This is a genomic window from Synechococcus elongatus PCC 6301 (assembly GCF_000010065.1).
Taxonomy (GTDB): domain Bacteria; phylum Cyanobacteriota; class Cyanobacteriia; order Synechococcales; family Synechococcaceae; genus Synechococcus; species Synechococcus elongatus.
The window spans coordinates 2562234-2675101 of record NC_006576.1; the positions used below are offsets into that span (position 1 = coordinate 2562234).

The window sequence follows — 112868 nt, forward strand, 5'->3', positions numbered from 1 at the left end:
GCCCCGCTGATATCAAACTCTTCAAAGCGCTGATAGACGTAGACCGTGGCGACCAAGGTTTTGTAGGGCAGGTTGCCGGAAATGATCGTGACCAAGCCGTACTCCCCCAACCCCCGCGCCAGCGCCAAGCTAAAGCCGGTTACCAAAGCGGGAATCAGTTGCGGAAACAGCACGCGCCAGAAGGTCTGGCTAGGGGTGGCCCCGAGGGTCGCTGCTACTTCCTCGATCTCGGGCTCTAACTCCGCTAAGACGGGCTGCACCGTCCGCATCACAAAGGGCAGCGTCACGTAGACCATGGCGAAGATCACGCCGAGTTGAGAGGCCGTGAAGTTGAAGTCTTCAATGCCGAAGCGGGTCAGCAGTTGACCCAAGAAGGTTCCGGGCTGCCAGAATTGGCCGATTGTACCGTTAGGGCCGTAAAGGCTAAACAGGGCGATGCCAGCAACCACCCCGGACAGGGCAAAGGGGAGATCGATCAGGGCATCTGCCAGCCGCTTGCCTGGGAACTGATAGCGCACCAAAATCCAAGCCAAGAGCAGGCCGAGAATGGTGTTAAAAATCGCTGCCCCAAAAGCTGCGGTTAAGGAAAGCTGAAAAGCCGCGATCGCGAGTTCTTGGGTGAGTAAATTGCGGAGGTTCTCAGCGGGTTGCAGCCAAGCAGCCCGAAGTAAGGCCAGCAGGGGAAACCCCACCACTCCGAATGCGTAGAGTGCGATCGCCAGCCGCAAACTCCGACTGCCCCAGGTTTCCCAACGGCTTAATTTGGCCATTAGCGAGCGGCTTTTTGGGCCTGATCAAACAGCGCACCATCGGCGTAGAGGGTTTTGTCGATGGTCGGCCAGCCCCCAAAATCTGCGATCGTGCGCAACTGCTGCACGGGCTTGAATTGCTTGGCGTAGCGTTGGAAAACTTGGCGATCAAAAGGGCGATAGCCAGCTTCGGCATAGATGGCTTGGGCTTTGGGGGTAAAGAGAAATTGGGTAAAAGCCTCAGCCACGCGCCGCGTACCGCGCTTATCGACAACAGTATCAATCACCGTGACCGGGAAGTCGACGCGGACGTTCGCTGAGGGAACAACGTAGGGAAAATCTCTCGGAACGGCTTCATTGGTCACAATGATTTCGTTCTCAAAATTAATCAGGGCATCTCCAACGCGATTTTTAACAAAGGCATCCGTTGCTTCGCGCCCAGAATTAACTTGGGTCTTGATATTTTTGGCAAAGCTAAATAGAAAATTGCGAGCTGGGGTGGCACCTTGCGCTTTCAAAACAGAGCCATAACCCGCCAAAATTCCCCAGCGCGCATTGCCGGAAGTTTTGGGGTTGAGCGAAACAAGGCTGACGTCAGGCTTTGCTAAATCGGTCCAGGTTTGAATTTTTTTAGGATTGCCCGGCCGCACGATAATTGCCATGACTGTCGTTGCTGGCGAAGCACTGTTGGGGAGGCGGGTATTCCAATTGGAGCGAACTAAACCCTTCTCGACCAGTGGTGTGACATTACTCGTGATGTTCTGAGCCAAGATGTCGGCCTCTAATCCGCCGAGGACAGCGCGGGTTTGGGCTCCAGAGGCACCGTAGGATTCCTTAAAAGTGACGGTCTGCCCCGTCTTGGCTTTCCATTCTTTTTGGAATTCAGGAATCAGTTTCTCAAAGACAGGCTTAGCAACGGCATAGCTCACTAACGTGAGTTCAACCGGCCGAGACTGAGCATTTGCTTGAGATTGCAGCAGCGATGGCAAAGCAGTCAGACTCCCGAAAATTGCTAGGGTCAGCACTGCACGGCGATTAACTTTCATAACATCAGATTTGGAAAAGCTTCTTGCACGCTAGTTCAAAAGCTGACGCGGAAGCTTGTCATCTAGAGGACAATTTTTGTAAAAAATAGATTCAAAAAGAAACGGAATGAATGAAGAACTTCCAATCATTCCGCCGAAAGAAATTTCAAGGCTGAGCGTTTAGTGAATTCGACTTTGTCGGCCTGTTCGCGCTTCTAAAAGGGCCTTTAAGACCAAGGTGACGAGGGAAATTCCTCCCAACAGTAATGCTGCTGTATAGGAGAGAGTCGTTTGATACTGCTTGTAGGCTTCTTCAACAAACAGCGGTAGGGTTTGGGTTTTGCCGGTGATACTGCCAGAGACCACCGAAACAGCGCCAAACTCACCCAGGGCTCGGGCAGTGGTCAAGACCACGCCGTAGAGCATGCTCCACTTAATGCTCGGTAGAGTGACCCGCCAAAAGGTCTGCCAGCCGTTAGCCCCAAGGGTACTGGCGGCCTCTTCAGCATCCGTGCCAATTTCTTCGAGGTTAGGAATGACTTCCCGCGCCACAAAGGGCATGGAGACAAAAATGGTGGCAAGGGCCATGCCGGGCCAAGCAAAAATAATCTTGATATCGTTGCTTTCCAGCAGGGGCCCCAACCAACCGTTGCGGCCGTAAAGCAAGACAATCATCAGACCAGCAACGACCGGTGAGATCGAAAATGGCAGGTCAATCACGCTCAACAGCAGTGATTTGCCCGGAAACTGTTTGCGAGCGATCGCAAAAGCAGCTGCTAGGCCAAACAAGGTGTTGAGCGGAACACTGATCACGCCCATTAACAGAGTGAGTCGAATCGCCTCTTGCAGGTTGCGATCGCCCAAGTTCTTGATGAAACCGCTCAGCCCTTCACTAAAGGCTTGAACTGCCACATTGGCTGCCGGAATGATGATGATCAAACCGACATAGAGCAGAGAGATGCCAATTAAGGCCAAGGGCAGGAGAGATTTCGACTCCTTGACCCCCGCAATTTGGCGACGGGCTTTGACGAAAGCAACCATGAGTTGAGGCAAAAACGGCAGACAGAGGACAGGATGGCCGCTCGCTTAGGCAGAGAGCCGCGCGGGCGGGTAGAGCGTCTCGGGGTAGCGCACAATCAAAGCGCGATCGCGCCGGTGAATGCGCCCGGCCTGACGAAATTCTCCCAAGAGACGGGTCGTTGTGACACGGGTTGACCCAGACAACTCGGCAATCACCTGATGGGTCAGGGGGATTCGACGCAAGTCAATCTCCCAGCCAGTGGCCCCAGGCTGACCAAACCGCTCGCCAATCCAACCCAGCAAACTAGCCAATTTGGCTTCGGCTCGCCGTAGCCGCGTGATGCTCAGCAACCGTTCGGTGTAGCGGAGACTGCGAACTAAGGATTCATGGCTTTCCAAGGCTGGGTCGCTGACCGCCACAACCTCAACTGCCGTCAAGCACTCGAGCTCGTAGGGATCGAGGCAGCTGAGAGGACGACCAATCAGGTCTCCCGGCCCCCACAGACCCAAGCTGATCATGTCACCTTCTTCTCCCCAAGTAGAGGAGCGCACCAAACCAGACTGAATTTTCCAGATGACGTTGGCGCCGGTAGGGACCATGCCCCGCCGCCCGATCAGTAGACGATGGGGAGCGGGAGTCGCCGGCGAGGTGGGCGGTAGTAGCGTCGAGGCAGGTTCGCGAACCATCGAATCTCTCCTGCAAAAGGGCAATGCTTAAAACTCGTCTTCGGTGTCGGACCAGAGCTCAATATCGCGATCGCGTAAGACCGCCAGAGCCGCAGTAATGTCTTCAGGAGTCCCGGTGAGCATGACGTCAAACCAGCCGTCTTCCTCACGATTGGGACCGAGATGCGCCGCGAGGATATTGAACTGCAGTTGACAGCTCGCCAGCACATCTCCCATCAACGGCTGATCGCGATATTTCTTTGGCACTTGAAGTCGAATTCGGAGCGTTGCCATCGCGAGATCCTCCGCAATGTGGGTTAGCCGTTGTAACGGCTGCTCCAGTTCTGGAGCGCGCTGATCACGAACAGAATCACCAGTGAAAACAGCAGCAAGACGGAGCCAATCACGGTGGCGCCCGCGTAGTCGTACTGTTCCAGTCGTTCGAAAATCAGAACCGGCGCAATCAAGTCATCGAAGGGCAAGTTACCCGAGATGATCACCACCGAACCAAACTCGCCAACGGCTCGCGAGAAACCCTGGGCAACGCCGGCCAGCACCCCGGGGAGAATCGGCGGTAAGATGACGCGCCAAAAGGTTTCACTGGGGCTAGCCCCCAGGGAAGCGGCCGCTTCTTCTGCTTCCACCTCCAGTTCCAACAGCAGTGGCTCGACCGTCCGCATCACAAAGGGCAGAGAGATGAACACCATCGCCAGCAACACCCCCCAGCGGGTGAAGGCAATTTGAACGCCAAAGGGTGCAATGAACTGCCCAATCCAGCCCTTGTCGCTATAGACCGTGGCTAGGGTCAGACCTGCCACTGCTGTCGGCAGGGCAAAGGGGAGATCGATGAAGCTATCAAATAGCTTTTTGCCCGGGAAGTCGTAACGGGTCAGGACCCAGGCAATAATTACGCCAAACACACCGTTGAGCGCTGCTGCCGCCAAGGAGAGACCAAAGGTCACCTCGTAGGCCGCTACGGCAACCGGCTGTGTGGCCAACTCCCAAATCCTTCCCAGCGGCAAGGAAGCCGACTTGAGGAACAAGGCGATGATCGGGATGAACAGGATTAGGGTGAGATACACCCACGTGAATCGCCAAGACCAACTCAAGCGAGTCAGCCAAGTGAAGGAGAGGGAAGGGAGGCGCAGAGACATGGAGCGACGCTAACGAACAAAAGAGTAATCGTACGGTGAGGCGTTGTGGTTTGAAGGACTCGGGCTGCGATCGCCTAGCGGCCGGCGACCGCCTGCTGGACCTTGTCAGACCAGCCGCCGCCACCAAAGAACTCCGGTTGGACCTTCGCCCAGCCACCTAAATCTGCGACGGTAAACCAAGTTTGAATCTTCAGAAATGGGGCCAGCAGCTGAGGATCAACTCCCTCGGGCAGAGCTGGACGGAAACCGACTTTGGCAAACTCTGCTTGGGCTTCGGGAGTGAACAAGAACTGCACAAAGGCCTCGCTCACTTTGCGAGTACCGTGCTTATCCGTGTAGGTATCGACGACCGCTACTGGCCCCTGAATATTGATATTGACTGGCGGAATCGCGTAATCGACTTTCTCGCCTTTCTGTTGAGCCAGAATGAGTTCGTTTTCATAGTTGAGCAAAACATCAGCTTGCCCCTTGGTGAAAACGTCAGTCGATTCCCGTGCATCTTTGGCCAAGATTGGCACGTTCTTGTAGATATCAGTCGTGAACTGAAGGGCTTGCTCTTCTGTGCCACCGGTCTGAGTGACAGAGCCCCAAGCCCCGAGGAAATTCCAGCGAGCCCCGCCAGAGGTTTTAGGATTTGCCGTCACAATCCGAACGCCGGGCTTGGTCAGATCAGTCCAATCTTTGATGCCCTTGGGATTGCCTTCTTGGGTCACCAAAGCCACAACTGAATTGGTGATGATGCCGTTATTGGGAACCCGTTGTTGCCAGCCAGGCTGAATTAGGCCAGCTTTCTCGATTTGGTTGATGTCGGATTCTAAGGCAAGCGCGACAACATCAGCTTCGAGGCCATCAATAACCGCGCGGGTTTGCGAGCCTGAACCGCCATAGCTTTGGTTAAACCGCACCTCTTGGCCGGTCTTTTCTGTCCACTGAGCGGCAAATTTGGGAATGATCTGCTCGTAGGCCGCTTGGGTGACTGCGTAGGAAACCAGCGTGACTTCAACGGGTTGACCGCTACCACCGGAAGAAGATTGATTGTTACCGCCGCAAGCTGCGATCGTGATCACAGTGGCTGTGGCCAAAGCAGCAGATTGGAGAAAGGAGCGGCGAGTCCAGGCAGTCTTCATGGGTCCTTGGAGAAATGGGGCTGGCAATCAGCTGAGACAGGGAGCAAGGGTTACAGCGGAGGAAGCAATCTACGGTATTTTTTCGGGGATACCGTAGATTTTTCACTGTGCGCAGTGTATCATGCCAGACATAAGGTGCAACTAAATTCTCCTAAATTTCCTTGTAGAAACCGGAGATTGTTGCCAGTCCGCATTGTGCGTGCCGAAGGATAAAGCTGTGGGTATCCAAGTCAGTCAGGTCAGTAAGCAGTTTGGGAGTTTCCAAGCCGTCAAGGATGTAGATCTGACGGTGGAAACCGGCAGCTTGGTTGCTCTGTTGGGGCCGTCGGGCTCGGGGAAATCCACGCTACTGCGCCTGATTGCGGGGCTAGAACAACCTGATAGCGGGCGAATTTTTTTGACTGGGCGCGATGCAACCAATGAATCGGTGCGCGATCGCCAAATCGGTTTTGTTTTCCAGCACTACGCACTGTTCAAGCATCTAACGGTGCGTAAAAACATTGCCTTTGGTTTGGAACTGCGCAAGCACACGAAGGAAAAAGTCCGGGCTCGCGTAGAAGAGTTGCTGGAACTCGTGCAGCTGACAGGGTTGGGCGATCGCTATCCATCTCAGTTGTCGGGCGGGCAGCGGCAGCGGGTTGCCTTGGCGCGGGCCTTAGCGGTTCAACCCCAAGTCTTGCTCTTGGATGAGCCCTTTGGTGCCTTGGATGCCAAGGTGCGTAAGGACCTTCGTAGCTGGCTGCGCAAGCTGCACGACGAAGTGCACGTGACGACAGTGTTTGTTACCCACGACCAAGAAGAAGCAATGGAAGTGGCTGACCAAATTGTTGTTATGAACCACGGCAAAGTAGAACAAATTGGGTCGCCTGCGGAAATCTACGACAACCCCGCTACCCCGTTTGTGATGAGCTTTATCGGGCCAGTCAATGTCCTACCCAACAGTTCCCACATTTTCCAAGCAGGCGGTCTAGATACGCCTCACCCAGAAGTCTTTCTGCGTCCCCACGACATCGAAATTGCGATCGATCCGATTCCCGAAACCGTGCCGGCTCGCATCGATCGCATTGTCCATTTGGGTTGGGAAGTGCAGGCTGAAGTCCGTCTTGAGGATGGCCAAGTTTTGGTTGCCCATTTACCCCGCGATCGCTATCGGGATTTGCAACTGGAGCCAGAACAACAGGTGTTTGTACGCCCCAAACAAGCGCGATCGTTCCCGCTCAACTACTCGATTTAGTCTGCTCAAACAGTTCATCGGAGTGCATGATCAGGCTGCGATCGCAGTGATTCCAGCAAGTCGACATTGACCTTGGCAGTGAACACCTCACAGCGTGTTGAGGTGTTTGGGTCGAATGGTTGAACTCAAGGCGGAACGATCGCTAGTTGCTCTCCCTCACTCAAACTAAAGGCTGGTGTCGAATCCTGACGATCCAACCCACCAGCCTTCCGTTGTTGCGAGCCGATTGGCTCCCGCACTATTTCAGGGTTCTAAGCTTCTGTGAAACCTAAACCGTTCGCTTCGGCATAGCGCTGCATAAACCGCATAAAGCGATCCCATTCTTCGGGGCTGCGCATCAGGTAAACCGCTTCTAGACCCGCTGGTTGACCGTTAATGAATTTGGCCTTGACTTCCCGTGTGGCTAGCTCACCTTCATCGTCGAGCAGATACATGCCAGTGATGTCTTGGCGAACCTCGCCCACCAAAGCTTGGGGCTCATCGAAGTAGAAGGTTGCGGTGCCGTTTTGGCCATCGCGCGATCGTGTCAAACGGACATCAGGAACGACGGGTTCGTCAATTCCACGCGTGAACTGGATCGCAGCGGACATAGTAGTAGCGGGGTTTCAGAACGGTTCTCTCATCATACAAGGCCGATCCCCAGCCACCCTGTCGGGGTCCAGTGGCGGCGATCGCTTCACCCTAGGCTGTGCAAATCCCCAGCTTCCTCGCTGGCTTGCCTAGACTAGAGGCAGTGCGACTTTGCTCGCTGCTCTGCTTTCTGCGTGAACCCATGACCCTGTGGTCTCGTTGTCGTCGAGCCGTTGCGCTCGTTTTGGTTACCTTGCTCTCTACTGCGCTCGTTGCCTGCGGCGGCCCCACGGCAGCGACTGTGCCGACCTACAGCGACAGCCAAATTCTGCAAATCGAAAAATCCCAAGCCAATCTGCAAGCGGTGCGCGATCGCTTTCCAGAGTTGGATCAACTGATTGCTGCTGAAAACTGGACTTTCGTCCGCAACTTCATCCGGGGCCCGCTGGGCGATGTGCGTCGAGAAACCGCGACACTCAGCCGTACTTTTCTTGATCCTGCCTTGAAAGCAGAAACTGCTGAGACGGCCCAAGCGCTGTTTAATCACCTAATCGCTTTGGATGATGCAGCCAAAGACGGGGATGTCCGTCGGGCTCGCGAGCAGTTCCAAGAAGCGATCGTGGATTTCGACGCTTTCTTGCAAGCAATCCCAACCCTCTAGGCGATCGCAGCGGATGACTCCCGAGCGGTTGATCATCATCGGTGCTGGTGCGATCGGGGCTTGCTTAGCCTACGAGCTCAGTGCCGATCCGCGCTATCAGATCACCGTCATCGATCAGGCGGCTGGCCCAGCAACCGGTGCAACCGGTGCTGCTCTGGGGGTCCTGATCGGCGTCCTTTGTCAGCGCACCAAGGGCCGTTTTTGGCAGTTGCGTCAGCGCACCCTAGCTCGCTATCAAAGCTTGATTCCTGAACTAGAAGCGGCGATCGGTCAGCCCATTCCAGGCCATTCCGGTCTACTAAAGCTGGTCATGGATCCGGCGGAACGACCCGGCTGGGAGCAGCTGCAAGCGATCCGTCGCCAGCAGGGTTACGACTTGGAACTGTGGGATCCCTCTGAACTGCACGATCGCATCCCCGGTGTGGTGGCCGATCCATTCGCCCTCGCCGTCTGGTCGCCCTACGATCGCCAGATTGATCCCACTGCGCTGACACAGGCGTTGGTGACTACGGCGCAGCAACGGGGGGTCGAGTTTTGCTTCAACCAGCCGGTGCAAAACCTGCAGCGATCGGGCGATCGTGAAATTGTCGTCAATGATCGCGCTTGTGATTGGCTGATCCTCAGTGCGGGCTTGGGCTCAACAGCGATTGCACAGCAACTCGGGCTGGAATTACCGATGCAACCCGTTATGGGACAAGCGTTGCGGATGCGCTGGCCAAATGATCGTTGGCCTCAACAGGTGATCACTGCCGAAGATATTCACCTTGTGCCCCTGGGCGATCGCGAGTTTTGGCTCGGGGCGACGGTGGAAATTCCACCAGATCAAATTGCGATCGCGCCGCAACCGGAATACCTAGAAATGCTGCGATCGCGGGCTGAACAATTCTGGCCCGATCTCAAGCAAGCGGAAGTGCTGCAGGCGTGGCAAGGCTATCGCCCACGCCCACTGGGGCGACCAGCGCCGGTGATTGAGCGCCTGACGGACTGGCCCAATGTGATTGTGGCGACGGCTCACTATCGCAATGGGCTGTTGCTAGCGCCGGTGACGGCTGCAATCGTCCAGGAACTGTTGGCGACTGCAGTGCCCCCGTCCAGCCCTGCCATGATCTAACCTGACAGCTATCCCCCCTTAAGCACCCCGATGGCCGCTGCCCTCGATCCTCAGCAATTGATTCAGCTGCCTGTGATGGGTGCGCTGCTCCGGCGAGCTGTCAGTGATGGTATTCGCTGGGCCGATCGCCTAATGGCTGAAGCCGCGGATCCCAGTGATCGCCAGCAACTCTGCGATCGAGTTATTACCAATAGCGCCTTGCGAACAGCCGGTTGGAGCACGATCGCTGGCTTGGGTGGCCCACTGACCTTACTGGCTGGCTTGTCGTTTGATGCAGGCCAAACCCTCTACGGCCAAGTGAGGTTGGCGGCGGCGCTATTCCGTATCCATGGCGTCGAGCTGGACGATCGCCGGCATTTACCGCTGTTGATGGCTGCTGCCGCTGGCATTGGGGTCGCAGAACTTGCGGCGCTGATTGGAAGTCAGTTGATGCGTAACGCCATTCACCAAGTTCTGGGCCAGTTGTCGAAAGCGGCGATGGAACAAACCTTGACGACGCTGGGCAGTCGTCTACTGGCACGGGCGGCTGCCTCCTCTGTATCTAGCTTGATTCCGGTGGCTGGGGCGATCGCCAGTGGCGGTGTCAGCGCAGCCTTGATGGTGGCCAGCGGCCGCAATATCCGCAATTTCCTCAGTGATTACGCCAGCCTGCAGATGGTCACCGTTGAAGTAATCGAAAGCTGACATCAGAGCCCAAAGCGAGTGGCAGACTAGGGGCAGAGAGGATAGAACTATGGCCGATCGCTACAACCTCGAAGATGTGCAGGAAATTCTGCAGCGAGCGATCGCGCGATCGACAGCGCAAGATGAGTTCAGCGCTCAGCAGCTCCAGGAAATGGCAGCCGAATTGGGCATTTCCCCTGATGAACTCCGGGCTGCCGAGACAGATTGGCGCAGTTTGCAACTGCAGAATCAAGAGCAGACGGACTTTGATCAGCTGCGCTGGCAGCGCTGGAATGATCAGGCTATCCGGTTTTTGATTGTCAATGCTGGCCTGATTCTGCTCAACTGGGTCACCACCCAAGGGCTGGGTTGGAGTCTCTACATTTTGGTGCCTTGGACTATTGGCCTCCTCCTGAGCTTCTGGCAAACCTGGAAGCCAGCGCCCGAGGTCTACGAGAAGGAGTTCCAGTCCTGGCGACGGCAACGGCAATTACGCAAATCCCTAGGGCGGTGGATCGATCGCTGGCTCCTACCAACGCGATCGCTGAATCGATAACCTTAGCCGATGGCGATCATCACCATTTCCAACGACTCCCTACGCTGGAATCGATAGACCAGATTCTATAATTCACCTAGAGACCGTAGAGACATATTCCTGCCAGAGGTTGCTATGTCCGAAGAGACAACGCCCCGCACTACTCGACGCAGCCGCACGGCAGCAAATCCCGAAGAAGCCCTGACACTTGCAGCCCAGCCCGTGGATCTGGAGCCTAAATCCAGCCTGCAACTGCCCCAAAATCGGCCGATTTCGCCCTCGTCAATCGAAGTGGCTAAAACGGTTGCGATCGCGGGTCGCCGTCCGATCGCCCGTTGGGAAGCCCCCGACAATCGCAATCTGCGCCAAGCTCCGAAGCTGTTCAATCGCCCGATCGCTTCCAATGAGCCGGAAGATGCAGCGAGCCTGATGGGTTACCTCGACTAAATGGCCTCGGATTCAGCGGTTTGGCTGCGGCGTCTCCCCCTGATTGCTGGTGCGATCGGGGGGACGTTGTTGATGGTCAACCGGGCGCTTACCCCCGAGCTACTGCCCACTCAATCGCGATCAGATGCCCTCGGGATCTTGCTCAGCGCCCTGTTGATTTTGAGTGGATTGCTCTGGCAACGCGTTCAGCCCGTGCCACCTGAGATGGTCGTGCTGGAGGGAGAAGAGGGTTTTGAACTCGATGACCAGTTGCCAGAAGCGAGCCGTCAGGAATTAGCTTGGGCGTCCAAGCTGCTATTGACCAATACGATCACTGGCTCCCTGCTGATTTGGTACGACGGTCAGGTGCTGCTGCGGCGCGGGATTTTAGCCCCGCCGGTGCCGGTTCAGCCCGGTCCGATTGTCGAGCGCGTGCTGAAAACCGGTAAGGCCGTCTACTTGGTTGATCTCAAGCTCTATCCAGGCCGAATTGAGTTCAATTACTTGCCCGCAAATAGTCAGGGCTTGATCTGTCAGCCGTTGGGCAATCGCGGTGTGTTGCTGCTTGCTGCCCGCGCTCCCCGCAGCTACACCCAGCAGGACGAGCGTTGGATTGCGGGCATTGCCGACAAACTGGATCAATCACTGAGCCGGAGTGCCGCTGCGATCGCCGTAGAACAGCCGTAGACTTTCCAGATCGCCAACAAATCGCCAGTGCCAAGGTTCGTAGCTGACCTGCTGCAAATTATTGCGGGGAAAAGATAGCTCAAAGCTAAAACGTTTGGCATTGGCCTGAAGCCAGCGAAAGGCAGCCGTTTGCTCGAACGTGGTTTCGAGATGGGTGGCGGGCTGATCGGCAGCGCCGATATCGATCGCATAGCCGGTGTGGTGCTCGCTATAGCCGGGCGGCGCACTGACGCTCGCGCGCTCGGTCACACTTTGATTGCGCTCGGCTTTCACATCAAAAAAAAGAGCTTCCTGATCTTTCTTGGAGCGAAAGCCTGAGAGCGGCACCAGTCGAACGCCCTCACGGGCCGCCGCCGCTTGTAACTCGTCAAAGGCTTTTGCAGCCGGCGATCGCAGACGGATGGCGGCATTGCTAGCCAAGGGCGTCAGGCTTTCAGGTGCTGCATCGGCGTAGGGGCGATGTCCCAACAAGGAGTTGGGAGTAGCAGCCGTCGACTCGGCTGGTGTTTCGACCCCTTCTGGGGTCGGAGAGGACCGCTGAACGATCGCCCAAGCGCCGATCGCGATCGCGGCAACCGCCCCTCCCACCACCCAAGGCAGGAGCCGATTCGTCCGTGCTTTGGCAGTTGGCACCTCGCTGCGGATGGCAACGGGCACGTCGTCATCGTACTGAAAACCCATAGCAGACAGGATATCGGACAATCTGCTGAGCGGCTCTGTTTAGCTGAAGTTGTCGGTTACCTAGAGCTTCGGGCAAATTTGGCTGGTTGACGGTTGCGGTAAGTCGAGGGCCCGGTTAAGTTGCAAGACGTTAATTCCTGTACCGCCGATCAGGCCGAAAACCCGGCGATCGCGGTAGCACTCGACGAGTTCGGCAATCACTTCGGGCGATCGCTGGCGAGCGGCGGCCACACGAGCAACCTGGGCTTGAGCCGCCGCCGAGGAGATATGGGGATCGAGCCCCGAGGCGGAGCTGTAGAGTAAATCGCTGGGAATTGACGACAATCCTGCTGCCTGCAACCGTCGAGCTTCTGCAGCAATGCGATCGCGCAGCTGTGGATTGGTGGGTCCGAGGTGTTGGTTGCCGGAGATGCCAGTCTGTCGATCGGCAGGATCGGTGGCGTAGGCGATCGCACTGGGGCGTCCCCAGAAATAGCGATCGCTCTGGAAGGGCTGACCGATCAGTTGCGAGCCGACCACCGTTCCTTGGGCATCGGTCAGCAAACTGCCATTGGCTTGGAATGGGAAGACGAGTTGGCCAATCACGAACAGAACCAAGGGATAGATCACCGCAGTCAGTAGCCAGAAAACTAGGGTGATTCGCAGGGCTGGACGGAAGTTGCGCAGCAGCATGACTAGAACTTCTCGGGATAGAACATCACGTAGAACAGGTAGGCCGAGAGGGCACAGATGCCGGTCAGCAGGGCGACCTTGGGGCCAGCTGAGCTAGAACTTACGACAGCCAGCCAGAGGGTGAGGGGCTGATCCAGATGGAGGGTCATGCTAAAGAATCCCCGAACGAACAATCACGGAATCGATCGCTTTAATCGCCAGAAATGGTGCAATCAAGCCGCCCAGTCCGTAGATCAAGAGATTGCGTTGTAACAGCTCGTTGGCAGTGAGGGGCCGGAATTTAACACCTTTGAGCGCCAGCGGAATCAAGGCTGGAATGATCAAGGCGTTGTAGAGCATCGCAGCCAGCAGCGCCGATCGTGGGGTGGCTAGACCCATCACATTCAAGGGGGCTAACCCGGCGTTGATGAACAGGGCCGGCAAAATCGCAAAGTACTTGGCGACATCGTTGGCGATCGAAAAGGTTGTTAAGGCACCGCGGGTAATCAACAATTGCTTGCCGATCGTCACCACATCGATCAACTTGGTTGGGTCTGAGTCCAGATCGACCATGTTGGCGGCTTCCTTAGCGGCTTGGGTGCCGGAATTCATGGCGAGACCAACATTGGCTTGGGCCAAAGCGGGGGCGTCATTGGTGCCATCCCCGGTCATGGCCACCAGTTTGCCCTGGCTTTGCTCGGCTTGAATCACGGCGATTTTGTCTTCCGGTGTGGCTTCGGCAATGAAGTCATCGACCCCGGCTTCGGCCGCAATCACCGAGGCGGTCAGATGGTTATCGCCGGTCAGCATGACGGTACGAATGCCCATGCGCCGCAGCTGATCGAAGCGCTCACGAATGCCAGTCTTGATGATGTCTTTGAGGTAGATGACGCCGTAGATTTCTGAGTCGATACAGACGGCGAGCGGAGTGCCGCCCAAGCGCGAGATCTGTTCAAAGGCGGCGTCTAAATCGGCGGGAATGCTGCCGCCTCGCGATCGCGCAAAGCCTTTAATCGCATCGACCGCCCCTTTGCGAAACTCCTGCCCATCCGAAGTGTCGGTGCCACTCATCCGAGTCCGTGCTGAAAAATCGATGCCGGTGGTCGATGGCCAGTCAAAGTCCAATTGCCCCAGCTGACTTTCTGCCAAGCGGACAATCGATTTGCCCTCCGGCGTGTTGTCAAAATAGCTGGCAATCCAAGCCGCTCTAGCGACATCTGCAGGCGATCGCCCAGCAAGAGAAATGAAGGAATCCGCTAAACGGTTGCCAAGGGTAATCGTGCCGGTCTTGTCGAGAACGAGGGTATTGATATCACCGCAGGCTTCAACGGCGCGACCGGAAGTTGCAATCACATTAAATTGCGCCACCCGATCCATGCCAGCGATGCCGATCGCACTCAAGAGACCGCCGATCGTGGTCGGAATCAACGCGACGAGTAGAGCAATCAGCGTGGCGACGGGGGTCGGACTGCCGAGGTAGGTGGCGATCGGTGACAGCGTCGCGATCGCAATCAGAAAGATTTGCGTCAAAACCGCCAACAGCACCGTCAGGGCAATTTCGTTCGGGGTTTTGCTGCGTTTGGCCCCTTCGACCAGCTGGATCATGCGATCGATGAAGCCTTTGCCCGGTTCGGAGGTGATTTGAATCGTCAATTGATCCGAGATCACCCGCGTCCCCCCAGTGACGGAACTGGCTACATCTGAGCCTGCTTCCTTGAGGACAGGAGCCGATTCGCCGGTAATCGCCGATTCATCGACGGAGGCGACCCCCGCAATCACTTCGCCATCGGCAGGGATCATCTCTCCTGCTGCCACGACAACGCGATCGCCCTTGCGAAGCTCCGGGGAGTTGACCGATTCGACCGTACCGCCGGCCGTCAGTCGCCGCGCTAGGGTCTGGGTCTGTGTAGCTCGCAGGGCATCGGCCTGCGCTTTGCCGCGCCCTTCTGCGATCGCTTCAGCGGCGTTGGCAAACCAAACCGTCAGAAACAGGGTTAGGCAAATCAGAGCATTGAACGAACGTGCTCCCGGCTCGTTGCTGCTGCCAAATAAGCCTGGATCGAGGACGAGCAGAAACGTAAGGACCGTGCCGAGCCAGACGACGAACATCACCGGATTGCGAACGACCTGGCGAGGATCGAGTTTGCGAAAGGCTTCAAAAAAGGCGCGCCGATACAGTCCTTGGCGTTGGGGTTGAGCGAGGTGTCGGCGCTGCGATCGCGGTCCACCCGGCGCACGATGATGACGGGAAAGCACGGACATGGGTTAGCCCATCCAGCAATGAGGACAGTGGATTCGGTCCAATTAGCGATAGACCTGCAGAGCTTCGGCGATCGGCCCCAGCGCCAGCACGGGGAAAAAGGTCAAAGCCCCCAGAATGACGACCACAATCGCGGTGACGCCAGTAAACAGGGGCGTATCGCTGCGCAGGCTGCCGGCCGTCGGGGGGAGTTGGGGCTTTTGACCAAAGCCAGCCGCCAAGGCCAAGAGTGCTGCGATCGGAATAAAGCGACCTCCGAGCAGACTCACACTGGTACTGAGGTTCCACCAGAGTGTGTCGTCGGCGATCCCTTCTAGCCCAGAACCGTTGTTGGCACTGGCGGAGGCGTATTCGTAGATGGCTTGGCTGACCCCGTGGGGACCGGCTTGGCTCAGCCCCTGAACAATATCGGGTTGGGAGAGGGCGATCGCGCCTGGAATTAGGACGAAGAGCGGATGGATCAGCAGGATCAGGCTGGCGAGAACGACTTGAGGCTTCTCGATTTTGCGGCCCTGGAATTCCGGCGTGCGACCGACCATCAGCCCCGTCACGAAAATGCTGAGCAGCACAAAGATGATGAGGTAGGCGGCGCCCAGTCCCTGCCCGCCAAAGATGACCTGCAGAAATAGGGCAAAAAGCAGGGCGAGGTCACTCAAAGGCATCAGCGAATCGAGATCGGCGTTGACTGCGCCGGTCATGGTGCTGGTGGTGATCACAGACCAGAAGGACGATTGCAGCCAGCCAAACCGCACTTCCTTCCCTTCCAAGTTGGGGCCTTGCAGCCAAGTTTGTAGCAGAGGATTACCGGCGGCTTCACTGCTGGCAGTGAGGCTGACGAGGGCCAGCAACAGTGCGGTTGCCAAGGCCAACAGCAGCCAGGCCTGTCGTCGATTGCCTAGGAAGCGACCATAGGTGTCGAGTAGCGCTGCGGGAATGGCCAGCATGGCGATCGCTTCGAGCCAGTTGCTGAGGGCGCTGGGGTTTTCGTAGGGATGGGCCGAATTGGCTGCCAGAAATCCGCCGCCGTTTTCCCCCAAGAGTTTGATTGCCTCAAGGTGGGCGATCGGGCCCCGAGCGATTGCCTGAGTCGAGCCATCCAAGGTCTGAGCGATCGCCACCCCATCGAGGGTTTCAGGCACCCCCAGCGCCAGCAAGATCACGGCAAAGCTGAAGGAGAGTGGGATCAGCACTCGCGTCAGGCTGAGGGTCCAGTCGCGATAAAAGTTCCCCAGCCCCTGACCGGCGAGGCCGCGGACAAAAGCGATACCTACTGCCAGCCCCGTAGCTGCTGAGGTAAACATCAAAAAGCCGATCACCCCGATCTGGCTGGCATTGCTGAGGCTGAGCTCACCGCTGTAGTGCTGCTGGTCGGTGTTGGTGACGAAGGAAATGATCGTGTGCAGGGCCAAATCCCAGCGCAGAGGCGATCGCTGACTGGGGTTGAGTGGTAGCCAAGCCTGGAGTGAGAGTAACCCCCAACTGAGAACTGCGGTAACGGCATTAACCCAGAGGAGCGATCGCAGATACTGACCGGTGGGCATCGACTGACTGGAGTCAACGGTGATCCAGCGAAAGAGACGTTGCTCCCAGGGAGTGCAGAGGCGATCGAGCAGACTAGATTGATCACTAAAAACGCGCCACAGATAATTCCCCAACAGGGGCGTCATCAGAATCACCGGCAAGAGGGTGAGTCCAACTTCTAACAAACGCAGCATCAGCCTCAACCGATGGAAATTGTGGAGATTGAAGGTTGGCCCTAGCGAGTGCTAGAACCAGTAAGATTCACAGTGTTGACAACAATGTGTATTTCAAAAATATCCGCTGATTTTTTTATGTTTTGTCTATTGCATTGAGTAGACAAATTAGGACTTTTTAGTTTGGGCTAACAAGCCCCCAGCCCATGATCAATGACAGCAAGTCCTAGCCGTCTCAATTGCGACTCAACTGGGGTTAGTTACCGTAATGACTGTCTTAGCTGAGACGGCCACAAACCAGGAATCAAGGGCTTCAGCCCTTTGTCCTCAAGGATTGTAGTCCTAATCTCTTTACAGACTGCCTTGCCTAGAGGACAAGCTTGCTAAAGCGATCGCGGCTTAGCGGGTACTCCAGGGAAAGACCCTAAGACCAACACAATAGACCTCCTCAACAGCCGTCATAAGGTGTTATTCCCAGTGATGAACAGTTGTGCAGGGAGTTGTGGACGGAGCTAGCCGATCGCCTGTTTCGGTCAGGTTCGGGGCTTAGCCTTTGGCGATCGCTTGCGCACAGCGCCGGAAGTGATCGCCTCGTGCTTCAAAATTCGGGTACTGATCAAAGCTGGCGCAGGCCGGTGACAGCAAGACGTGCGATGCATCTAGGGACTGAGCCAGTTCTACCGCTCGGGGCACCGCGCGATCGAGAGTTTCTGCATTTTCCACTGGACTGCTGTAGCCGACTTCTGCGAGTCGCCGCGCAAACAGTGGTGCCGCCGAACCAATCAGTAGCACGGCTCTGGCCTTAGCTTGAATTAAGTCCAGCCACGCTTGATCGTCGCCCTGCTTCGCTTCGCCACCCGCAATCAAAATTGTTGGGCCTGGCACAGCCTGCAGCCCCACCCAAGCCGCATCGTAGTTCGTGGCTTTACTGTCGTTGATCAGCTCAATTCCCTGCCAAGTCGCCACGCGTTCCAGGCGATGCGCAATCCCCGGAAAGTTGGCCATAGCTTCAGCGATCGCCTCAGCCTCAATCCCCGCTAGTCGAGCGGCGGCGACTGCCATCAGCAAGTTTTGTTGGTTATGATTGCCGACCATGCTGAAGCGTTCGACAGGGAAGAGGCGATCACCGCGATCGATCACCCAGCCTTCTTCGATCCAAAAACCACGATCGCGACTCGTCGGTAGTGCCTCTGCACCTTGGGTGCTGGTCCAAAATGCTAGCGGCCAGCGGCTGGTGGCATTGGCTTGATTTCGCAAATAGGGATCATCGCCATTCAACACCTGTTGCTGAGCGCGATCGAGCAAACTGGCCTTGATCGTGAAGTAGTTTTCGAGGGTGTAGTGACGGTTGAGGTGATCGGGCGTAAAGGTTGTCCACAGGCCGATCGTTGCCGCCAGAGTCGCCGCCGCCTCAATTTGATAACTGCTGGCTTCTGCAATCACCCAGTCCAGCGGCTTGGCCTCGCCCTGTTGCTGTTGGCGGGCAACTTCACAAGCAGCGAAGCCAATATTGCCGCAGGCGGGAGCTTGTAAGCCTGCCCGCTCAAAAATCGCCGCAATGAGAGCCGTGGTTGTTGTCTTGCCGTTGGTGCCGGTCACTGCCACCCAGGGAATGTCGGAGAGCGTCCGCCAAGCCAGCTCCAGTTCGCCGAGGGTTTCAATTTGCAGTTCCTCAGCCGCTTGCCGTAGACCGGGCAGATCCCAGGGGACTCCGGGGCTGACAACGATGCAGTTGGGGCGTTGTTCGGGCGTTTGCCAGCCCCAAGCGACCGGGTCAAGGCTTTCACCTAGGCGGAATTGCACGCCCTGACTCACGAGCTCAGGGGGAGCAGCTACGGCGTTGCGATCGCTCAGTTCTACTTGCCAGCCCTGCTGCCGCAGCAGCAATGCCGCCGCACAACCCGACTTCCCGAGACCGATCACATGGGCATGCTGCATGGCCAATGGCACTCAAACGATTTCTGATCGTACCGCCACTGTTGCGATCGCTCGCCTAGGCTAGTAGAAGCAGCTCATCTGCTGCGATCGCATGCGAGAACGGTCATGTTGGGGAGAAAGCTGATTGCCCTTGGCGGCCTGATCTGGGTCCTAGGATCAGCCCTGCCGGCGATCGCGGAATGGACGCCAGCTGCCAAGAGCACGGTAGAAAGCAAGCTTGTTCTGCTCTGGCGATCGGTCTTCCGCAAGCTCGATCGCGAGTTCAAAGTTCCTGCTTTTGTGGACGCCAGCGGCAACTGGGTTACCCAAAAAGAAGCACGCCGCTATTCCCCCTGCGGGGATGTTTTTTTGGCGCATTACTGCGTGCGGGATGGCAACATCTACTTCAATGAAAGCGAGCTGAGTGGCATCGCCCTAGAGCTGGGTGACAGTGCGGCCTTTTTGGCCTTGATTCACGAGTATGGCCACGCCATTCAACACCGGTTGGGCTTGCTCAGAGCCGATCGCCCGCTCAAAGAAATTGAGCTGGAAGCCGACTGCTTTGCGGGCGTGCAGATGGCCTACCTCAACGACCTCGATCTATTGGAGCCCAATGATCTCGATGAAGTTGTGAGCGCCTACGGACTCTACGGCGACTACGACATCACCTCCAGCAGCCACCACGGTACGCCTGAGGAACGAATCCAGTGGTTTTTCAAGGGCTTTCAAAAAGGCATGGCCGCTTGTCTTCTGCCAGCCAAACAACCGCAGAAGCCCCCCGAAAAAACCGCCAGCCACAGCAATTGCAGTTCTCGGGTCACGGTTTTGTAGGATGATCGCCTGTCACTCGGCAGCAGCAACGGGTTCTTAACAGTCGCGACCTAGAGAAAGCGATTCAGTTCAGGAACGGTTTGCCATTCACCGCTGCGCTGTGACTGCCAGCAGAGATCAATCAGCAACTGCGAGTACAGGCCTTCCTTGAGACTCGGCGCCGTCATCTGACCGTGGCGCAGATCGGCAAGCCAGTGATCGACGACCCGCAGGAAGGGGGCCAAACGACCATCGGCAAACTCCTGACGGAATGCCAAGCGCTGAGGAACGGTTAGCTCCTGAAGGGCTTGGCCTGCTGATGCGAACCAGACCTGAAAGCCGTGGACGTAGTCCTTTTGATTGCTGCTGCCGAGAATCAGCGTGCCGCGATCGCCATAGACCTCCAGCCAGTGCCCGCGCCCTTGACGAAAGACAGAGCTAAGGCTGATCTGACAGGGCACACCCTCCGCCAATTCCAGTTGAATCAGATCGGTGTCATCGGAGTCGACGGGCTTCAGTTCACCTGTGGTCGCATCAGGACGTTCTTGAATGGCGGTAAACAAGCGAGCTTGCAGTCGCCGGGCCGGGCCAAACAGCCAAGCCAAATAGTCAAAACTATGACTACCCAAGGCACCCAGTGCGCCACCCCCCTGCGATCGCAGGGCGTACCAATTCCAAGGGCGACTGGCATCGGCACGACTCGACATCAACCAATCGAGTTTGACTAGCCATGGCTGCCCGATCACGCCTTCAGCCAGCAACTCAGCGACGTACTGCCAAGCTGGGACGAAGCGATATTCAAAGTCGAGGGTGACAGTTAAGCCCTGACTACTCGCTAGCTTCCACAGCGCCCGCGCTTCCTCAACATTGAGGGTTGTCGGTTTTTCCAGCAGCACCGATTTGCCCGCCGAGAGAGCCGCCCAAGCCATGGGGTAGTGCAGAAAGGGCGGACTGGCGATCGTAACGGCTTCGATCGCGGGATCAGCAAGAAGCTGATCGAGATCGCTGTAGGCATTGGGAATGCCGAATTGCACCGCGATCGCCGCAGCGCGATCGGGCTGACGATGGTAGACCGCTTGCACCGTCGTCTCGGAATGGTGCTGTAGGGCGGGAATATGAACTTTTGAGCCAAACCCCGTCCCCAGCACCGCAACTCGCAGCGGCTGACTGGCATCAAAGTGGCGCATAGGGCTAGTCGATCGCAATGGGGGTGGGGCGGTTCAGTTGGGCATTGGATGCGCCTGCCGACTGGCGTTCCGCCAGCCACGATCGCCAGGGTTCTTGCTGAGGCGACTGCTGTAGAACAGCGCTGAGGAGTCCCGCGCCAAAGGCGATCGGATCTTTCTGAACCCGTTGCCACAGTGGCGTCAACTCATCGAGGGGCATGCGTTTTGATCCAGCAGCGTTCTTGGCGTATGGTATCGCGGCGTTGCCAAAGTCTTCACCGTAAGAGATGGGGTCAAGGGAGCGCTAGGCTGGGGAAGTTTGCTTCACATGTCTGTGCGATCGTGACTCTCTCCCGTGAACATGCCTGGCAGTTGCTCCAAGACCTCTTGTTTTATGGGGAGTCGGCAGAGACTTGGGTGCAGGATGTTTGGACCCAGAACGAAGGTTTAGGGGAAAGTGCGGCAGCCTTGATTGAAATTACCCAGCGGCTTTGGGAGCAAGTACCGGAATCTCAGCTGCGATCGCTGCTGCGAGAGTTGGCCGCCAGCCATCCCGATCGCATTGCAGAACTCGAGAGTGCCAGTGATTGGCAAGCGATCGCGGACTGAACTTCAGGAATCTCAGTGGCGCGCTAGGAATCCTTGATCCTGTGAGCTGAATGCTTCGATCAGCGCGATCGCGCCTGAGTCGCAGCAGCCTTGAAGACGGAGAGCGTCCATCGGTGACGCAGAATAAAGGGTGATTCGGCCCCCTTCCCGCCCATGACCCTCAGCCTTTACAACACGCTCACCCGCCAGAAGCAACGCTTCGAACCGCTGCAAGCCGGCAGTGTGAGTCTCTATTGCTGTGGCGTCACGGTTTACGACTACTGCCATTTAGGCCATGCCCGTTCTTACATTGTCTGGGATACGCTCCGGCGCTATCTGCTCTGGCTGGGCTATCGGGTTCGCTATGTCCAAAATTTCACGGACATTGACGACAAGATCCTGCGGCGATCGCGACAAGAAGGCACGACTATGCAAGCGATCGCCGATCGCTACACGCAGGCTTATTTTGAGGACATGGCGCGGCTCAACATTCTGGAAGCCGACGACTATCCCCGCGCCACCCACACGCTCGATGGCATTCAACGGCTGATTGCGGAATTGGAAGACAAAGGCTTTGCCTACGCCGCTGATGGCGATGTCTACTTTTCGGTACGCCGCTTTCAGGACTACGGCAAGCTCTCGGGTCGCAAGCTGGAGGATCTCAAAGCAGGGGCCAGCGGACGGGTAGAGTCCGCGGAAGAATCGCTGAAACACGATCCCTTTGACTTTGCCCTCTGGAAAGCGGCCAAACCCGAGGAACCAGCGTGGGATTCACCTTGGGGGCCGGGTCGTCCGGGCTGGCATATTGAATGCTCGGCCATGGTGCGCGATCGCCTTGGGGACAGCATTGATATCCACGTCGGCGGTGCTGATCTCGTGTTTCCGCACCATGAAAACGAGATAGCCCAATCGGAAGCCGTCACCGGCCACCCCCTCGCCCGCTACTGGCTTCACAACGGCATGGTCAATGTTGGCGGCGAAAAAATGTCCAAGTCGCTGGGCAACTTCACCACGATCCGCCAGCTGCTGGATGAAGGCGGTATTTCACCGATGGTGTTACGGCTGTTCGTACTGCAGGCAAACTATCGCAAGCCGATCGATTTCACCGACGAAGCTTTGCAAGCCTGCCAAAACGGCTGGGAGACGCTGCAAGAAGGTCTGCATTTTGGCGAGCACTGGGGCGATCGCCTCGGTTGGACAGAATCCGTCACGGTTGATCCGGACCTGAGCGATCGCTTCCGCATGGCGATGGATGATGACCTCAATACGCCTGCTGCCCTCGCTGTCCTGTTCGAGCTGGCCAAGGAATTGCGCCGCCAGCAAAACCTCCTGATCCACGAAGGTCACTTGGACGGGGATGCCCAGCAACTCCATCAGCATTGGGTGACCTTAGTACAGCTCGCCGGTGTGCTGGGCCTAGAAGCTGAGCCCGAGCTGGCTGAAACCAACGAACTCGATGAAGCCGCGATCGAAGACTGGATTGCCAAGCGTCATGCAGCTCGTCAAGCCAAAGATTTTGCGGAAGCGGATCGGATTCGCCACTATCTCGCGGATTTGGGTATCACCTTGATCGATCAGGCCGGTGGCATCACTCGTTGGTCGCGAACTTAGCTCGCTGGGAATTCCCATTCAGTAAACATCCCCAGATCAAAAGTCTGGGGATGCCAAGGTTCAGTCGATTAGATCAACTAATGCCGACCTATTCCTGAATGGGCGGCATCAGCGCTTCTGGTAGATCAGGCCCCCCCACGCCGGTCAACGCATTGCGGAATTGAATGGTTGACGTGTTGGGCACATTTTCTGGCGTCAGGGTAAACAGAACACTCCGAACATTGATTGGCCCAGCGGCAACAACGCCAGCACTGTTGACTAAGCCCGGTCGAGCCATTTCTGCAATCGCTTGCATCCCTGCGTAGTCCTGAACTCGCATTGCCAGACCGAGGTTCGTGAGGCGGGCACTCACGCTCAAACATCGAGAAGAGGCTTGATAGGAACCACCGGGATAGGCAGAGTCAAGATTTTGGCTCCAGGCAATCACAGGTGTGGAGTTCTCACCGGGTTGGTAAGCCGGAATGGAGACGTTGTAGGCCTGAACGTCGCCGGAGAGTAAATCAGGTCGTGGCTCTAAAACAGTGACATAGTTGGCACCGTTGACTTGTTTGCAAGTAAAGCCATAGCGGTTACTTTCGGCTTGTGCTGTTGGGGCGATCGCCGTCAGGGCGACTGCTGTAACCGCGAGCGACAAAGCGGTGGCTTTGATCATGGAAGTTCTCCGGTCGAGGAAGGAAAGCAAACTTAGATGAAACAGGTCACCTAAGAACGAACTGACCCTACAATCCGTTGTTCATGTCTCTGCAACTGGAAAATATCAGGCTGTCTTTATTTAGTCGCCAGAGATATTAAGAAGTAAATCGAGTCACGATATAGAGCATCGTCAGCTAATAGCTAACTCCTGAACTATGCTTCAGGCTGAGGAGGTGTTGAGGCTGATAGGTCCTGACCACACTGGTGGCAAAAACGAGCATCAGGACAAGCGATCGCCGTGCCACATTGACTACAACTTGGTTGCTTTTGTGTCTCTAGTTGCGCCAGATCGTAGGCAACAAAGCCGCTGGGAACTGCAATGATTCCGTAGCCCAGCAACATAATGCCGGAGGCAAGCAGCCGACCCAAGGGTGTTTGAGGCGTCAGGTCGCCGTAGCCAACTGTCGTCATTGTGACAATCGTCCAATAGAGCGTTTTGGGGATGCTGTCGAAGCCATTATCACTACCCTCAATCGAAAAGATTAGGCTGGCAATAATTAATTGCAGAATAAAAACACCGCAGAGAAAAACAGTGATCCGTCGTACACTGCTGCGGAGCGATCGCCAAAGTTGATTGGCCTCTTCTGCAAACCGGAAAAGTTTCAGGACTCGAAAGATTCTTAAAAGCTGCAGCGATCGCAGAATCAAGAGTGAGTTAAAGCCGGGCAGCAGAGCTGAAAAATAGGTTGGCAAGATCGTGATTAAATCAACCAAGCCAAAGAAGCTGAGGGCGTAGCGCCGCACCTTCGTTGCAGCTAGTAATCGTAAGCAATAGTCAAGACTAAAAATGATCGTAAAGCCCCACTCCAGCCCATTGAAGACCTCGCCGTACGCTTGCCGCCAGCTTTGAACGCTACCTAAAACCACCGTCAGGACACTGGCGATCGTGCAGAGGTAAATCAACAGGTTGAAAGCTCGACCTTGAGGCGATCGCGTTTCGATAACCATCTGGTAGAGCTGCGATCGCCAGTTATCCAACACGACCATCCTTAAGGGGGGAGCGCTTTTAAGAATAGAAGGCGATCGCATTTCCACCTTGTTATGCCCTGGCGCTGAACCACTAGCGTTCGGGTTTAGTCGCTAGCGCTAGCGGGTTTCCAGCAGCTCTGTCGCGGGATAGCGCACCTTAGCCAAATCCGCGTAGCCATCGCTGGCCGACCGATAGCCCGCTACAGCAGCTACGACCGTCTGATAGCCACTGTCTTTGACCTGCAGGATTTCGTCGTAGGCCGTTGGGATGATTCCCTCCAGCGGGCAAGTATCAACGCCCAGCAAGGCAGCAGCCGTCAGGAAATTCCCGAGCGCAATGTAAGCCTGATTCGCGGCCCAGTACTGAATCACGGCTTGGCGCGGGCCTTGAACCAGATCGCCGATCATCATTTGCCGATAGCCAGCCAGCTTCTCAGCCGCGACCGATCGCGTCGTTGCCGTCAGTTCAATCAGGCGATCGACTTCGGCTTCCGTCAGTGAAGTACGCGCCAGAAAAACAATTAGGTGCGATGCATCGGTGACTTGACCCTGATTAAAGGACTGCTCCCGCAGTTGCGATCGCAGCTCAGGAGACTCCACTTGGATAATTTTCCAAGGTTGCAGCCCATAAGAAGAGGGTGTCAGTATAAGCGCTTGCTGAAGAACTTCCCAAGTTTCAGCAGGAATTTTGCGATCGGGATCAAAAGCTTTGACGGCGTAGCGCCAATTCAAGGCATCGAGCAACGTGTTAGCAACAGTCGACATGAGCGAGCACAGCAAAATAGAACCGTTCTCACCCTACCGGAGCCAGAATCAACAATCTCGCAACCTGCGATACTGCCTTTCCGCCACTTTCCTCTAGGGTGAGTAAAGAAAGTTTACGGATTTTAGGGGGTGTGAGCATGGTGACGAGTGCGATCGTGGCCTATCTGCATTACTTGGGCTTCATGCTCAGCTTTGGGGCACTCGTGCTGGAGCGGCGCCTGCTGAAGGCAGAACCCAGCATCAACGAGGCCAAGCTGATGATTGGCACCGATATTGTCTACGGGTTGGCAGCGCTGACGATTTTGGTGACTGGCGTCCTGCGCGTTCTCTACTTTGGGCAGGGTGTCAGCTTCTACATGCACAACCCCGTCTTCCTCACTAAAGTCAGCCTCTACCTTGCGATCGGCGGCCTGTCGCTCTATCCCACGATCAGCTTTATTCGCTGGGCTTTTCCCCTGCGTGATGGCAAGGCACCCGTGATCAGCGAAGCTGCTGCTAAACGCTTGGGCTGGGTGCTGAATATTGAAATCGCTGCTTTCGTGATTCTGCCGCTGCTGGCGGCTTTGATGGCCCGCGGAATCGGTCTGCAAGCTTAAGCCCCTTGTTTCCTGTCTGGGAACTATCTCACTTGGAGATAAGACTGCTAGACAACGCTGAATAACGCAAAAGCTGACTGAAGCGCCTCTTGATCGCTCAAGGGGCGCTTTTGCTAATTCTGGGGATTGCTGTACTGGTTTGTATATTGATCGATCGCCCGCTGACGCTGCTCGGTGACCCGATTCATCTCCATGTTGACGGTGTCAATCGTATCGAGGCCTTGTTGGGTGGTTTCAGCCGGCATCATCGCCATCTTGTAGTAGACACTGCCCAGCCAAACAGCGATCGCTGCGATCGCGCCCCAAAAGATGAGATTGATCAGGGTTTTAGACATGGCAGCTACAAAGTTCTTGCTTGGATTATGCCTTGCGATCGCTTGCTCAGTAGTCTGACCTGCTCTCGATGCAGCAGTGTGACACCAGCAAGCTGATAAGTAGATCTACTTAGTTTTTAGGGTGAGTTTTGTAATCTTATCCTGCGCTTCATTAAATAAAGCGTGATCAAGGAATTGAATCTTGCAAAATTCCCCTATGACCCTAGTGGGGTTTGTGATGCAGTGATTTGCATCGGGAATGACATGGAGGGAATCAATACACCACTTGCTAACCGAGTCTTAAACAATCGATTACGTTCCAATTTTGCTGCGCTTAGTCATTAGATCACAGTAATCCAGCTTTATCCAAACACCAACAGGAGACTGAAACCATGACAGCAACTCAGGGTAAATGTCCGGTCATGCACGGCGGAGCAACAACCGTTAATATTTCGACTGCTGAGTGGTGGCCAAAGGCACTCAACCTGGATATTTTGAGCCAGCACGATCGCAAGACCAACCCAATGGGGCCAGACTTCAACTATCAGGAAGAAGTCAAGAAACTGGATGTCGCTGCGCTCAAGCAAGATTTACAGGCGCTGATGACCGATAGCCAAGACTGGTGGCCGGCAGACTGGGGTCACTACGGCGGTCTGATGATTCGCCTCACTTGGCACGCGGCGGGCACCTACCGAATTGCCGATGGTCGCGGTGGTGCAGGCACGGGGAACCAGCGCTTTGCTCCCCTCAATTCTTGGCCAGACAACACAAATTTAGACAAAGCGCGTCGCTTGCTTTGGCCGATCAAGCAAAAGTACGGCAACAAGTTGAGTTGGGCAGATTTAATTGCCTATGCCGGCACGATCGCCTACGAATCGATGGGGCTTAAAACCTTTGGTTTTGCCTTTGGACGAGAAGATATTTGGCATCCTGAGAAAGATATCTACTGGGGGCCTGAGAAGGAATGGGTTCCCCCAAGCACCAATCCCAACAGTCGCTATACGGGCGATCGCGAACTTGAAAATCCGCTAGCAGCCGTGACAATGGGGCTGATTTACGTCAACCCCGAAGGCGTGGATGGCAATCCTGATCCGCTCAAAACCGCCCATGACGTGCGCGTCACCTTTGCGCGGATGGCGATGAACGATGAGGAAACGGTGGCGCTAACTGCTGGTGGACACACCGTTGGCAAATGTCATGGCAATGGCAATGCTGCTTTGCTAGGACCCGAACCGGAAGGGGCGGATGTGGAAGATCAAGGCTTGGGCTGGATCAATAAAACCCAGAGCGGTATTGGTCGCAACGCTGTCACCAGTGGGCTGGAAGGGGCTTGGACACCCCACCCGACTCAATGGGACAACGGCTATTTCCGTATGCTCCTGAACTATGACTGGGAACTGAAGAAAAGCCCTGCAGGCGCATGGCAGTGGGAACCGATTAATCCCCGAGAAGAAGATCTACCGGTCGATGTCGAAGATCCATCGATTCGCCGCAACTTGGTGATGACCGACGCCGACATGGCCATGAAGATGGACCCAGAGTATCGGAAAATCTCGGAGCGCTTCTACCAAGATCCGGCCTACTTTGCGGATGTGTTTGCACGGGCTTGGTTCAAGTTAACCCACCGCGATATGGGGCCGAAAGCCCGTTACATTGGCCCGGATGTGCCACAGGAAGACCTGATTTGGCAGGATCCAATTCCGGCGGGCAACCGCAACTATGACGTGCAAGCGGTGAAAGATCGGATTGCTGCCAGTGGACTAAGTATCAGTGAGCTAGTCAGCACAGCTTGGGATAGCGCCCGTACTTATCGAAATTCGGATAAGCGGGGCGGGGCGAATGGGGCACGGATTCGGTTAGCACCCCAGAAAGATTGGGAAGGGAATGAACCCGATCGCTTGGCGAAAGTGCTGGCTGTGCTGGAAGGAATTGCTGCCGCTACTGGGGCGAGCGTTGCCGACGTCATTGTTCTGGCTGGCAATGTTGGGGTGGAGCAAGCAGCCAGGGCTGCCGGTGTTGAAATTGTGCTTCCCTTTGCGCCGGGTCGTGGCGATGCAACGGCTGAGCAAACGGATACGGAATCCTTTGCAGTGCTGGAGCCGATTCACGATGGCTATCGCAACTGGCTCAAGCAGGACTATGCGGCAACGCCTGAAGAATTGCTGCTTGATCGCACGCAACTGTTGGGTCTGACGGCTCCAGAGATGACGGTGTTGATTGGTGGCCTGCGTGTCTTGGGAACCAACCATGGCGGTACGAAGCACGGTGTCTTCACCGATCGCGAAGGGGTGTTAACGAATGACTTTTTCGTGAATCTGACCGACATGAATTATCTGTGGAAACCGGCTGGAAAAAACCTGTATGAAATCTGCGATCGCAAGACGAATCAGGTGAAGTGGACGGCAACGCGAGTCGATTTGGTCTTTGGATCAAATTCGATTCTGCGAGCCTACTCAGAGCTCTATGCACAAGACGACAACAAAGAGAAGTTTGTGCGAGACTTTGTCGCTGCCTGGACGAAGGTGATGAATGCCGATCGCTTTGATCTGGACTAAGTCTTAACTCTCTAAATCCATCCCCACATTGTTAATTGCTGCGGTGTGGGGATTTTTAGGAAGTTTTCTTTTCTAATAGACGAATAAAAATGACTCAATATCAGGTTGATCAAACTGGTTTACATGAAAAATTTCCAACTCATCTTCATCAATCTACCTTTTGGGAAAGTCTAGGGCGTGTTGTTGCAACTTTTGGATATTTAGAACAAGTTTTAGGAAAGGCAATTTTTGCGCTAACAGCAACAAAAGTGTATGAGGAGCATGAAGTTCAACAAATTTATGATAAGTGGCTGCATAAGCTGGAGCATGCTCTAAAAGATTCTCTAGCAAATCTCATAAATACTTACGAGCAATCAGTAAGGGAGCATCCAGATACTACGATCGAGAATCTTGACGAGCTTCTACATGACTTGAGGGAAGCCTCAAAAATGAGAAATGTTCTTTGTCATGGTTCATGGGAACCACCCGATTCAAACGGTGCTGCCATTCCATTCTTTGTTAATCATCAGATGATGATTTTTGACACTCCAATAGATTGCAAATATCTCGATCAAGTTCAACAGCATACAGTTGGATTAATATGTGCTGTTATCAATACTGTTACTGGGATAGGCTGGCAATTTCCTGGCTTGCTTAGTCCAGGCAAGCCAATTGAGTAAACACGTCCAAGCTTTTTGTGTAAATCAATGAATCTATTCTTGTCTGGCATTGTGTATTTCGCTTCTTTTCAGGTATTGGCAATCGCACAGAACCCAGCAAGTTACACCATCCCACTGGGTAAAACCATCACTGCTACTCCTAGTAATCTCACCATTCAATATCGATCGCTGGTTGCCGATTCCCGTTGTCCCACAGGGGCGCGATGCGTTTGGGCTGGGGATGCAGAGGTTGTTTTAGCGATCGCAGGCAAAGATTACAGCTTCCACACAACCCTAGAACCCCAAAGTCATGTTTTTGGACGCTACCGCGTTCGCCTCACTCAAGTCGATCCCTATCCCAGCCTCAACCCTCAACCCAATTCAAAACCCGCTGCTGTCACGATTGAAATTGAGGCGATCGCACCCAACTAACTCCAAAACATAGCTGCTTAAAACGAATAAAAGACTATAGAGATCGCATCCATGACACTCCTCAGCTCCACGATTGAATCATCACAATCTGCGAGCAAAGCGAGACCGCATCATGGAAGTTTCGACGGGCTACCTTCCGCAGGCAGTCTTCGCCCCTGCCGATCAAGGTCATCCTGCCCCGCGTGTCTTTATCTCGCCCCAGCGCTACATCCAAGGGCGAGGTGTTTTGCGGAGTGTTGGCCGCTACCTCTCCCTATTGCAGGCAAAACGAGCAGGCCTGCTGATGTCGCAACGCAGCAGTCGAAATGAAGGAGATTTATTACTAGCCGGACTGCGATCGGCTGGTGTTGATGCTGTCGTCAGCACCTTTCAGGGCGAATGTACAACCGATGAAATCACCGCTCACACCACCGCTTTTTCCAAAGAGCGAATCGACTGCGTGATTGCTGCGGGAGGTGGGAAATGTATCGATACCGGTAAAGCGATCGCGTTTCGGTTGGGGATTCCTGTCGTTGTCGTCCCGACCCTTGCCTCCAACGATGCCCCCTGTTCTGCGCTCTCTGTCCTCTACTCCCCTGAGGGAATTTCTCAAGGCGTCGAGTTCTATCCCAATAGCCCAGCCATCGTGGTTGTCGATACCGACATCATTGCCGCAGCGCCCGAACGCTACCTTGTGGCTGGGATGGGTGACGCGATGGCGACTTGGTATGAGGCGTCTGTCTGTCTTCGTAATCCGGCGGCTGTCACAACCGTGGGCGCTCGTCCCACCTTGGCTGCATGTGCGATCGGTGAAGTCTGTGCCCATACCCTCTTTCAAGAAGGCTGTGCTGCCGCTGCGGCTGTTGCCTCCAAAACGGTCAACGACGCCTTGGAGTCAGTGGTAGAAGCAAATACCTTACTTAGCGGGCTGGGCTTTGAAAGTGGTGGGTTGGCCGGCGCTCATGCTGTCGCCCAAAGCTACACAGCGATTCCCCATGTGCGTGCCAACTACCTTCACGGCGAAATGGTAGCGATGGGGACTCTTGCTCAACTGATGATGGAATCGCGCCCCAAGGAAGCAACACGAGTTGCCGAGTTTTTTGCTGCTGTTGGGCTGCCGATTCATCTTGGTCAACTCTCGCTAAGCAGTAGCGACACCCAAGCTTTAGAGATCGTTAGTGAAGCTTCATTAGGCTTCCCTTTTGTCGGTAATATGCCAATGAAAATAACACCAGAATTTGTGAAATCTGCAATTCTTGATGCTCATCACCTAGGACTCAGTATACCCGAGCAGATCGGAGACAGTGCTTATCGACATCTACAGGGCTAAACCCAATTCCCATCAGATGAGGGCAATACAAAGATCGCTTAAAACTGAGCTTGTCTTAGGCAAAGGGTATGGTGTTGTCTTGAATGATTGTCACGAGGCTCGTTGATTACTTGGATCCTACTCCGGCTGCCGCGATCGCGAAAGCCTGTTGACGGTGTTTGCGCAGGGTTTCGACTGGCAGTGGGCCGCGCAGATGTTGCCAAGGTAATGGTGCTTCAGGCTCCCAGTCTTGGAAAACGTAAAAATCCAGCGGTGGTAGTGTTCCTTTCAGCTCCTTGAAAGCGCGACGGTAGCTACCCAGCGATTCACCGTAGTGACGCACTCGTTCTAAAAGAGAACTGAGGCGGCGATCGCCTCTGGAGATCAGCGCTTGAATCACGGACCAGCTATAACTTTCAGGCCGAAATTCGATGCCCTGTGGCCGTAACTGCTTCTGCAAAAATTGCAACCGCTTCTCCGCTTTTGGCGATACGCCCTGCCATTGGAATGGCGTCTGGGCTTTGGGAACAAAGGTGCTGCAACCATAGCTGAGCCGTAGCCCCGGTGCCGCTTTCTTCAGCCCTTTCAGCATCTCTGCGGTTGCCAGCAAATCATCTTCCGTTTCGGTCGGGACTCCCGCCATACCGTAGAGTTTTAGCCCTTGTAGTCCACCGGCTTTGGCATTGACTGCCGCTTCTGTAATCTCAGCCTGAGCCAGCTTTTTGTTGATCACTTGGCGGAGTCGTTCTGAGCCACTTTCCACCGCGATCGTCAGTGACTTCGTGCCGCGCTGCGCCAAAATACTGGCAAATTTTTCAGTGACCGTATTGGTTCGTACTGAAGCCACACTGAGGCGAACATCGGTAAATTCTGGCTGTCCTAACCGGTCCAGTAAGGCCGGAAATTCAGGATGCTGCGTGACCGAAGCACCCAATAGACCAATCCGCTGCGTTGCCGTCAATCCGCGAGCGATCGCAGGTTGCAGTGATTCCTCAAGGCTGGCGGTACGGAATGGCAGGGTCAGATAGCTGGCGAGGCAAAAGCGACACATCTCAGGGCAGCTACGCACCACCTCGACCATGTAGATGCTTTCCCAAGCAGCGCGAGGTGTCACTACCGTTGAAGCGGAGAGAACATTACCGCGATAGGTCTGCTTCTCGATTTGGACTGGAATGTCGTTATCGATGGGTTGGATCGTGGCGATCGCCCCATCTGCCGCCTCATAAATCGGTTCGTAAAGCGCCGGAATATAGAGCCCTGGAACTTGAGCCAGTTGTCGGAGCTTTTCTGCTCGTGGGCGATCGCGTAGGGGTTGATAAGCGTCGATAAACGCGTCGAGCAGCACTTCACCATCCCCGACCAAGATCACATCGAAGAAATCAGCAAAGGGCTCCGGATTTGCCGTCAACGTTGGGCCGCCCCCAAACACGAGCGGATGCTCATCGCCACGATCGCGCGATCGCAGGGGGATGCCCAACTGCTCCAGCATCGCCAGAATGTTGACGTAGTCCAGCTCCCAGGACAGCGAAAAGCCCAGGAGTTCCGGCTGACGGGGCAGGGGTTCTGCAATATCTGTAAATAGGCGACTGACCTGCAGATCCGATCGCGCTGCAAGCGTTGCCCAAACAATCTGGAAACCAAGGCTGGTAATCCCGACGCTGTACTCGTTCGGGAAGGCAAAAATCAGCGGCACCGCATTGGCGATCGGTGTGGCCGGCTCAAACAACAGCGTTTCGTCAGCAAAGACGCTGCTTGCAGTTGAACTCATGACCAATCCGTAACGGCACGCCAAGCAAAGCGAGGCAAAGCCAGCATCCGTCGCCAGCGCCAAGGCTCTTGGATTAGTCGCCAAGTCCATTCCAAGTTGAGCTGTTGCAACAGCCGGGGAGCGCGTTGCTTTTGACCCGACCAAACATCAAAGCTGCCGCCAATGCCCATCCAAATCGACTGGGGCGAGAGGTGGCGATGTTCTCGAATCCAAAACTCTTGGCGGGGCACTCCTAGACCGACCGGAATTAGTTGCGGTTGCTTCGTTTCCAAATCTCGCAGCAGTTGCGATCGCTCGTCATCACTAAGAAAGCCATGCTGGACGCCAGCAACTTTTAGCGTTGGATATTGTTGCTGCCAAACTTGTGCTGCTGCCGCCGCTACACCGGGCGCACCGCCAAAGAAAAAGACTTGCCAGCCTAAACCCGCTGCTTGGCAAATCAAATCTGCTGCCAGCTCAATGCCGGGGCTGCGGCGCACTTTTCTGCCGCGTAGGCGCAGATACCAAACCACCCCAGCCCCATCAGGAATGACGAGATCGGCTTCGCGGATCGCCCGCCCTAGCTCTGGATCCTGCTCTGCCTGCATCGCCATTTCGGCATTGATCGTGATCACATGAGCCCCTTGCCCTTGACTCATGCGATCGCCCAACCAAGTGGGATAGTCCGCGCAGAGATCGACGGGAAGCTGAAAGACTTTGTGACGCTGGCGATCGGGCACGGAAACCAAAGGCATGGAGGCCATCCTGGACAAGGGCTGTTCGCTCCGGACAGATTTTGGGAGGATCAGACGATTACACGTTAATTCTAGGGAGTGAAGCGATCGCTTCGCTGCCACTGGAGAGCCATGACCCCCGCACCTTCGCCCTCGGTTGAAGCCCAACTCGATCGCTACTACCAGCAAATTCAAGCGGTCATCCTCGAGCGTCAGCATCCGGTTTCGGGGCTGATGCCAGCGAGTACGGCGGTCAATACCCACGGCAACTATCAAGATGCTTGGGTGCGGGATAACGTCTACAGCATCCTCGCCGTTTGGGGTCTAGCGATCGCCTACGGTAAGCACAGCTTGCAGCCCACGCGGGCTTATCAACTGGAGCACAGCGTCATTAAACTGATGCGCGGCCTGCTGTTCGCGATGATGCAGCAGGCGGACAATGTCGAGCGCTTCAAAAACACCCAAGATCCCCTCGACGCACTCCACGCCAAATACGACACACCTACCGGCAGCACAATCGTCGGCGATAGCGAGTGGGGGCATTTACAACTCGATGCCACGTCGCTCTTTTTGGTGATGCTGGCCCAAATGACCAACTCGGGGCTGGGGATTGTCTATAGCTTGGATGAGGTCAACTTTATCCAAAATCTGGTCTGGTACATCGGCCGCACCTACCGCACGCCGGATTACGGCATTTGGGAACGCGGCAACAAGATTAACCACGGCAACGCGGAGCTGAACGCTAGCTCGATTGGCATGGCCCAAGCGGCGCTGGAGGCAATGAGTGGCTTCAACCTGTCTGGGATTGAGGGCGATCAGTCTTCCGTAATTCACGTCATGCCCGATGAGATTGCGCGGACGCGGCTGACCTTGCAATCGCTGCTGCCTCGGGAATCGGCCTCCAAGGAAGTGGATGCGGCCACCCTGAGTGTGATTGGCTTTCCCGCTTTTGCCGTTGAAGATCCGGAGCTGATCGATCGCACCCGCCGCAAAATTGTTGAAAAACTCGAAGGCCGCTACGGCTGTAAGCGCTTCCTGCGCGACGGCCACCAAACGGCGATCGAGGATACGAGCCGCCTCCACTACGAGCCGTGGGAATTGCAGCAGTTCGAGCACATCGAGTGTGAATGGCCGCTGTTTTTTACCTACCTACTGCTCGATGCTCTATTCGCAGGCGATCGCGATCGCGCCCAACACTACCGCGAGCGACTGAATTTTCTGCAGGTACGGCAGGGTGAATTTGGCTTGCTGCCCGAGCTGTACTACGTGCCGTTGGAACGGATTGAGGCGGAGCGGGCCAATCCCCGCAGTCAAGCGCGCCTCCCCAACGACAACATCCCCTTAGTCTGGGCTCAGAGCCTCTACCTGCTGGGGCAAATGCTGGCGGATGACTTGATTGCCCCCGGTGACTTGGATCCCCTCGGGCGTCACCTGCGATCGCAGCGACCTCGGCCCCAACCGCTGGTTCAAATTGCCTTGATTGCTGAGGACGAGGCACTGCAAGCAGAACTGGCGGTGCGGGGCATTGCCAGCCAAACCCCCAGTCAAGTGGCTCCGATTCAGATTCGTAGCGCTGCTGATCTGGCGCAGGTCTATGGCCAAGTAGGCCGCAATACCAAGCTGCGCTTGACGGGTCGCCCCATTCGTCGTCTGCGCAGCCTAAGCACGGCGAAGGTCTACCGTTTGGCCGGTGAACGGGTTGTTTTTCTGCCAACCTTCCTCGATCAGCGGCAGTCCTATCTGCCCTTGGACTACACCCTGCTAATCGACCAGTTCAAGGGCGAATTACGGTACATCCAGCGCAACTGGGATGCCCTCGGCCGCCCGACCCTGACTTTGTTGCTCACTCACACCATGCTGGAAACGGGGCAGGAAGCGCTGCTCGATCTAATGGCAGAGTTGCAACAAGGCGAATGTAGTGGTGTGGCCATTAAGCTGGGGCCACTGCAACAACTGCTGCGCACTGCTTCGACGGAACGCATCGATAATCTCCACGACTTCCGGTTTGTGGAAGCTGCGGTGCAAGATGGGCAACCCCTACAGCAGTACTGGCTCCAGCATGATCCGGCCTGCGATCGCCCGCTCAGTCGTCGCCAAGAATTTGATTTGGAAGTTGAGGCTGATGTCGATGTGCTGATTCAGCAGCTGCGCGAGAGCGTCAACCTCTACGAACAGGTAGAGCTGTTGCAGGATTTGCAAGCGATCGCGGGTGAGGCTGCCGAGATTCAACTCCACAGCGATCGCCTGCCCGTCAGTCTCACAACCTTGCTGGAAGAAGTCTATGAATGTGGGGCACAACTACGGCTCTGGGGCGTGGTGCGTCGGGCTGCCGGTTTGCTGGGACGAGTGGATATCAGCCTGGCGGATGCAGTGACCGATCTACTGGTGCGGCAAAAGCAAATTGCAGTCGGCAAAGCCTACAGTCGTGATTCCTTGATTGCGGAGCCACTGACCACACCGGAACTGCAAGAAAAAATCAATCTCTACTGTCGTGAAGATATCCGTGAACGGGTTTTGACCCAAGAAATTTTGGTTCACCTCAATGTCTTGGTCAAGAGTGACCCCGATCAATTCCGAGGCTTCCTAACGCTGCGTGTCGGCTATCTGATCCTGTTGCTAACCAGTGACTTAGCGCAGGAACGAAAACTGACCCAAGATGAAGCCTACGAGCAGTTGATGCAGTTGAGTCCACATGAGGTCAAACAGCGACTGCGATCGGTGATCTTTGGCTTCGATACAGTCAATCAGTTGCTGCGTCAGCAAGAAAGCCTGCACCTCAACACAGCAGTTGCCAACATTGTTTGGCAATTGCCGGAAGCGAGCAGTGAGCCGGAAGAACCCGCTCAAAAAAACTGGCATCTACAACGGCAGCGAGAAGGAGCTCTCAATCGCGTTCCGACTCGTTTTTATCCGTGTGTTTGGGAGGTGATGTGTCACTGCCGGGGCTTGGTGATTGGTGATAAGTTAGAGCGCCGCAATCGTCTCGATAGTGATCCATTACTGGCAGAAATGACACCGGGCGAAAAGAACTTTGCGCTCTACATCGAGCATTTGCTCAACAAGATCGATGCGCCGGAATATCGGCAGATCACGATTGAAGCGCTGATGAGCTTGCATAGCTTCTTCGAAGATAATCCCAGCCTGCGACTAGAGGATTACATTGTCCTGGATGTGTTGGTGGGTCATGCTGTGCGCTTGGCTTGGCTTGCGGATCATGCTGACCGTAGCGATCGCTATGACGAAGATAAAGCTGCTGCTTGGCGGCAGTTCTATCAGCGATCGCCCGAGCAATGTCGTCGCTTTGTGGTTGAAGCCGTGCGCTTCTTGAGCGAGACAAAACAACCGGCATCTCCGGCTGAACTCCCTCGCTGAGCCCAGAAGATGGTTTGGGTTAGATGGCGACTATTGTTTCGATTGAGAAAGTCATCAGACGGGAAGCAACAGGCTTAAGCCCTTTGTTGTAAAGGATCATCATCGCAATCAACCCATGAAAAATCCCCATCTCGCAGAGGACGTGAACGACAACATTCTGTCTTGAGATGGGGACTGTTTGCGGGCGATCGCGGATGCTTAATTAAGCAGCGATCGCGGGCTCTTGGTAGGGAACAAAACTCTTTTTCGTCACTCCGCAGATCGGGCAGGACCAATCCTCTGGAATGGCTGCGAAGGGTGTCCCGGGTGCAATGCCAGAGTCCAGATCGCCTTCAGCCGGATCGTAAATGACAGAGCATTGCAGGCAAATCCATTTCTGAGTTGCCGGATTTGAGTCTGCGGGCGCTTTGCTCGCGGTGCCACTTTCTAAGGCTTGCAGGGCAACGCCGTACTGCTTGGCATGGTACTCCTCGATTGGGGTCAGCAGGCCAAAGTTTTTGGCAGCCGTTTTGAAGATGCCGGCATGCTCGCGAGACTCTTCCTCTTGCTCCTTGAATTCCGCCGCTGCACTAGCGTCTCTCTCCGTCACGGCTTGGGCATAGAACTCGGGGTACATCGTTGTGAACTCGTAGGTCTCCCCTTCGATCGCCAGTTCCAGACAGCGAGCTGCAATCTGTTTCTTCTCCTCTTCGCTGAGGCTTTCTGGATTGGCAACGACTAGTTCTGGGTGGAGCAGACGGAAGTGGGCGAAGGCATGCTCAGTCTCTTGATTAGCGGTTTCTCGGAAGAGTTTGGCGAGATCGGTGAGACCCAATTTTTTGCAGACATCTGCGAAGAAGAGGTACTTGCGGTTGGCCATCGATTCACCCCCGAAGGCAGCTTCGAGGTTGGCCAAGGTGGTGGGGTTGGAGAGGTCCATTCGGTGACAGGTGCCAGGTAACAACTTATCTAAGAATAAGTCTTAGATAAAAAGCTGTCAAACCTAAAACTAAAAAACATTGAGATCTGAGTCAAATCTAGGAGAAAGGCTAGGATGGAAGAGCCCCTGATCTGCCTGCTCTCGGTTCTATGTCTGCCTCCTCAACGCCCTCGGTCTCTATCCGCGATCGCTTGCAACAAGCGGGTTTGCGGGTAACGCCACAGCGATTTGCGGTCTATGCAAACCTGCTGGGTCGCCATGACCATCCCACGGTCGAGACAATCCTGCAGGACATCAATCAAGAGTTGCCGATGGCGTCTAAGGCCGCTGTTTATGGCGCACTTTCGGTACTACGCGAAGTTGGCCTAATTCGGGAAGTGCTGCTCGATGAAGGGATTACCCGCTACGACGCGCGCACGGAGCCACACCATCACTGCCGCTGTGAGAGTTGTGGGGGGATTCAAGACTTGGACTGGACAGCGATCGCCCCGATTGATCTCAGTGCTGTGCCCGCAGGCTTTCGTCCCGATCGCTATGAGGTCACGATTTTAGGCCAATGTGCGGCTTGTGCTACATCCATTCGCAAGCCTAAAAACTAGCCTTAGAGTTTTTCCAGGAATTTCGAGAGCGCCGCATCGTCGAGCCAGCCAGTATAGGCAGCGTAGCGACAGCAATCACGGCCCGTTGCAGGATCTGGGCTACTGACAAAAATATGTTGTACCCGCAGCGGATTCAGCCAGCGCCAAATTTTGACCCCGTCGGGTTGGCTCTTCAGCACCGCTGCCTTAGCAAAGTTCCGGTGGTTGCACTCGGTGAGATTAAGGCTGCGGAGTTGAGCGATGAGGGTACCAGCGCGATCGCGAGGACGGGGCGCAATCGAGGGCTGTTTCCAGAATTGAGCGATCGCATCAGCGACTTGAGGATGGGATTTCAGGCGCGCGTGGGAAATATCTTTCAGCGTAACCAGCGTGGCTCGCTCAAACTCTGAACCGTTGACTGGCACGAGGCCATCACTATAGTCGCCTAGGTCACTGACGATTGAAGCCGTGGGGATTTGAGCCGCGATCGCTTCAGCCAAAGGACGACGGTTTCGCCCTAAATCCTTGGCAATACTCGGCAATCGACCGAAGGGGTCGAGCAATCGACAGACATCTGAACCACTGACTGGCGACCCAACTAGCACCAAGCTATGGGTGCGGTCCCACCACTCACGATGACGGCTGAGGACTTCCAGCCAAATCAACCCACCCATGGAATGCCCTAGGAAACGCAGGGGCCGATCCGGATATTGCGCGATCGCCTCGAGAACGACTGCTTCCACACTCTGGATCAGAGGTTCGATCGCAATCCAAGTGCGGAATCGCCCTAAATTCGGCGCGTAGACCTGCGAGTACTGCGGCGCGATGCTCTGGGCCATCTGCTGAATGGGGTACGAGCGATCGTCCCAGCCATGTTGGGCAAAGAGGAGAAAAGGGGTCTCACGATCGGGGTGATCCACGGTGGTCGTCCGAGCCTGATCCATCGTAGGGTCGATGGGGAGAACGATCCCACTCTAACGATCGCGATCGGCTCTCTGAGAACGTTGCAAATGCGATCCGCTTCGGAAGCTTCTTATCTATTCAGGAATCATTGAAAAGATGTTGAGCGATTGCCGCTCAACATCTTCCTTCTTCGCTCCCAAGAGTTGGAGGGTGAATCAGCGATCGCCAGTTCAGGCTTAGAAGCTAGCAAAAGCGACTTGGCAGGCAGAATTCATCAATTCAGCATCAGCAGGAGTTGAAGGGGGCTGCCCATTCAGGAAGCCCTGCTGGCAATCGGCTACTGCTTGATAGGTTTGTCCTTGGTAGCCAAAGGCAAATTTGACTTGACTGCTATTGATAGGAGCAACCGTTCCGTAATAAAGCGTGTAAGCACTGTTGGGCACTGAAACGTAGGTCACGTTGCTGCTGATCGCATTGTCTATCGAGCTGCCAATAATCGCAGCACTCGTGAGAGTTGTGACCCCCCAAACAGCAGCGTTAGCCCCCCACCAACCCCAAGGTGGACTGCTCCAACCACCGTACCAACCGTAGCCGCCCCAGGGCCGTGCAGCGACCCAATTGTTGTTTACCCAGGCTGGACGAGTATTGATGTTATTGATATTAACTGGGCGATTATTAATAATGACGTTTCCAGAATTAATCGGTCGGTTGTAGACTGGCTGATTAATCACAGGACGATCGAAATTATCGCGTTGCCAATTGGGCTGATCTACCGGTCTATCAAAGTTATCGCGTTGCCAGTTCGGTTGTTCGACTGGACGATCTGGAAAGTCAGCGGGGCGATCGATCGGCCGACTAAAGTCTGGTCGCCCCCAACCCCCAGGTCTGGCTTGGAGAGGTAGAGCCAGACCAGTATTCACCATTAGTGCCAGACCAAAGCATGCCAGAGCCGTTTTCATTGTTGCTGCCTGTTTGAGTTCAACTGGCTGGCCGGGCCAACAGACCTAATACTCTGCTCACCCCTCTGAACTCACTCTAATTTCTGCACTCTCGGAAGAAGCAGTCCGTTACGAGTTCTTTAACTTGGCCGTGGGGGATTCACAGCTTTAGTAATAACAATTTGTTAAAAACAACTGGCGACAATCTGTGTAATTACAGTTTTCAGTAAAAAGATGCTATGAAGCTGAGGGGTGCGATTGCGGTCTTCCCTGCTTGTCGACCGGTAATGGGATCAACTATCTGAGTGAGTCAGTTCTAAGGCTGTACAGGCAACCAGAGCTGCGGCTTGCTGGGCTGCTTTGATCGATCGCCCGACCCCGCTGCCCAACTTCTCGCCACGAAACCAGACCTCAGCAGCAAAAGCTGCTGGATCGCCACAGGCGTCACTGCGCTGCTCAGTACGGTATTCCGGAAGTTCTTGATAGCGCTGTAAGGTCCACTCTTGGAGAGCTGCTTTATAGTTGCCCCGCGTTGGATCTTGGAGCATGGCCGTGGCCCGTTGCTGCAAGTGCGGATCGAGCCAAGAGCGAATTGGGTCAAGATTGCGCTGACTGAGGTACAGCGCCCCGAGCAGAGCTTCAAAGGCTTCCGCTAAGCGGCTTTGCTGACCCGCGCGATCGTTGGCTGCCGTCTTACCCACGCGTAGGACACGCTCCAGGTTATAGCTAGCTGCGATCGCGGCGAGGGTGCGATCGCTCCCAAGTTCTGAACGCAGGGCAGAACAATCGCCCACGGATAAGTCGGGATAGTGACGATCGAGGAAGTCAGCGATCGCTAAGCGCAGCACAGCATCCCCCAAAAACTCCAAGCGATCGTAGTGGTCCTCAGCGGCGCTGGGATGGGTCAACGCCCGATCGATTTGCTGCCAATCCAGCTCTGGCGCGATCGTCAGAGGCAATTTAGTTAGCAACCGCTGCAGTTGCTTGAGGCGCTGCGGTTCGACTGCGATCGCTGAATGGGAATGAGAAACTGTCACAACCGACAAGGAATAAAGTAGGGAAAGCAGGACATAAGCCGGGTTCTGTTCTCTGTCGAAGACAGAGGGCAGTTATCTCTCTGGGATGGCTATTACTAGCCACCTCTAGCGGTCCATAAACGGAACAGGTAAAAGACCAACCGTTGTCCCTCCACCTTGCTCCCAACCGGGGTTTACCGAGCCAACACCTCTCGATGTTGCTGGTGCGCTCTTACCGCACCCTTGCACCCTTACCTGTGCCTGCAAGCAGGCCATCGGCGGTATGTTTCTGTGGCACTCTCCTCACGGTCACCCGCACTGGGCGTTACCCAGCAAGTCTGGTCTTTTGGGAGCCCGGACTTTCCTCAGCCCATAACCGAAGCCTGAGCCGCAACTGCCTCGCCTCCTTTCCCCGCTTCTAGTGTGCGAGTTTGTGCCGGAGCTTCTGGAGCATTCGGCTAGCTGGAACGGCTGAACGGGTTTGTTCCTTTGACCTGGGCACAGAGATTTACCTCAGTCATTCTTGATCTCGAGGCTACGATCGCTGCCGTTGGTAAATCACCAAGAGGATGATAGTCAGCAGCAGGTAACTCAGAATGCCGATAGTCACGGAAGGTAGGTCTGGGCGCGAATCTTGGTGGGTTAGCAGCAGAGCGAGTCCTGGATTACGCATGGCGGTGACGATGGCGACGGTCGTTTGCTGAGTTGTCTCACGACCGGCAAGAACCTGACCCAGCCCTAGCGACAGACCGATCAGGGCCAACATGCCTACAAAAGCAATGCCGTTGTTGACCAGAAATTTCCAGATTAGCGGGGCAGTCTTGACTAGAATTAGCAAGCTGAGGATGACCAAGATTAGTTGGGCGATCGCCACCACCCGAGGCTGCCAGCGCGTGGCGGTGGTTGGTGACAGGGAACGCCACAGCATCCCAGCCAAAACGGGCAACACCTGAACACCAAAGACCTGTCCTGCCACCGTTAGAGCCGATAGAGTCCAGATGCTGGCTCCAAAAGCTGCCGTGAAACCGTAGACAAAAATCGGGACTGTGACGATTGCAAGGATCGCGGCACCTAGTTGAATCCGAATAGCCAGCAAATGCTCTCCGCCGGCTTGAGCTGCCCGCTGTTGAGCGAGGGGCGCACTAGGACAGACCAACATCAACGCGATCGCTGCGATTGCAGTCCGCTCAACAAAAGGCAGGAGTATCGCGAGGAGTCCAGCCCCCAGCAAGGGCAGCAGCACCGTTGTCCCCAACAGCGATCGCAGTACGAGAGCACGTTGGGTCTGGAGGCGGATCAAGGCAGAGAAGGATATCTGCGAGCCCAAGCCCACCATCATCGTGATCACCGAGGCCGAGATCAAGACTGGAATGATTGAATCCACGGCCTTCCTTTGGGCGATCGCCCGTATCCAGCTGGTATTAAGGGGTCAGTGGTGGGGCTGTTGCCCAGACCTACCTTTGATCTTGGCAGTCCTGATCACTCGGCAGCAACTAATAACCGTGCTGCAAAATCATTGCGACCCCGTTCTTTGACGCGGCGCACTGCTTGATTGGCCACTCGGAATAATTGCTCGGGTGTGTGTTGGGGCTGCGGAATCACTGTGGCAATGCCATAGCTGAGAGTTGGCAAGACTGGTAAGTCTGCCTCGCTATTGGCCAAGCGCTCTTGGAGCTTAGCCACAACAGCGATCGCTCCAGAAGAATCCGTACTAGGGAGCAGCAAGACGAACTCTTCACCGCCGAAGCGAGCAACAAAATCTTGATTCTGGCGGATGCCAGTTTTGAGAGTTTGGGCAACATGTTTTAGACAGCGATCACCCTGTTCATAGCCAAAGCGATCGTTGACAGTTTTGAACAAATCGATGTCTGCCACAATCAGCGAAAGTGACTGTTGCTGGAGTAATGCCGTTTGCCAGAGTTCGGCAAAGGTTTCATCAAACGCCCGACGATTAGGAATTTGAGTCAGTGTGTCGGTGTAGGCCAGCTTATGCAGCTCAACATTGACGGCTTGAACGGACCGATAGAGCTGGGCTTGTTCAATCGCGAGCCCCAACTGAACCGCAACCGATTCCAAGAGATCAATCTCATCACGATTCCAGTGATGATGGCTGCTGTAGTGAGCCAAGCTGATTAAGCCATTCGGGCGATCTTGGGCGGAGGTTCGCACCAGTAGCAGTGATTGGGGAGGCTCTACAGTCGGAATCACCTCGGACTGATATTGGTCAAAAGTGATCGCATTGTCTTGTTGTAAAGCCTGCTGGACTAACGCATCGGGTAACTGCCATTGGATGGAACGATGGATTTGCTCGGGCCGCACGTAATGCGACATCGAACAGATGGTTGAAGCATCCGTACAAGTGCTGATTGAGCAGTGATCAATTTCTAGGGTTTCACCCAATTCCTGCGCAGCAAGTTGGCAAATTTGATCGAGATCCAAACTGCTTCGCACCAAATTGCCCAGCCGCCGCTTAAAGCGTGCCAGGCTCCAGCGATGCTCCGCTTGATAGAGCGATCGCCGCAATTCCAGCTCACGAATCACCTGGCGGCTGAGGATTCTGAGGGCTTGCTGTTGCAGGTCATTCAGATGACGGGGTTTGCGGTCAATGACACAGAGGGTCCCGAGAATTTGTTCGTCATCCGTAATCAAAGGAGACCCCGCATAGAAGCGAATATGTGGCTCCTGGGTTACGAAGGGATTGTCGACAAAGCGAGGATCAGCCTTGGCGTCTTCCACGATGAATAAATCTTCTTGCTGAATCGCGTGGCCACAAAATGATGTGGAGCGCGGGCTGGAGTCATCCTCGAGGCCAACTCTGGATTTAAACCATTGGCGATCGCGATCAATCAAGCTGATCAAAGCGATCGGTACCTCACAAATCGCCGCAATCAACTGCGTCAGGTCATCAAAATGTTGCTCGGGCGGCGTATCAAGGATGCCATAGCGATAGAGCGCTGCCAGACGCTGCTCTTCAAAACGGGTAGGAATACACTGCAGCATGGGAATCGTTTACCAATCGCTAGTGGCAGGAGTCGTCATCGTTCAAGAGCGAGCAGGAGTCTATGGGTTTACTTGAAAACTCAAGCTGATTTCAACATAACCTTACCGTCTGTTTGAGGGAGAGATGCTCTTATTGGATTGAAACTGTTCAATTAATAAAAGGCGCACATCTAAACTGACGGGGCTCCGTAAGCGAGTCTCCATCTGCTGGCGGATGTCATCCACTAAATTTGCTGAGATCACATCAGGTGGCGCCTCTAATGCAATTTCAAGATGGGTAGTCTGCCCTTGCAACTGGACTCGGATGTCCCGGAGGCGGACGCCTGTCACAGCGCTATAACGACTGCGCAAAACATCTTCTGCAACCGTCACTACTTGGGCCCGGCGAACAGCTGCTTGCAGTGAAAGGCCCAAGGGAATAGTCAGGGTGAACATCGCAAGCACTGCAGCCATCAAACCCTGCCGAGCGCGGGTAAAGGTGCCGTAGTTCTGCCAGAGAAAAACCCCACTGCTTGCCAAAATAATCCCTACCAAGTTGGTGAGGAATAACAGGAAGGAGCCGCCGGCAATGGGGAGAGAACCAAGGGCCAAACCTAACCCCACCACGCTCAGCGGCGGTACCAAGGCCACCGCGATCGCGACTCCAGGCAGTGTATTGGCAATATCGCGCCGACATTGGGCAAGGGCACCAGTCGCTCCCGCTGCCAAAGCAACCCCCAAGTCCAGCAACGTGGGCTGGGTGCGACCCATGATTTCAGAGCCTGGATCGATACTGCCTAAGATGCCGCCGATGATGACGGCAACCGTCACAGTGAGTAGAGCACCTGTGCTCAAAGCGAGGAGCGATCGCTTGAGCAAGCGTCGGTTCCCTGCCACGATCGCATAGCCGATCGCCAAAATGGGACCCATTAGTGGCGCAACAATCATCGCCCCAATAATCGTCGCCGCACTGTTTGCTAAGAGGCCAAAACTGGCGATTGAACCCGACAAGAGCAGCAACAGATAGTAGTCGGAAGTTGGCTCAGCAATTTTCCAAAGACTGCGGTTCAAGACGGGGAGACTGACGGGCCTGCCACCTATCCACTTCCAGCGGCCACTATTACGTTGGACAGCATCCTGAACTCGTCGACGCTGCCGAATCAATTGCCGCCGGGCACCAAAGGACAGCTTCATACTGAAAATAGAATTTAGGGAAGAACCTCAAGGCTGGCCGCTAAGCCTAGGCTGCTGAGCGATTGTAGAAGCTGATCGGCCCGCTGACGATCGCGAAAAATACCAGCTTGCATTCGACCCCGACTATCGGCAAAGGCATCGGGTACTAAGCTGATCAGGCTTTGTTGTTCTGCACTGTTGTGGACTTGGACAAGGAGGCGATAGCGCGGCCCGGAGGGTTCTGCAAGGGCTTGAGGTGGTGGCGGTGGATTGCCACTGCTTGGATCAAAGGAGCGATCGCTCAGTAAGAGCCGTGGAACGCCTGGATCCTCGGGACGGCTGGTGGGAATGGGGGCATTGGGGACCGCCAAACGATCGCTGGAGATCACAGGTGTTGCGATCGGTGGTGCGGCTTCTAGTGGTTGAAGAACACGACTGGGGGGTGGTTGGTCTAGCCACGCTGTGTTGGACTGCGCCCAGCTTGGAGCTGGCAAGCCTAGCAAAGCGATCGGTAGTAACCAACCCGATATCCGCATCGATCCACTTATGAGGGCACTTTAAGCTATCGCATTCTGCAGACGAGACAAGCAGCACAGGGGTTCCACTCTGCAACCTGTAAAGTAAGGGTCGAGCGATCGCTAGATGAATTCATTTAAATATTGCTGAGTGAGCTCCGAGTCGCTTTCAGGGGAGATTGTCGATGTCGAATAGAAGAGGGCAAGCACTACGGCCAGCGGTGGGCGATCGCAGTCCCTCCTTTGCTGAAAATTATTCGTTTCTCAGGGATTAAGACTGGCGCCGCCAATGTTCCAGTTGCCGCCGCACCCGATCATCCAAGCGGCTTCCGAGGGTTTTAGGTTGGTGTTTGCGCCGTTGCTGGGCTTGCCACTGGCGAACTTTTTGAATTGAAGCTTCGACATCGAGAGCCAGTCGATGGGTCGACATCCACTCGGCACCAAAGCCAATCACTGTCAGTTGCTGGGCGCGATCGCTGGTGGCAACAATGACCCGCTGACGGGCAGTCCGCAAGGCGTCACGGTGACTCGCACAGGTCATTTCTATATAAGTATCAGCCGTCTGCTCTGAGTCTGTGTAGCTGACGACGAGCTGCTCAGTCACTTGCTCCTGTTGACCTGGGGTTGCTCGATATTGAGCATCAAAAACAACATTGGTCAGATAGCCTTGGTAGGCACTGTAATTACTCAGCAACTCAACCAGTTCTGTGCGAGCTGCTTCCAAGCCATGGCGATCGCGCAGTTGCTGTAAGTGTTGCCAAGCACCAATGACGTTGTAGCCATCGACAAGCAGCAGAGCAGACATGATCTGGAGGAGTGGCACTTACTTCGTTAGTGTGACACTTCCGTCACAATCCTCTGCGGTTGATCCTGCCGGTTTCGCTCGCTACATGAGCTAAAGATCCAGACTCAGAGCTGGTTGAGACAGGCTTTTACCGTTTCTACAGATCCTGTCGCTACAACTCGCCCCTGTTGCAAGAGACAAGCCCCATCGGCGGCTTCGAGTTCTTCGAGCCGGTGAGTAACCCAGAGAGCTGTCAAACCGCGATCGCGCACTAATTGTTGAACTTGCTGAACTAAGTCGCGCTGACTGTCGCTATCCAAGAGCGCGGTGGGTTCGTCAAACAGGAGTAATTCACAGTGGCGAGCGATCGCACCAGCGATCGCCACCCGTTGCTTTTGACCACCACTCAAGGCATAGATCGGCCGCCTTTCGTAATGTGCTAGCCGGACGGCTGCTAGGGCTTCAGCCACACGCTCTTGAGCTTGAGTGACCGACAGACCCTCTTCGACTAATCCAAAGGCTACATCCGCCCCGACAGTAGGCATCACCAATTGATGATCGGGATTCTGAAAGACAAACCCCAAGGGGCGATCGCAGGCGATCGTGCCGGATTGCAGCGGCAACAGTCCAGCAATCAGGCGCAGCAGCGTTGATTTACCACTGCCGTTATCCCCCAACAGCATCCAGAACTCGCCCCGGGGAATTTGGAGATCGCAATCCTGGAGGATGAACGAGTCGGGCGACCAGCCAAAACTGAGCGATCGCACGTCAAGAGCAAAATGAGAAGTGACCGATGGATATTCCAAGAATGCTGAGAGGGCTAAAAGTCAGCTGAGAAGCTTTAGAAATAGTGAAGCAGTCTCAGGGATATCGCCTAACCGAGACTGCTTTGCCGCATCAAGTCACTCAACAAGCTGCGACGCTTGGGGCGATCGCTTGGTGAGTAACCGTTATTCGCCAATCACAGCAAAGCCAGGACGCTTGACCGTGGCACTACCGCCCGACTTCTCGTAGAGCTGGACCGAGGCGATCCCGCTGGTGAGCACTGCCAGCTTCTTCTCAGCCTGGAACTCGCAGTGCAGCTCCAATACGCTTGGCTGGCCGCTGCGCAAGGCCTCAACCACTTGCTGATAGGCCGCCTGTGCAGCTTCTGCTTCTTTGCGCTGCACCGAAACCGGCATGGGCGTGAACTTCAGGGAAATCTCAAGGATGTACATGGAAGCCTGCGAGACACAACGGCAGCGATCGCTTCCAGTATCTCAGATCAATATCCCTCCCCGATGGGAGGCAGCCTGCCTATAATGAGACGACAGTAACGAAACGTTAAGCTGCGACCTCGGTTGCCATAATCATCCATGTTTGTCGCAAACTGCGTTTCTCTGAACTGATATTGCAAATATCTGGAGATTGCTAAGCAATGACGATTGCAGTAGGGCGAGCGCCAGCGGAGCGGGGATGGTTTGACGTCCTCGACGACTGGCTGAAGCGCGACCGATATGTATTTGTGGGTTGGTCAGGGTTGCTGCTGTTTCCCTGTGCGTATTTAGCACTGGGCGGGTGGTTGACCGGGACCAGCTTTGTGACGTCGTGGTACACCCACGGCATCGCGTCTTCGTACTTAGAAGGCGGCAACTTTTTGACCGTAGCAGTGAGCACCCCAGCGGATGCGTTTGGGCATTCGTTGATGCTGCTGTGGGGCCCCGAGGCACAAGGGAACTTCGTGCGTTGGTGCCAGTTGGGTGGCTTGTGGAACTTCGTAGCACTGCACGGCGCCTTCGGCCTGATTGGGTTCATGCTGCGTCAATTTGAGATTGCGCGGTTGGTGGGCGTCCGTCCGTACAACGCGATCGCCTTTTCGGGTCCGATCGCAGTGTTCGTGTCGGTGTTCTTGATGTACCCGTTGGGTCAATCGAGCTGGTTCTTCGCTCCGAGCTTTGGCGTGGCAGCGATTTTCCGGTTTTTGTTGTTCCTGCAAGGGTTCCACAACTGGACCTTGAACCCATTCCACATGATGGGCGTGGCCGGGATTTTGGGTGGGGCATTGCTGTGCGCCATTCACGGTGCGACGGTGGAGAACACCCTGTTCGAGGATTCAGAGCAATCGAACACCTTCCGGGCATTTGAGCCGACGCAGGCCGAAGAGACGTACTCGATGGTGACGGCGAACCGTTTTTGGAGCCAGATTTTCGGGATTGCGTTTTCGAACAAGCGGTGGCTGCACTTTTTCATGCTGTTCGTGCCGGTGACGGGCTTGTGGATGAGCTCGATCGGGATTGTAGGTTTGGCGTTGAACCTGCGGGCGTACGACTTCGTGTCGCAGGAGCTGCGGGCCGCTGAGGATCCGGAATTTGAGACGTTCTACACGAAGAACATCTTGTTGAACGAAGGGATTCGGGCCTGGATGGCACCGCAAGACCAACCGCACGAAAAATTCGTCTTCCCCGAAGAGGTTCTGCCTCGCGGTAACGCTCTCTAGGCATTTTTCTCTAACAGGAAAGATTTTTGCTCAACGGCCTCCCCAAAGGAGGTCGTTGCCGTTAGGATAGGGGGCGTAAACCTGTTGTAGTTGCGCGGAGGTGGTGCCCTCATGGTGGAATGTAGTAAAACCTTGGGTCTGATCGTTGGAGAAAGCCGGCTGTGAGCCGGAACCGTCCTCTGAGCACGATTCCCAGTAATCTTTAAGGTCTGGAACCAGACTTTAGTCGGAGAGTTCTTCCGGCAGCCAGGTTCCGACGTCATAGACCCGACTAGACCGCTCCTTGTCATCTGATAGGGAGCGGATAGTTTTTTGAGCAATTATCAACTCATCAATTCCGTAGCAAAAAGCACGAGATTACTCGTCTCAAGTCGCTACTTTTAAATGCACCTCGTGTTGACTTCAGATCTGTATGCCAAGACTTCGTTGGACTTCGTACCTCAAAGTGTTGGTGATTAGCCTGATTGCGGGCACCCTGTCCCCAGTCGTGGCGAGCTTACCTTCGCAAGGGACTCGTCCATCGTTGGCTCGAAGCATGGAGATGAACTCAGTGTTGAGTGCAGCCGAGATTCAGACTCGCCTATTGCGATTACCGGCTTGGCGTCTAGACGGACAAAGTATCGTCTGCGATCCCCGTTTCGCGGGGTTTCCAGAGGCGATCGCCTTCTTAAATCGCTTGGTGGAGCCAGCGGAAGCTGCAGGGCACCATCCGGATTTAGAAGTCTCCTACAACCGAGTCATCATCCGTCTAACTACGCACGATGCCGGAGGTTTGACCGACCAAGATTTTTCCTTGGCTGAAAAGATCAGCCAACTGTGAGCAGGGTCAATTCGTGAACTAGCACGGCATCGCCCCCTTCCCATGGTTGACTAGGCGACATATAATGAACCGTGAAGTTCTGCGGCTACCTTGTAAGTAATCCCAAACTTCTAACTCCCGGTGTGAGGATTGAGTTCATGAAAAATCTGTTCAAGGTCATGTTGGCTGGCCCTCTGGCCGCTAGCGTTGCTTTTGCAGGCGCAGCCCAAGCGGAAAGCCTGAACCGCGACACGATTAATCAGGTCAACGCGATCGCTAATGAAGAGCTGCCTGCAGCCCAAGTCACTTCGATCACTCAGCTGAGTGATGTCAAACCGACCGACTGGGCTTACCAAGCACTGCAATCGCTGGTTGAGCGCTATGGCTGTATCGTTGGTTATCCCGATCGTACCTACCGTGGCAGCCGCGCCCTGACTCGCTACGAATTCGCTGCTGGTCTGAACGCTTGTTTGGACAAAGTCATTGAATTTGCAGCTTCAAAAGAGGATCTCGACACCCTCAAGAAGCTGATGGAAGAGTTCCAAGCTGAACTCGCAACCCTGCGCGGCCGGGTCGACAGCCTCGAAGCTCGTGTGACCGAACTGGAAGCAACTCAGTTTTCCACCACCACCAAGCTACAAGGCGAAGTAATCCTGAGCTTGGATCGGGCTTTTGGCCCCAGCGGTCTCGACACCGGTACCTCCTTCTCGCAACGGGTTAGTCTCAACCTCAATACCAGTTTCACTGGTAAAGATTTGCTGAAAACGCGTCTGCGTTCCAACAGCATCACCTCTCCTGGCCTACGGGACTTCAATGGTGGCGTGCCTGGCTCAGGCATCATCAGCCCTGCTGCTGCCCTCGATTACGACAACGCCACCAACGCACCTAACGCTAATTTCTTCCTAGACACGTTGCTCTACACCTTCCCCGTGGGCGATGTGAAATTTACTGTGGGTACTTCTAACCTGCAGGTTGAAGACATTCTGTCGACGACTGGCACGTTCTACGCACCCTACATCAGCTACTTCTTCAGTACTCCGATCCCGGGTATCTATGGTGATGCTGATACCACCAACTCTGCTGGTGCTGGTTTCAACTGGCAACTAAGCAAAAGCTTTAACTTTGGTGCTGCCTACATCAACCAAAATGGTCCGACCACAGGTGGTAACCTCGCCAGTGACCCGACTTCGGGTGTGTTCGGTGCTGACTCTCAAACTACGGCTCAGTTAGCGTTCAAAAACGACAGTGGTACTTTCATCGGTGCCCTGGCCTACGCTTACCGGAAAGGTCCTGACCTTGCAACCGATTTGAGCTTCTTGCCTAGCCAGTTTGGTGGTGTTAACTTCGGTACTCCTCGTGCTTTGGCTGGTCTTGGCTTAGGTAGCTCCGGCTCAGACATCGTCAGCACCAACAATATTGGTTTGTCCTTGGGCTGGGCAGTGAGCGATGGCTTCACCATCAGCGGTTCCTATGGCATCAGCTTCGGCAACGGTTTTGGTGCTAACAACACAGTTCAGTCTTGGACGGTAGGCTTCACCTTCCCGAACCTCTTCGCTGATGGCAACGAGTTCGGCTTCGCAGTGGGTCAAGCACCCTACGTGATCAGTGATAGCCGGGGCGCTGCTTTCCAAGACACCGGTAACTTCGCTTTTGAGGTTTACTACAAGCTGCAAGTGACTGACAACATCTCGATCACTCCTGCTCTCTACGCCATCACCAATGCTGGCGGTGGTCTGAGCTTCCCCGATTCGGCTAATGGTGACTTCATCGTCCCCGTGATCAAAACCGTGTTTACTTTCTAAAGCTACGGCACTAGTTAGTTAATCCTTGGGAGAGGGTGGGGTCCGCAAGATCTCACCCTCTCTGTTTTGAGGGAAAGCTGGGTTTTGGGTGACCTCCTTGAGAGAAGTGTTGCAAGTTTTGCAAAACGTTCATGCAGGATGTGTTCCAAAAGACTAGTTTTTTGACAAGGGATTTGTTACCTTACCTTCGTGAGAAGTGATCTAGCCATTTCTCCCTACATGGTGTGAGGTTATCAATGAAACGCCTTTTCTCGGCGCTGCTTCTAGCCCCGGCAATTGCTGGTGTGGCTGCGGGCGCAGCAAATGCTAACGGTTTAAGCACCGAACAGCTCCAAAAAATTGACGCTGTAACTCCCAACGGCATCACCTCCGGTCAGATCACTTCGATCACCGAATTGAGTGATGTCAAGCCGACTGACTGGGCTTATCAAGCATTGCAGTCGCTAGTTGAGCGTTATGGCTGCATCGTCGGCTACCCTGATCGGACTTACCGTGGTAGCCGCCCCCTCCCTCGTTATGAGTTTGCAGCAGGCTTGAACGCTTGCTTGGACAAAGTCATTGAATTTGCAGCGTCGAAAGAGGATCTCGACACCCTCAAGCGACTGACTGAAGAATTCCAAGCTGAGCTGGCGACCCTGCGTGGTCGTGTTGATAGTCTCGAGGCTCATGTTAAAGAGCTCGAAGCTACCCGTTTCTCCACCACGACTAAGCTACAAGGTGAAGTAATCTTCAGCTTGGACGCTGTTGCTAATACTGCTGGCAACGAACGTAACCAAGACGGTGCTGTATCGTTCGGCAACCGCGTCAGCTTGAACCTCAACACGAGCTTCACTGGCAAAGACTTGCTATTGACCCGTCTGCGCGCTCGTAACATTGAGACGATTCAGCAGCGCTTGTCGCCTGGCTTTAATCCCTCGGGCTCGCGGCTCGACTACGACGGTACCGGTTCGCCTGGTGTCCCGAATTCGGCTAATACCTTTTTCCTTGACAAATTGCTGTACCGCTTCCCCGTCGGTGATGTCTCCTTCACTGTTGGTACCGCGGGCGTTCAACCTCAAGACTACGGCCTGAGCGACGCTACCTTCTTCAGTGGCCCTGCGAACACGAAAGCCTTCAAGTATGTCGGTGCAGGTGTTTACGCTGATACTCGTGATGCTGATACCGCTGGTGTTGGCTTCAACTGGAAGGCTAGTAAGAATTTCAGCTTCCAGGCTGGCTACATCAACCGCAACTCTGCTGATGTCTCGACTGTCAACAGTGGTGGTGTCTTTGGCTTCACCCCGACAGGGACTGGTACTAACTCTTGGGATGTGAACGCTCAAGTCAAGTACCAAACTGATAACAACAAGTTCCGAGTTGCTCTGGCCTACGCTCTGCGAAATGGTCGCTACGCCACTGACTTCGGTACCACCAACGCCTTCCAGCCTTTTGGTGCTACCAACTACAACAGCAACAACCTTGCTCTCTCCTTGGGTTGGGCAATTTCTGATGCTGTGACCTTGTCAGCCGGCTACGGCATTGGCTTTGTCAATGAGCAAGGTACGAACCAAAACGCGACTGTTCAGAACTACGCAATTGGCTTGACCTTCCCTAACCTGTTTGCTGATGGCAACGAGTTTGGTGTTGCAGCAGACCAACAACCTTGGGTCAGCAGCGCTTCTAACCGTTCGTCTGAAGACACTGGTTCCTTTGGTGTTGAAACCTACTACAAAATCCAAGTGACGGACAATATCTCCATCACTCCTGGTACTTACGTGTTCAACAACACCAATGGCCAGCAAAACGGTGGAACGACTTACGTTCCCTTCCTGAAAACAGTCTTCCGTTTCTAGGAATCAACTGTTTAGTTAGGGATGGGCGATCGCCCATCCCTAACCAACTCTTTCCTCACCACATTAGCTCTCGCCTGTCGAGAGCTTTTTTATGCTTTTTAGGAGCTGAAGCTGAAATCCTCAATCTCCAGTGGAGAATGGGTGTATAATCAGCTACAGCTGTGTGGAACGATCGCGTGGAGCTGTCCGGAAAGTGTGAATATGCTCTTCTAGCCTTGATTGAGCTAGCCCGAGGGCACAGCAACGGTGAACCACAACAGATCAAACAGCTTGCCGACCGGCAAAATATTCCCGATCGCTACCTTGAACAGTTGCTAGCTACCCTGCGGCGTGGAGGTATTGTTCGCAGTGTTCGTGGGGCTCGAGGTGGCTATCTTCTCGCCCGAGAACCCTGGCAAATTTCGATGCAGGATGTCGTGCACTGCATTGATGGGACTGAAATGCAGCGAACTGAGGCGATCGATCAGCAGTCAGTGACGATTGAACGCCAAATTCTTGTTGATATTAATGTTGAGCTTTGCAAGGCTGTAGAGGATGTTTTGGCTGCCTATAGCTTGCAAGATCTATTAGAAATTCGAGAAAATCGAGCTAGTACAGATTTGATGTATTACATTTGATTTTTCAGATTTACTGGGAACTATCTATTTGTCAATTTAGGCTTCCTCTGATCTTGAGCTGATCGTGATTGTTGAGTACTTAGACTTGCTCCACACTAGGAATGCTGAGCCTAAATGGCAATCTGCCGGCTAAAAGGCTGTTGCGCTCGTTTGAGTATCGACCCTTAGCTTTACAGAATTGGCGATTTGCTACCTACAGCTAGGGTTGTAGGCCATGATTATAAGGACGCCGTCTTCACCCGCTAACCGCTCAGTCATGCGAATCGCTCAGAACATCACGGAACTCATTGGCCGGACTCCTCTGGTGCAGCTCAATCGCATCCCCGTCGCAGATGGCTGCTTGGCCAGAATTGTGGTAAAGCTGGAAAGCTTTAATCCTTCAGCGTCGGTCAAAGACCGGATCGGCATCAGCATGATTCTAGAGGCTGAGCGCAAAGGCCTCATTGCTCCTGATCGCACAACACTGGTAGAGCCGACCTCTGGCAACACAGGGATTGCCTTAGCGATGGCTGCTGCAGCAAGAGGCTACCGGCTGATTTTGACCATGCCAGACACGATGAGTTCAGAGCGTCGGGCGATGCTGCGGGCCTATGGGGCCACACTGGAATTGACGCCCGGGATTGAAGGGATGGCTGGTTGCATTCAGCGGGCACAGGAAATTGTTGCCTCGCATCCTGAAGCCTATATGCTGCAACAGTTCAAGAATCCCGCGAATCCCAAAATTCACCGAGAAACTACAGCAGAAGAGATTTGGGCGGACACCGATGGCACCGTCGATATTTTGATTTCAGGGGTTGGCACAGGGGGAACAATCACCGGGGTAGCGGAGGTTTTGAAGGAACGCAAACCGTCCTTCCAAGCGTTCGCAGTTGAGCCAGCTAATAGTCCGGTGCTATCGGGAGGGCGGCCTGGTCCCCACAAGATTCAAGGCATTGGGGCAGGTTTTGTGCCAGAAGTGCTGGCGACTCAACTGATCGATGAGGTTGTGACGGTAAGCGATGACGAAGCGATCGCCTACGGCCGTCGCTTAGCTCGCGAGGAAGGGTTGCTGTCGGGGATTTCCAGTGGCGCTGCAGTCGCTGCCGCCGTCCAAGTTGCTCGCCGGCCTGAAAATACCGACAAACTGATCGTGGTCATCTTGCCCAGTTTTGGCGAGCGCTATCTCAGCACACCTTTGTTCCAAGAGCCGGAACTGGTTTCAGTTAGCAGCAACGGTTAGGTCTTTTGGCGGATCACTATCAGACGCTGGGTGTTTCCCCCAGTGCCAGCCAGCAGGAGATCAAGCTGGCCTATCGACAACTGGCAATGCAGTATCATCCCGATCGCAATGCCAAAGCCGGACATGATCGTATCGTGGCTATTAATGCCGCCTACGAAATCCTAGGGAACTTGGAAGAGCGGCGGCGCTATGATGCACTGCGAGGTGGCAGCCAGAGCGATGCAACCGATCGTACTGTGGCTGCTCAGGATCATTACCGTCAGCAACGTCGTCGCCAAAGCGATCGGGATGAAGCCGTTGAGCAGTGGCTGAAACGGGTTTACGAACCTGCTCAGACTGCCATTGGCAAAATTCTGCGGCCGTTTCGGGCGGAGCTAACTGCCCTTGCCGCTGATCCCTACGATGACGAATTGATGGCGGCTTTTGAAGCCTATATTGCGCGATCGCGGCAATTGCAGGCACAGGCAGAACGGTACCTGCAGTCCGAACCAGCACCCGCTATGGCCGGGGCGATCGCACGGTTGCTGTTTCAATGTCTGAATCAGGCTAGTGATGCTTTGGATGAATTGGAGCGCTACTGTTTGGGCTATAACGATGATTGCTTGCGGGATGGTCGAGAAATGATGCGTATTGCCCAACGTCTTCGCCAAGAAATGCAAGCGATCGTTCGGCAACAACCTGCTCGGAGCCGTTGAGAAGCTTCAGTAGACCATGGCCGACTACTTTCGTGACCTAGAGCAAACTACAGTGAGTGCCTAAACCCACAAGAAAATTTTAACTAAAAGGAGCGTGTTGTCTGGACAGAGAGCAGGCTCAAAGTAGACCCCGATAGCGAATAAAACTGAGGACAGCTGCCCAAGCACCAAGCGCCACTTTAATCGCTACGAGGATATTCAAAATAGGGATGATCCCGCCGCTAAGGGGTGCTCCCAATTGACCTTGGGGAAGTTCAATTCCCGAGAGTGTCAAGACTGACAACACAATAAAAATTAGGACTGTAACTTTCTCCCAAGTTTCAGCATGCCAACGGTGATAAATGCTTTGCATCGCCTCTGGTGATGAAGTCATAGCAATCAAACCAATCGCTGTTCCACCTGCGACACCAGCTGCAAATCCGCCTCCTGGGCTGAGATGACCACGAATGGCTAGCTCGATACCGACGATTGCAGCGATCGTTGCGCCAAGCTGGGCAAGTAGTCGTGAGGGAGGGTCACTGAATTGATCAATTTTTGTTGATAGAGGTTCGTTCGCTAAAAGATAGCGAACGCCCATAATTGCGATTGTAAAGACAACGACCTCAAAAACAGTGTCGTAGAGTCGATTGCGAAAAATAACGCCTGAGACGGCGTTGATCACCCCAGTATCTTGAACGATTAATTCAACAATCGGAAAAGACTGCTGAGAGGTTGGGTTCGGCAATAGAATAATTTTGAAAAAGAAGAGCAGACCAGCAGCAAGGTAAATCCACTTCATGAGAAAAGACCTTTTTTTGTTGATAATTCTTCGTAAATAACGTCAGTAAGAGATGAAACTGGTTGCATGGTCATAATCTCATAGACTCGCTGGAGTCTGGTTACTGTTTGATAGGCTGGGGAGGAATTTTCCTCCTCGAGCGCTTCAGAGCCTGACTGTAAACAGATCGCATGAATCTCCCTCTCGTGGAGTGCCTTGGCAAGGTTTTCACGATTGGAATAAGAAACAAGCTCTACTTTCATTTGATACTGTTTAAAGATAGTACGGAAGTAATCCATCAGCTGGCTGAAATGGTTGGAGGGACTCGTTTCGAGAGTAGTAATTTCATCCTCGAGAACCCCTAAACGTAAAACCAACGAAGATCGCACTGCGATCGCATAAAGCATGACTACCAGTAATGTGCCGACTAAAGCTTCTGTTGGGGCAACATCAGCTGCTCCTAGTACTGTGTAAGCCAGTGTTGCGATGGCTCCGAAGATACCTCGAATAACTAATGCCCTATAAGGATTAATCTGGCAGATTAACAGTATTGAAGTGAGGGGAAGTAGCGCCATAATGAAGTAAAGATAGCTATCCATGGGTGGTTCTCTGACTCGTTGGACGATCGCTAGAGCAATAGGCAAGAACGTAGCTCAGCATAGTATTCCAAAGTGCTAAAGATAAAATGGCAAGGATAAGTAACGGGAGTTCTCTGGGTCTTTTTAAGAGTAGTCCCAAAATGATACTGATTGAACCTAAGGTGTCGGCAACTGAGAGGTTGTGAAGCTTGAACAGGAGCGATCGCCGGCTGAGGAGAACGGGTGTACCCCAAAGCCAGAAAAAAACGCCGAGGATAATCAAGCAATAGCTTAGAAAATTAATCATGAGTCGCTAAGTCGCTTCAATAGGTGGGCAATCAACATGAATCCAGAGTTGCCAACACTGAGAATAATCACGCCAACCACGCCAATCATCCAGTCGTCTCGCAAAACAGAAACCAGGAGAATAATGACTGCTGTCTTTGTAGAAACACTGGAAAAGGCAAGCATTGTCTGCCAAATATCATCTCCTTTTAGCGATGTATAAAGAGGGACAAGTAAGGTCGCTATCATGATCATCAAGACAATATTTAAAGTCATAAACGCTTCCTCCGCATGCGGTGTACCTCATACCAGCCACTGTCGTTGTATTTAAGAACAATGCTCTTAGGAGTCAGTGTGATCAGAAAAATATCTCGAAACATTAACCGTGGCGATCGCTCAGACTTTATACGTTCAATCACAATCTCTTCTTGGAGATGGGGGTAAAAGATAATTTCAAAAGCTTCCCAATAAGCTTGGATAAATGCTATTAGAACTTTCCAGATTCCAACAAGGATCTCCTTGATTTGTCGGAGTGATATTGATGTAGAGCTATAGGGTAAGAGTAGTGCAATGCTAATACCAATCACGATGTTGATAGGGCTGAAATTGGCTGTTAGCAAAAACCAAATTGTCAGTCTCAGAATGAGGTTTGTAATCATACTGCCACTATGCCAAAAATTACAACTAGACTAATAATCATCACTCCAATCAGATTCTCGAACTGTTCAATCGCTCTGGGCAACTTAATCACCAATCGCCGAAAGATGACTAAATAAGCGATCCATCCGATTACAATCGTCGCCAAAGGTTTCAGGATATTCTCGAGTGTATAAGCTTCATAATAGACAATATTAGCAACTAAGAGCCCCCCTAGTAGAAGTGTCATCGCGATCCAAAATCCTTGTTTCTGAGATAATCGCTCAGTTGAACTCTCTTGCTGATGGGGTAGAAAAATAAACTTAGCAAAGGAGATCGCAGTTCCTACTGCTGCAAGATTCATTCCGATGACTTGCCAAGGCAGTAAATTTTTCATGGTCAGAACCTTAGCCCCAAATCCTGAAAGGAGTGGAAATCCTGAAATTGAGAAGCTGGCAATCACTAAAACAATCCAGATTGAGTTTGGAATCGGTTGTAGTTGAAGCTCTTTGATATTTCGACTGGGCAAAATTCCTGCAATTAAAAAGAGTGCAGCCTTGACTAAACCATGGGAAAGTGCGTAGAGGCCTCCCACTTCAGGGGCTGCCAAAATAAAACCAACCTGAGAAATAGTATGAAAGGCCAAGATCCGTTTGGCATCTTTCTCTAGAACTGCATAGAATACGCCGAGCAAGGCTGTGGCTACTCCAAAGATCCGAATGATTTGATCAACTGCTTCGAACAATAGAGCGCAGCGGACGAGTGGCAGTATCCCTGCTTTAACAACAACACCAGACATTAGGGCTGAAACAGGGGCTTCTGATTCTGAATGAGTGAGCGGTAGCCAGAAGCCTGAGACAAAAATTCCGCCCTTAACGAGCAGGGCCATAAAAATTAAAGCGATCGCTTCTAAAGGAGCATTTTGTAACCCTTGAAAAGCGAAGGAATGATTAGCCTGATAAACCAAGATTGTGCCAACTAGATAAAACAGCATGGCAACATTGCTAACAAAGAGATATCGCAGACCAATCCAGATTGAGCGATCGTTTCGAGGATATGAAATTAATAGAAAGGTCGCAATACTGAGAACTTCCAAAGCCACGTAGAGACTCATAAAGTCTGCACAGGCAAATGCCGCATTGACGCTGCCGTGCAAAATCAAAAGCTGAGTGTAGAAAAAAGCGGTTTTATTGCTTTTCCAGCAGTAGCAAACGACTGCTGTGGTAACCAGGGCATTCGTGAGAATAAAAAATGCAGCTAGAGGATCAAGAATAAGATCAATACCAAATTGATCTAGAAACCTGAAGTCTACCGCTGTTCCTCCAAGAAAGAGCTTTCCTGCATAGGCTGCTGAAGCGATCGCAGCCAATAGGGCTAGTAATCGACTGGTGTTGGGAAGAATATAGGCTAAGAAGCCCAGCAAAAAGGGCGAAAAAATCCAAATCAGCGTTAGCTCTTTCATTGCGTATTGCTGCGCTCAACTTCACTGATTTCTAAGGTGGGATTATTCCTCGATAGCTTCATGATCCCAACTAAAATCAGTGCTTGAACTGAAAAGCCAATCACGATTGCTGTTAGGATGACTGCCTGGGGAACGGGATCGGCATAGGCTTGATTCTGATCGGTGATCAAAATTGGTGTGAAGAGCCCTTCCCTGGCTGCAACAACGACGTAATACGTGATTACACCAGTACTCATCACATCCATTGCAATGACTTTCATGATCAGATTTTTCTTGAATAGAGTCCCAAAAAATCCAATCAGTAGTGTTGCTAGAATCAAGCCCTCTATCACCAGCAAATCTCCGTGGCAATGCAACTAAATATTAATCAAAATAATAACTTGTTTTTTGGTTAAATGAAAAACATTGAAGTATCTATCAAGATATCAATACTCTCTATAAAATCTTTTAAAGAATCAGTCTTCGCTCTTTCAGAATTGCTTTTTAGTTTAGTTGCTTTTAATGAGTATATTAGACTTTGTCAATGAGTTAAAATAATAACAGCAACAAGTTTGTTTTTAAGCATTTAAGCGTTAAAACTCCTATCTGCTTGAGGATGACTTCCCCAAAAAGTACTGTTGTCCTCTCAAAAACAATGGGCTGAAATCAAATAACTTATTAGTCGAAAAATTGCTGCTGAAGGTTCCTTCAACCCTGGTAATAGCTAAGGTCTGCCGCGCCCAGAGCACAGCAGACCTTACCTGTTGAGCGATTAGCCGCCAATGGTTTGGGCAAGGCCAAGGAACAGCGGAATGGCAATCCCGATTGCCACAGGAGTTCCGATCGCGGTGGAAGCCCCGATGTAGGCAGAGGGGTTGGCAGAAGGAATGCCAGCGCGCAGCGTCGGGGGACCGGAAATGTCGGAACTAGAGGCAGCGATGACTGCCAGAACCACAACGCCGCCCATGCTAAAACCAGTTGCGTAGTGCGCAATCATGCCAAGGCCGAAGGCAATGAACCCATGGGCTAGCGGCGCCACGATACTGTAGACGACGTACCACTGAGCTACTTTACGCAGCTCACTAATTCTCGACCATGCTTCCATGCCCATGACCAGCATCAGGATGGAAAGCAGCCCCCGGAAGAGAGGATCGTAGAAACCTTCGTAGACACTTTCTGGACGGGCAAACAGACCCAGAGCAACGCCAAGCAACATTGCTGATAGGGCTGGACCTTGCAGGCTTTCTTCTACAATCGGCCAGATTTTGACCCGATGATCCCCAGACTCTTGCTGAGCATATTCGCGCCGGCTGCTGGGATAGTCCGACGAGCTGGAATAGTCGCCAGCGGCAACGGGCTGCTTGCTGTAAGCCCCCTGGGCTGACGCGAAAGCTGCTTCTTTCCGCTTCTTCTTATTGAGATAGATGTTGGCGACGACGATCGCAGTCACCAAGGCCGGAATATCCATGAAGGGATAAAGCGCACCGGCCCAAGCTTCGTAGGGAATTTTTTGCTCTTCAAGGAGGGTTAGAGCTGCGGCCATCGTCGAGCCACTCACAGCACCAAAGAGCCCTCCCGTTGCGATCGCATCCACTGTTTTAACCTTTGGCATTCTCGCCAAGGTGTAGCGGGCGATGAAGACGATCAGAATGCCAATCGCTACTGAAAAGAGCGCGGGTAGGACCATCTCCGTCAAATTCGAGTTGCGGATCGCCATACCGCCGGTCAGACCAATCTTGGTCAGCAGCATGAAAACGATGATCTTACAAATCGACTCTGGGATTTGCAGCTGACTACCACAGGCAGCAATAACCATGCCGCCAATCAGAAAGCTGAGTGTTGGAGACTGCAGCTGCTTAACGAAGTCCATTAAGAAATTGGACAAGAAATCCACGGGTATCTCCTCCTGTCTCCTCGAATGAAGAGCAACGATTGTGAACAGCAAGCTTTTGAAAAGCAGCTGAAAATAAGGGTGAATTGCTTCGCCCTAACAACACAGGTGTTGTCTAAAAATTGATTGACAGGATAGGCAGAGAGAATTTTCTCTTCAGGAGAACAGAGGTGATTGCAAAACTGCATCACTCCATAGATTCCTGTCTATTCAGATCCGTATCCCTGTGTGGCTAAGTCTATCTTGAGGAGGACAGTTTTGTTTGCTTCACACCCTAAATTTGTAGCGCAATGTCAAATCTATTCCATAAGTTTTCCTTTATCCCGCGATCGCTAATCGCAGGTTCGTCTAATACAAATCATGATCGCAGAGTTTTATCAATGATTAATGATTGCTTTGGGAAAACGATTGATTAGAGCCAAGGTCTAAGACGATTCGGCGCTGATCAATGCCACTGATTGAGGCCATTGCCTACATTGTCTAAAGGGATGCATCAGTAAAACTTTGAATTGATTCCGGCAAGGCAACGGTTTGCGCTTGCTAGCAATGCCTCAGGATTAATAAGGCACAGCAATGCAGTCGGGCAAGCAGGCTCGCGGAAGGCGCAATTGTCTACCTGTCAATGCTCATCATTCGCAACAATCTATTCCCCGCAAGAGTAGTAGCCTCCTAGAGTTTTGGCATAGACTCAACAATATGGCTCAAAACTAAACCATAGACTTCTGTCTTGGATCATCCTAGTAAACTGCCTGAGGAGGTAACCCCATGACTCAGAAAGCCTGCAAACTGATCATCGTTACGGAAAAAGTGCTCCAAAATAAAATCACTCAAATTATCGATGCAGCGGGAGCTACGGGTTACACAGTGGTCTCCGCGGGTGGCCGAGGCAGTCGCAACGTGCGCTCTTCTGGTCAACCCAATGTCAGTGACACTTACTCGAATATCAAAATTGAAGTCCTGACGATTGATCGGGAACTCGCTCTCAAGATTGCTGATGAAGTTGCCGAGCAGTTTTTCGATAATTACTCCGGTATCTCCTACATCTCAGATGCAGAGGTTCTGCACGCACATCAATTTTGATCTGACCTCGATGAGCTGAAGGGTCTCTGCCGTCTCGATTGAGCGTCAGTCCCTTCCGCTAAAAGTCGAGGAAGTTAACTCAGGTGTTAGTCGAGCGATCGCGTCAGGATTTACCCTCGCGATCGCCGTAAATCTGCTGTCTCGGGAAACTCTTTGGAGCTGGGGAGGATCGGCCAGCGTTGCCAAGCGATCGCGGCCATCGGTTGAAAGCGATCGCGACAGCGTTGGGCTGCTTCGGCTGTAGAAGTTGGTAGCTGTTCATAAAAACCACCATCGGGGGCTTCAGGCCAATAGCAACAGCCCCCGAGTCCTTGTTGCCCTTCAAACAACTGAATTTCTAAGGGAATTTGTGGTGCGATCGTGGCTAGGGGTAAAGTGCCCGGCCGTTGGCGTGCTTGGAAGCGGACGATCGCGATCGCTTGATCCAGGCCGGCGGGTTGCCAAGCAATCTGCCACCCATTACAGATGATCCGCAGCGATCGTAGGCGATCGGCTGGGCCTTGCACCCGAATTTGCAGACGTTCCAAGGAGGCATCGACGCCGCGACTGGTGCCGCCCTGATTGACGTCCTCCGCTAGAACCGGCCAGGGTTCCAGGCTGTGCCGGAGTTCCAGCGACCAATCGGAGGCGATGGAACAGCATCCAAGCGTCGGAAAGCGATCGGCAAAGTGACTGGCAAACCAAGCGGGATTAAAGACAAATCCGGCGCGATTAAGGTCAGCCAATACACTCTGAAAATCAGCTTGAATGGCGGCTGGGCTGAGGAAGCGATCGTGCAGCTCAGTTCCCCAGCGGCGCAGGGGTGCCTGAAAAGGCGATCGCCAGAACCAAGCGACCAAAGCACGCACCAATAGCAGTTGCAGCAATCGTTCTGCCGCATCGGGGGGCATGGCAAATGCCCGCAGTTCCAACACGCCCCACTGCTGAGTGGGAATGCGACTCGGCCAGAGTTTATCGAGGCAAAATTCAGCGCGGTGGGTGTTACCACTGACATCAGCGAGCAAATGCCCTAAGAGAGCATCGATCGCTGCCGGATTGAGATCCGCTCGTAGCTGCTCAAAGGCCAGCTCCAGCTCGTAGAGAATTTCCGGCCGTCCTTCATCGACGCGAGGGGCTTGGCAGGTTGGGCCAATGAACCAGCCGGCAAAGCCGTAGGACAGGCTGGGGTGATGCTGCCAGTAGCTGATCAGGCTCTGTAGTAAATCCGGTCGTCGCAAGAGTGGACTGGTCTGGGGCGACCGCCCGCCCAGGGTAATGTGAGCCCCACCACCCGTATCCGTCAGAAGCCCATTGAACTGAAAGCGCTGTGCGGTCAACCCTAGGGACTGCGCCTCTTGATAGAGACACTGGGTTTGGGCAACCAGCGATCGCCAATCGCCAACCGGATGAATGTTGACCTCTAGTACCCCCGGATCCGGCGTCACTTGCAGACCCAGCAATTCAGGATGACGGGACGGTGGATAGCCCTCTAGGCGAATCGGCTGCTGCAGGATGTCACTGGTTTTGGCGATCGCCTGCACGAGCTGGAGATGAGCCGGGACAGAAATCAAGGGTGGCAAAAAGACGCGCAACTGCTGCTCAACTTGTCGCACCACCAAGGCAAGCTTGAGGCTGTTCGGCGGCGCGAGGATCGCAGGTCCAGGCTGCCATGAGTCTAAATCGGTGCTGTCATCGGGCTCGTAGGGTAGGTCGATATCGCCCAACTGCTGCAGAGGGAGACGCAAACCTAGGGGTGTCTCGCCTTCTAGGGGCACTAAGTTTGCAGACTCGGGCGCGATCCAAGCACAGGTTGCCCAAGCCGGTTGATCTGCCCTACGAATCGGGAGCAGTGGCAAAACCACCGCGCTTTCGGCTGGAACAATCCAAGGCTCCACAACCGGTAATTGCAGGACTTGCTGCAGCGTTTGGACGAATTGTTGGGCGGCATCAGTCGCAATCGCAGCTGTCGTTGCGGTAGAAACAGTCAGCGGTTCGCCACGCCAAAGTGGTTGTCCATCTCGCCGCCAGTAGGCACCTAAAGCCCAGCGCGGTGCCAGTTCACCCGGGTACCACTTGCCGGTTCCCTCCAGCAGGAGCGGCTGGGGCAGTTGAAAAGCGGTGACCAAGCGATCGAGCAGGCTTAGTCCCAGCTGATATTTCTCAGCCCCGAGGGCCGCCGTTCGCCATTGCAGATCCTCAAGCTGGTTGGCGGCGACAAACGTCGGTTCACCCCCCATCCACAGCTCTACACCGCTTGCTTGTAGGGCCGCTTCTACCCGATCGCCCAGCGCTGCGATCGCTGTCCAATGTTTTGCCGCTGACCCCATCGCTTGCCCCGTGACGGTGCTCCCTAGAAAGCCATGTCCGCGTTTGGGCTGCAGTGTCAGATGTTACGAGAAGGGGGCTACAGGGTTTCAAGGTAGCGCAAGAGGTCGGCCATGGTTTCTGGACTGGGCTGAAACTTAGGCATGGGAGGCGTTTCGCCAGTCGTTACCTGCCGGATCAAATCTTTGCGGGACTTGCGATTGGAGACATTAGCCAGGTCCGGTCCAACCAAACCCCGTCCTTCAGGCCCATGGCAGCCGGCACAGTTGATTTGAAAGATTGCCTGGCCGCGCTCAGCATTGCCCGGCAGGTTTAGCACCGTGCTGACGTAGGGATCGGCAGGACGAATAAGCGTGACCACTAGGCCGATCGCAACCATGACAGCAGTTGCCAGGAGCCAGCCCAAGGTCTGAGCGGCGCGAGATTCAATCGATTTGGAAAGAGATTGTTCCACAGCGCTCGCGATCGCGGGACTGAGACTGTCAGTCGTTTGCAGGACGTGTCTCAGAAGGATCATACACCTTTACAATTAGAGGGGTAGCAGCAGCAATCGCCCCTTGCCTTGGGCTTTTCGGGGAGCTAGCTCAATCGCTACACTGCTTAAGCACCCTGTATTTCCAAGAGGCAGCCAATCATGATCGAGCCCTTGCTCTGCGGTATCGTTCTTGGGCCTAATCCCGATTACCTCGGCGGGCTTGTTTATGGCAGCCTACCTGCAATATCGTCGCGGCAACCAACTCGGCGCCTAATCAGCCGCAGTTGTTGCTCTCAATCACTCAACCGCAGTCAGCCGATTGGTTTGCTGCGGTTCTGTTTTTCTAGACCATTGACAATCGGCCTGATTGACCGATGGAAAGTTTTAGTCCTTCTGGGGAACAGCCCAAGTGATCAGGCTGACTGCCGTACTGCCGTAGCGACGGCATTGCTTGAGTTCAAAATTGGGAGGAAGGGCGATCGCCCGATCGGGACGATGCTCAACAGCAATCTCTCCCTGCTCGTGCAAGAGCGATCGCTCCGCTAAGAGAGCCAGGACGGGTTCGTACAGATCACCGTCGTAGGGCGGGTCGAAGTAAATCAAGTCAAAGGCTGGGGCATCCAGACTAGCCAGCAGGCGACAGATCTCCCCTTTTAACAGCCGTACTTCTTGATCAGGCGCCTGTAATTTCTGCCAGTTCTGGGCGATCGCCCGACAGGCCTGGGCAGACTGCTCAATGCCCCACACCACGCTGGCCCCTCGGAGGAGTGCCTCGCCACCCATAGCGCCGCTGCCGGCACAGAGATCGAGCCAACGGCAGTCAGGAACTGCAAATTGCCAGACGTTGAAGATAGCGTTGCGTACCCGGGAAGGGGTCGGTCGGGTTCCCAAACCTGCAGGGGTTTGCAGCGATCGCCGGCCCGAAAGACGGATGCTCATGCCACTGTTTGAAGCTGAGCCGCTGCAACTTGGGTGACAAAATTAGCCAGCAGTTGCAAGCCAGCCTTCGCTGATTTTTCGGGGTGGAATTGCACAGCCCAGAGGCGATCGCGGGCGATCGCGGCGGTGACTGGTTGTGAACCATGCTGAACTGTCGCGGCTGTCAGGGTCGGTTCACTCGGGACTACGTAGTAGGTATGGACGAAGTAGAACCAAGGATCAGCGCCAAGATTTTGCCACAGGGGGCAATCGGGCTGCTGCAGTTGGAGTTGATTCCAGCCCATATGAGGAATGACTAGCCCAGGCTCACTGCGAAAGCGTTGAACCCGACCGGGCAAGATCCCTAGTCCGGCCGACTGTCCTTCTTCACTGGCTTCAAACAACAGTTGCAGACCCAAACAGATTCCCAAAAAAGGCTTGCCACTGGTTGCAGCCTGGTGCAGCGGTTCAATCAACTGGCGATCGCGCAGGTGGTCCATGGCTGGATCAAAAGCGCCAACCCCTGGCAGTAAGACACCATCCGCCGCCAGAATTGTGGCCGGATCAGCCGTCACGATCGGATTGGCCCCAGCAGCTTCTAGGCCCTTGCAGGCGGAGTGCAGGTTGCCCATGTCATAGTCAACCACGGCAATTTGAGGGGTGGAGGCCATGACGCTGAAGCTCAAAGGAAACGGAACTACTTTTTATCTTAAGAGTCAGCGCGAGCCAGCCGCATTGAGGCTTGCTCCCCGGACGGTAATCGCCTAGAGTTTTAGCTTTGGTGGCAATTTCTGCTGTTTACGCATCGCTCACCGCTGGTTAGAGCCTCTGTTGTACCGCCGCCTCCGACCTGCGTAGTCCGCAGTTTTTCGCCTTTATGCTGCTGCCGTTTCTCCCTGTGCCACCGGCGTTCGTCCTTCCCGCTTCAATCGAAGGGCTGACAGAACGCTATTCCAGTCAAGTGCCTGCACCAGGGTCGGCAGCAGAACCGCTGCCCGGCTTCACGCCCAACCCACTGACATCCCCCCCGCGGCCGCGATCGCTCCGACCGTTACGCCCCACTCTCAGCCCTAGCTTGCCGCCGGCGCTGGAGCCGGAAATCAGCCAGTCTCAAGATATTCGCCCCCTACCGGGCCGCCTTGATTCGATTCCTGTTTTTAACAGCAATAATCCCGAAATTGTCTCAGGCGAAGGTATTTTGCTGTCGACCCTGCCGCCCGAGGGGATGGCCAATGCAAGCGCCCACTTAGGCTATGCCTTCGAGGGTCGTTTTGATATTTTCACACACCACATTTCCCGAGCGGCAACCCCCGAACAGGTGCGGACCATGTTTCAGGGTGTGGTGCTCTATAACCCCAGCGATCGCCCAGTGACGGTGCAGGTGCTGAATGGTGCCACCTACCTCACCCGCCCCGACGCCCTGTTTCTGCCCCTCAATTCCTACTTAGAAGACGCTCGCGGCAGTGTGTTTTCGGGGCCGGGTAGTCGCGTCGTTAATGATGTGCTGCGGGGCAATCGCCAAGGCGTGTTGCCAGAGTCGATCGTCATTCCCCCGCGATCGCCCCAACTGCTGGTCAATCTGCCGATTCCGGTTGGGCCGCTGACCCCTTCATCCAATACGCGATCGCTCCTGATGCGCTTACAGAGTGATGGCAAGGTCTATGTCGCCAATGTGGCGTTATACGCGCCCCGCGATGAGCAAGGCAATGAGCGTGCGCCTAGTTTGGAAAATTTCTGGTCGACGCTACAGACTGGCTCGTTGGTCAAACCCAATGATGCTATCCCGACACCGCCGCGATCGGTGTTCTTTGTCAGTCGCCTGATCTACGGGCGGGTGGCGGGGGTCACCGAGGGTTCGGTATGGCGCTCGACCGTTACAGATCCTGGCAGCGATAAGCTCACGATTGCAGCCCCCGGCCAAGCGATCGCCTATCCGATCAGCACCCTACCCCGAGGCACGCTAGGCACTTCCCAAGTGCAAAGTGCACCGATGCTGGCTCGCTATCCCTTCTCAGCCTATCTGTCCCACGGCAACTACGGCGTTGAGTATGACCTGACCTTCCCGCTGTTCAACGGCAGCGATCGCAGTAAAGCCGTCGCAGTGGTTTTTCATACGCCGGTCAAAACTGATGAGGGCAGCGAGCTGCGCTTCCTGCGAGAACCACCCGATCGCGTTTTTTATCGCGGCACCCTGCGCCTGCAGTTCGAGAATGATCGCGGTCGTGAAGAGACACGCTTCGTCCATGTCGTGCAAAAGCGGGGGCAGCTTGGTGAACCGCTAATTATTTTGAATTTAAAACCGGGGGAGCTGCGCAAGGTGCGAGCTAGCCTGATTTACCCCGCAGATGCAACGCCGCCCCAGGTCTTTTCGATCTACACCCTTGATCCAGTCTCTGCTGGTCAACTGCAACCAGTCCTGCAGGATCTGCGCCTGCGGTTTTAAGGCAACCTCAGCTCTAGTGCCCTAGCGATCGCGTCAGCAGGAATCTGGTGTTGCTGCGTGGGGCAATCGTGTATGGAGCAGAGAGATGAGAACAATTGAATTCGATCTGATCAGCTGCAAACCCGTTGCCGTCACTGGCTAGTTTGACCCGTAGCGCTCATGATTTAGCCGATCAGTCTCACCCAAAATCTTGTTGCGGGGGGCTAGGGGAGTCGACTCCCCCATGGTGTGTGCGCTGGGGGTGCGCAATCACTCCTACGGACAGAGGCTGTTGACTCTCAACCAATTTCTTTATCAGATAGTCCTAACCCAATTGCAGACTGCGATGACCAGTAGGCGGCGTGTTCGGGCAAGACCCAGCGAATGCCCCCACGAGGATCGGGGCGATCGCCGCTGTAACGGGGAATCAGGTGGATGTGGGCTTGGTCGATCGTTTGACCAGCAGCCAGACCGTCATTGAGGCCCACATTGAAACCAGCGGGTTGATATTGCTGTTGGAGTAGCGATCGCACGATCGCAACGAGTTCCCAACTAGCCTGAAATTCCGCAGTGGGTAACTCAAACAGCGATCCAACGGCTCGTTTCGGAACCACCAGACTATGACCTGGCGAGACGGGATAGCGATCGCGGAAGGCGACCGCCCAGTCATTTTCGGCGAGTAGCTCTAAGGCGGCCCGTCCGCCGAAGGCAGCCAGTCCATTACTCATGCAGACTGACGCTCGGCCAAGGCCAACCGCGCCTGCTCGCGATCGTCGAAGTGAATTTTGGTCGTGCCAAGAATCTGATAGTCTTCGTGGCCTTTGCCCGCCAAGAGCACCCCATCACCGGGCTGAGCTGAGAGAATCGCCTGACGAATCGCTGCTGCGCGATCGGCTTCAACCACCACCGGACTGGCAGCCGGAATGCCCGCCACAATATCCGCCAAAATCTGGCGCGGATCTTCGGTGCGCGGGTTGTCGGAAGTAATAATGACGCGATCGGCCAGTCGTGCCGCAATTTCTCCCATCAGAGGACGTTTGGTGCGATCGCGATCGCCGCCACAGCCAAACACACAGATCAGCTCACCTTGAATGAATGGACGAGCCGCTTTTAGGAGATTTTCGAGACTGTCGGGCGTGTGGGCATAGTCGACGATCACCGTCGGATCGCTGTCTTGACCCACGACCCGTTCCATCCGACCGGGTACGCCAACAAAGTCAGGGACGACGGCCAGCATTGTCTCGATCGGCAGGCCCAAGGTCCAACCCGCAGCGATCGCCCCTAACAGGTTCGCGAGATTGAACTGACCGACCAGAGGCGATCGGAAGGGAAAAGCACCATCTGGCGTCTTAATCGTGCCTTCAACTCCGGTAGGCCCGTACTGCAAATCAGTCGTGCAAAAGTCCGCTGTTCCCACAACGCTGTAAGTCAGACATTGCCCGGGTGGTGTCATCGTAATCAAGCGCTGACCGTAGGCATCGTCGGCGTTGATCACTGCTTTGCCGCGCAGATAGGGCGGCGCAAACAATCTGGCTTTGGCCGCAAAGTAGGCCTCCATCGTCCCGTGATAATCCAAGTGATCTTGGGTCAGGTTCGTGAAGACGGCAACATCAAAGCCGCAACCGTTGACCCGACCTTGATCGAGTGCGTGGGAACTAACTTCCATGACAGCAGCTTGGCAACCTGCGTCTACTGCCGTCGCCAGTTGAGCCTGCAAATCCGTGGCAAAAGGCGTTGTATGTTGCGCCACTTCGGAATAGCCGGGCCAGCGGTTATAAAGCGTGCCTAGGAGGGCGGTTTTCGTGTCGGCAGCGTTGAGAAAATGCTCAACTAGATGGGTGGTTGTCGTTTTGCCATTCGTGCCGGTCACTCCGATTAACTTGAGGGTCTGCGCCGGTTGGTTGTAGAAGGCTGCCGCGATCGCCCCAGCCGTCACCGGCATTTGATCGCTCAAGATTAGGCAGGCCTCTGGGTTGGCCGAGAGTGGCCGTTGGGCTAGCGCCGTAGGTGTCACGATCACAGCCACTGCCCCCGCCGCGATTGCTTCGGGCCAAAATTGACCGCCATCGACTTGGGTGCCCGGCATTCCCAGAAACAGATCGCCGGGTTGACAGCGACGGGAGTCAGTTTGGAGGCCGGTAATGGCTAAATCTAAGGCGGCATGTTGCGGTTGGAGGACCTGGGTCGGGGTTGAAGCGAGCAGCGATCGCAGGTTCATGGATTCCCTCCGCATTGGGCGTTAGCGTGTTTTAGCAGATCAGGCGCGATCGTTGAAGCGTTCTAGCAAGCTTTCAACTTGGCTAAGGCTGGCGCGGGGGGCTAAGCGCGGCAAGGGCGTTTCTCGGCCATCACCATCGAGCCGACAAAGCACCGGCACCTCAAATTGATAGGCGGCAAACCATTGGGGATTCAAGCTGATATCGCGGATTTCCAACTCGATCGGTAGCGATCGCACCTGCTGGAGCTTTTCCGCCAGCCCCTCACAGAGATGACAGCCTTCTTTGCTGTAGAGCACTAATCGCATGGGGACTTTCCGCAGGAACAGGAGGGCAGCGGCGGAACCGGGTCATAGCCGCCGGGATGAAAGGGATGGCAGCGCAAGATGCGGCAAAGTGTCAGCCAACTCCCCTTGAGGGGGCCAAAGCGATCAATCGCCTCTAGACCGTACTGGGAGCAGGTGGGATAGAAGCGACAACTGGCGGGAGTCAGCGGCGAAATCCAGCGTCGATAGAACTGGATCAGGGCCAGGAGCAGCAATTTCATTAGCCTATCCGGCGAGGGTTGCGCGATCGCGGTATGATGTGAGTTTTGGACAAATCCTTCAGAGGACTGCCCGATGTCTCGATATAGAGGCCCACGCCTCAGAATTGTACGGCGCTTGGGGGACCTACCTGGTCTCACCCGTAAGGCTGCTCGTCGGTCTTACCCCCCTGGTCAGCACGGCCAAGCCCGGCGCAAGCGCTCCGAGTACGCGATTCGTCTTGAAGAAAAGCAAAAGCTTCGCTTCAATTACGGCTTGTCGGAACGACAACTGGTTCGCTACGTCAAGAAGGCGCGCCGGATGCAAGGGTCCACTGGGACCAACTTGCTGCAGCTGCTCGAAATGCGCCTGGACAACTTGGTCTTCCGCCTTGGCTTTGCACCCACCATCCCCGGTGCTCGTCAGCTGGTTAACCACGGTCACGTGACGGTCAATGGCCGCGTGGTGGATATCGCCAGCTATAACTGCCGCCCCGGTGAAGTGATCGGGGTTCGTCAGCGCGAAGCGTCTCGCAAGTTGGTCACTGCCAACTTGGAATACCCTGGCCTCGCCAACGTGCCGGTTCACCTCGACTTCGATAAGAACAAACTCGAAGCCAAGGTCACGGGAGCCTGCGAGCGCGAATGGGTTGCGCTGCAAATCAATGAACTACTGGTGGTCGAGTACTACTCGCGCAAAGTGTAGACTCTCCACTCTGCTTACAAGACTGCAACAGCTCCTGCCTCTGGGTGGGGGCTGTTGTTGTTTGGCGCAAGGATGCATTTGGTCATGGCAAGGCAGAGCCCTGTGCTGACTCTCCATCATTTCTCCTAGGGCAACCCTCCAAGCGGTCTGCCGACAGTCCTTTCTAGTTGCTTCAGACGCTGTAGATCAATCGTTGGGATTGCGTTCATCCTCGGTGGCCAGAATGGCTGTCATCTTTCTGCTGCAAGTGTTGATCTTCTGGCTGATGTCTCGCAGTGGAATCTTGAGCAATAAGGGGTGGAAACTGATCGCCCTTGGATGGCTTCGACAGTGGGCGATCGCCTAACGATTGAGAATCAACATTGAAAGGATTGCGATCGCGTGAGCATCAACCTTCAGAAGCGACTCTCTGGGTCAGGAGCGATCGCTCTGTGCATAATTTTTGGGTTTGCGTTGGTTTTAAAGATTTACAACAATTGAAAAAGACTAATCCTTAGATTGTTATTGACAATGATCAAGTCAGAGTCAGAGTTTTGCCTAAAATCAAGGGCCAAAATGACTTGTAATCGATTGAGTAAGACCAGCGATCAAGATTGAAAAAGGCTTCTCAATAATTACATCTACTAAATCGTTTTGAATGCTGAACTTATCGAGCAGAAAAACTTATCAGATTAATTGAAAAAACAAGGGAACTTTTTGCGTTTAGCTATTGCGCGATTCCCGTGAGAGACCGTAAATGTTTCTACATGCAAAACGCAAAGTCTATTGACTTAGCTCTATGGGTTTCTCCACAGAGTCTTAACTGCAGATGGTTATCAGCCTTATCGGTCTGGAATAACCAGTTGGCCTAAAGTCATGCAGACAGAGCGTTTCTGCGCCTCTCGTGAAGCAATTCGCACAACTTGTCCATCTTTAGAGGCATCTCCTGTTGTGGGATGTAGGGGAGACGTATGAACGAATTTCAACCAGTCAATCGTCGTCAGTTTCTGTTCACGCTCGGAGCAACCGCTGCTAGCGCTATTTTGCTGAAGGGTTGCGGTAATCCTCCTTCCAGTAGCGGCGGCGGGACTTCTAGTACAACTCAGCCAACTGCTGCAGGGGCGAGTGATCTGGAAGTCAAGACAATCAAATTGGGCTACATCCCCATCTTTGAAGCGGCTCCACTGATCATTGGCCGCGAAAAAGGCTTTTTTGCCAAATATGGCTTGGATGTTGAAGTCTCGAAACAAGCCAGCTGGGCAGCTGCTCGCGATAACGTCATTCTCGGTTCTGCTGGTGGCGGCATCGATGGCGGTCAGTGGCAAATGCCGATGCCTGCCTTGCTAACGGAAGGTGCGATCAGCAACGGTCAAAAAGTTCCCATGTATGTCTTGGCTTGCTTGAGCACCCAAGGCAATGGCATCGCTGTTTCCAATCAGCTCAAGGCCCAAAATCTGGGCTTGAAGCTAGCGCCCAACCGCGACTTTATCCTCAACTACCCGCAAACTAGCGGCCGGAAGTTCAAAGCATCCTACACCTTCCCGAACGCCAACCAAGACTTCTGGATTCGCTATTGGTTTGCAGCTGGCGGTATCGATCCTGATAAAGACATTGAACTCTTGACCGTTCCCAGCGCAGAAACTCTACAAAATATGCGCAATGGCACGATCGATTGCTTCAGTACCGGCGATCCCTGGCCGTCGCGGATTGCCAAAGATGACGTCGGCTATCAAGCTGCGCTGACAGGTCAAATGTGGCCTTACCACCCCGAGGAATTCTTGGCGCTGCGAGCAGACTGGGTAGACAAACATCCGAAAGCTACGCTCGCCTTGCTGATGGGCTTGATGGAAGCGCAGCAATGGTGCGATCAGAAAGCAAATCGGGCAGAGATGGCCAAGATCCTCTCCGGTCGCAACTTCTTTAACGTGCCGGTTTCGATCCTGCAGCCGATTCTGGAAGGTCAAATCAAAGTTGGAGCAGACGGAAAAGATCTCAACAACTTTGATGCCGGCCCGCTCTTCTGGAAGAGTCCGCGCGGCAGTGTCTCCTATCCCTACAAAGGGCTCACCCTCTGGTTCTTGGTGGAGTCGATCCGCTGGGGCTTCAACAAGCAAGTGCTACCTGACATTGCAGCCGCCCAGAAACTCAACGATCGCGTGACTCGTGAAGACCTCTGGCAAGAGGCAGCCAAGAAATTAGGGGTGCCCGCTGCGGATATCCCAACCGGATCGACTCGCGGTACCGAGACCTTCTTTGATGGCATCACCTACAACCCAGACAGTCCGCAAGCTTATCTCCAAAGCTTGAAGATTAAACGGGCATAAGTAGGGGCTTCAATCATCAACCTTAGTTCAGTCACTATCAGGAGATAGACAGACCATGGTTACTGCACGGGAAACAAGACGAAACGGAAGTCGTCCTTCTGGCTTAAAAAAATGGCGTCAGAAACTCGATGGCATCTTGCTACCGCTAGCAGGAATTTTGGGTTTCCTCATCATTTGGCAGATCTTTTCTAGCAGCGGGGCAACCCGCTTGCCCGGCCCGCTCAGTCTCTTCACAGAAGAGAGAACACGCGAGTTGCTGCTCTATCCCTTCTTGGATCGCGGCGGGCTGGATAAAGGTCTGTTCTGGCAGACGATCGCTAGTTTGACGCGGGTGGCCCAGGGCTTTTCGATCGCAGCCATCATCGGCATTTCCGTTGGAATTCTAGTTGGCCTCAACCGCCAACTCAACGCGATGCTAGACCCACTGTTTCAGTTCCTGCGCATGATTGCACCGCTGGCTTGGGTACCGATCGCTTTGGTCGCCTTCCAGCAAAATCAACCTGCAGCAATCTTCGTAATTTTCATTACCGCCGTTTGGCCAATTCTAATTAATACGGCGGAAGGGGTACGCCAAATTCCCCAGGACTATAACAACGTAGCTCGCGTGCTACGGATGTCGAAAAGCAAGTACCTAATGAAGGTGGTCTTGCCGGCAGCCCTGCCCTATATCTTTACCGGCCTTCGCATTGCGATCGGCTTATCTTGGCTAGCGATTATCGCTGCAGAAATTGTGATGTCTGGCATTGTCGGCATTGGCTTCTTTATCTGGGATGCCTATCAGCAAAACTACGTTAGTGACATCATCTTGGCAGTGATTTATATCGGTGCTGTTGGCTTGTTGCTAGACCGCTTTGTGGCTTGGCTGCAACGCTGGATTCTACGCAATATGTAAGGTTTGCCAAACACTCGGAGGATTGATCATGAGTTTATTTGTTGCTGTTGAAAACATTGAAAAATCATTCCCTCTGAGTGGTGGGAATGAATACCTTGCCCTTAAGGGTATCGATCTTGAAATCAAGCAAGGTGAATTCATCTCGCTGATTGGTCACTCCGGTTGTGGGAAGTCCACCCTGCTCAACCTGATTGCTGGTCTAGAGTTGCCAACCGATGGCGCGGTCAGTCTCGAAGGTCAGCAGATCACCGCACCAGGGCCAGACCGGATGGTGGTCTTCCAGAACTACTCGCTTTTCCCTTGGCTGACGGTGCGCGAAAACATCGCGCTTGCGGTCGACGAAGTGCTGCGCGATCTGCCCAAAGAAGAGCGGCAGGCGATCGTGGAAGAACATATCCAACTGGTGGGCTTGGGTCATGCAGCGGATAAGCCACCCGCTCAACTTTCTGGCGGAATGAAACAACGGGTGGCGATCGCACGGGGCTTGGCGACTCGTCCGAAGTTGCTGCTTCTCGATGAACCCTTTGGGGCGCTGGATGCACTAACGCGCGGCAATCTGCAAGAGAAGCTGATGCAGATTTGCGAAGAGAATCACGTCACGGCCGTTATGGTCACTCATGACGTTGATGAAGCGGTCTTACTTTCCGATCGCATTGTGATGCTAACCAATGGGCCCGGCTCGAAGATCGGTGGCATCCTGGAGGTCGATATTCCTCGCCCGCGCAAACGCATGGATGTGGTGCATCACCCCAGCTACTACAGCCTGCGATCGGAAATCATCTACTTCCTCAACCAGCAAAAACGGGTCAAGAAACTCAATGCCCGCAAGGTGACTACCGTGGCGCGGCACGGTCTGGAAAAGGTCAATCTGGAAATCGGCTATGTGCCCCTAATGGCCTGTGCACCGCTGGTGGTGGCCCAAGAAAAAGCCTTCTTTGCCAAACACGGCCTCGATGAAGTCAGCTTGGTGCGAGAGACCAGTTGGCGTGGCATTGTCGATGGGTTGACTGAAAACTACCTCGATGCAGCCCAGATGCCAGCCGGCATGCCGGTCTGGATGTCTGTGGGTGGCCAAGGTGGCAGTCCTCTACCGATCGTTTCGTCCTTGACAATGAGCCGCAACGGTAACGGCATTACCCTCTCCAAAGCCCTGTATGACGAGGGTATTCAGACGGTCGATGACTTCCGTAACTTGCTGCGCAGCACGGCTGACAAGCAGCACATCATGGGCATTGTCCATCCAGCTTCGATGCACAACTTGCTGTTGCGCTACTGGCTGGCAGCGAATCAGATCGACCCCGATCGCGATGTGCAATTGCGCACGATCCCTCCGGCGCAGATGGTGGCCGACCTCAAGGACGGCACGATCGATGGCTACTGTATCGGTGAGCCTTGGAATGCGTGGGCAGCCCAAAAAGAAATTGGCTTCACAATCGCCAGCGATCTGGAAATTTGGAATGGTCACCCCGGCAAAGTACTCGGTGTCCGTGAAGACTGGGCTAATCGCTATCCCAACAGCCATGTGGCCTTGGTCAAAGCGCTGCTAGAAGCCTGCCAGTACTGCGAAGATCCTGCGAACTGGGATGAACTGCGCGAACTGTTAAGCGATCGCCGCTACCTGAGCTGTCCGAAGGAGTACATCCAGTTCAGCCAAAGCACTGCCGACGACTTGGCGGTGCCTCACCATCGCTTTGCTGGAGCGGGCGTTAACCGTCCCAGTCGGACAGAGCATCTCTGGATGATGACCCAGTTGGCTCGCTGGGGTGATGTGCCCTTCCCCCGCAACTGGGTTGAAATCTTGGAGCGGGTTTGCCGGGTTGGGGTGTTTAGCACCGCCGCCCGCGAACTGGGGCTCTCGGAGGTCGTCAACTATCAGCGCAGCACGCCGGTTGAACTGTTTGACGGCGTCCCCTTCAACGCTGAAGACCCGATCGCTTACCTCAATTCCCTGCCCATCCACCGCGACTTCAGCGTGGCAGAAATTGCACTCGATCAGCCCCGCCCGATCGCAGCTGCCTAGCATTCCCTCCAGAGGACTTGTGTCATGCAAACCCTTCGTCAACAGCAGCCGATAGTTCCTTCCTCGCCTGGGCATGATCCCTTTTTGATTGTGGAGAATGTCTCCAAAATCTACGAGACGCCCAAAGGCCCCTACACCGTTTTGGATGGAGTCAATCTTACAGTTCAGGAAGGCGAATTTATCTGCGTGATCGGCCACTCCGGCTGTGGCAAATCGACTCTTCTGAATATGGTTTCGGGCTTCAATCAACCCTCCCACGGCTCCGTGCGGTTGAAGGGTAAAGAGATCGACCGGCCCGGCCCCGATCGCATGGTGGTCTTCCAAAACTATGCGCTTTTGCCCTGGATGACCGCTTACGAAAATGTCTACCTCGCGGTGGACTGCGTGAACCCCCAAATGCGGGAAGGCGAAAAGCGGGAAATTGTCCGCGAGCATCTGGCAATGGTTGGTCTAACCGAAGCCGCCGAGAAAAAAATCACCCAGATCTCGGGGGGGATGAAACAGCGGGTGGCGATCGCTCGGGCGCTCTCGATTCGGCCTGAAGTGCTGATTTTGGACGAGCCGTTTGGCGCACTCGATGCAATCACCAAAGAGGAATTGCAGGAAGAGCTACTCAAAATCTGGAACGATCATCGTTGCACCGTACTGATGATCACCCACGACATTGATGAAGCGTTGTTCCTCGCCGATCGCTTGGTGATGATGACCAATGGGCCGGCGGCGAATATCGGTGAAATCATGACCATTCCCTTCCCTCGTCCGCGCGATCGCGAGCGGATTATGGAAGACCCGCAGTACTACGACCTGCGTAACTACGCGCTGGATTTCCTCTACAACCGATTTGCTCACGACGACGAGTAAATCAGTACTCAACTCCGAACTTAGCCTCAGAGATTCCCTCTGCTCCCATGGGCGAGGGATTTTTTACTGGGAGACAAGCCGGAATTCAAGCGAGGATCCCTCTGGGGGCCGCTGGACAAGACTTAGCAGTTGGCAGTTGAGCTGTCTTGGCAGAACGAAACTCTTACAGGACAAGTTTGTATTCCACACGGTCAGCGGGAGAGCAAAACCCTTGCCAGATGCGCGGAAATTGTGATGTGATGCGAGCGTCTATTGCGAGTTTGCTTCGTGCCCTCTGGACGCACTCACGATCGCCTGACCCTGTGGCTGTTGCCCGCTGTTGCGGCAGGCAGCTGGCTGATCAGCCGTCAGAGTGACCTTAGTTTGGTGCTGAGTGGCAGTTATCTATTTGCAGGGCTGATGTTTGGCCCTGACTTGGATGTGCGATCGCGGCAGTCGCAACGCTGGGGGCCACTGCGGTGGATCTGGACTCCCTATCAACGCTGCCTACGGCATCGCTCGTGGTTTTCCCACGGGCCCCTTTTGGGGACAATCGGCCGGGTTCTGTACCTCGGGGCTTGGCTACTGTTGTTGGTGCTAGTGATTGAAACAGCGATCGCGATCGGACAGGGTGGCAACTGGGCAGGCTTGGGCGATCGCCTCAGTCAGCATCAGCAATGGATTGGGACAGAGCTGAGTCGTCGGCCAGCACTCGTTCTAGCGACCTTAGTTGGCTTAGAGCTCGGAGCCATGAGCCATAGCTTCAGCGATTGGGTAGGCTCAGCTTGGAAACGCTGGCGTCGGCCTCGTAAGACCACTCGCCGGCGTCCTGCAGCCTCCCGTTCTTCTCGGACTTAAATCCCCATGGGTGTTGATTTTTTTGAGTCGGTGCCAGCACCGAACCAAGATGCGATCGCGACAGCACTCCTGCAACTGGTTGCTGTGGTGGCGCAGCTCCGCGATCCAGAACAAGGCTGCCCCTGGGACCGCGAACAAACGCCGACCAGCCTGATTCCCTACGTGCTGGAAGAGGCCTACGAAGTCGTTCACGCCTTGCGCCAGGGCAATCCCAACGCGATCGCAGAGGAATTGGGAGACCTGCTGCTGCAAGTGGTGCTGCAAGCCCAAATTGCCAGTGAGAGCCAACAGTTTGATTTAGCAACGGTAGCCGATGGCATTACCGAGAAGCTGATCCGTCGTCATCCCCACGTGTTTGGCGAAGCGATCGCAGAGACCCCGGAAGCGGTACAAGCAACCTGGCAAGCAATCAAAGCTCGTGAGAAAGGCGAGGTCGCGGAGACCCTGACCCACTGCCTCAGCCGCTATGCAGCGACTCTGCCACCTTTGACGGCTGCCCTCAAGATTTCCCAGCGGGCCGCCAAGGCTGGGTTTGAGTGGCCGAATTTGGCGGGGGTCTGGGACAAGTTTGAAGAAGAGTTAGCCGAGCTGAAAGAGGCCCTCGATAGCGGCGATCGCGATCACGCCGAGGCTGAGCTGGGGGATCTGCTGTTCAGCTTGGTCAATATTGCTCGCTGGTGCCAACTAGATCCGGTCGCAGCCCTTCAGGGCACCAACGATCGCTTTGTGGCCCGTTTCCAGAAAGTGGAGGCCGCCGCTGGTCAGTCCCTCGATAGCTTGGGCATTGAAACGTTGGAAAAACTCTGGCAACAGGCGAAACGGGAGTTAGGGCAATCCTCTGTTTAGACGGAGGCAAAGGGCGATCGCGTCTGGATTAGGGCTCTGTAGCCACTAACTGTTTGCGGATCTGCCAGCCGATCGCCACAACCAAACCGATCATCAGACTGCCAATGCCGATAAAACTCGGCAGCCAGAACGACCATTGCAGATGGTTCTCGCCAGACTGCAGCTTCCAGCACTGTCGCTGGAGCTTACCCTGCGCACTACTGGCGCTGGGCTGGGGCTGACTGCGACTACCGCGTGGCGTTTCCAAGCAAACTTCCAGATCGAGCAGTGCCCCTGGGTCAAACAACACCTGTTGATCGCGGCGGGCGATCGCAAAATCTGAGAGATCAACGTTCAAATCGAGCTGATTGCCAATCGCCAGTAGGGCATTACTCTGGCGGACCGTCAGGCTCGGTTCCGGCAAGATCAGGGGTGTAGACTCCGGTCTTTCGAGGGGAGAGTAGAGCTGAGCGAATTTCGTTTCGAGATCGCGGCCATTATCAAAGGGAAGAGTCAGCCACCACTCATTGCGATCGCGCCGTACTTTGCCACCCAGTTGTTTGCCACGCTGGGAAAGTTGCTGAAACCACTGCTGAGCTGCAGGTCGATTTAGGGCACTGAGGCGATCGTTCAGCTTCACATGTTGGATCAATTCACCGGCCGTTTGCCCTTGAAAGCGAATCGTCGTTTCTGCTTGGACACAGCCACCAAGCGCCACAGTCAACAGCAAGCAGAGCAGGGGCAACAGACGACGGAAGGCCACAGGAACTCCTAGGAAGATGCCGAAGCTTCAGGTTGGACGAAACAAGATCCAACCCAACAACGCTATCAAGAACAGCAAGCCAAACCCAAGGAAGCGATTATCGCGGGTGTTGATCCGGTTGAGGTCATCGACTGGCGTCAGCCGATAGTCTGGCTCTTTCTCCTCTTTGGCCGAGCCACCCGGTGCCTGCCGCAGTTTTGCCAGAGTATCCTCCGACAGGCTGGTCAGGTCAGGAATCTCCACCTGCCAGTCAGCCCTCCGTTCCAGTCGCGGGGCTTCGAGGATATAGAGCAGTTGGGCCGCGAGTTGTCGCTGTTCGCGCAGGGGATGTTTCGCCAGTTGGCGACAGACTGTTTTGGCCGCCTCAATGTCTCCGATCGCTTGATAGGCGGTGGCCAACCAGTAGCGAATCTCTGCACCGATCGCGCTGGCCACCGCAGCCTGCTCAGCAGCGGTTTCGAGGGCAGCGATCGCCTGCCGATAGTCACCGCGAGCGATCGCCGCTTGCCCGATTGCTAGCCCCTGCTCTGTCGAGACGGAATTGCGATCGCTCATTGCCAGGGTTGATGGGCCTCGTGGTAGCCCGAGCCAACAATCATCGTGCCAATGCCCGCATCCGTGAAAATCTCCAGCAGCAGCGCATGGGGAATTCGACCATCAATGATGTGAGCAGCCCGTACGCCTTGAGCGAGAGATCGGATACAACAATCCACCTTAGGAATCATGCCGCCACCGACAATCCCTTGGGCAATCAGTTCGCGGCTTTGGGGGATGTTGAGACGGGGAATCAGGCTTTCGGGACGTTTGGGATCTTCGAGGATGCCACGGGTATCCGTCAGCAAAATCAGTTTTTCTGCATTCAGAGCTGCGGCAATTTCACCGGCGACGGTATCTGCGTTGATGTTGAAGGATTGGCCGTTTTCATCGGCAGCAACGCTAGAAATGACGGGAATGTAACCGCGCTCCAGCAGCGGCTCAATCACTTCGCTGTTGACGCTGTTGACTTCGCCGACAAAACCAATCCCTTCCTGATCGTGGGGACGCGCTAGGACCAGACGACCATCGGTACCACAGAAACCAACGGCCCGTCCGCCTGTGGTATTGATCCGCGAGACGATGTCTTTATTGACGCGGCCAACCAGCACCATCTCGACCACTTCCATGGTGTCGGCATCGGTGACTCGGAGACCGTTATGGAACTGAGGCTCAATCCCAACCCGCCCCAGCCAAGCGTTAATTTCTGGCCCGCCACCGTGAACCACAACGGGGCGCATGCCCACACAGGCCAAGAAGACGATGTCACGCATCACCGCTTCCTTCAGCTCTTCCTGCTTCATGGCAGCGCCGCCATATTTGACGACGACGGTACGCCCAGCAAACTGCTGGAGGTAGGGTAGAGCTTCGCTGAGAATGCGAACGCGATCGGCTGCGCCTGCTTCGATAAACTCGCTAGACATCGGCGGGCACCTCAGCGGTGACGATCAGGGCGACTTCCACGCGATCGCTCGTGGGTTGGGTGACTTCTGCCCGTAGTCCAGGCCCAAAGAAACGGCCAATGCGCTCCTGCTTTTCTTTCCAAGTCTCAAAGTCCACATGGGGAGACGCAAAATCGAGCACGAGCGTGTAGGCTCCCTCGCGATTTTCCTCCCGCAGCGCCACAAGTTCGGGGCGTTCGTCGTCACTGGGACTCAGCCCCAACTTTTCGAGGGCCACATCTAAGTGCGCTTCTTGCCCGTAGCGGAACCGAGTCACATCTTGGCGGACTTGATTTTGAGTTTTGGTTGCTTGGGCTTTGCGGAGCTGGATCACCTCAGCGGCAGCCCTAGCTAAGGGTACAGGTTTCAGTTCGGCCGATTTGAGCGCCAAGCCCCCCAACAGTAAGGGAATGCCGTAGAAAAAACCCGCCAAGTTGAGGGTGGCGTTATCGATGACGAAGTAAGCGTAGAAACCCACTAGGGTCAGGGCGGTACCGATGACGGTCAGGAGATTGCCAAGGGGAAAACCGAGCATGCGCGTCCAGCAGACAAGACTCTTCCAATCCTAAGATGTTGGCGATCGCTCCTTGAGATTTCCAGCAGCGGTCAAGATAGAACGAGTGCTTTACTGCTGCAATGACTGACGACTCGCGATCGCTCTCTGACCAAATCCGCCAGCGCCTCACGCTGCTGCGCCAGCAACGCCAAGTGCTGGTGACGCTCCAAGGCCAAAACCTTGGCGAACTCCAATTGGATGTGGAGCAGGCCTTGGTGGAGCTCGATGACTTGCTGCAGGAAGGCGATCGCCTCTTCCCCACAACAGTCACGCCGGACGCCTAGAGCAAGACGTTGCTGAACGATCGCCTCAACCTTGAGTCCTTGGCCTGAACTCTACCGAGTCAGGATTGCTAGGGGAGGGGCGTTAAGTCAGGGCGATCGCAGGCTGTTTCTGGACGGTAGTGAGGCGATCGCTGCTGACTACGGCGATAAAAAAGCGACTCCCAATTTGGAAGCCGCAATTTGATTTGAATTCTAAGGATTGAAGCAGTCGAAGCAAGACTTAGTAGAGGTCTTCTTCTTTGTGGGTTTCGATCGTCACATCGGAGGTCGGATAGGCGACGCAGGTCAGGACAAAGCCTGCTGCAATTTGGTCGTCATCCAAGAAGGATTGATCCGATTGGTCGACGGTACCAGAGACGACTTTGCCAGCACAGGTCGAGCAAGCACCAGCACGGCAGGAGTAAGGCAGGTCAATGCCTTGCTCTTCAGCGGCGTCCAAGATGTAGGTATCGTCAGCCACGTCGATCGTGGTGTTCAAGCCTTCGGCAGCATTGACGAGCGTAACCTTGTAGGTTGCCATGAGCGTGTCCTCTATCGCTTTTGGGGTGGCAGAGCTCATCGATTGACAGCCTGCCCGTACCTTTCCCATTGATACTATGGGTTGCCAAAGGGCGAACTGCGCCGCGAGAAATGCTATCAATCGCCAGTCTAGACATAAGGGAATTTTATGTCTAAGCAATGGAGCGTGGCCGGAAAGTTCGTAGGGGTAATCACGGCTCAAACTCGGCCCGCTCCCAGTAAGCCCTCTAAGCTAAGCATTAGTGAGATTTATCGTTCCGGCCGAAAATCCGCGACCAAACGACACCAATCTCCCTGACTGGCGCGATCGCGGATCACCCAACCGTACTCTTCCAAAGTGACGCTGACAGTGTCGGCTTGACTGGTTAGCAAGCCGCTAAAGATTGCCCAGCTGCCAGGACTAGCCAACTCAGACAGCGTCGGTGTTAGAGCTTGGATGATGTGCGCCAAGATGTTGCACAAAAAGCCGTCAAATCGAACGCCCTGCGCATGCAGCGGCTGCAGTTGATCCGCACTGCCGATCGCGGTCCAGAAGCGATCGCCTTCCAAATCATTTAAGGCGGCGTTAGCTTGGGTTGCCCCAACCGCGAGGGGATCGGTGTCCACCGCGTAGACCTGTTTGGCCCCGAGCAGCAGTGCCCCGATCGCCAAAATGCCAGAGCCACAGCCGACATCGGCGATCACCTTGTCGGCAACCGGAACCGTTTCCAGCCCCTCTAAACAAAGCTGCGTGGTGGGATGAGCTCCGGTACCAAAGGCGGTGCCGGGATCAAGCTGCAGCAGCAAGCGATCGCTGGGTTCTGGTTCCAACCAGGCTGGTTGAATCAAGAAGCGATCGCCCAGCTCTTGGGGTTGCCAGTGGCGTTTCCAGCTCTCAGACCAATCCTCTTCATCGAGGGTCTGCCAGCTCAAACTGGGTGTGGGCAAGCCGAGATCCGCAGCATCAGCATTGATCTCTTGCAGGAGGCGATCGCGAATCGTCTCCTCCCACAGCTCCGCCGGAAAATAGCTATGGACTTGCAAGCCTTGGGCTTTGCTTTCACAGACAAAACCCCGTCCCCCCGCCTCTGACAGCCGCCAATAGAGTAGGTCTTCCAGCAGGGGGTCGCAGTGAACCTCGACCTGCCACCACGATTGACTGACTGGCACTAGAGCACCACCGTGTAGGCGTCACTGATGCCAGCTACCTTGGTGATTTCCGCCAAGATGCCTTCCGGCAGCGGATCATCCAAGCTCAGTACCATCACCGCGTCGCCGCGCACAATCCGGCGTCCGACCTGCATGCTGGCGATATTGACGTTAAAGCTCCCCAAGAGCGAGCCGATCTTGCCGATGATGCCGGGCATATCGCGGTGGCGTGTGAACAGCATGTAGCGGCTGGGCGGCACGTTGACCGGAAACTCATCGACATTGGTGATTCGAATTTCGCCATCACCGAGCAGAGCACCCATGACGCGGTGTTCGCCATTGGAGCCGGTCGCCACCAGTTGCAGCGAACCGCCAGCGTAGTCATCGCGGACGGATTCATCCCGCGTTTCGATGATCCGAATGCCCCGCTCTTTGGCTTCGATCATGGCGTTAACGTAGTTGACCCGCTCGCGCAGCGCTTGGGTCAGTAAGCCTTTGAGGGCGGCAACCACGATCGGCTGGCTCTGTTGCGCGGCTAATTCCCCTTGCAGTCGCACCGTCAGCTGTTCCAAGCGGCCACCGGCGACTTGGCTGAGCAGGTTGCCGAGGGTTTCCGCCAGCTGCAAGTAGGGCCGTAGTTTTTCCAGAATGTCTGGGTAGAGCCCGGGAATGTTGACTGCCGAGCGCGCTGGTAGCCCCAGCAAGACGTCCCGGATTTGTTCAGCCACATCAACCGCAACGTTGACCTGGGCTTCCGTCGTCGAAGCGCCGAGGTGCGGCGTCAGGATCAGGTTTTTGCCCAAGGCCCGCAGGGGGGAATCGGCTTGGAGCGGTTCTTGGTCGTAAACATCGAGGGCTGCCCCGCCAATTTTGCCAGCAGCGATCGCGTCAGCCAAGGCCTGCTCATTAATCACGCCGCCGCGAGCACAGTTGATGATCCGAGTCGTCGGCTTCATCTTCGCCAAAGTCTCGGCATTGATCAGATTGGCAGTTTCTGGCGTTTTGGGAATGTGGAGGGTGATGTAGTCCGCTTCTTGGAAGAGGATGTCCAGTTCCACCAACCGAGCACCAATTTGCTCAGCTCGCTCAGCTGAAATGAAGGGATCGTAGGCGAGCAATTTCATGCCCATCGCCTTGGCGACCGTGGCGACGTGGGAGCCGATTTTACCCAAGCCAACGACACCGAGGGTTTTCTTGTAGACTTCAGTGCCGACAAAGCTCTTGCGATCCCAGCCGCCCGATTTAGTCGAAGCGTTGGCATCGGGAATATGCCGCGACAGCGACAGCATCATCGCCAGCGTATGTTCGGCTGCTGCAATCGTGTTGCCTTCCGGCGAGTTGACCACAACGATGCCGCGCCGCGTTGCCGCTGGAACATCGACGTTATCGACCCCAACTCCAGCCCGACCAATGATCCGTAGCTTTTGACCGGCCTCAATCACTTCTGCGGTGACACGAGTGCCCGATCGCAGCATCAGCGCATCGTATTCGCCAATGATTTGCGCCAGTTCGGACGGCGACAATCCCGTCTTGACGTCTACCTGAGCGACTTGCGAGAGAATGTCGAGACCGACCTGATCGATGGGGTCGGAGACCAGAACCTTGGGCATGGTGAGCCAACGAGCGACAGGAATGGACGATCCGCAGATTCGCCCGATCATTCATTCTAAAGGTGGCGTGGGCTGTGCCCCATGCTCGCAAGCGGCGAATTCTGCAACCCAACCCCGAACCTATGACCTACCTGATTGCTGTTTTGCGCGATCGCCCCACGGTGGAAGCAGCCTGCGCTGCTTTGGCTGAAACCGGCTGGTCAAGCGACTTCTGGAGCGTGGTGGGTGAAGGCTGGGAAAGTAGCGATCGCTTCGGTTTGCTCAATCCTAAGCAGCGATCGCGGCAACGGGTGCGCTGGATGGCGACTTGGCTGGTGCCCTTTGGTTTTGCAGGTGGTTTGGTCTTCAGCAAAATTACGGGGCTAGAAACCTTTGCTTGGGCAGGGCCAGTCGGCAATGACCTCGTGGGGGGCGTGCTAGGTGCCTTGTCGGGCTTGATGGGCAGCGCTTTCATCGGTGGTGGTTTCGGCGTTGGTAACCTGTCGGGTTTTGATCCGCTGCCATTCCGCAATCGGCTTGAGGAAGGCAAGTTCGTGCTGATTCTGCGGGGCAACGATGCTGTGACCACTCAAGCCTGGCGTCTGCTGCGATCGGTCAATCCGGAGTCCTTGCAAACCGTCGAGGAGAGTCTGTAGATGTTGCCGCGTCAAGACTTGCCGGCTGGGGCTGATAACCGAGACTGTCTGGCACGATTGATCGATCTGGCTGAGCAGTCGATCCGCACTTGGGAACCGGCAATCAGTGATTTTCTGTCGCCGCCGGAGTTAGCGGAAGCCCAAGAGCGATTGGGCCGATTGACGGAATTACAACTTCTACCTTGGGGCGGTTATCCACAGGCCGAGCGTCAGCGCCTAGCGATCGCCCGCAGTGAGATGCCTCTCGACGTGGATCAGATCGCGATCGCAGCGGTAGAGATTGCTGGCAACTTCTTGTTCGACCCTGCGAGCCATCGTGACTTTTTGGGGTCTTTGCTAGGGACTGGTCTTGTCCGCGAAAAAGTAGGCGATATCCTCGTGCTGGGCGATCGCGGTGCCCAAGCACTGGTGATGCCAGAACTCGTGGAATTTCTGGGTCTGCAACTGACCCAAGTCCGCAGCGTTCCGGTGAAGGTTCGCGAAATTCCTCTGGCAGAACTGCGCATCCCAGCCCCACGGATCAAGCAACTGACCACCGTAGAAGCTTCGTTACGGTTGGATGCGATCGCCTCAGCCGGTTTTGGCCTCTCGCGCAGCAAGATGGTGGACCTGATCAGTCGTGGAGAGGTTCGAGTCAACTGGAAAGCGGCGACCCAGCCCAGTACTCAGCTCAAAACGGGCGATCTCGTAGCAGTGCGTGGCAAAGGTCGCCTCGCGATTGGTGATGTTCAAGTAACGAAGAAGGAACGCTATCGCCTAGAGCTAACACGTTACGTTTAGATCGCAAATCGTAAGTAAAAAAGTCGCAAGTATAGAAATCTAGCTGAACAGATGCAGCTCCTTAGGTTCAGCCATTACTTTGCTAGGGGCTTAAATTTTAATTCTAAGTATGCTGAGAGCCAAATCCAGACTTTAGCCTACTAAGTAAGTAGATCACTTAATCCTAGGCTTGATGGCTTGGGATTTATTCCCAATTTTATGATTCCAGACAATACCGGCCAAGAAAGAACTGAGGAGAGCAGCGTTTATGCCCGGTAAAGCGAAGGGGCGCAGTCTCACCGCAGCTCAGTTTAATTTACGGAGCGATCGCCTGATCGCTGGCAAAGCACTTCGAAATGTTCTGCCCAGAACTGAACAGGCGAGCTGGCAACCCGCCCAGGATCGCCGCGATCCGATCGCCATTCTAGAAGACTCGAATCAAGGCCGAGTGCCTGAGCTAATTCCCATTCGCTATGGCCGCATGTTGCGCAGTCCGTTCACCTTTCTGAGAGGTTCTGCGGCGATCATGGCCTACGACTTGGCAACGACGCCCAATACTGGCATTCATGTGCAGGCTTGCGGCGACTGCCATCTTTTAAACTTTGGCCTATTCGCAACACCAGAGCGCAACCTTGTTTTTGACATCAATGATTTTGACGAGACACACCCTGCCCCTTGGGAGTGGGATCTCAAACGACTTGCAGTCAGCTTTGTAATTGCTGCTAGAAACAACCAGGTGGTTGATCAAGAGGCCGAATCTATTGCTGTCAGCTGTACTCGCTCCTATCGAGAACATTTACGCAACTATTCTCGGATGAGCCCACTTGAGGTTTGGTACGCACGTCTTGAGATGAAAGAGATTATCGAGATGGCTCCCACTGAAAAGATCAGAAAGCGCCGAGAAGAATTTGCAGAACGCGCCCAAAAAAGAATTGCTGAGCACCTCTTCCCTAAAATTGTAACTCTGAAGGAAGGGAAGCATCAGTTTGTTGATCAGCCGCCAATTCTCTTTCATAGCAATGACCCAACTTTAAGAAATCGAGTCATCAATGGACTACAAGCATATCGTAAATCGCTGCCGGATGAACGGCGTGTTCTTTTCGATCGCTATCGACTAGAAGACTACGCAACGAAGGTGGTTGGTATTGGAAGTGTAGGTACTCACTGCAGTATTGCTCTCTTTTTCTCTGAAGAGAATCACCCCTTGATTTTGCAAGTTAAGGAAGCTCGTCAATCAGTTCTAGAACCTTATACTCAGACGAATTGCTATGAGAATCAAGGACAAAGAGTCGTTGTTGGTCAGCGATTAATGCAGTCGTCTAGCGATATCTTTTTGGGCTGGGCACGATCGGATTTAGGTCGCGATTTCTATGTTCGACAATTGCGAGATATGAAATTTTCCTTGCCCATCGATGGAATGCAAGCCGAGCGATTCCACCGCTATGCCGAGTTCTGTGGTTGGGCGCTCGCCCGTGCCCATGCCAAAGCAGGGGATGCAGCCACAATTAGTGGCTATTTGGGAAAAGCAGATGCTTTCGATGAAGCGATCGCAAAATTTGCAGTCGCCTACGCCGATCAAACCGAACAAGACTATACAGCCCTAGTTCAGGCTGTGGCCAGCGGCCGCATTGAGGCGATCGTCGAAGAAGACCTGTAGGAACACCTTGCCCAGCGAGCTGAACTTGGGGATCCTCTCTGCTGGGCCACACCCGAGCCACTGGAACCCTGACGACCGAGCCCCCGCACAGGCAAAGAAGCGGGGACTACAAATGAGAATCTAGGCAGAGACGGGAGATTCTAAAGCTGCCAGTAGAGCATCGCCCATGCCTTTGCAGCCCACAAGAGTCATTCCTTCGGAATACAGATCGCCAGTTCGGTAGCCCTGATCGAGCACTTGGTTGACAGCAGCTTCAATGCGGGCAGCAGCTTCCGGCTCATCCAAGCCGTAGCGCAACATCATAGCTGCGCTCAACACTTGAGCGAGGGGGTTGGCTTTGTCTTGACCAGCGATGTCAGGTGCAGAGCCATGTACCGGTTCAAAAACGCCGGGGCCTTCGGCACCCAAGCTGGCAGACGGCAGCATGCCAATGCTACCCGTCAGCATTGCCGCAATGTCCGAAAGGATATCCCCAAAAAGATTGCCCGTGACGATGGTGTCGAACTGCTTGGGCCAACGCACCAACTGCATGGCGGCGTTATCAACGTAGAGGTGGCTGAGCTCCACATCAGCGTAGTCGCTGCCCAAGAGCGTCATCCGATCGCGCCAGAGTTGGGAGACCTCGAGCACATTTGCCTTATCCACCGAGCAAAGACGTTTGCCCCGTTTGCGGGCAATGTCAAAGGCAACTCGGCCAATGCGATCAATCTCATCCTCGCGGTAGACCATGGTGTTGAAAGCTCGCTGTCGTCCCTGTTCATCGGCGAAGCAGCCTTTAGGTTCCCCAAAGTAAATGCCGCCGGTCAGTTCTCGCACCACCATCAAATCGACGCCTTCGATCACTTCCCGTTTGAGGGAGGAGGCATCAACCAATTGAGGCAAAATTGCGGCGGGCCGCAGATTGGCAAACAGACCTAAGCCAGCTCGCAGACCTAAAAGACCGGTTTCCGGACGCTGCGATCGCGGCAAGGAATCCCACTTGTAGCCCCCGATCGCAGCCAGTAGGACAGCATCACTGTTGCGACAGGTCGCCAACGTGGCTTCAGGCAGGGGCTCACCGGTGGCATCGATTGCCGATCCGCCGATCAGTGCTTCCTCAAATTCAAAGTTGAGGTCAAACTGGCGACCGATTGCCCGCAGGATGTCAACGGTCACTGCCATAATCTCGGGACCGATGCCATCGCCAGGAAGCAGGGTAATCCGATAGGAGCGGGTCATGGGCGATCGCCTGAAGTCAGCGATTTTCACTGTACTAGAACCGCCTCCTCTCACCCAAAACTGAGCTGAGCCACCCCAAGAAAGGTCTGGGTCAACCTACTGGAAAATGACAGGTAGCCTACCCTGCCCAGCGAGCGAGCGCCCGAGGTTGGAGAGACTACTAGGACATCACGAGGCAGTGATGGAAGAAGGTTTGCAGGCGATCGAGCAGGCGGAGCGCGGGACGATGCTCGAGCTCTTGCTCAATTTCACAGAGAACTGCTGCCTCACGGGCGTCAATAAGGCTATCAGCGTAGATGACGCTGCTGATTTGCTCTAGCAAGGCTTCAACATCCTCACGACGGGGATGCTGTCTCAAATAAGCTGTTAGCCACTGTTCGAAAACAGCAGGCGAAATCGGTGTCGTTCGAGTCATGAGATCCTGAAATTCCGGATCGGCAGCCAAACGATGTTTTTCTAGCAAGCCCTTCAGGTAATTTCTTTCCTCGGGCTGCATATCGCCATCTAGCCAAGCAGCGCCAATGAGTAAGCGTAAAACAGAGCGTTGGTCGTGGGGCTCAAGGGTCAAGGGACGCATGGTTACAGACACCAATGCAACTGAGGAAAAGATTTCGGAGTCCAACCTCTCTCCTAGGATAGAGGGCCACCGAAAAAGTCGTGAGTTTCGCAAACCATTCTTTATGTTCAGGGCTTAAAATCAATCTGGTAGGTGTCAACCCGAAAACCAGAAGCGATTGTGCACCTGGGCTGAGCGATCGCTTGATCTCTTTCGGATGACATAGCGGGATTGTGATGGCCACAAACAACTGCCATAAAATAAAATGACATAAGTCTAAAGCTTAATGTTTGTTGCAGCTTTTTGAATGGTCATATGCTCAGTGTTTTTTATGATTTATAAATGACAATGAGTAGTTTAAGCTTTTGATATTGACCAAGCAAAAAAGAACTTTTGTGGTGAAATCTAGGGTTGGATTCAACTTTATAAATACAGGGTGAATACTGCGGGTTTTATAAATCCGTTGAAGTTTTTTAAGGTCAGGCGTAGAAGGGTGTCTGACGGCACTGCGATAGTGTTGTCAGACTCGCTTGGTCTGCCCCCATAACTCGCGATCGCGGAAGCCAAATCAGGACTGGTTGCGAGCGTTTGTCTCTGGCTGGCGATCCCAATCGGTTAAGGGAGTTGTCGCGCTTCAGTTTCACACTCAGCGGCCCTAGAACTCTGTTGGAGAGGGCGATCGGCAAAGTTTTTGGTCAGCCTGCTTGACAGCCACTGTTGCAGGCTGCAATATTAATAACTGCGCAAAGACGCGGGCGATTAACTCAGGGGTAGAGTACCACCATGACAAGGTGGGAGCCACTGGTTCAAATCCAGTATCGCCCATACTCAAGCCAGACAACCTAAGCGGTTACTCTTTCCATCCGTACTAGCCTTCGATAGTGCAGCGGATGCTAGCTCGGCTTAGTCTTGGCTGCTGTCAGCATGATAGGAGCTGCGCACGAGTGGCCCCGATCGCACCTGCTGAAAACCCAAATCTCGGGCGATCGCCCCCAGTTCCTCAAATTCAGCTGGCGTCCAATAGCGCTGCACCGGTAGGTGAGCTAGAGAGGGCTGGAGATATTGCCCCAAGGTCAGGCGATCGCAACCGACTTGCCGCAGCGCCTGCATCGTTTCAATCACTTCAGCCTGGGTTTCGCCCAGACCCAACATCAAACCTGACTTCGTGGGAATCATGGGAGCTTGCTGCTTCGCTAGCGCCAGCAACCGTAGCGAGCGATCGTAGCGAGCGCCGCGCCGCACTTGGCCTTGCAGTCGCTCGACGGTTTCAAGGTTGTGGTTAAAGCAAGCGGGTTGTTCAGCGAGAACAACTGCCAAGCGATCCGCCTGAGCCTGTTCAGCGCGATCGCGATCGGGTTCGCCCCCCCAAAAGTCTGGGGTCAACACTTCAATTTGGGTCTGAGGACAGCGCTGGGTGATCGCTTGCATCGTAGCGGCGAATTGAGTCGCACCCTGATCCGGCCGATCATCTCGGGCAACCGCTGTCAGCACCACATACTGGAGGCCCAAGGTCTCAACCGCTTCGGCCACGCGATCGGGTTCAGTCGGATCCAGTGGCAGCGGTGCATGGCCTTTATCTACTTGGCAAAAAGCACAGGACCGCGTACAGGTCGGTCCCATCAGTAAAAAGGTGGCTGTCCCCCGGGCATAGCATTCGCCCCGATTTGGACAGCGGCCTTCCTCACAAATGGTGTGAATCTGGCGTTGTTTGACAATTTGTTGGACGCGCGAGACCTGACTGGCAAACCCCAGGCCTGATCGCAGCCAAGGGGGGAGGGTGGAAGCGGGCGGTCTAGAGGCACTCACCGCAAAAGTCCAACGCTGCAGGCATTGTGGCACGGTTGACCCCAGCCTGAGCTGCTCGTTCCAGTTGAGACAGTCTCAAGATCGGCAACCAGGGGCGCAAGCTTCTGGTCCCGGAGAATTGTCTTCTTCACTTCGTCCTAACTGGATTAGAGAATGCAACATCAGTCCTGAGTTTGGGTGGTGGCCTAGCCGCCGAAGTAGATGCGAACGGTCTGCAAGCCTGCCTTACGCAGCGTCTGCAGTACTGTATTGAGCTGGCTAGACTGGGCGTAGGGGCCAACTACCACGAAGTTGCCCAGCGGTAGCGATCGGCTCTGAACCTGTCCGCCCTGCAGGTCGAAGCGAGTCAGGACGCTCGTCAGAGCTGGTACGTCTTGGCCGAAGCTAGGAATCGCCAGGTAATAGCCCCGGTTGTAGGTGGTGGGAATCGGTTGGGGCGTGTTGGCGAAGGGACTCGGCAGTTCCAACGAAGGAATCAAGCGGCCATCGACCGTGTCTTTGGCAAAGCCGGTGATTCCCAAAGCTTGAAATTGTTGCAGCCGTTGTTTGGCTTCAGTTGCGCCGGTAAAGGTACCCAGAGTGATAACCGTGCGCCCTTCGAAGTTGAGGAAGCCAACGCTGGGGTCTATCGTCCGCATAATATCGAGCAGCGCTTGGCTCGAACTATTGACGAAGACAACATAGTTGCCGGTACTAGGAGAGGGTACCGATCCTCCCGTCGGGACAGGAACGGAGGTTCCTGCTGGCACAACAGGTGTCACTGTGGGGGGCGCAGGCTGTACAGGGATGGGCGCTGAAGGAACAGCCGTTGGGGGCGGCGGTGGCAAAATATCTTGCGCGATCGCACTAGCGGCGGGAATGAGGCTGCTCGAAAGGCTACTGAGAAGTAGAAGAAACGATCGCACAGGCATTTGGCTTTGGGGCTCCAAGCCCTCCCTTCGCTGGCAGTGAGTCTAACGGGTTGATCTCCGCCTCGCAAGTTGTCGGTGTTAGCCTAGAACTGCTACTGCTGCCCAAGTTGACAGAAATAATGGAGCGCGTTGTCGTCGGACTCTCTGGCGGAGTCGATAGTTCCGTCGCTGCGGCGTTACTACATCGCCAAGGCTACGCCGTAGAAGGGTTGACGCTCTGGCTGATGAAGGGCAAGGGACAGTGCTGCTCGGAAGGCATGGTGGATGCGGCCGGCATCTGTGAGCAAATGGGCGTGCCTTATCACGTCGTTGATAGCCGCGATCGCTTCCAGGAGGCGATCGTTGATTACGTTGTCCAAGGCTACGAAGCTGGCATTACGCCGCTGCCCTGTTCGCAGTGCAATCGGGCCGTCAAGTTTGGGCCAATGCTTGACTACGCCAAAACTGAGTTAAAGGCTGATGCGATCGCGACGGGGCATTATGCGCGTCTGCGCCAGAATCCTGAAACGGGGCGGACAGAGCTGCTGCGCGCCGTCGATCGCAATAAGGATCAGACGTACTTTCTCTACGATCTCCCTCAATCGGTACTTCAATCCGTCAAGTTCCCCTTGGGTGAATTGACCAAACCGGAGACCCGCCAAATTGCAGCTGAGCTGGGGCTGCGTACCGCCGAAAAACCGGAAAGTCAGGATCTTTGCTTGGCAGAAGTCCATGGCTCGATGCGGGCATTTCTTGATCGCTACATCGAGTCGCGCGAAGGCGAGATTGTTGATCAGAGTGGTCGCGTTCTGGGCAAACACACGGGCATCCATCACTACACAATTGGCCAACGCAAGGGCTTGGGGATTGCCCATAGTGAGCCGCTCTACGTGATTGCGATCGATCCGATTCAGAATCGTGTGGTCGTCGGCGATCGCCATAGTGCAGCCCAATCTGAATGCACGGTCTCGCGGGTCAATTGGGTTTCGATCGCCCAACCTGATGCCCCGATTCAAGCGGCCGTCCAAGTGCGCTATCGCTCGGCACCCGTACCCTGTACCGTGATTCCCCTAGCGGGCGATCGGGCTCGTATTTTGTTTGCAGACCCCCAGTTCAGCATTACGCCCGGCCAAGCGGCGGTTTGGTATGACGGCGATCGCCTTCTGGGTGGAGGCCTGATTGATCGCGTGGAGCGAACAACGGAGCCAGTCTAGGCATCATCGCCACTGCGCAGAATCGATTTGAGGTGCTTGAGCCCCTTTTTGACTTGGCGCGACACTGTGACCGCGCTCAGACCGAGTTTTTCAGCAACCTCGCGCTGGGTCAGGTCATAGAAAAAGACAAACTCGAGAATTTCACGAGTTCTCTGCTCGAGCAGCTGCATTGCTTGCTGGAGTCGAATCCGATCCTCTTCGGCAAGCTGAAAACTGCGATATTTCGGATCTGCGATCGAGTCGCCGAGGCTTGTGACCTGCTCCTCATCGGCGTACAACGGCTGGTCGAGGCTGAGAGTGGTGCGATTGCGGCCAATCAGACGCACCTCTTGCCATTCCTCAGCATCCAAGCCCAAGCCCTGGCGCAGCTCTTCCTCCGTGGGTGATCGCCCTAGTTCACGCTGGAGTTTATGGCGGAGGGGGTCAATTTGCTGATGAAGTTCGGCCCAGCGCCGGGGTACTCGCACAGTGCCACTGCGATCGCGCAGATAGTGTTGAATCTCGCCGCGGATATAGGGTACTGCGAACGAACTAAATGCTTTACCCCGCTCCAGTTCAAAGCGATCGATCGCCGCAATTAACCCCAAGGATCCAATCTGCACAAGCTCCTCAAAGCTTTCGGGGCAGCGTTGCACCCAGCGGTAGGCTTCCTGACGCACCAACCCCAAATTCAGCTCAACGAGTCGATTCCGAATTCGATGATCACGCGTCTGTTGATACTGCCGTAGCAACAGAAACGTTTGTCGGCGGGGGTCAGAGGAGAGAGGTTCGCCCACATTGCTAACCAAGCAGAGGCAGCGTTTATTGCCCTAAGAATCGCACAAGCTTTGCAGCGACAGCGGTAAACGTTGAACTTGTTGACTAAAGCAGTACCCGGGACTGACCTAGACAGGAACTCAAATCCTAGTCATGAGGCCTAAGGTAACCCTACTGCCCTCTGGAGCGGTCGCACTGTCAACAGCACGACTTCACATTTGCTACATGAAGTGGCACGGCAATAGTCATCGGGATTGACCGGAATTCCAGCGTTCAGGTTGTGAAGTCGATACTGCTATTGAGGGGGGCTAACGAGGGCTTTCAGCATAGTGACGGAAGCGATCGAGATCGGCTTTGAGGGTGCCTTCAACAATGCGCCCCAAGAATAGCTTGTCCATCAATGGGCCAAGGCCGCCCGGAATCGCGTAGGAAATGCTCAGCCGCACGATGCTGTGATCTTGGCGATCGTAGAAACGAATGGCACCCCGATTGGGCAGACCATCCACTGACTCCCACTGGATTAACTGCTGCGGTACCAGCCGCGTAATCCGTGACAGCCAGCTAAACTCAAATCCCTGAGAAGCGAGCTTCCATCGCGACAGCTCGGGATCGTCTTTCTGGACTTGCACCGAGTCGATCCACTTCATCCAGCGGGGCATTTGCTCCAGATCCGACCACAGTTCCCAAGCACGCGCCACGGGAACAGCGACTTCGACCTGTACGCTATGTTCGAGCCAATCGCTCATCCAAGATCCTCGAGACTGGGTTCGATCGCTGCCCGCCGATTACGCAGCGATCGCCTGAGCTTCTAACATTGCTTTGGCGGCCCGGCGTCCCGAAATCGTGGCTCCCTCCATGCTATCGATGTAGTCCTGCTGCGTGTAGCTGCCGGCCAGGAAGAAGTTAGCGATCGGGGTTTTTTGATCAGGGCGGAATGGATCCATGCCCGGTGCCTCCCGATAGAGCGATTGCGCCAACTTGACTACATTGGACCAAGTCATATTGAGATCGCGGCTGCTGGGGAAGAGCTCATGCACTTGCTTGAGCACATGCTGAGCGATGTCTTCGTTCTTCATGGCAATGAAGGGATCGCCGGGTGTTAGAACGCATTGCAAGAGGGATCCTTGGCCTTTGCGGTAGTAGTCCTTGGGACTACTCAGGGCGAGGTCAGTAAAGCAAGAGAAATCGGCGTCAGCGGTGTAGAGCAGGTTATCGAGGCCAGTCGCATGGTCGAGTTGGTGCCGTTTTTCGCGATCGACCAGCTCGGTCACCCAGCCATCGAAGCGCAGTTGCACCGTCGCGACCGGCACCGCATCCAGCTTGTAGATGTTGTCGAACTCCGACCACTTGCGCCAGGCCTCCGGCAGCAAACGCTGAATTCCCGGCACATCGCAGGCCGCCAGATACACATCTGCTTCCACCCGTTCCACGGCATCACCGTCAGCGATCTGTAGACCTGTGACCACGGTTTGACCGTTGGTTTCCGTATATTCAATCTCCCGCACCCGTCGCTGCAGGTGCAGCGTTGCCCCTCGCGCTTGGATGTAGTCCAGAATCGGCTTGTGCAAATATTCCGCCGGAGAGCCTGCCAACAGATTCAGTTTCGAGGCTTCAGTCTTTGCGGCGAACATCTGGAAGACCGTCAGCATGCAGCGCGCTGAAATGTTCTCGGTATCGATGAAGCCTAGGGCATAGGCGATCGGGTTCCACATCCGTTTGAGGCTGCCTTCGCTGCCGCCGTGACTGCGGAACCAATCGGCAAAGCTGATCCGATCAAGGGCACGGATGATTTTCATCGCCCCTTCGTAGTCAAGGATGCCGCGCACGAGGGGGCTAGTGCCCAGTGCCAGTGCGCTTTGCAGCTTGTCCAGCCAGGTCAGTTGGCTGGTGGTGAAGAAGGCCTTGAGGCCATTGAAAGGAGCGCCGATCGGGAAGCGGAAATCCAGCTCACCGACTTCGCCGCCTTTGTTGATGAAGGTGTGGGTATGGGCTTTTGGCAGTAGATTCTCGAAGGCCCCCACTTTGCGCATCAGGGCGAAGAGGTTGGCGTAGTTGAAGAAGAAGACGTGCAGCCCCATTTCAATGTGGTTGCCATCAGCATCGATCCAGCTACCGACTTTGCCACCGACAAAGGGACGAGAGTCGTAGATCGCAACTTGGTGTCCAGCATCCACGAGGTCAATGGCAGCGGCGAGACCGGCCAAACCAGCACCGACAATGGCAACGCGCATAGGACCCAGAAATGCAGAACTATCACAACGAATTGTAAAGGACTGCGATCGCCTCCCTCGCTTCAGCAATGCATCTCAATGGTCGATCTCAGACCGATCCCCATTGCTCGGTATAGTTGAGAAAAATTTCTGAGGGCATCCCGTGAAAGCAGTGACACTGCTCGGTTCAACCGGCTCGATCGGGACACAAACCCTAGACATTCTTGAGCAGTATCCCGATCGCTTTCGCCTCGTAGGGCTGGCGGCTGGTCGTAATGTGGCGCTGTTGTCGGAGCAAATTCGGCGGCACCGACCAGAGATTGTGGCGATTCAAGATGCAGCTCAGCTGTCGGAACTGCAAGCGGCGATCGCAGACCTTGATAATCCGCCGCTCATCCTGACCGGTGAGGCAGGTGTCACGGAAGTGGCTCGCTACGGTGATGCCGAGATTGTTGTCACTGGCATTGTCGGTTGCGCTGGTCTGCTACCCACGATCGCCGCGATCGAAGCCGGCAAGGATATCGCCCTTGCCAACAAAGAAACCCTGATTGCAGCAGGCCCAGTGGTCCTGCCACTCCTGCAAAAGCACGGTGTCACCATTACGCCTGCCGACTCCGAGCACTCCGCGATCTTTCAGTGCATCCAAGGGCTTTCAACCCATGCTGATTTTCGGCCTGCTCAAGTCGTGGCAGGGCTGCGACGGATTCTCCTGACTGCCAGTGGCGGCGCTTTTCGGGACTGGCCGGTCGAACGGCTGTCGCAAGTAACTGTCGCAGATGCGCTCAAGCATCCCAACTGGTCGATGGGGCGCAAGATTACCGTCGACTCCGCCACCTTGATGAATAAAGGCCTCGAGGTGATCGAAGCCCACTATCTCTTCGGCTTGGATTACGACTACATCGACATCGTCATCCATCCCCAGAGCATCATCCACTCGCTGATTGAGCTAGAAGATACCTCCGTCTTGGCGCAATTGGGCTGGCCGGATATGCGACTGCCCTTGCTCTACGCCCTCTCCTGGCCCGATCGCCTCTCTACTCAATGGTCGGCGCTCGATCTGGTCAAAGCGGGCAGCTTGGAGTTCCGGGAACCGGATCACGCCAAATACCCCTGCATGGACTTGGCCTACGCCGCCGGTCGCAAAGGCGGCACAATGCCAGCCGTCTTGAATGCGGCGAATGAGCAAGCCGTCGCCCTCTTCCTAGAGGAGCAAATTCACTTCTCGGATATTCCGCGCCTGATTGAACGTGCCTGCGATCGCCACCAAACGGAGTGGCAACAGCAACCGAGCTTGGATGACATTTTGGCCTACGACGCTTGGGCACGGCAGTTTGTGCAAGCTAGCTATCAAAGTCTGGAATCCGTCGTTTAGGGCAGCAGCGTGGTCTATCGCTATCTGCTGTTTCACAAGCCCTACGATGTGCTCTGCCAGTTCAGTCCAAGCGATCGCCCCGATCAGCAGACCCTGAAGGACTACATCGATGTGCCTGAGGTCTATCCGGTCGGTCGCCTCGATCGCGATAGTGAGGGGTTGTTACTACTGACCAACAATGGGGCACTGCAGCATCGTCTTTGCCATCCGCGCTTTGGTCACGATCGCACCTATTGGGTGCAAGTCGAACGGGAACCGACCGAGGCAGCGCTGCAGGCTCTGCGTCAAGGAGTGCAAATTCAGGATTATCGAACCCGCCCCGCCAAAGTGCAGCGATTGGACGACCCTCAGATTCCCGAGCGGGACCCCCCGATTCGCTTCCGCAAAACCGTCCCGACGGCATGGCTGGCCCTGACTCTACAGGAAGGACGCAATCGCCAAGTACGGCGGATGACCGCTGCAGTGGGCCATCCAACGCTACGCTTGATACGAGCAGCGATCGCTACCCATCCGGATCAACCACCCCTTCAGTTGCAGGGGCTCGCCCCCGGAACCTGGCGAGACTTAACGGCGATCGAGTGCCGTCGACTCGAATCCCTTCTACGATAGGCCTAGTTCCAAGGCTCTTTGCAAGGACAGTGACAGCAGGCATGAGTGAGTCAATTCCTGAATCTGAGGCGTCTTTTGTAGCTTCCGCCGATGAGCGGACGGCCATGCTCTCGTTGTCCCTGGCTCAAATGGAGGTGGCAGCCACGACTGATGTCGGGATGCGGCGCAGCCAAAACGAGGATTTCTACGTCTATCACTATCAGCTTGAACACCTCGAAACACCCTCGGGCACTTCTGTTCAAGCCAAAGGGCTGTTTGTGCTCTGTGATGGCATGGGCGGTCATGCTCGCGGCGAAATCGCCAGCTTGGAAGCGGCGCGGGTATTTAAGCAGCAAATCGAAGCCCAGTGGACGACAGAGCTGCCCAGTCGCGAGGCGTTGCGATCAGCAGTACTCGCGGCTAATCAAGCCCTGTTTGAACTGAATCAGGCCGCGGCCGTTTCCGGCAGCGATCGCATGGGAACGACCTTGGTGGCGATTCTTCTGCAAGGCACCAGAGTGGCGATCATCCACGTCGGTGACAGTCGCGCCTATCGCTATTCGCGGCTGACGGGGCTTGATCAGCTGACGCGCGATCATGAAGTCGGTCAGTTGGCGATCGCTCAAGGCGTTGATCCAGACGTTGCCTACGCCCGACCGGAAGCCCACCAGCTCACCCAAGCGCTGGGCCCACGCAACAACGATTGGCTAGATCCGGAAGTGCGCTTTCTGGAAGTTCGGGAGGACACGGTCTTTCTGCTCTGTTCCGATGGCCTGTCGGACTTTGACCTCGTTGAAGAAGTAACTGAAACGCACGTTGCCCCGCTGCTGCAGACCCGGACGAGCCTGCAGTATGGCATCCAGCAATTGGTCGAAATCGCGAATGAAGCGGGAGGCCACGACAACATTACGGTGGTGGCGGTGCGGCTGCGCTTGCGCCCGCAACTGGGACCAGTGATTTAAGACGAGCAGCGTTCTCGGCTAACACTCCAGCCATCAGATCGCTGAGCGGCTCGGCCAATGTAGGATCTGCCAGCGCCAGAGCGAGGTGTTCCAGCGATCTCTGCCTGCGGTATCCCAATCTTCATGGGCGAGACTCAGGTCGATCGCCCCTAGGAGTGGCCAGTCCAGTCCCCAACTGCGATCGCAGCCCAGAAGGGCAGCCAAGAGATGCTGCAGGAAACCGCCGTGGCTAATCACCCAAAGATCGGCCTCGGTGTGGATCAGCTGAGTGCAGACCTGCTCGGCTCGCATTCGACAGTCCGACAAAGTCTCTGCCTCGGGAATCGGTCGCCAGTGGCGATCGCGCAGCAATTGCTGACAGAGATCGGGATAGCGTTGTTCAGCCTCGGGCCAGGTCAGTCCGGTCAGGCAGCCCAAGTCTATTTCAGTCAGTGCCGGCTGCACCAACAGGGGAATGACAGGCGTCTGACCCTGACTGAGCGCGATCGCGGTTTGCTGAGCACGCTGGAGGGGGCTTGTCCAAATGGCTTGGGGGCGCCAGCAGCAGGTCTGTTGCCACTGTTTGCCGAGTTGCTCCGCTTGAGTCAGGCCGTCAGCCGTCAGCGGCTGATCTTGGCGGCCCAGCATCCGTGCCTCGGCATTCCCGATCGCCTCAGCGTGGCGAATCAGCCGTAGTCGCATCGTCGGAAGGCTCCACAGGTAAAAAGACGGTGATCACCTCACTGGCTTGGGGCGATCGCCGTCGCACCGTCAGTTTGCCGCCCAGGGCTTGGAACAGGTTTTTGCTGACTTCCAATTTAAGGCTGAGGCTGCCGGTCTCGGGCTGTACCGTCAGCAGTTGTCCTAGCGATCGCGGGGCCGTGCGCGGTTGTTCACTGGGGTCGCTCACCAGCTCTGTGGCCGTCAAGCGGAGTTTGAGTTGAGCGCCGGCTAAGCTCACTACAATTTCGATCCGGCTACCCGCTGGTAGGTTGCGGGTGAAACGCTCTACCAAACTGGTCAAGGCCTGATCGAGCATGGTGGGATCGCTGACCACGGCCGGCATCCGTTCCGGCAACTGCAAATCGAGGGCTAAACTGCGGCGCTCTGCCTGTTTGCGCCAGCGCGGTACGGTTTCGGCAAACACCTCCGTCAGCGAGGTTCGCGCCAGCAAGAGGGCTTGAGACTCGCGGTTTTCTAGCTCAACAGCCCGGAAGAAGAGACCAAAGCGATCGATTTGCTCTGAGCATTCCAAGTCGATCGCCTCTAGGCGCTTGCGGGCTTGGGCTGGCAGATCGACTCGCCGCAGCAACGATCGCGTCAGGGTGCGGATCGTGGCGAGAGGGGTCTTCACCTCATGGGCGATCGCCTGCAAGAGTTCTAAATCGGCGCCGACGGTTGAACGGTCGGGGCGATCGCTGACCTCTTCGGTCGAGGGGCGATCGCTAGCGGCCACAGTCGGCCATTGTTGGAGGACTGCCGCCCAAAAAGGCGCCCAAGTTTCCGCCACATTAGCCAGAGGCCGGAAGCGATGCAGGGCCCGAGCGAGTTCAGGCTGGAGGGCAGGAAAGTGATGGGCAGTGTGCTGCGCCAGTAACCGCACTGCTTCTGCCAGAACTTCGGGGGTTTGGCTGAAATAACAGCTGGGCTGACTGGGATAGGGGACCAAGATGACTAGAAAACTGAGGCGATCGCTCAGCACTAAGCAAAAGGGTTCTTGCAGCAGTGGATCGCCCAAGCTTAAGGGCAAGACCCGAGGCAAGGGCAGAGCGGCGGTGGGCTGGGTATTCCCTTGGGGCAACCCCAAACTCCCCTGCAAGCCTTCGGGCACCCAGAGCCAATGGTCTAGTCGTGATAAGTCACTCAGGAACGGCAGGGGCGCCGTCAATACAACCCCCGTTTCAACCTCTGCCAGTTGCGATCGCAAAGCTTGCAGCATCGCCCACCAGGTTGGTTCTGCGGCACTACCGGCGATCGCCTGCAATTCTGCTGGCAGCAGCTGACTCAGCCCAGGAATTGTCGTTTCAATCAGTGGCGAAGATGGCACGCCCAAGAAGTTACAAAGGTCCTTTGCCTAGGTCAAAAGGGGCGGTCAGCCCAGCCCTCCTTGAGCTTATCCCCTCTGTCATGCTGCCGCGATGATTCTACTGATTACGGTTGAAGTGATGGCTGGCGATCGCGAATCGATCTGGACTGCCGACTGTTCAAGGAGCATCAGGCACCGGAGCTACGGTCAAGCTGATCCGTCTGGAAAGACGCTCAACCCGAGAGAATAGGAAGGCTGTCGCGAAGACAGCTCGACTGGCAACTGGATTGGGTGCTCACCACCCGTCGCCCTGAGAGGTTGTAAGACCCGCTTGCTACGGCCCACTGCACAACAACAGGCTGTGATTGATCACGAGCAGGGACGCGCTGTTGTCGTGGCAGTGGCTGGTGCTGGCAAAACCACCACGATTGCGCGGCGGATTGGCCGCTTGGTGCATCAAGTGGAAGTACCGCCTGGGCGGATTCTGGCGACAACTTTTAACCGCTATGCCAGGGGGCAAATCCGCGAAAAGCTCAACCAGCTAGCGGTGCCTGTCGGTGTGGCGGTGCGGACTCTCCACGCGCTGGCGCAACAAATCCTCAAGTTGGAAGCCGATCCTTGGCCTTTGGCCGCCGATGGGGAGATGCGACGGCTGTTCTACGACATGCAGTCGGCGATTCGCCAGGGACGGCTCGATCTGTCGCTGGATCTGAGCAGTCATGAGCAACGGCAAATTGCAGACCTGAATGAGGAGAGCTTCCTCAACTATCTAGGCTATCTCAAGGGCGATCTGCGCTTCAGTGCTTGGCAATTTGAACAGCTACCAACCCATCTGCAAACGGTTGCCACGCTGGAAGTGTGGCCCGAGTCGCAACGCTGGCTCAACGTTTGTGTTGACGCCTTTGAGCAATGCCGCCAAGAGGCACGGTTGCGTAGTTTTGATGATCTGTTAGTCGATGCCTGCCGTTTGCTCTGTGCAGATATGGGGATTCGGGAGCGAGTGCGATCGCGCTTTGATTTCCTGATCGTTGATGAATATCAAGACATCAATCGCGCCCAGAACCTGATTATTTCGGTTCTGGATGAAGCCCAGCAAAACTTGATGGTGGTTGGGGATGATGACCAGACAATCTACGAATGGCGCGGTGCCCGTCCCCAGTTGATTTTGGATAAATTGCGCGATCGCCAGTGGGTGCAGTACACCCTCGATCGCAACTTTCGATCGCGCGCGCCCCAGCTCCTGCTGGCCAATGCCCTGATTCGCCACAATCGCCTGCGATCGCCCAAGCAATTGCAGGGAACAAAGGCTTGGCAACATCATTGCGAGTGGCGATCGTTTCCCTCAGGTTCCGATCAAGCAGCGGCGATTGCCGAGCAAATTCTCGAATACCGCGATCGCGGCAAGCCCTTGGCAGAAATGGTGATTTTGATTCGCACCTATGCCCAAACACCGCTGATAGAACAACAACTGATTGCAGCGCAACTGCCCTACGTCATCCCTGGCAGTCAGCCTTTTTATCTGCGGCGAGAAGTCAAACTGCTGCTAGCTTACTTGGAGTTTGCCGAAGCAGAGCGCAACCGTGTTCAGAATGGTCTGACGCCAGCAACCCGCGATCGCTACGACCAGTTATTCCGCGAAACATCAAGTCGTCCGAGCCGCTACCTGAAACGACCGGAGCTGCTCTCGATGCTCCAAGAAGCCTTGGACAATCCCCATTTGCCCTTGGCCACGATCATCAGTCAACGCTGTCGCGATCGCTTGGGCCGCAACCGATCGCTGCAACGCTGGTTGGATTACCTCGGCTGGGTCTTGGGGGCTCAACCCAGTTCTGCTGCTGCCGCGATCGCCAAAATTGAGCAGCTCATCGACCTGCGGCGCTGGATCATCGACAGCGATATCTCGCCGGAGAGCGGGGCCCAGAAAGCCTTGATTATCGACGCCTTACAAGCCTTCGCGGGCGATCGTGCGGTTCAGAGTTGGCTGCAGGAAATGGCAGCATTGCAAGAGCAGCCTCCCTTGTCCGACGAAGCCAGCGGCGTCAATCTGCTGACAGTGTTCAAAGCCAAGGGGCTGGAGTGGGACACCGTTTTCATCCCCGACTTAGATGCCGGTATTTATCCTTTTGGCTCTAGTCGCGAGAGTGAATCTGGCCCCGGGCGCAACAGCTTCGACCCGCTTTCAGAAGTCGCCCTCGATCGCAGCTTGCAGGAAGAAGAGCGCCGCATTTTGTACGTGGCTTTAACGCGCTCGATCAACAATCTGCACCTGTCTTCTGCCACTAATCAGCGATCGCCTTTTTTGCAAGAAGCGCAAATCAGCAAGATCCAAACGCGCCTGCCACGATTGCGAGCCCTTGCGACTGGTCAACTCCAACAACTCAATGATCGCCAGCGCAATCAACTAATTCATATCGATCTCGCGTTCTGTGCCCAGCAACGTCTGCATGAAGTGTTGGTCACTAGCCTGCGCAAGCTGCCTCCCCCAGCGATCGCCCAGCACTGTCACACGGTTCAACAGTGGATTCAGGACGCCATCGAGAGCGATCGCCCACCGCTGAAGTCTGATTTAATCCAGCAGTTTTGGGCTGAGATCACGGCTGAACTCAGTGCAGAGTTGATTAGTTCGCATTGATTGGGAAGGCGCAGCGGAACCCAGCAGCTCCGCAAGCGATCGCCCGTTCTAGCGATCCAAAGATTGCTGGCGCAGCCGCACCGATTCGGCGTGGGATTCCAGACCCTCCGCCGTCGCCAGCACATCCACCGCTCGTGCCACCCGTTGCAAGGAAGCCGCTGTGTACTCAATCAGGCTGGAGGACTTGAGGAAGGTTTCCACACTCAGGGCTGAGGCATAACGAGCGGCCCCGGAGGTTGGCAGGGTGTGGTTGGGCCCCGCCACATAGTCGCCGATCGCTTCTGGTGTTAGAGAACCAAGGAAGATCGCCCCCGCATGGCGAACCTGCTCCACCAGGGCCCATGGATCTTCGACTTCCAGTTCCAGGTGCTCGGGCGCAAACTGATTCGAGAGTTTGACCGCTGTCTCCAGCGAGTCCACCACAATCGCAAGGCCGTAGTGGGCGATCGCTTTTTCGGTGACCAATCGGCGCGGATGATCCTGCAGCTGCCGCTCAACTTCAAAGCCGACCTGCGTCGCTAGCTCCAGATCGGGCGTAATCAGAATTGCTGCGGCGAGCGGATCATGTTCGGCCTGCGCCAAGAGATCAGCTGCTACCCAGCGCGGATTAGCACTGCGATCGGCAATGATCAACACCTCAGATGGTCCGGCTAGGGAATCGATCCCGACGGTGCCGTAAACCAGTTTCTTAGCCAGCGTCACATAGATGTTGCCGGGGCCGCTGATCACGTCGACTTTGGGAATCGTTGCGGTGCCGTAGGCCAAGGCTGCGATCGCCTGGGCTCCACCGACTCGGTAAATCTCTTCAATGCCCGCCTCTTGTGCAGCCACCAACACGGCCGGATTCAAGCTGCCATCAGGTCCTGGCGGCGTGGTGATCACAACCCGTTCGACCCCTGCAACCTTGGCGGGAACCGCATTCATCAGCACAGTGCTGGGATAAGCAGCGCGCCCCCCCGGGACGTAGAGACCAGCGCGATCGACGGGGGTGTAGCGCTTGCCGAGGACTTCGCCATCAGCGCCAAACTGCACCCAGCTTTTGGGCACCCGCTGGCGGTGAAAGGCTTCAATTTGATGGTGGGCAAGACGAATCGCGTCGAGGAGCTCCTTCGGGATCTGCTGATAGGCCGCATCTAGCTCTGCGCCACTGACTCGCAGGTTCTCGGCCTGCAGTGCAAAACCATCAAATTCTTGGGTGAATTCAATCAGAGCGGCATCGCCGCGTCGCTGGACCGCTTGGACAATTTCCCGGACGCTCGCTTCGCGATGGACGACGGCATCATCATGGGTGCGATCGCAGATGCGCTCAAGTTCTGCCTGAGCTTCAGCGAGGTGAGAAACAATTCGCAGCATGACCCCATCCAGCAGCGGAACCCAGAATGACAAGGGCTCTCGAAGGACGAAACAGTCCTAAACCTTGAGCCCGAAAGTCCTTTCAGCTTATCGCGAGTCCCGATTGGGCGGCTCTGTTGCAGCCGAACTGCGAGATCAGCAGAATTGTATGAAACCTGATATGATCGTTGACTGTGCGATCTACAACAGACGGATTTTCTGAGCTGTGGCTAATATCAAGTCTGCCATCAAACGTGTCCAGATCGCGGAGCGCAACCGCCTCCGCAACAAGGCCTACAAGTCAGCAGTTAAAACGCTGGTCAAACACTGCTTTACGGCCTTCGACGCCTATGCGGCAGACCCCAACGAAACGGCCCGCCAAGCAGTGAACGAACGCCTCTCGGCGGCCTACAGCAAAATCGACAAAGCAGTGAAGCGCGGCGTCTTGCATGCCAATACCGGTGCGCGTAAAAAAGCTCGCCTTGCTAAAGCCTTCCACCTGAAGGTTGACCCCCAGGCCTAGACTGCGATCGACCCTCACTGTAGGGCTATTGCTGTTCACTGTTGCTGGGATTGTCGACCTCACTCAATGCAGCTCGTCGATACTCACGTTCACCTCAATTTCGACTGCTTCGCGGCAGAACTCGATGCCGTAGCAGACCAATGGCGCCAAGCGGGTGTAGCTCGCTTGGTGCATTCCTGTGTCACGCCGGCGGAATTTCCGGAACTCCAAGCCATCGCCGATCGCTTCCCGGAAGTGTCGTTGGCGGTGGGCCTGCATCCCCTTGATGTAGAGCTTTGGCAGGATGGCACGGCAACTGAAATTGAAGCGTTAGCGCGGTCTGATCAACGAGTCGTGGCGATCGGCGAAACGGGTTTGGACTTTTTCAAGTCCGAAGACCATGTGCGTCAATACGCCGCTGTAGAAGCCCAGTTGGCGATCGCGCGATCGCTGGATCTGCCGGTAATTTTGCATTGCCGAGAGGCGGCTGCCGCCATGGCGGCTGTTTTGCGATCGCAGCAGTCTCAGCCCGGTACCCTGCGAGGGGTGATGCATTGCTGGGGCGGCACGCCGGAGGAAACCCGCTGGTTTCTCGATCTTGGCTTCTACGTCAGCTTCAGTGGCACCCTCACCTTTGGCAAAGCAGAGACAATTCGCGACTCTGCCCGCCTTGTCCCCAGCGATCGCCTACTGATTGAAACGGATTGCCCGTCTCTTGCGCCGGTTCCCAAACGGGGCAAGCGCAACGAACCCGCTTTCGTCCAGCATGTGGCGGCTCGTATGTCTGAAGTTCGCTCTGAACCCCTTGAGGCGATCGCGGCAACCACCACCCGCAACGCCTTCGACCTGTTCCGTTTACCGACCGCTCTACCGCAAGTTGCTTAAATTCTTAAGCGATCGGCAAGGGTTGTCAAAGACCGTTACAATTGTAGATTCGCGCTTCGGCGCTAAACGACCGAGGAGACGCATGGCTGAGCAAACGCAACTCGCTCCCGCTGCCTTCCATTTACCTGATCTCGTTGCCATTCAACGGAACAGCTTCCGTTGGTTCCTAGAAGAAGGGCTCATTGAGGAGCTGGAAAGCTTTTCACCAATCACCGACTATACCGGTAAGCTTGAGCTTCACTTCCTCGGTAAGCAGTATAAGCTCAAGCGCCCGAAGTACGACGTTGATGAAGCAAAACGGCGTGACGGCACCTACTCGGTTCAAATGTATGTGCCGACCCGTTTGATCAACAAAGAAACGGGCGAAATCAAGGAGCAGGAAGTCTTTATTGGCGATCTGCCCCTGATGACTGATCGCGGCACCTTCATCATCAACGGTGCCGAACGGGTGATCGTCAACCAGATCGTCCGTAGCCCCGGCGTCTACTACAAATCAGAGCGCGACAAGAACGGTCGCCTCACCCACAATGCCAGCCTGATCCCCAACCGTGGCGCTTGGCTGAAATTTGAAACCGATAAAAACGGTTTAGTTTGGGTGCGCATCGACAAGACGCGTAAGTTGTCGGCGCAGGTACTGCTGAAAGCCTTGGGCCTGAGCGACAACGAAATTTACGACAAGCTCCGTCACCCTGAGTATTACCAGAAGACCATCGATAAAGAAGGTCAGTTCAGCGAAGACGAAGCGCTGATGGAGCTCTACCGCAAGCTCCGTCCGGGCGAACCGCCCACGGTCTCTGGCGGTCAGCAATTGCTGGAATCGCGGTTCTTCGATCCCAAACGCTACGACCTAGGTCGGGTGGGCCGCTACAAGCTCAATAAGAAGCTGGGTCTCAACGTCGCTGATACGGTGCGGACGCTGACATCCGAAGATATTTTGGCGGCGATCGACTACCTGATTAACCTCGAGCTTGACTTGGGTGGCTGTGAAGTCGATGACATCGACCACCTCGGCAACCGTCGGGTGCGATCGGTGGGCGAGCTGCTGCAAAACCAAGTGCGGGTCGGCCTCAACCGCCTAGAGCGGATCATTCGGGAACGGATGACGGTGTCGGATTCCGACAGTCTTTCGCCGGCTTCCTTGGTCAACCCCAAACCGCTGGTGGCTGCGATCAAAGAATTCTTTGGTTCCTCGCAACTCTCGCAGTTCATGGACCAAACCAACCCCTTGGCGGAGTTGACCCATAAACGACGTCTGAGTGCCCTCGGTCCCGGTGGTTTGACACGGGAGCGGGCTGGCTTTGCGGTGCGGGACATTCACCCCAGCCACTACGGCCGGATTTGCCCGATTGAAACGCCGGAAGGCCCGAACGCGGGTCTGATTGGTTCCTTAGCGACCCACGCCCGCGTCAACGACTACGGCTTTATTGAAACGCCGTTCTGGCGCGTCGAAGAAGGACGGGTTCGCAAGGACTTGGCGCCGGTCTACATGACTGCTGACCAGGAAGATGACCTGCGGGTGGCTCCGGGAGACGTGGCTACGGATGACGCGGGCTACATCCTGGGAACCACAATTCCGGTACGTTATCGCCAGGACTTCACCACCACGACGCCGGAGCGGGTGGACTACGTTGCGCTCTCGCCGGTGCAGATTATCTCGGTGGCAACGTCGTTGATTCCTTTCTTGGAACACGATGACGCCAACCGTGCCCTGATGAGCTCGAACATGCAACGGCAGGCGGTGCCGCTGTTGCGGCCAGAGCGGCCTTTGGTCGGGACGGGTCTGGAGCCCCAAGCGGCCCGTGACTCAGGGATGGTGATCACCAGCCCGGTCGATGGCACGATCTCCTACGTCGATGCCACCCACATTGAGGTGACGGCTGACACAGGTGAGAAGTATGGCTACGCCCTACAGAAGTACCAGCGCTCCAACCAAGATACTTGTCTGAACCAACGGCCGATCGTGTTTGAAGGCGATCGCGGTCAACGGGGTCAGGTGATTGCTGACGGTTCTGCCACCGAAAAAGGTGAGCTGGCCCTGGGGCAAAACATCCTCGTCGCCTACATGCCTTGGGAAGGCTACAACTACGAGGACGCGATTCTGATCAGCGAGCGGCTGGTCTATGACGACGTCTATACCTCGATCCACATTGAAAAATTCGAGATTGAGGCGCGTCAGACCAAGTTAGGCCCTGAGGAGATTACCCGCGAAATTCCCAACGTTGGCGAAGATGCTCTGCGCCAACTCGACGAAAACGGGATTATCCGCGTCGGCGCATGGGTGGAGTCCGGTGACATCTTGGTTGGTAAGGTGACGCCCAAAGGCGAATCGGATCAGCCGCCAGAAGAGAAACTGCTGCGGGCAATCTTCGGTGAGAAAGCGCGGGACGTCCGCGATAACTCCCTGCGGGTGCCGAATGGTGAGAAAGGCCGCGTTGTTGATGTGCGTCTCTTCACCCGTGAGCAGGGTGATGAGTTGCCGCCGGGCGCCAACATGGTTGTCCGGGTTTACGTGGCTCAGAAACGCAAGATCCAAGTCGGCGACAAGATGGCGGGTCGCCACGGCAACAAGGGGATCATTTCGCGGATTCTGCCCTGCGAAGACATGCCTTACCTGCCGGATGGCACGCCGCTAGACATCGTGCTCAATCCCTTGGGTGTACCCTCGCGGATGAACGTCGGTCAGGTGTTTGAGTGCATGCTGGGCTGGGCGGGTCAGCTGCTAGATGCCCGCTTCAAGGTCACGCCCTTTGACGAGATGTACGGGGCGGAAGCCTCTCGCTTGACTGTCAACGCCAAGCTGTCTGAAGCGCGGGAGCAAACAGGTCAGCCCTGGGTCTTTAGCGATGATGAACCCGGCAAGATCCAGGTCTACGACGGTCGGACAGGGGAACCCTTCGATCGCCCAGTGACGGTGGGTCGTGCCTACATGCTTAAGCTGGTTCACTTGGTCGACGACAAGATCCACGCTCGCTCGACAGGTCCCTACTCCTTGGTGACCCAACAACCCTTGGGTGGTAAAGCCCAACAAGGGGGTCAGCGCTTCGGGGAGATGGAAGTTTGGGCACTGGAAGCCTACGGTGCTGCCTACATCCTGCAAGAGTTGCTGACGGTCAAGTCGGACGACATGCAAGGGCGGAATGAAGCTCTCAATGCGATCGTTAAGGGCAAAGCGATTCCTCGCCCCGGCACACCAGAGTCTTTCAAGGTGTTGATGCGAGAGCTGCAGTCGCTCTGTCTCGACATTGCGGTCTACAAGGCCTCAACCGAGGACTATGAAGAAGACAAAGAAGTGGATCTGATGGCGGATGTCAACCAGCGTCGGACTCCCTCGCGCCCGACCTACGAGTCGATGTCTGTGGGCGACATTGATGACGATGACGACTAAGTCGTAAGTGATCGCGGGATGGTTTTGAAGTCAGGGCCATCCCCTTGCTAGCGGCGATCGATCGCTAGCCAAGATTGAGCCAAAGCAGTCTGCAAGCAATTTCGCGAAGAGGGTCAAGATGGCGAAGCAGGAACAGCGGTTTGACTACGTCAAGATCGCACTTGCCTCACCGGAGCGTATCCGGCAGTGGGGTGAGCGCACGCTGCCCAATGGTCAAGTAGTCGGTGAAGTCACCAAGCCTGAAACCATCAACTATCGGACACTGAAGCCGGAGATGGACGGGCTGTTTTGCGAAAAAATCTTTGGTCCTGCGAAGGACTGGGAATGCCACTGCGGTAAGTACAAACGTGTTCAGCACCGCGGCATTGTCTGCGAGCGTTGTGGCGTGGAAGTCACCGAACCACGGGTGCGACGGCACCGTATGGGCTTCATTAAACTGGCTGCTCCGGTTGCCCACGTTTGGTACCTCAAAGGCATCCCGAGCTACATCGCGATTCTGCTCGACATGCCCCTGCGAGACGTTGAGCAAATCGTCTATTTCAACTCCTACGTCGTCCTCAACCCAGACAACCACAGCGAGCTGCAGTACAAGCAGCTACTGAACGAAGACCAGTGGATGGAGATCGAGGACCAAATCTACGCTGAGGAATCTGACCTCGAAGGTATTGAGGTTGGCATCGGTGCAGAAGCCCTGCAACAGTTGCTGCAGGATTTGAACCTCAATGAAGAGTCGGAAAAACTCCGTCAAGAGATTGCTGAGTCGAAGGGCCAAAAACGGGCCAAGTTAATCAAACGCCTGCGTGTGATTGATAACTTCATTGGCACAGAGTCTCGGCCCGAGTGGA

The 112868-nt window shown here is 55.0% G+C and carries 113 protein-coding genes, 1 tRNA gene, 1 other RNA gene and 2 pseudogenes (2 of these 117 cut by a window edge); 50 read left to right on the top strand and 67 right to left on the bottom strand.

All coding sequences use genetic code 11. The features are described from left to right. The 7 genes from cysT (SYC_RS12665) to SYC_RS12695 form a co-directional block, all read right to left on the bottom strand. Nucleotides 1–770 carry the 5' portion of a sulfate ABC transporter permease subunit CysT gene (gene cysT, locus SYC_RS12665; RefSeq protein WP_011244713.1) on the bottom strand. The gene continues 97 nt to the left of window position 1, outside the view, so 770 of the gene's 867 nt are visible here — the first part of the coding sequence; it begins with the start codon at nt 768–770; its stop codon lies beyond the left edge, outside the window. Beyond that, nucleotides 770–1795 carry a sulfate ABC transporter substrate-binding protein gene (locus tag SYC_RS12670; protein WP_011244714.1) on the bottom strand — a complete coding sequence of 342 codons (1026 nt, stop codon included), beginning with the start codon at nt 1793–1795 and terminating at the stop codon, nt 770–772. The genes cysT (SYC_RS12665) and SYC_RS12670 overlap by 1 nt, the downstream gene beginning before the upstream one ends. Nucleotides 1796–1954: 159 nt before the next feature. Then, nucleotides 1955–2815, bottom strand: coding sequence for a sulfate ABC transporter permease subunit CysW (cysW, locus tag SYC_RS12675; RefSeq protein ID WP_011244715.1), 861 nt, complete (start codon nt 2813–2815; stop codon nt 1955–1957). 45 nt (nt 2816–2860) lie between these two features. Further along, nucleotides 2861–3481, bottom strand: a complete 621-nt coding sequence (locus SYC_RS12680; RefSeq protein ID WP_011244716.1) for a Crp/Fnr family transcriptional regulator — start codon at nt 3479–3481, stop codon at nt 2861–2863. A 27-nt stretch (nt 3482–3508) separates the two neighbouring features. After that, complete coding sequence (locus SYC_RS12685) at nt 3509–3754, bottom strand: NIL domain-containing protein (protein WP_011244717.1); 246 nt, start codon at nt 3752–3754, stop codon at nt 3509–3511. A 23-nt stretch (nt 3755–3777) separates the two neighbouring features. Continuing rightward, nucleotides 3778–4614 carry a sulfate ABC transporter permease subunit CysT gene (gene cysT, locus SYC_RS12690; RefSeq protein ID WP_011244718.1) on the bottom strand — a complete coding sequence of 279 codons (837 nt, stop codon included), beginning with the start codon at nt 4612–4614 and terminating at the stop codon, nt 3778–3780. A 74-nt stretch (nt 4615–4688) separates the two neighbouring features. Continuing rightward, on the bottom strand, nt 4689–5741 hold the full coding sequence (locus SYC_RS12695; protein ID WP_011244719.1) for a sulfate ABC transporter substrate-binding protein: 1053 nt from the start codon (nt 5739–5741) through the stop codon (nt 4689–4691). A gap of 217 nt (nt 5742–5958) precedes the next feature. On the opposite strand from SYC_RS12695, the gene SYC_RS12700 reads away from it, so the two are divergent. Continuing rightward, the gene (locus SYC_RS12700; RefSeq protein ID WP_011378138.1) at nt 5959–6975 is read left to right on the top strand and encodes a sulfate/molybdate ABC transporter ATP-binding protein; all 1017 of its coding nucleotides are present in this window, start codon (nt 5959–5961) and stop codon (nt 6973–6975) included. Between the two features lie 251 nt (nt 6976–7226). Here SYC_RS12700 and psb28 read toward each other — a convergent pair whose 3' ends face one another. Continuing rightward, entirely contained in the window at nt 7227–7565 is a 339-nt protein-coding gene (psb28, locus tag SYC_RS12705; protein ID WP_011244721.1) for a photosystem II reaction center protein Psb28, read from the bottom strand. Between the two features lie 182 nt (nt 7566–7747). Between psb28 and psbQ the strand changes: the two genes are divergently transcribed. The 6 genes from psbQ to SYC_RS12735 all read left to right on the top strand — a co-directional run bounded on the left by psbQ (nt 7748) and on the right by SYC_RS12735 (nt 11628). Further along, nucleotides 7748–8206 (top strand): photosystem II protein PsbQ, encoded by a 459-nt coding sequence (psbQ, locus tag SYC_RS12710; RefSeq protein WP_231621287.1) that lies wholly within the window; start codon nt 7748–7750, stop codon nt 8204–8206. A gap of 13 nt (nt 8207–8219) precedes the next feature. Then, nucleotides 8220–9317, top strand: coding sequence for an NAD(P)/FAD-dependent oxidoreductase (locus tag SYC_RS12715; protein WP_011244723.1), 1098 nt, complete (start codon nt 8220–8222; stop codon nt 9315–9317). Between the two features lie 30 nt (nt 9318–9347). Then, on the top strand, nt 9348–10001 hold the full coding sequence (locus tag SYC_RS12720; protein ID WP_011244724.1) for a hypothetical protein: 654 nt from the start codon (nt 9348–9350) through the stop codon (nt 9999–10001). A gap of 49 nt (nt 10002–10050) precedes the next feature. Beyond that, entirely contained in the window at nt 10051–10536 is a 486-nt protein-coding gene (locus SYC_RS12725; RefSeq protein ID WP_011244725.1) for a 2TM domain-containing protein, read from the top strand. 114 nt (nt 10537–10650) lie between these two features. Further along, complete coding sequence (locus tag SYC_RS12730) at nt 10651–10962, top strand: hypothetical protein (RefSeq protein ID WP_011244726.1); 312 nt, start codon at nt 10651–10653, stop codon at nt 10960–10962. Next, nucleotides 10963–11628, top strand: coding sequence for a cofactor assembly of complex C subunit B (locus SYC_RS12735; RefSeq protein WP_011244727.1), 666 nt, complete (start codon nt 10963–10965; stop codon nt 11626–11628). Here the strand turns inward: SYC_RS12735 and SYC_RS12740 are convergent. The 6 genes from SYC_RS12740 to murD form a co-directional block, all read right to left on the bottom strand. Further along, nucleotides 11584–12309 carry a M15 family metallopeptidase gene (locus SYC_RS12740; protein WP_011244728.1) on the bottom strand — a complete coding sequence of 242 codons (726 nt, stop codon included), beginning with the start codon at nt 12307–12309 and terminating at the stop codon, nt 11584–11586. The genes SYC_RS12735 and SYC_RS12740 overlap by 45 nt on opposite strands. A gap of 60 nt (nt 12310–12369) precedes the next feature. Then, complete coding sequence (gene kdpC, locus SYC_RS12745) at nt 12370–12978, bottom strand: K(+)-transporting ATPase subunit C (protein WP_173282581.1); 609 nt, start codon at nt 12976–12978, stop codon at nt 12370–12372. 5 nt (nt 12979–12983) lie between these two features. Then, complete coding sequence (locus tag SYC_RS13670) at nt 12984–13130, bottom strand: potassium-transporting ATPase subunit F (RefSeq protein ID WP_011378136.1); 147 nt, start codon at nt 13128–13130, stop codon at nt 12984–12986. Between the two features lies 1 nt (nt 13131). Continuing rightward, the gene (gene kdpB / locus SYC_RS12750; protein ID WP_011244730.1) at nt 13132–15222 is read right to left on the bottom strand and encodes a potassium-transporting ATPase subunit KdpB; all 2091 of its coding nucleotides are present in this window, start codon (nt 15220–15222) and stop codon (nt 13132–13134) included. A 42-nt stretch (nt 15223–15264) separates the two neighbouring features. Beyond that, nucleotides 15265–16938: a potassium-transporting ATPase subunit KdpA gene (gene kdpA, locus SYC_RS12755; protein ID WP_196794074.1), complete on the bottom strand. Its 1674-nt coding sequence runs from the start codon at nt 16936–16938 to the stop codon at nt 15265–15267. A gap of 522 nt (nt 16939–17460) precedes the next feature. Next, nucleotides 17461–18852 (bottom strand): UDP-N-acetylmuramoyl-L-alanine--D-glutamate ligase, encoded by a 1392-nt coding sequence (murD, locus tag SYC_RS12760; RefSeq protein ID WP_011244732.1) that lies wholly within the window; start codon nt 18850–18852, stop codon nt 17461–17463. A gap of 105 nt (nt 18853–18957) precedes the next feature. Between murD and SYC_RS12765 the strand changes: the two genes are divergently transcribed. Beyond that, complete coding sequence (locus tag SYC_RS12765; protein WP_011244733.1) at nt 18958–19662, top strand: neutral zinc metallopeptidase; 705 nt, start codon at nt 18958–18960, stop codon at nt 19660–19662. Between the two features lie 50 nt (nt 19663–19712). Here the strand turns inward: SYC_RS12765 and SYC_RS12770 are convergent, their stop codons facing one another. Together SYC_RS12770 and SYC_RS12775 are read right to left on the bottom strand one after the other, a co-directional pair. Beyond that, nucleotides 19713–20828, bottom strand: a complete 1116-nt coding sequence (locus SYC_RS12770; RefSeq protein ID WP_011244734.1) for a Gfo/Idh/MocA family protein — start codon at nt 20826–20828, stop codon at nt 19713–19715. A gap of 4 nt (nt 20829–20832) precedes the next feature. Continuing rightward, a complete protein-coding gene (locus tag SYC_RS12775) occupies nt 20833–21027 on the bottom strand; it encodes a hypothetical protein (protein WP_011378134.1) in 195 nt (64 codons plus the stop codon). 122 nt (nt 21028–21149) lie between these two features. Between SYC_RS12775 and SYC_RS13405 the strand changes: the two genes are divergently transcribed. Then, nucleotides 21150–21416 carry a hypothetical protein gene (locus SYC_RS13405; protein ID WP_155813933.1) on the top strand — a complete coding sequence of 89 codons (267 nt, stop codon included), beginning with the start codon at nt 21150–21152 and terminating at the stop codon, nt 21414–21416. A 153-nt stretch (nt 21417–21569) separates the two neighbouring features. Beyond that, nucleotides 21570–23006, top strand: coding sequence for a cysteine--tRNA ligase (gene cysS / locus SYC_RS12785; protein WP_011244736.1), 1437 nt, complete (start codon nt 21570–21572; stop codon nt 23004–23006). An 88-nt stretch (nt 23007–23094) separates the two neighbouring features. Here the strand turns inward: cysS and SYC_RS12790 are convergent, their stop codons facing one another. The 3 genes from SYC_RS12790 to SYC_RS12800 form a co-directional block, all read right to left on the bottom strand. Next, the gene (locus SYC_RS12790; RefSeq protein ID WP_011244737.1) at nt 23095–23658 is read right to left on the bottom strand and encodes a COP23 domain-containing protein; all 564 of its coding nucleotides are present in this window, start codon (nt 23656–23658) and stop codon (nt 23095–23097) included. 194 nt (nt 23659–23852) lie between these two features. Further along, nucleotides 23853–24686, bottom strand: coding sequence for an ion transporter (locus tag SYC_RS12795; protein ID WP_011378132.1), 834 nt, complete (start codon nt 24684–24686; stop codon nt 23853–23855). A 99-nt stretch (nt 24687–24785) separates the two neighbouring features. Next, the gene (locus SYC_RS12800; protein ID WP_011244739.1) at nt 24786–25433 is read right to left on the bottom strand and encodes an NAD(P)H-dependent oxidoreductase; all 648 of its coding nucleotides are present in this window, start codon (nt 25431–25433) and stop codon (nt 24786–24788) included. Between the two features lie 137 nt (nt 25434–25570). Between SYC_RS12800 and SYC_RS12805 the strand changes: the two genes are divergently transcribed. Then, complete coding sequence (locus SYC_RS12805; RefSeq protein WP_011378131.1) at nt 25571–26029, top strand: DUF2214 family protein; 459 nt, start codon at nt 25571–25573, stop codon at nt 26027–26029. A 113-nt stretch (nt 26030–26142) separates the two neighbouring features. Here SYC_RS12805 and SYC_RS12810 read toward each other — a convergent pair whose 3' ends face one another. Continuing rightward, complete coding sequence (locus SYC_RS12810; RefSeq protein WP_011378130.1) at nt 26143–26364, bottom strand: hypothetical protein; 222 nt, start codon at nt 26362–26364, stop codon at nt 26143–26145. Between the two features lie 371 nt (nt 26365–26735). Here SYC_RS12810 and katG point away from each other — a divergent pair, with 371 nt between their 5' ends. From katG to SYC_RS12830, 4 genes are all read left to right on the top strand, one after another. Continuing rightward, entirely contained in the window at nt 26736–28898 is a 2163-nt protein-coding gene (katG, locus tag SYC_RS12815) for a catalase/peroxidase HPI (RefSeq protein WP_011244741.1), read from the top strand. A gap of 89 nt (nt 28899–28987) precedes the next feature. Next, complete coding sequence (locus SYC_RS12820; protein ID WP_011378129.1) at nt 28988–29557, top strand: hypothetical protein; 570 nt, start codon at nt 28988–28990, stop codon at nt 29555–29557. A gap of 27 nt (nt 29558–29584) precedes the next feature. Further along, nucleotides 29585–29968 (top strand): hypothetical protein, encoded by a 384-nt coding sequence (locus tag SYC_RS12825; protein ID WP_011244742.1) that lies wholly within the window; start codon nt 29585–29587, stop codon nt 29966–29968. 112 nt (nt 29969–30080) lie between these two features. Further along, nucleotides 30081–31277, top strand: coding sequence for a glycerol dehydrogenase (locus tag SYC_RS12830; protein WP_011244743.1), 1197 nt, complete (start codon nt 30081–30083; stop codon nt 31275–31277). 106 nt (nt 31278–31383) lie between these two features. Here SYC_RS12830 and SYC_RS12835 read toward each other — a convergent pair whose 3' ends face one another. Both SYC_RS12835 and SYC_RS12840 read right to left on the bottom strand, forming a co-directional pair. Continuing rightward, nucleotides 31384–33024, bottom strand: coding sequence for a B12-binding domain-containing radical SAM protein (locus SYC_RS12835; protein ID WP_011244744.1), 1641 nt, complete (start codon nt 33022–33024; stop codon nt 31384–31386). Further along, entirely contained in the window at nt 33021–33758 is a 738-nt protein-coding gene (locus SYC_RS12840; protein ID WP_050738297.1) for a WecB/TagA/CpsF family glycosyltransferase, read from the bottom strand. Before SYC_RS12840 ends, SYC_RS12835 begins: the two co-directional genes overlap by 4 nt. Nucleotides 33759–33869: 111 nt before the next feature. Here SYC_RS12840 and SYC_RS12845 point away from each other — a divergent pair, with 111 nt between their 5' ends. Then, complete coding sequence (locus SYC_RS12845; protein ID WP_011244746.1) at nt 33870–37109, top strand: glycoside hydrolase family 15 protein; 3240 nt, start codon at nt 33870–33872, stop codon at nt 37107–37109. Between the two features lie 202 nt (nt 37110–37311). On the opposite strand, the gene SYC_RS12850 is transcribed toward SYC_RS12845, so the two are convergent. Continuing rightward, entirely contained in the window at nt 37312–38028 is a 717-nt protein-coding gene (locus SYC_RS12850) for a rubrerythrin family protein (protein ID WP_011244747.1), read from the bottom strand. 149 nt (nt 38029–38177) lie between these two features. On the opposite strand from SYC_RS12850, the gene SYC_RS12855 reads away from it, so the two are divergent. Further along, on the top strand, nt 38178–38627 hold the full coding sequence (locus tag SYC_RS12855; protein WP_011244748.1) for a Fur family transcriptional regulator: 450 nt from the start codon (nt 38178–38180) through the stop codon (nt 38625–38627). A 2-nt stretch (nt 38628–38629) separates the two neighbouring features. On the opposite strand, the gene SYC_RS12860 is transcribed toward SYC_RS12855, so the two are convergent. The 11 genes from SYC_RS12860 to SYC_RS12905 form a co-directional block, all read right to left on the bottom strand. After that, on the bottom strand, nt 38630–39550 hold the full coding sequence (locus tag SYC_RS12860) for an alpha/beta hydrolase (RefSeq protein WP_011244749.1): 921 nt from the start codon (nt 39548–39550) through the stop codon (nt 38630–38632). Nucleotides 39551–39745: 195 nt separating this feature from the next. After that, nucleotides 39746–40468 (bottom strand): hypothetical protein, encoded by a 723-nt coding sequence (locus tag SYC_RS12865; protein ID WP_011244750.1) that lies wholly within the window; start codon nt 40466–40468, stop codon nt 39746–39748. Between the two features lie 272 nt (nt 40469–40740). Continuing rightward, on the bottom strand, nt 40741–41484 hold the full coding sequence (gene rnc, locus SYC_RS12870) for a ribonuclease III (RefSeq protein WP_011244751.1): 744 nt from the start codon (nt 41482–41484) through the stop codon (nt 40741–40743). 18 nt (nt 41485–41502) lie between these two features. After that, an RNA gene (gene rnpB / locus SYC_RS13335) (RNase P RNA component class A) lies at nt 41503–41874 on the bottom strand. A gap of 124 nt (nt 41875–41998) precedes the next feature. Next, on the bottom strand, nt 41999–42847 hold the full coding sequence (locus SYC_RS12875; RefSeq protein ID WP_011244752.1) for a hypothetical protein: 849 nt from the start codon (nt 42845–42847) through the stop codon (nt 41999–42001). A gap of 95 nt (nt 42848–42942) precedes the next feature. Beyond that, on the bottom strand, nt 42943–44463 hold the full coding sequence (locus SYC_RS12880) for a sensor domain-containing diguanylate cyclase (RefSeq protein ID WP_011244753.1): 1521 nt from the start codon (nt 44461–44463) through the stop codon (nt 42943–42945). Nucleotides 44464–44565: 102 nt separating this feature from the next. Then, entirely contained in the window at nt 44566–45636 is a 1071-nt protein-coding gene (locus SYC_RS12885) for a TIGR00341 family protein (RefSeq protein ID WP_011244754.1), read from the bottom strand. A 14-nt stretch (nt 45637–45650) separates the two neighbouring features. Next, nucleotides 45651–46151 (bottom strand): hypothetical protein, encoded by a 501-nt coding sequence (locus tag SYC_RS12890; RefSeq protein ID WP_011378122.1) that lies wholly within the window; start codon nt 46149–46151, stop codon nt 45651–45653. A gap of 250 nt (nt 46152–46401) precedes the next feature. Further along, the gene (locus SYC_RS12895) at nt 46402–46935 is read right to left on the bottom strand and encodes an NYN domain-containing protein (protein ID WP_011378121.1); all 534 of its coding nucleotides are present in this window, start codon (nt 46933–46935) and stop codon (nt 46402–46404) included. Between the two features lie 104 nt (nt 46936–47039). Next, nucleotides 47040–47681: an energy-coupling factor ABC transporter ATP-binding protein gene (locus SYC_RS12900; RefSeq protein WP_011244756.1), complete on the bottom strand. Its 642-nt coding sequence runs from the start codon at nt 47679–47681 to the stop codon at nt 47040–47042. A gap of 183 nt (nt 47682–47864) precedes the next feature. Next, nucleotides 47865–48131: a hypothetical protein gene (locus tag SYC_RS12905; RefSeq protein ID WP_011244757.1), complete on the bottom strand. Its 267-nt coding sequence runs from the start codon at nt 48129–48131 to the stop codon at nt 47865–47867. A 200-nt stretch (nt 48132–48331) separates the two neighbouring features. On the opposite strand from SYC_RS12905, the gene psbD reads away from it, so the two are divergent. The 7 genes from psbD (at nt 48332) to SYC_RS12940 (ending at nt 56354) form a co-directional block, all read left to right on the top strand. Next, nucleotides 48332–49390 (top strand): photosystem II D2 protein (photosystem q(a) protein), encoded by a 1059-nt coding sequence (gene psbD, locus SYC_RS12910; protein WP_011244758.1) that lies wholly within the window; start codon nt 48332–48334, stop codon nt 49388–49390. Nucleotides 49391–49802: 412 nt separating this feature from the next. Next, complete coding sequence (locus SYC_RS12915; protein WP_011244759.1) at nt 49803–50210, top strand: 4a-hydroxytetrahydrobiopterin dehydratase; 408 nt, start codon at nt 49803–49805, stop codon at nt 50208–50210. Between the two features lie 137 nt (nt 50211–50347). Further along, nucleotides 50348–51991 carry an iron uptake porin gene (locus tag SYC_RS12920; RefSeq protein ID WP_041677061.1) on the top strand — a complete coding sequence of 548 codons (1644 nt, stop codon included), beginning with the start codon at nt 50348–50350 and terminating at the stop codon, nt 51989–51991. Between the two features lie 236 nt (nt 51992–52227). Next, nucleotides 52228–53823, top strand: coding sequence for an iron uptake porin (locus SYC_RS12925; RefSeq protein WP_041677063.1), 1596 nt, complete (start codon nt 52228–52230; stop codon nt 53821–53823). A gap of 176 nt (nt 53824–53999) precedes the next feature. Further along, nucleotides 54000–54440, top strand: a complete 441-nt coding sequence (locus tag SYC_RS12930; RefSeq protein ID WP_039755680.1) for an RrF2 family transcriptional regulator — start codon at nt 54000–54002, stop codon at nt 54438–54440. Between the two features lie 256 nt (nt 54441–54696). Next, entirely contained in the window at nt 54697–55659 is a 963-nt protein-coding gene (gene cysK / locus SYC_RS12935; protein WP_173282540.1) for a cysteine synthase A, read from the top strand. 5 nt (nt 55660–55664) lie between these two features. Further along, nucleotides 55665–56354: a J domain-containing protein gene (locus tag SYC_RS12940; protein WP_011378044.1), complete on the top strand. Its 690-nt coding sequence runs from the start codon at nt 55665–55667 to the stop codon at nt 56352–56354. A 118-nt stretch (nt 56355–56472) separates the two neighbouring features. Here SYC_RS12940 and SYC_RS12945 read toward each other — a convergent pair whose 3' ends face one another. From SYC_RS12945 to SYC_RS12975, 8 genes are all read right to left on the bottom strand, one after another. Continuing rightward, nucleotides 56473–57132, bottom strand: a complete 660-nt coding sequence (locus tag SYC_RS12945) for a Na(+)/H(+) antiporter subunit B (protein ID WP_011244765.1) — start codon at nt 57130–57132, stop codon at nt 56473–56475. Next, nucleotides 57129–57710, bottom strand: a complete 582-nt coding sequence (locus tag SYC_RS12950) for a DUF4040 domain-containing protein (protein ID WP_011244766.1) — start codon at nt 57708–57710, stop codon at nt 57129–57131. The genes SYC_RS12945 and SYC_RS12950 overlap by 4 nt, the downstream gene beginning before the upstream one ends. Then, the gene (locus tag SYC_RS13675; protein WP_011244767.1) at nt 57703–57996 is read right to left on the bottom strand and encodes a monovalent cation/H(+) antiporter subunit G; all 294 of its coding nucleotides are present in this window, start codon (nt 57994–57996) and stop codon (nt 57703–57705) included. Before SYC_RS13675 ends, SYC_RS12950 begins: the two co-directional genes overlap by 8 nt. Then, nucleotides 57993–58250, bottom strand: coding sequence for a hypothetical protein (locus SYC_RS12955; RefSeq protein WP_011244768.1), 258 nt, complete (start codon nt 58248–58250; stop codon nt 57993–57995). Before SYC_RS12955 ends, SYC_RS13675 begins: the two co-directional genes overlap by 4 nt. Then, nucleotides 58247–58633 (bottom strand): Na+/H+ antiporter subunit E, encoded by a 387-nt coding sequence (locus SYC_RS12960; RefSeq protein ID WP_011378046.1) that lies wholly within the window; start codon nt 58631–58633, stop codon nt 58247–58249. Before SYC_RS12960 ends, SYC_RS12955 begins: the two co-directional genes overlap by 4 nt. Further along, nucleotides 58630–60072 (bottom strand): cation:proton antiporter, encoded by a 1443-nt coding sequence (locus SYC_RS12965; protein ID WP_011244769.1) that lies wholly within the window; start codon nt 60070–60072, stop codon nt 58630–58632. The genes SYC_RS12960 and SYC_RS12965 overlap by 4 nt, the downstream gene beginning before the upstream one ends. After that, the gene (locus tag SYC_RS12970; RefSeq protein ID WP_011244770.1) at nt 60069–60404 is read right to left on the bottom strand and encodes a cation:proton antiporter subunit C; all 336 of its coding nucleotides are present in this window, start codon (nt 60402–60404) and stop codon (nt 60069–60071) included. Before SYC_RS12970 ends, SYC_RS12965 begins: the two co-directional genes overlap by 4 nt. Before the next feature lie 419 nt (nt 60405–60823). Beyond that, nucleotides 60824–61945 carry a sodium-dependent bicarbonate transport family permease gene (locus tag SYC_RS12975; protein ID WP_011244771.1) on the bottom strand — a complete coding sequence of 374 codons (1122 nt, stop codon included), beginning with the start codon at nt 61943–61945 and terminating at the stop codon, nt 60824–60826. A 762-nt stretch (nt 61946–62707) separates the two neighbouring features. Between SYC_RS12975 and SYC_RS12980 the strand changes: the two genes are divergently transcribed. Beyond that, nucleotides 62708–63022 (top strand): P-II family nitrogen regulator, encoded by a 315-nt coding sequence (locus tag SYC_RS12980; RefSeq protein WP_011244772.1) that lies wholly within the window; start codon nt 62708–62710, stop codon nt 63020–63022. Between the two features lie 110 nt (nt 63023–63132). Here SYC_RS12980 and SYC_RS12985 read toward each other — a convergent pair whose 3' ends face one another. Then, nucleotides 63133–65328: a transglutaminase family protein gene (locus SYC_RS12985; protein ID WP_011244773.1), complete on the bottom strand. Its 2196-nt coding sequence runs from the start codon at nt 65326–65328 to the stop codon at nt 63133–63135. A 77-nt stretch (nt 65329–65405) separates the two neighbouring features. Beyond that, nucleotides 65406–65843 (bottom strand): c-type cytochrome, encoded by a 438-nt coding sequence (locus SYC_RS12990; protein WP_011244774.1) that lies wholly within the window; start codon nt 65841–65843, stop codon nt 65406–65408. 117 nt (nt 65844–65960) lie between these two features. Here SYC_RS12990 and petG point away from each other — a divergent pair. Next, nucleotides 65961–66075, top strand: a pseudogene (gene petG / locus SYC_RS12995) (cytochrome b6-f complex subunit V). A 110-nt stretch (nt 66076–66185) separates the two neighbouring features. On the opposite strand, the gene rsmD reads toward petG, so the two are convergent. Further along, entirely contained in the window at nt 66186–66740 is a 555-nt protein-coding gene (gene rsmD, locus SYC_RS13000; protein ID WP_011244776.1) for a 16S rRNA (guanine(966)-N(2))-methyltransferase RsmD, read from the bottom strand. After that, nucleotides 66737–67390, bottom strand: a complete 654-nt coding sequence (gene hisH / locus SYC_RS13005) for an imidazole glycerol phosphate synthase subunit HisH (RefSeq protein ID WP_011244777.1) — start codon at nt 67388–67390, stop codon at nt 66737–66739. The genes rsmD and hisH overlap by 4 nt, the downstream gene beginning before the upstream one ends. A 206-nt stretch (nt 67391–67596) precedes the next feature. On the opposite strand from hisH, the gene SYC_RS13010 reads away from it, so the two are divergent. Beyond that, nucleotides 67597–69162 carry a DUF3370 domain-containing protein gene (locus SYC_RS13010; RefSeq protein ID WP_011244778.1) on the top strand — a complete coding sequence of 522 codons (1566 nt, stop codon included), beginning with the start codon at nt 67597–67599 and terminating at the stop codon, nt 69160–69162. A gap of 278 nt (nt 69163–69440) precedes the next feature. Here the strand turns inward: SYC_RS13010 and SYC_RS13015 are convergent, their stop codons facing one another. Genes SYC_RS13015 through yidD form a run of 4 tightly spaced genes read right to left on the bottom strand, consistent with a single transcriptional unit; the run spans nt 69441 to nt 71904 of the window. Beyond that, a complete protein-coding gene (locus tag SYC_RS13015; protein ID WP_011244779.1) occupies nt 69441–69869 on the bottom strand; it encodes an HIT family protein in 429 nt (142 codons plus the stop codon). Then, nucleotides 69866–71374 carry a UDP-N-acetylmuramoyl-L-alanyl-D-glutamate--2,6-diaminopimelate ligase gene (locus tag SYC_RS13020; RefSeq protein ID WP_011244780.1) on the bottom strand — a complete coding sequence of 503 codons (1509 nt, stop codon included), beginning with the start codon at nt 71372–71374 and terminating at the stop codon, nt 69866–69868. The genes SYC_RS13015 and SYC_RS13020 overlap by 4 nt, the downstream gene beginning before the upstream one ends. 24 nt (nt 71375–71398) lie before the next feature. Beyond that, nucleotides 71399–71665 carry a glutaredoxin family protein gene (locus tag SYC_RS13025; protein ID WP_011244781.1) on the bottom strand — a complete coding sequence of 89 codons (267 nt, stop codon included), beginning with the start codon at nt 71663–71665 and terminating at the stop codon, nt 71399–71401. Then, nucleotides 71656–71904, bottom strand: a complete 249-nt coding sequence (yidD, locus tag SYC_RS13030) for a membrane protein insertion efficiency factor YidD (protein WP_011244782.1) — start codon at nt 71902–71904, stop codon at nt 71656–71658. The genes SYC_RS13025 and yidD overlap by 10 nt, the downstream gene beginning before the upstream one ends. Nucleotides 71905–71977: 73 nt before the next feature. Between yidD and rpsD the strand changes: the two genes are divergently transcribed. From rpsD to mazG, 8 genes are all read left to right on the top strand, one after another. Further along, on the top strand, nt 71978–72586 hold the full coding sequence (gene rpsD / locus SYC_RS13035; protein WP_011244783.1) for a 30S ribosomal protein S4: 609 nt from the start codon (nt 71978–71980) through the stop codon (nt 72584–72586). 223 nt (nt 72587–72809) lie between these two features. Next, nucleotides 72810–72932 carry a hypothetical protein gene (locus SYC_RS14175; protein WP_265575004.1) on the top strand — a complete coding sequence of 41 codons (123 nt, stop codon included), beginning with the start codon at nt 72810–72812 and terminating at the stop codon, nt 72930–72932. 604 nt (nt 72933–73536) lie between these two features. Then, the gene (locus SYC_RS13040; protein ID WP_011244784.1) at nt 73537–74889 is read left to right on the top strand and encodes a CmpA/NrtA family ABC transporter substrate-binding protein; all 1353 of its coding nucleotides are present in this window, start codon (nt 73537–73539) and stop codon (nt 74887–74889) included. A gap of 55 nt (nt 74890–74944) precedes the next feature. Further along, nucleotides 74945–75781, top strand: a complete 837-nt coding sequence (gene ntrB, locus SYC_RS13045) for a nitrate ABC transporter permease (RefSeq protein ID WP_011244785.1) — start codon at nt 74945–74947, stop codon at nt 75779–75781. Nucleotides 75782–75809: 28 nt separating this feature from the next. After that, on the top strand, nt 75810–77801 hold the full coding sequence (locus tag SYC_RS13050) for a nitrate ABC transporter ATP-binding protein (RefSeq protein WP_011244786.1): 1992 nt from the start codon (nt 75810–75812) through the stop codon (nt 77799–77801). 24 nt (nt 77802–77825) lie between these two features. After that, complete coding sequence (locus SYC_RS13055; RefSeq protein ID WP_011244787.1) at nt 77826–78662, top strand: nitrate ABC transporter ATP-binding protein; 837 nt, start codon at nt 77826–77828, stop codon at nt 78660–78662. 267 nt (nt 78663–78929) lie between these two features. Beyond that, nucleotides 78930–79499: a metal-binding protein gene (locus SYC_RS13060; protein WP_011244788.1), complete on the top strand. Its 570-nt coding sequence runs from the start codon at nt 78930–78932 to the stop codon at nt 79497–79499. A 6-nt stretch (nt 79500–79505) separates the two neighbouring features. Then, nucleotides 79506–80345 carry a nucleoside triphosphate pyrophosphohydrolase gene (gene mazG, locus SYC_RS13065; RefSeq protein ID WP_011244789.1) on the top strand — a complete coding sequence of 280 codons (840 nt, stop codon included), beginning with the start codon at nt 79506–79508 and terminating at the stop codon, nt 80343–80345. A gap of 28 nt (nt 80346–80373) precedes the next feature. Here mazG and SYC_RS13070 read toward each other — a convergent pair whose 3' ends face one another. The 4 genes from SYC_RS13070 to SYC_RS13085 are packed head-to-tail and all read right to left on the bottom strand — an operon-like array spanning nt 80374 to nt 83097. Continuing rightward, a complete protein-coding gene (locus SYC_RS13070) occupies nt 80374–81087 on the bottom strand; it encodes a DUF3153 domain-containing protein (RefSeq protein WP_011244790.1) in 714 nt (237 codons plus the stop codon). Nucleotides 81088–81114: 27 nt separating this feature from the next. Then, the gene (locus SYC_RS13075; RefSeq protein ID WP_011244791.1) at nt 81115–81642 is read right to left on the bottom strand and encodes a tetratricopeptide repeat protein; all 528 of its coding nucleotides are present in this window, start codon (nt 81640–81642) and stop codon (nt 81115–81117) included. Beyond that, entirely contained in the window at nt 81639–82544 is a 906-nt protein-coding gene (gene argB, locus SYC_RS13080; RefSeq protein ID WP_011244792.1) for an acetylglutamate kinase, read from the bottom strand. The genes SYC_RS13075 and argB overlap by 4 nt, the downstream gene beginning before the upstream one ends. Further along, nucleotides 82537–83097: a DUF2854 domain-containing protein gene (locus SYC_RS13085; RefSeq protein WP_011244793.1), complete on the bottom strand. Its 561-nt coding sequence runs from the start codon at nt 83095–83097 to the stop codon at nt 82537–82539. Before SYC_RS13085 ends, argB begins: the two co-directional genes overlap by 8 nt. 101 nt (nt 83098–83198) lie before the next feature. Here SYC_RS13085 and SYC_RS13090 point away from each other — a divergent pair, with 101 nt between their 5' ends. Both SYC_RS13090 and SYC_RS13930 read left to right on the top strand, forming a co-directional pair. Further along, nucleotides 83199–83402 carry a hypothetical protein gene (locus tag SYC_RS13090; protein WP_011378055.1) on the top strand — a complete coding sequence of 68 codons (204 nt, stop codon included), beginning with the start codon at nt 83199–83201 and terminating at the stop codon, nt 83400–83402. A 31-nt stretch (nt 83403–83433) separates the two neighbouring features. Continuing rightward, entirely contained in the window at nt 83434–83586 is a 153-nt protein-coding gene (locus tag SYC_RS13930; protein WP_155813934.1) for a hypothetical protein, read from the top strand. A gap of 36 nt (nt 83587–83622) precedes the next feature. On the opposite strand, the gene petF1 is transcribed toward SYC_RS13930, so the two are convergent. The 3 genes from petF1 to serA all read right to left on the bottom strand — a co-directional run bounded on the left by petF1 (nt 83623) and on the right by serA (nt 86710). Continuing rightward, the gene (petF1, locus tag SYC_RS13095; protein ID WP_011244794.1) at nt 83623–83922 is read right to left on the bottom strand and encodes a ferredoxin PetF1; all 300 of its coding nucleotides are present in this window, start codon (nt 83920–83922) and stop codon (nt 83623–83625) included. A gap of 248 nt (nt 83923–84170) precedes the next feature. After that, nucleotides 84171–85070: a 50S ribosomal protein L11 methyltransferase gene (prmA, locus tag SYC_RS13100; protein WP_011244795.1), complete on the bottom strand. Its 900-nt coding sequence runs from the start codon at nt 85068–85070 to the stop codon at nt 84171–84173. Beyond that, nucleotides 85070–86710 (bottom strand): phosphoglycerate dehydrogenase, encoded by a 1641-nt coding sequence (gene serA, locus SYC_RS13105; RefSeq protein ID WP_011244796.1) that lies wholly within the window; start codon nt 86708–86710, stop codon nt 85070–85072. Before serA ends, prmA begins: the two co-directional genes overlap by 1 nt. Before the next feature lie 71 nt (nt 86711–86781). Between serA and SYC_RS13110 the strand changes: the two genes are divergently transcribed. The 3 genes from SYC_RS13110 (at nt 86782) to SYC_RS13120 (ending at nt 89710) form a co-directional block, all read left to right on the top strand. Continuing rightward, entirely contained in the window at nt 86782–87294 is a 513-nt protein-coding gene (locus SYC_RS13110; protein WP_039755953.1) for a hypothetical protein, read from the top strand. Further along, nucleotides 87295–88074: a photosystem II S4 domain protein gene (locus tag SYC_RS13115; protein ID WP_011244798.1), complete on the top strand. Its 780-nt coding sequence runs from the start codon at nt 87295–87297 to the stop codon at nt 88072–88074. 247 nt (nt 88075–88321) lie between these two features. Further along, nucleotides 88322–89710, top strand: coding sequence for a DUF2252 domain-containing protein (locus SYC_RS13120; protein WP_011244799.1), 1389 nt, complete (start codon nt 88322–88324; stop codon nt 89708–89710). Nucleotides 89711–89830: 120 nt separating this feature from the next. Here SYC_RS13120 and leuB read toward each other — a convergent pair whose 3' ends face one another. Then, nucleotides 89831–90928, bottom strand: a complete 1098-nt coding sequence (gene leuB / locus SYC_RS13125) for a 3-isopropylmalate dehydrogenase (protein WP_011378058.1) — start codon at nt 90926–90928, stop codon at nt 89831–89833. Between the two features lie 160 nt (nt 90929–91088). Next, on the bottom strand, nt 91089–91505 hold the full coding sequence (locus SYC_RS13130) for a TerB family tellurite resistance protein (RefSeq protein ID WP_011244801.1): 417 nt from the start codon (nt 91503–91505) through the stop codon (nt 91089–91091). Between the two features lie 732 nt (nt 91506–92237). Between SYC_RS13130 and SYC_RS13135 the strand changes: the two genes are divergently transcribed. Then, a tRNA-Val gene (locus SYC_RS13135) sits at nt 92238–92309 on the top strand. Nucleotides 92310–92387: 78 nt separating this feature from the next. On the opposite strand, the gene lipA is transcribed toward SYC_RS13135, so the two are convergent. Further along, nucleotides 92388–93290: a lipoyl synthase gene (gene lipA / locus SYC_RS13140; RefSeq protein ID WP_011244802.1), complete on the bottom strand. Its 903-nt coding sequence runs from the start codon at nt 93288–93290 to the stop codon at nt 92388–92390. Between the two features lie 185 nt (nt 93291–93475). After that, nucleotides 93476–94201, bottom strand: coding sequence for a hypothetical protein (locus SYC_RS13145; RefSeq protein WP_011244803.1), 726 nt, complete (start codon nt 94199–94201; stop codon nt 93476–93478). Between the two features lie 119 nt (nt 94202–94320). Between SYC_RS13145 and mnmA the strand changes: the two genes are divergently transcribed. Next, nucleotides 94321–95394, top strand: coding sequence for a tRNA 2-thiouridine(34) synthase MnmA (gene mnmA / locus SYC_RS13150; protein ID WP_011244804.1), 1074 nt, complete (start codon nt 94321–94323; stop codon nt 95392–95394). Here mnmA and SYC_RS13155 read toward each other — a convergent pair. From SYC_RS13155 to zds, 3 genes are all read right to left on the bottom strand, one after another. Next, the gene (locus SYC_RS13155) at nt 95391–96170 is read right to left on the bottom strand and encodes an RNA polymerase sigma factor SigF (RefSeq protein WP_011244805.1); all 780 of its coding nucleotides are present in this window, start codon (nt 96168–96170) and stop codon (nt 95391–95393) included. The two genes, mnmA and SYC_RS13155, sit on opposite strands and share 4 nt — an antisense overlap. Before the next feature lie 288 nt (nt 96171–96458). Then, a complete protein-coding gene (locus SYC_RS13160) occupies nt 96459–96896 on the bottom strand; it encodes an SRPBCC family protein (RefSeq protein ID WP_011244806.1) in 438 nt (145 codons plus the stop codon). Between the two features lie 39 nt (nt 96897–96935). After that, on the bottom strand, nt 96936–98381 hold the full coding sequence (gene zds / locus SYC_RS13165; protein ID WP_011244807.1) for a 9,9'-di-cis-zeta-carotene desaturase: 1446 nt from the start codon (nt 98379–98381) through the stop codon (nt 96936–96938). Between the two features lie 142 nt (nt 98382–98523). Between zds and SYC_RS13170 the strand changes: the two genes are divergently transcribed. From SYC_RS13170 to SYC_RS13180, 3 genes are all read left to right on the top strand, one after another. Continuing rightward, a complete protein-coding gene (locus tag SYC_RS13170) occupies nt 98524–99732 on the top strand; it encodes a 1-deoxy-D-xylulose-5-phosphate reductoisomerase (protein WP_011244808.1) in 1209 nt (402 codons plus the stop codon). Nucleotides 99733–99741: 9 nt separating this feature from the next. After that, complete coding sequence (locus SYC_RS13175; protein WP_011244809.1) at nt 99742–100341, top strand: pseudouridine synthase; 600 nt, start codon at nt 99742–99744, stop codon at nt 100339–100341. 104 nt (nt 100342–100445) lie between these two features. Then, nucleotides 100446–101282: a serine/threonine phosphatase gene (locus tag SYC_RS13180; RefSeq protein ID WP_234701782.1), complete on the top strand. Its 837-nt coding sequence runs from the start codon at nt 100446–100448 to the stop codon at nt 101280–101282. A gap of 33 nt (nt 101283–101315) precedes the next feature. Here SYC_RS13180 and SYC_RS13185 read toward each other — a convergent pair whose 3' ends face one another. Both SYC_RS13185 and SYC_RS13190 read right to left on the bottom strand, forming a co-directional pair. Then, the gene (locus SYC_RS13185) at nt 101316–101963 is read right to left on the bottom strand and encodes a histidine phosphatase family protein (RefSeq protein ID WP_011244811.1); all 648 of its coding nucleotides are present in this window, start codon (nt 101961–101963) and stop codon (nt 101316–101318) included. Next, nucleotides 101935–103308 carry a sensor histidine kinase gene (locus tag SYC_RS13190; protein ID WP_011244812.1) on the bottom strand — a complete coding sequence of 458 codons (1374 nt, stop codon included), beginning with the start codon at nt 103306–103308 and terminating at the stop codon, nt 101935–101937. The genes SYC_RS13185 and SYC_RS13190 overlap by 29 nt, the downstream gene beginning before the upstream one ends. A gap of 310 nt (nt 103309–103618) precedes the next feature. Here SYC_RS13190 and SYC_RS13195 point away from each other — a divergent pair, with 310 nt between their 5' ends. Then, nucleotides 103619–105919 (top strand): ATP-dependent helicase, encoded by a 2301-nt coding sequence (locus tag SYC_RS13195; RefSeq protein WP_011244813.1) that lies wholly within the window; start codon nt 103619–103621, stop codon nt 105917–105919. Nucleotides 105920–105967: 48 nt separating this feature from the next. On the opposite strand, the gene hisD is transcribed toward SYC_RS13195, so the two are convergent. Then, on the bottom strand, nt 105968–107272 hold the full coding sequence (gene hisD / locus SYC_RS13200; RefSeq protein ID WP_011244814.1) for a histidinol dehydrogenase: 1305 nt from the start codon (nt 107270–107272) through the stop codon (nt 105968–105970). Between the two features lie 205 nt (nt 107273–107477). Between hisD and rpsT the strand changes: the two genes are divergently transcribed. The 4 genes and pseudogenes from rpsT to SYC_RS13225 form a co-directional block, all read left to right on the top strand. Beyond that, nucleotides 107478–107774 carry a 30S ribosomal protein S20 gene (gene rpsT, locus SYC_RS13205; protein ID WP_011244815.1) on the top strand — a complete coding sequence of 99 codons (297 nt, stop codon included), beginning with the start codon at nt 107478–107480 and terminating at the stop codon, nt 107772–107774. Nucleotides 107775–107840: 66 nt separating this feature from the next. After that, nucleotides 107841–108638, top strand: a complete 798-nt coding sequence (locus SYC_RS13210) for a TatD family hydrolase (RefSeq protein ID WP_011244816.1) — start codon at nt 107841–107843, stop codon at nt 108636–108638. An 82-nt stretch (nt 108639–108720) separates the two neighbouring features. Continuing rightward, nucleotides 108721–112023: a DNA-directed RNA polymerase subunit beta gene (gene rpoB, locus SYC_RS13215; protein ID WP_011244817.1), complete on the top strand. Its 3303-nt coding sequence runs from the start codon at nt 108721–108723 to the stop codon at nt 112021–112023. Between the two features lie 118 nt (nt 112024–112141). After that, nucleotides 112142–112868, top strand: a pseudogene (locus SYC_RS13225) (DNA-directed RNA polymerase subunit beta'); it runs 5174 nt beyond the window's last position.

Excerpts from the sequence above, each read along its gene's own strand:
- SYC_RS12670 (WP_011244714.1), bottom strand. The coding sequence starts at position 1,795 with ATGAAAGTTAATCGCCGTGCAGTGCTGACCCTAGCAATTTTCGGGAGT.
- cysW (WP_011244715.1), bottom strand. The coding sequence starts at position 2,815 with ATGGTTGCTTTCGTCAAAGCCCGTCGCCAAATTGCGGGGGTCAAGGAG.
- SYC_RS12680 (WP_011244716.1), bottom strand. The coding sequence starts at position 3,481 with ATGGTTCGCGAACCTGCCTCGACGCTACTACCGCCCACCTCGCCGGCG.
- SYC_RS12685 (WP_011244717.1), bottom strand. The coding sequence starts at position 3,754 with ATGGCAACGCTCCGAATTCGACTTCAAGTGCCAAAGAAATATCGCGAT.
- cysT (WP_011244718.1), bottom strand. The coding sequence starts at position 4,614 with ATGTCTCTGCGCCTCCCTTCCCTCTCCTTCACTTGGCTGACTCGCTTG.
- SYC_RS12695 (WP_011244719.1), bottom strand. The coding sequence starts at position 5,741 with ATGAAGACTGCCTGGACTCGCCGCTCCTTTCTCCAATCTGCTGCTTTG.
- psb28 (WP_011244721.1), bottom strand. The coding sequence starts at position 7,565 with ATGTCCGCTGCGATCCAGTTCACGCGTGGAATTGACGAACCCGTCGTT.
- psbQ (WP_231621287.1), top strand. The coding sequence starts at position 7,748 with ATGACCCTGTGGTCTCGTTGTCGTCGAGCCGTTGCGCTCGTTTTGGTT.
- SYC_RS12715 (WP_011244723.1), top strand. The coding sequence starts at position 8,220 with ATGACTCCCGAGCGGTTGATCATCATCGGTGCTGGTGCGATCGGGGCT.
- SYC_RS12720 (WP_011244724.1), top strand. The coding sequence starts at position 9,348 with ATGGCCGCTGCCCTCGATCCTCAGCAATTGATTCAGCTGCCTGTGATG.
- SYC_RS12725 (WP_011244725.1), top strand. The coding sequence starts at position 10,051 with ATGGCCGATCGCTACAACCTCGAAGATGTGCAGGAAATTCTGCAGCGA.
- SYC_RS12730 (WP_011244726.1), top strand. The coding sequence starts at position 10,651 with ATGTCCGAAGAGACAACGCCCCGCACTACTCGACGCAGCCGCACGGCA.
- SYC_RS12735 (WP_011244727.1), top strand. The coding sequence starts at position 10,963 with ATGGCCTCGGATTCAGCGGTTTGGCTGCGGCGTCTCCCCCTGATTGCT.
- SYC_RS12740 (WP_011244728.1), bottom strand. The coding sequence starts at position 12,309 with ATGGGTTTTCAGTACGATGACGACGTGCCCGTTGCCATCCGCAGCGAG.
- SYC_RS13670 (WP_011378136.1), bottom strand. The coding sequence starts at position 13,130 with ATGACCCTCCATCTGGATCAGCCCCTCACCCTCTGGCTGGCTGTCGTA.
- kdpB (WP_011244730.1), bottom strand. The coding sequence starts at position 15,222 with ATGTCCGTGCTTTCCCGTCATCATCGTGCGCCGGGTGGACCGCGATCG.
- murD (WP_011244732.1), bottom strand. The coding sequence starts at position 18,852 with ATGCAGCATGCCCATGTGATCGGTCTCGGGAAGTCGGGTTGTGCGGCG.
- SYC_RS12765 (WP_011244733.1), top strand. The coding sequence starts at position 18,958 with ATGTTGGGGAGAAAGCTGATTGCCCTTGGCGGCCTGATCTGGGTCCTA.
- SYC_RS12770 (WP_011244734.1), bottom strand. The coding sequence starts at position 20,828 with ATGCGCCACTTTGATGCCAGTCAGCCGCTGCGAGTTGCGGTGCTGGGG.
- SYC_RS12775 (WP_011378134.1), bottom strand. The coding sequence starts at position 21,027 with ATGCCCCTCGATGAGTTGACGCCACTGTGGCAACGGGTTCAGAAAGAT.
- cysS (WP_011244736.1), top strand. The coding sequence starts at position 21,570 with ATGACCCTCAGCCTTTACAACACGCTCACCCGCCAGAAGCAACGCTTC.
- SYC_RS12790 (WP_011244737.1), bottom strand. The coding sequence starts at position 23,658 with ATGATCAAAGCCACCGCTTTGTCGCTCGCGGTTACAGCAGTCGCCCTG.
- SYC_RS12795 (WP_011378132.1), bottom strand. The coding sequence starts at position 24,686 with ATGGTCGTGTTGGATAACTGGCGATCGCAGCTCTACCAGATGGTTATC.
- SYC_RS12800 (WP_011244739.1), bottom strand. The coding sequence starts at position 25,433 with ATGTCGACTGTTGCTAACACGTTGCTCGATGCCTTGAATTGGCGCTAC.
- SYC_RS12805 (WP_011378131.1), top strand. The coding sequence starts at position 25,571 with ATGGTGACGAGTGCGATCGTGGCCTATCTGCATTACTTGGGCTTCATG.
- SYC_RS12810 (WP_011378130.1), bottom strand. The coding sequence starts at position 26,364 with ATGTCTAAAACCCTGATCAATCTCATCTTTTGGGGCGCGATCGCAGCG.
- katG (WP_011244741.1), top strand. The coding sequence starts at position 26,736 with ATGACAGCAACTCAGGGTAAATGTCCGGTCATGCACGGCGGAGCAACA.
- SYC_RS12820 (WP_011378129.1), top strand. The coding sequence starts at position 28,988 with ATGACTCAATATCAGGTTGATCAAACTGGTTTACATGAAAAATTTCCA.
- SYC_RS12825 (WP_011244742.1), top strand. The coding sequence starts at position 29,585 with ATGAATCTATTCTTGTCTGGCATTGTGTATTTCGCTTCTTTTCAGGTA.
- SYC_RS12830 (WP_011244743.1), top strand. The coding sequence starts at position 30,081 with ATGGAAGTTTCGACGGGCTACCTTCCGCAGGCAGTCTTCGCCCCTGCC.
- SYC_RS12835 (WP_011244744.1), bottom strand. The coding sequence starts at position 33,024 with ATGAGTTCAACTGCAAGCAGCGTCTTTGCTGACGAAACGCTGTTGTTT.
- SYC_RS12840 (WP_050738297.1), bottom strand. The coding sequence starts at position 33,758 with ATGCCTTTGGTTTCCGTGCCCGATCGCCAGCGTCACAAAGTCTTTCAG.
- SYC_RS12845 (WP_011244746.1), top strand. The coding sequence starts at position 33,870 with ATGACCCCCGCACCTTCGCCCTCGGTTGAAGCCCAACTCGATCGCTAC.
- SYC_RS12850 (WP_011244747.1), bottom strand. The coding sequence starts at position 38,028 with ATGGACCTCTCCAACCCCACCACCTTGGCCAACCTCGAAGCTGCCTTC.
- SYC_RS12855 (WP_011244748.1), top strand. The coding sequence starts at position 38,178 with ATGTCTGCCTCCTCAACGCCCTCGGTCTCTATCCGCGATCGCTTGCAA.
- SYC_RS12860 (WP_011244749.1), bottom strand. The coding sequence starts at position 39,550 with ATGGATCAGGCTCGGACGACCACCGTGGATCACCCCGATCGTGAGACC.
- SYC_RS12865 (WP_011244750.1), bottom strand. The coding sequence starts at position 40,468 with ATGAAAACGGCTCTGGCATGCTTTGGTCTGGCACTAATGGTGAATACT.
- SYC_RS12880 (WP_011244753.1), bottom strand. The coding sequence starts at position 44,463 with ATGCTGCAGTGTATTCCTACCCGTTTTGAAGAGCAGCGTCTGGCAGCG.
- SYC_RS12885 (WP_011244754.1), bottom strand. The coding sequence starts at position 45,636 with ATGAAGCTGTCCTTTGGTGCCCGGCGGCAATTGATTCGGCAGCGTCGA.
- SYC_RS12890 (WP_011378122.1), bottom strand. The coding sequence starts at position 46,151 with ATGCGGATATCGGGTTGGTTACTACCGATCGCTTTGCTAGGCTTGCCA.
- SYC_RS12895 (WP_011378121.1), bottom strand. The coding sequence starts at position 46,935 with ATGTCTGCTCTGCTGCTTGTCGATGGCTACAACGTCATTGGTGCTTGG.
- SYC_RS12905 (WP_011244757.1), bottom strand. The coding sequence starts at position 48,131 with ATGTACATCCTTGAGATTTCCCTGAAGTTCACGCCCATGCCGGTTTCG.
- psbD (WP_011244758.1), top strand. The coding sequence starts at position 48,332 with ATGACGATTGCAGTAGGGCGAGCGCCAGCGGAGCGGGGATGGTTTGAC.
- SYC_RS12915 (WP_011244759.1), top strand. The coding sequence starts at position 49,803 with ATGCCAAGACTTCGTTGGACTTCGTACCTCAAAGTGTTGGTGATTAGC.
- SYC_RS12920 (WP_041677061.1), top strand. The coding sequence starts at position 50,348 with ATGAAAAATCTGTTCAAGGTCATGTTGGCTGGCCCTCTGGCCGCTAGC.
- SYC_RS12925 (WP_041677063.1), top strand. The coding sequence starts at position 52,228 with ATGAAACGCCTTTTCTCGGCGCTGCTTCTAGCCCCGGCAATTGCTGGT.
- cysK (WP_173282540.1), top strand. The coding sequence starts at position 54,697 with ATGCGAATCGCTCAGAACATCACGGAACTCATTGGCCGGACTCCTCTG.
- SYC_RS12945 (WP_011244765.1), bottom strand. The coding sequence starts at position 57,132 with ATGAAGTGGATTTACCTTGCTGCTGGTCTGCTCTTCTTTTTCAAAATT.
- SYC_RS12950 (WP_011244766.1), bottom strand. The coding sequence starts at position 57,710 with ATGGATAGCTATCTTTACTTCATTATGGCGCTACTTCCCCTCACTTCA.
- SYC_RS13675 (WP_011244767.1), bottom strand. The coding sequence starts at position 57,996 with ATGATTAATTTTCTAAGCTATTGCTTGATTATCCTCGGCGTTTTTTTC.
- SYC_RS12955 (WP_011244768.1), bottom strand. The coding sequence starts at position 58,250 with ATGACTTTAAATATTGTCTTGATGATCATGATAGCGACCTTACTTGTC.
- SYC_RS12960 (WP_011378046.1), bottom strand. The coding sequence starts at position 58,633 with ATGATTACAAACCTCATTCTGAGACTGACAATTTGGTTTTTGCTAACA.
- SYC_RS12965 (WP_011244769.1), bottom strand. The coding sequence starts at position 60,072 with ATGAAAGAGCTAACGCTGATTTGGATTTTTTCGCCCTTTTTGCTGGGC.
- SYC_RS12980 (WP_011244772.1), top strand. The coding sequence starts at position 62,708 with ATGACTCAGAAAGCCTGCAAACTGATCATCGTTACGGAAAAAGTGCTC.
- SYC_RS12985 (WP_011244773.1), bottom strand. The coding sequence starts at position 65,328 with ATGGGGTCAGCGGCAAAACATTGGACAGCGATCGCAGCGCTGGGCGAT.
- SYC_RS12990 (WP_011244774.1), bottom strand. The coding sequence starts at position 65,843 with ATGATCCTTCTGAGACACGTCCTGCAAACGACTGACAGTCTCAGTCCC.
- rsmD (WP_011244776.1), bottom strand. The coding sequence starts at position 66,740 with ATGAGCATCCGTCTTTCGGGCCGGCGATCGCTGCAAACCCCTGCAGGT.
- hisH (WP_011244777.1), bottom strand. The coding sequence starts at position 67,390 with ATGGCCTCCACCCCTCAAATTGCCGTGGTTGACTATGACATGGGCAAC.
- SYC_RS13010 (WP_011244778.1), top strand. The coding sequence starts at position 67,597 with ATGCTGCTGCCGTTTCTCCCTGTGCCACCGGCGTTCGTCCTTCCCGCT.
- SYC_RS13015 (WP_011244779.1), bottom strand. The coding sequence starts at position 69,869 with ATGAGTAATGGACTGGCTGCCTTCGGCGGACGGGCCGCCTTAGAGCTA.
- SYC_RS13020 (WP_011244780.1), bottom strand. The coding sequence starts at position 71,374 with ATGCGGAGGGAATCCATGAACCTGCGATCGCTGCTCGCTTCAACCCCG.
- SYC_RS13025 (WP_011244781.1), bottom strand. The coding sequence starts at position 71,665 with ATGCGATTAGTGCTCTACAGCAAAGAAGGCTGTCATCTCTGTGAGGGG.
- yidD (WP_011244782.1), bottom strand. The coding sequence starts at position 71,904 with ATGAAATTGCTGCTCCTGGCCCTGATCCAGTTCTATCGACGCTGGATT.
- rpsD (WP_011244783.1), top strand. The coding sequence starts at position 71,978 with ATGTCTCGATATAGAGGCCCACGCCTCAGAATTGTACGGCGCTTGGGG.
- SYC_RS14175 (WP_265575004.1), top strand. The coding sequence starts at position 72,810 with ATGGCTGTCATCTTTCTGCTGCAAGTGTTGATCTTCTGGCTGATGTCT.
- SYC_RS13040 (WP_011244784.1), top strand. The coding sequence starts at position 73,537 with ATGAACGAATTTCAACCAGTCAATCGTCGTCAGTTTCTGTTCACGCTC.
- ntrB (WP_011244785.1), top strand. The coding sequence starts at position 74,945 with ATGGTTACTGCACGGGAAACAAGACGAAACGGAAGTCGTCCTTCTGGC.
- SYC_RS13050 (WP_011244786.1), top strand. The coding sequence starts at position 75,810 with ATGAGTTTATTTGTTGCTGTTGAAAACATTGAAAAATCATTCCCTCTG.
- SYC_RS13055 (WP_011244787.1), top strand. The coding sequence starts at position 77,826 with ATGCAAACCCTTCGTCAACAGCAGCCGATAGTTCCTTCCTCGCCTGGG.
- mazG (WP_011244789.1), top strand. The coding sequence starts at position 79,506 with ATGGGTGTTGATTTTTTTGAGTCGGTGCCAGCACCGAACCAAGATGCG.
- SYC_RS13075 (WP_011244791.1), bottom strand. The coding sequence starts at position 81,642 with ATGAGCGATCGCAATTCCGTCTCGACAGAGCAGGGGCTAGCAATCGGG.
- argB (WP_011244792.1), bottom strand. The coding sequence starts at position 82,544 with ATGTCTAGCGAGTTTATCGAAGCAGGCGCAGCCGATCGCGTTCGCATT.
- SYC_RS13085 (WP_011244793.1), bottom strand. The coding sequence starts at position 83,097 with ATGCTCGGTTTTCCCCTTGGCAATCTCCTGACCGTCATCGGTACCGCC.
- SYC_RS13090 (WP_011378055.1), top strand. The coding sequence starts at position 83,199 with ATGACTGACGACTCGCGATCGCTCTCTGACCAAATCCGCCAGCGCCTC.
- petF1 (WP_011244794.1), bottom strand. The coding sequence starts at position 83,922 with ATGGCAACCTACAAGGTTACGCTCGTCAATGCTGCCGAAGGCTTGAAC.
- serA (WP_011244796.1), bottom strand. The coding sequence starts at position 86,710 with ATGATCGGGCGAATCTGCGGATCGTCCATTCCTGTCGCTCGTTGGCTC.
- SYC_RS13110 (WP_039755953.1), top strand. The coding sequence starts at position 86,782 with ATGACCTACCTGATTGCTGTTTTGCGCGATCGCCCCACGGTGGAAGCA.
- SYC_RS13115 (WP_011244798.1), top strand. The coding sequence starts at position 87,295 with ATGTTGCCGCGTCAAGACTTGCCGGCTGGGGCTGATAACCGAGACTGT.
- SYC_RS13120 (WP_011244799.1), top strand. The coding sequence starts at position 88,322 with ATGCCCGGTAAAGCGAAGGGGCGCAGTCTCACCGCAGCTCAGTTTAAT.
- leuB (WP_011378058.1), bottom strand. The coding sequence starts at position 90,928 with ATGACCCGCTCCTATCGGATTACCCTGCTTCCTGGCGATGGCATCGGT.
- SYC_RS13130 (WP_011244801.1), bottom strand. The coding sequence starts at position 91,505 with ATGCGTCCCTTGACCCTTGAGCCCCACGACCAACGCTCTGTTTTACGC.
- SYC_RS13145 (WP_011244803.1), bottom strand. The coding sequence starts at position 94,201 with ATGCCTGTGCGATCGTTTCTTCTACTTCTCAGTAGCCTTTCGAGCAGC.
- mnmA (WP_011244804.1), top strand. The coding sequence starts at position 94,321 with ATGGAGCGCGTTGTCGTCGGACTCTCTGGCGGAGTCGATAGTTCCGTC.
- SYC_RS13160 (WP_011244806.1), bottom strand. The coding sequence starts at position 96,896 with ATGAGCGATTGGCTCGAACATAGCGTACAGGTCGAAGTCGCTGTTCCC.
- zds (WP_011244807.1), bottom strand. The coding sequence starts at position 98,381 with ATGCGCGTTGCCATTGTCGGTGCTGGTTTGGCCGGTCTCGCCGCTGCC.
- SYC_RS13180 (WP_234701782.1), top strand. The coding sequence starts at position 100,446 with ATGCTCTCGTTGTCCCTGGCTCAAATGGAGGTGGCAGCCACGACTGAT.
- SYC_RS13185 (WP_011244811.1), bottom strand. The coding sequence starts at position 101,963 with ATGCGACTACGGCTGATTCGCCACGCTGAGGCGATCGGGAATGCCGAG.
- hisD (WP_011244814.1), bottom strand. The coding sequence starts at position 107,272 with ATGCTGCGAATTGTTTCTCACCTCGCTGAAGCTCAGGCAGAACTTGAG.
- SYC_RS13210 (WP_011244816.1), top strand. The coding sequence starts at position 107,841 with ATGCAGCTCGTCGATACTCACGTTCACCTCAATTTCGACTGCTTCGCG.
- rpoB (WP_011244817.1), top strand. The coding sequence starts at position 108,721 with ATGGCTGAGCAAACGCAACTCGCTCCCGCTGCCTTCCATTTACCTGAT.